Source organism: Streptomyces sp. NPDC045695, assembly GCF_056432025.1.
On sequence record NZ_JBWKJU010000011.1, the window covers coordinates 1 to 113075 of the forward strand.

Here is a 113075-nt window from a genome sequence, read left to right on the forward strand (position 1 = left end):
CCGTCGGCGGCACCACTCGCCGGAACAACACCCACAGCTCATCCGGGACCAGCCGCTCAACCAAGTCCTTCATGCACGGTCCAACGAACGATCACGCCATAAGAAACGACGTCTTAGCCTCGGCGCCGACCCGGGCGCCGTTCAGCAGGCCGCCGGGACCGCCCTGACCGCCGCCGACGCGCTCGACGCCGCGTCCGTCCCGGCCGGCCTGGCCCTGGCCGCCCTGGCCCTGCGGCATCGCGCCCGGCGGCATCCCGCCCGGCAGGGCGGCGCCGCCGGGGCCTCCGGCGCGCAGCTCGCCACCGGGACCGGCGCCGGGGCCGGGGACGGGGCCGCCCCGCATGCCGCCGGGGCCGCCCCGGCCGCCCGCCACCGCCGGGCCGGCGGTCACGATCGACCCGGTGTGCCCGGTGCTCACGGTGGTCATGCAGTAGGCGAACGGCCCGGCCAGCGCCGCGCCCAGACCGACGGCGGCCACCAGCCGCAGCCCCGAGCGCCCCAGCCGCGCGGCGAACGGCAGCGCGGCCGCCGCGAGCAGCCCGCCCAGCAGCACCGTCCAGCGCAGCCACGGCAGGTAGCCGGTGGCCCGGCCCAGCAACACCCATGACCAGACGGCGGTCAGAACGAGCAGCCCGGACAGGGTGAACACGGCGGCCCGGCTGCTGCGTTCCTCCCACAGCACGGCCACGCCCATGCCGACCAGCGCGGCCACGAACGGTGCCAGCGCCACGGTGTAGTACTCGTGGAAGATGCCCTGCATGGAGCTGAAGACCACCGCGGTGATCAACAGGGCGCTGCCCCAGGCCAGGAACGCCGCCCGGGCCATGCCCTCCAGCGAGTCGGTGGCCCGGCGGGCCCGCCAGGTGACCACGAGTCCGACCACGAGCAGCACCATGGCCGCCGGCAGCAGCCAGGAGATCTGACCGCCGACGTTGCCCGCGAACAGCCGGTCGATGCCGGTCTCCCCCCAGCCTCCGCCCCCGGTTCTGACGCCCGGGCCGCCCTCGGGCATGCCGTAGCCGCCCGCACCCGCCGCGGCGCCGGCCCCTCCGGTCCGCGCGCCGCCGCCGACACTGCCGGTCTCGTTGCCGTTGATCCGGCCGAGACCGTTGTAGCCGAGGGTCAGCTCCAGGAAGGAGTTGGTCTGCGAACCGCCGATGTACGGGCGGGAGGAGGCCGGCCACAGCTCGACGATCGCGACCCACCAGCCGCCGGCCACCACCATCGCGGCCCCCGCCAGCAGCAACTGGCCCAGGCGCCTGCGCAGCCGGGTCGGGGCGCAGACCGCGTACAGCACGGCGAGCGGCGGCAGGATCACGAAGGCCTGGAGGGTCTTGGTGAGGAAGGCGAAGCCGACGGCGGCACCCGCCCAGACCAGCCAGGTGGTGCGGGCGCCGTCGAGGGCGCGCAGCACGCAGTACACGGTGACGGTCAGCAGCAGGGTCAGCAGCGCGTCGGGGTTGTTGAAGCGGAACATCAGCGCGGCCACGGGGGTGAGCGCGAAGGCGGCGCCGCTCAGCAGCGCGGCTCCCGGCCCGAACTGTCGGCGTACGGCGGCGTACAGCACGGCCGTCGTGCCGACTCCCATGAGGGCCTGCGGGACGAGGATCTGCCAGGCGCCCAGTCCGAAGAGCCGGACCGACAGCATCATCGGCCACAGGGCGGCCGGGGGCTTGTCGACGGTGATGGAGTTGCCGGCGTCGGAGGAACCGAAGAAGAACGCCTTCCAGCTCTCGCTGCCCGCCTGCACGGCGGCCGAGTAGAAGGAGTTGGCGTAGCCGGAGGAGCCGAGGTCCCACAGCAGCAGTGCCGCGGTGGCGATCAGCAGCCCGGCGAGGGCCGGCCGCTCCCACCGGGGCCGGTCGACGGCACTGCCGCCGGTACGGGACCGGGCCTCGGGGACCGGGAAGAGCGCGGGTGTCGCCGTGGTCATCGGATGTCGTCCTTCACAGGGGTGTCACGCCGCTCGGGGAAGACCCAGGCGCGCAGGAGCAGGAACCGCAGCACGGTGGCGGCCAGGTTGGCGGTGATCAGCACGGCCAGTTCGGTGCCGTGTGCGGGATCGGCGGTGGCCGCGCCGAGCGCGGCGAGGGAGCCGCTGGTCAGGGCGAGGCCGATGGCGAACACCACCAGCCCTTGGGCCTGGTGGCGCACGACCCGGTCCCGGCCGCGCACCCCGAAGGTGAGCCGTCGGTTGGCGGCGGTGTTCGCGACGGCGGAGAGCAGCAGCGCGGCGCCGTTGGCGAGCTGCGCGCCGGCGCCGGCGCGGAAGGCGGAGTACAGCGCGAGGTAGAGCAGGGTGGACAGGGCACCGACGGCGCAGAAGCCGAGGAGCTGGCGGGCCAGCCCGCCGTCCACACCGGGCAGGGCGGCGCGGTCGCGCGGGTCGTCGCCGAAGGGACGGGCGAGCCGGTCCAGCGGGAGGGCGCCGACGGCCAGGGCCCGGCCCACGCGCCAGACGCCTTTGAGGTCCTCGGTGGCGGTCCTGACGATGTGGACGGTGGAATCGGGGTCGTCGACCCAGTCCACGGGCACCTCGTGGATCCGCAGCCCGGCGCGCTCGGCGAGCACCAGCATCTCGGTGTCGAAGAACCAGCCCGTGTCCTCCACCAGCGGCAGCAGCCGCTCGGCGACCTCCCGCCGGATGGCCTTGAAGCCGCACTGGGCGTCACTGAAGCGGGCGGCGAGTGAGGAGCGCAGGAGCAGGTTGTAGGCGCGGGAGACGAACTCCCGCTTCGCTCCCCGCACCACCCGCGCGGAGCGGGCGAGGCGGGTGCCGATGGCCAGGTCGGAGTGGCCGGAGATCAACGGTGCGACCAGCGGCAGCAGCGCGTTGAGGTCGGTGGAGAGGTCGACGTCCATATAGGCGAGGACAGGGGCGTCGGAGCCGGACCAGACGGTGCGCAGGGCCCTGCCACGGCCCTTCGCCTCAAGCCGGATGCTCCGTACGCCGTCCAGGGCGGCGGCGAGAGAGGCGGCGACCTCGGGGGTGGCGTCGGTGCTCGCGTTGTCGGCGACCGTGATCCGGAAGGGGTAGGGGAAGGTACGGGTGAGGTGCTCGTGGAGCCGGCGCACGCACGGGCCGAGGTCCTTCTCCTCGTTGAAGACCGGGATCACCACGTCGAGGACGGGCTCGCCGGGTACGGGCGCGAGGGGCGCCCGTGCCGGAAGGGCCCCGGTGGAGGTGTCGGTTCGCATGGTCCGACACTCGCCGGGGGGCCTGTCACCTCCGTGTGGTGAGCCTGTGCCCCGTCTTTGAATCCCGGGCGGGTCCACCCTCGGCCCCCGCAGCGCCTGCGGAGGCAGGGGCGGGTGCGGGGTCCGGGGCGTACGGCAGCAGGACCTCGAAGCAGGTCCGACCCGGCTCGCTGCGTACGCCGACCCGCCCGCCGTGCGCCTCGACCACTGCCTGGACGATGGCCAGCCCGAGCCCGGTGGAGCCCCCCGCGCGGGAGCGGGAGGCGTCGCCGCGGGCGAAACGCTCGAAGACGTGGGGGAGCAGCTCGGGCGGGATGCCGGGTCCGTCGTCCTCGACGCGCAGCCGGACGGCGGATGTTTCACGTGAAACATGCGCGGTGACCGTGGTGCCGGGCGGGGTGTGCGTACGGGCGTTGGCGAGCAGGTTGACCAGGACCTGCTGGATCCGGGCCGGGTCGGCGCGGACGGGCGCGGGCTCGTCGGGCAGGCTCAGGCGCCAGTGGTGCCCGGGCCCTGCGGCCCGGGCGTCGCTGACGGCGTCGACGAGGAGCGGGACCAGGTCGGTGTCGGTGTCGGCCTCGCCGACGGCGAGCGGGCGGCCCGCGTCGAGCCGGGCCAGCAGCAGCAGGTCCTCGACCAGGCCGGTCATCCGGGTGGCCTCGGACTCGATCCGGCCCAGGGCGTGCCGGGTGTCGGGGCCGGGCTCCTCCCGCCCTCGGCGGGTCAGTTCGGCGTAGCCGCGGATGGAGGCCAGCGGTGTGCGCAGCTCGTGGCTGGCGTCGGCGACGAACTGGCGCACCCGCGTCTCGCTCTGCTGGCGGGCCGTGAGGGCGGAGGAGACATGGCCCAGCATGCGGTTGATGGCCGCACCGACCTGGCCCACCTCCGTGCGCGGGTCGGCCTCGGCGTCCGGGACCCGCTCGTCGAGGGCGGGCTCGCCCCGGTGCAGGGGCAGTTCGGAGACCCGGGTCGCGGTGGCGGCCACTCGGCGCAGCGGGCGCAGGGCGACCCCGACGAGGGCCTGCCCGGCGAGCGAGGCCGCGATCAGTCCGGCCAGGGTGACGCAGACCTCGACCACGACCAGGGTGCGCACGGTGGAGTCCACCTCGCGCAGCGGGAAGCCGAGGACGATGCTCCCGTCGGGGCCGGTCAGCACCCGGTAGGTGCCCAGGCCCGGGAGCTCCGCGTCCACCGCCCCGGCCGATCCCCGCGCGGCCTCGCGTCCGGCATCGGCGAGGGCCTTGCTCTGGGCCTCGGTGAGCGGCGGCACCTGGACGGGCGGCCACCCCTCGATACGGGCGGTGCGCGCGGTCGCGAGCACCGCGCCGTCGGCACCCAGGCGCATGCCCGCGGCGTCCAGCGGGCTGCCGGGGGGCATGGAGAATCCGCCGCTGCTCTCCCGGGCCGCCTTGCCGCCGGGGTGGGTGGCCATCTTGACGGAGGTGACCAGCTGTTCGTCGAGCTGGGTGACCAGGTACGAGCGCAGGGCGAGCGTGGTGACGGCCCCGAGGGCCGCGCCCACGACGGCGATCAGTGCCACCGCCGAGACGACGAGCCGGGTCCTCAGCGACCAGGGCCGCCGGGTGCGCGTCCGCCCTGAAGTGCGCGTCCCGCCTCCGGGCACACGCCATCGGGTCCGGAAGGCCACTACTCCGCCGGCTTGATCAGGTAGCCGGCGCCGCGCCGGGTGTGGATCATCCCCGGCAGGCCAGGCCCGCTCTCCAGCTTCCTGCGCAGGTAGGAGATGTAGAGCTCGACCACGTTGGCCTGACCGCCGAAGTCGTACGACCACACCCGGTCCAGGATCTGCGCCTTGCTCAGTACCCGCCGCGGGTTGCGCATCAGGTAGCGCAGCAGCTCGAACTCGGTGGCGGTCAGGTGGATCTCCCGCCCGCCCCGCACCACCTCGTGGCTGTCCTCGTCGAGCCGCAGGTCCCCGACGGCCAGGACCGAGCCGCTGCGCGCCGCCTGCGCCGCGCCCGAGCGTCGGACCAGGCCGCGCAGCCGGGCCACGACCTCCTCCAGGCTGAACGGCTTGGTGACGTAGTCGTCGCCGCCCGCCGTGAGGCCCGCGATCCGGTCCTCCACGGAGTCCTTCGCGGTCAGGAACAGCACGGGGACCTGCGGGAGCTCCCGGCGCAGCCGGCCGAGGACGGCGAGGCCGTCCATGTCGGGGAGCATGACGTCGAGGACCACCACGTCCGGACGGAACGCGCGCGCCGCCCGCACCGCGCCGGCCCCGTCGCCGGCGCTGCGGACCTCGCAGCCCTCGTAGCGCAGCGCCATGGACAGCAGCTCGGAGAGTGAGGCCTCGTCGTCGACGACGAGCACCCGGCAGGGCCCGCCGTCTGGCCGCACCAGGGCCGTGGGGTTGCTGGTGGACGTGGACGCGTGGGTGGTGGTCGTCGCAGTCATACCGGACACGCTGTCCGGTGCCTCTGAGACCTTTCTTGTCCCTACCTGTGAATTTCCTGAGAAACGGGTCCGTGGTCGAGGCGGAACAGCCGGGCGGCGTTGTCGTGGCAGACCGCCCGCAGCCAGCGGTCCCCGAGGCCGAGCCGTTCGAGGGCGTCGAGCTGGTGCTCGTACGGGTAGGGGATGTTCGGGAAGTCGGTGCCGAGCAGGACCCGGTCGCCGAGGTCCGCGAGCCGCCCGAGCTCCCCGGTCGGAAAGCCGCCGAACCGCTCGGAGAAGTCCGTGAAGGCCATGGTGGTGTCCAGGCGCACCTCGGCGTACCGGTCGGCGAGGTCGAGGAAGTCGGCGTACTCGGGCATGCCCATGTGGGCGATGACGAGCGGCAGCCGCGGGTGGCGGGCCAGCAGCCGGGCGATCGGGTCGGGTCCGGTGTGCTTGCCGGGGGCGGGCCCCGAGCCGCAGTGGATCACGGTCGGGATCCCGGCCTCGGCCAGCAGCCCCCAGACGGGGTCGAGCCGGTCGTCGTTCGGGTCGTAGCCGCCGACCTGGAGGTGGGCCTTGAAGATCCGGGCCCCTGCATCGACGGCTTGGCGGACGTACGGGACCACGCCCTCCTCCGGGAAGAAGGTCCCGGTGTGCAGGCAGTCGGGGGTACGGGCGGCGAAATCGGCGGACCAGGCGTTGAGCCAGGCGGCCATCGCCGGCTTGTGCGGGTAGAGCATGGCGGTGAAGGCCCGGACGCCGAACTCCCGCAGCAGCGCGACGCGCTGCTCCTCCTCGTGCCGGTAGGTGATGGGCCATTCGACGCCGGTCAGCGGGCCGACGGCGTCGAAGTAGTCCCACACCTTGTCCAGGACCCGCTCGGGCATGAAGTGCGTGTGGACGTCGACGAGTCCGGGGAGCCCGAGGCGCTGCCGGAAGGCGCGGACCGCCTCAGCCGTTGCGGGCAAAGCCGTGGCTCCGCTCGACGGTCGCGACGTGCAGGGTGTAGCTCTCGTACCAGTCGGCGCGGCCCTGCTTCATGGCCGCCTGGTGTTCCAGGTCCTGGCGCCACACGGCGAGGGACTCGTGGTCGCGGAAGTACGCGACGGTGATGCCGAGGCCGCCGGGGGTGCGCGCGGACTCGTAGCCGAGGAAGCCGGGATTCGCCTGGACGATCTCGTTCATGCGGGCGAGGGTCTCGGGGTAACCGCTGTCGTCGTCGGTGCGGACATTGCTGAAGACGGCCATGACGTAAGGCGGTTCGAAGGCCGCCACCGGCTGGATGCTCATGCCCACCACCCTCGGCGCCGCCCCCCTGGCATGTCCACCGGAAAAGGTGCCGGAAGGCGAAAGGGATCCAAGTTTTGACCGGGACCACGGACACCTGGCGGACTGGGGGCCGCCGGTGTTCAGAACAGTCCGTCCTGCTCGGCGGGCGGCCGCGCGGCCGCGGCCGGGATCTCCGCCACCGGCACCGAGGTCGCCGCCCCCGCGTCCTGCGGGGCGGTGAGCTCCCACCCGGCCAGCAGCCGGGTGTCGACCACCAGCCCGTCCGCGAGGTGCAGATCGGGGCCGGCCGCGCCCGCCAGCCGGCCGACGACGGCCCCGCCTGGGACCATCTCGGTGAGCACCCGCGCGGGGGCGGGCAGGGCGTCCAGTGCGAACGCCTCCGCGTGATCGGTGACTTCGCACGCCACCCGCTCCAGCGACTCGGGCCAGGCGGCCAGCGCCGCCGCCCGGGCGTGCAGCTCCGCGACCTCCGCGGCGCGTTCCGCCGCCGACGGCAGCCCGGCCCGCACGGCGCGCTTGCGGGCGTACGCGATCCGGTCCGGCACCCCGAGCGCCGCCCGCAGCAGTTCCTCGGTGCGCCGCGCGGCCATCAGCGGGCCGCGCCCCAGCCAGGCCCAGGCCACCGCCCCCTGCTCCAGCAGCCGGGCCGGGCCCCGCTCCTCGGCGGTGATCCCGACCTTGACCATGCCGGGCCCGAACCAGGCCAGGTAGACGCGGTAGGTCCGCGGGTCGGCGGCGTTGGTGTCGGCCGCGACCGAGAAGGACCGGTCGAGCCGGGCGCAGGCGGGGCACTGCGCGTTCCCGGCGCGCCCGGGCACGGTGGCCGCGGTGGGGCAGGGCGTCCGCTTCCCGGCCCGCCGCACGCCGAGGCAGCGCCGCTCCCCGCCCGCGACGAAGGCCAGCCGCTGCCCGTACGCGAGCACGCTCGCCCGCTCGCCGCGGCCCTGCCCGTACCACCCGATGGCGGGGCCGCCGTCCTGCCACCGGATCCCGGTGCACCACCAGGTCACAGCGGGAGGGGCCGCTCGAAGAACGTGTCCAGGACGACGGTGGCGTGCGTACCGTTGACTCCGTCGATGGCGTAGAGCCGGCGCAGGACGTCCTGCAGCTGCTCGGTCGACGCCGTGCGCACCTTGACCAGCACGGACGCGCTGCCCGCGATGACGTGTGCCTCCTGGATCTCCGGGAGCGCGGCGAAGTCGGCGCCGGACTCGCCGATCCAGGCGTTGGAGTCGACCATCACGTAGGCGAGGACCCCGCTGCCGACGGCGGCCGGGTCGACGTCGATGGTGGTCCTCCGGATCACCCCCCGCTCGCGCAGTTTGCGTACGCGCTCATGGGTCGCTCCGGCCGAAAGCCCGACGGCCGTGCCCAGAGCGGCGTACGACTGGCCGGCGTCCTCCTGCAGGCGCAGGAGGAGCGCCCGGTCGATGTCGTCCACGCGATCTTCCTCTCATGGGTCTGTCGACCCTTGCGAAGACGGTACCTGATCCTGCAATCTCAACATCAGACCGAACACAATTCGGCAATACGCTCTCAGGGGGAATCATGTCTGCCATAGCCGACCTCACCTTGTACGAGATCCTGGACGAGCGCTTCCAGACCGGCCGTTGCGCCAACGGCGACGCCCGCCTGGAGCGGCTCCACGACGACTGCCGCTGGGCGGAGGGGCCGCTCTACCTGCCCGCCTGGCGCCAGCTGGTGTGGAGCGACATCCCCAACGACCGCATGCTGCGCTGGGACGAGGCGACCGGCGCGGTCTCCGTCTTCCGCTCCCCGGCCGGCCACCCCAACGGCAACACCCTGGACCGCGAAGGCCGCCTGATCACCTGTGAGCAGGGCAACCGGCGCGTCACCCGCACCGAACCGAACGGCACCCTCACCGTCATCGCCGACCGCTTCGACGGCAAGCGGCTCAACAGCCCGAACGACGCCGTGGTCCGCTCGGACGGCTCCATCTGGTTCTCCGACCCGGACTTCGGCATCACCAGCGACTACGAGGGCCACCGCGCACCCAGCGAGATCGGCGCCTGCAACCTCTACCGCGCCGACCCCGCGACGGGCCGGGTCACGCTGGTCGCCGACGGCTTCCTCGGCCCCAACGGCCTCGTCTTCTCCCCCGACGAGAGCGAGCTGTACGCGGCGGACACCCGGGCGGGCCACATCCGCGCCTTCAAAGTCGCCGACGACGGCACCCTCGCCGACGACCGGATCTTCACCACCTGCCCCCGCGTCGACAACATCCGCTTCGACGACCAGGGCCGCCTGTGGGCGGCCGCGATGGAGAACGGCGTCCAGTGCCACGCGGCGGACGGCACCCTGATCGGCCGCCTGCGCGTCCCCGAACCCGTCTCGAACATCGCCTTCGGCGGCCCCAAGAACAACCGCCTCTTCATCACCGCCACCACGTCCCTCTACTCCCTGGTGATGTCGGTGACCGGCCTCCCCCGGGTCCTCTGAGGAAGCCCGCCCGGCCGAGGCGCCGGCGTGCCTCTTTCTATGCAGAAGTGGCTCGCTGCTCGGAACTGGGAACGCCGGGCCTGCCCTGCGACGGTACGAATCCGGTTCCCTCGGCCCGGCCGGGTGCCCGCCGCCCCACCCCGGTGCGCCGCGCTGCGCGTCGCCACAGGTGGGGCAGGAAGGCGTAGAAGCGGTCGGGAAGGAACACCGCGTCCGCAATGATCATCGCGCCCGAGAAGAGGGGCAGACCCAAGAGCACTGCGATACCGATGTGCATGCCCAGCAGTACGGCCAGGACGGGATACTTGAGCTTGCCGAACAGCACGAACGGGAAGGCGACCTGAAGGAGTACCGTCACGTAGCTGGCGACCGCGATCACCATCGGGTACCCGTCCACGAGGTGGGAGAGCGCCGGCCAGGGCTGGAAGAGTTCGAGGTTCAGCGCGTAGTGGAGAGCGGTGCCACCGCCCCAGGTCGGGCCCTGGATCTTGTACAGGCCGGCTGATCCGTAGAGGAAGCAGACCTGGGCCGCGATGACGAAGATGCCGCAGTTGTGCATCACCGTCGTCAACGTCACCCGGCCATCGCGCAGTTGCCGGACGTAGAAGCCCCTCACCGGCTCCGGTGCGTGGCTCGCACGGGCGGTCTTGAGCCGGTTCCTGCGTGCGTCCAGGGACCAGCGCCGACCGGACGCGGTGAGGACGAGGTAGAGGGCCATCAACAGGACCAGGTTGTCGCCGCCGTCCGTCATGAAGATCGACCGGGCATGGAACGAGGTCACCACGACGGCGAAGAGGACGGACAGGGCGCGGGTCCGCCAGCCCAGCATGAACAGCGCGGACGTGGCGAGGGCCATCACGTAGCAGAGTTCGAAGTAGGTACGGCTCTCGGACAGGATCAGGATGCTGTTCCAGCCCGTCTGGTCGAAGAGCTGGTGCGCCAGCGCCGGTGTCCACGGGGAGCCGGGGCCCCAGATCTCGTCCCGGTGCGGGAACTCGCGCAACAGGAAGATCAGATAGAGCAGCCCGTAGCCGATGCGCAGCACCGACGCGGCGTACAGGGACGTGGGCCGGTCGGTGAGAAGCGCCCACAGGGCGCCGGCCCGGCCGAGAAGCCACCGGTGGGCCGCGGCAGCGACCGACGTCTCCTGGACCGCAGGTCGGTGCGGCGTGGCCGCCGCGGAAGGGGGCTGGGGGATCTGCTCATTTCCCATGGGCGGTCACCTTCCACCAGGGCAGGAGCCGGTCCTCGATGGGTGCCGGCGGGCGGTTCCCGGCCGCTGTGCCGGGTGCGGCGACGGGCAGTGTGACGACCCGAAGCTGAATGAAGTCGAAGGGGGCGCCGCCGTCGTGGGCGGCGACGCGGTCCGCGGCGACGTTGCGCAGGTACTCCTGCAACATCACAGCCCGTTCCGAGCGTGCCGTATCGCTTCCTCCGTGGACCTCGACGTAAGAGGTCCAGGCGCGGCGCAGAAGGTTCTGAGACGTATGGCTCGGGAAGGGATTGTGATCCACTGCGGAATGGTCCACGGCGGCCAGGTCGAACCAGGGGGTCACCCGCGCCGATCCGCCGGCGTCCGTGTACGAGGTTCTCGCCAGGATTTTCCGGTTGAAGGAATCGGGGTCCGGGGCGAAGAGTCGCCAGTTCTGCTCGAAGAGCGGGTACACCCAGCCGTTGACCTGTTGGCTGTACCGCTTCGATACGGGGTTGGAGGGGGCCACGTGGAGGAACACCATGACGACATGGACGAGAGTCGTCACCAGACAGAGGGCCACGACGGTGTGCAGCCCTGCTTTCAGCGCACGAACACCCACGGGCCGCTTACCCGGTCTGACCGCTCCATCATGGAGCTGTTGGGGGAACGGACCGGAATCGGACTGATGGAGTTCCTTCACGGCCGCTGATTCAATTCCGCTCGACACCGCCCACCCGGTCTTTCTCATGTCTGCTGTTCGCTGAGGTCTCTGCGACTCTCACCGACGGCGCGCGGCGGATTCGTGAGGATTCCGCCGCGCGCCGCCGTCATTCGATGAAGGGGCTGCGTGCAGCCTGCTGCCTAGCCTTCGTGACCCTCGTGACCCTCGTGGCCCTCGTGGCCCTCGTGACCCTCGTGGCCCTCGTGACCCTCGTGGCCCTCGTGACCCTCGTGGCCCTCGTGACCCTCGTGGCCCTCGTGGCCCTCGTGACCGTCGGGGACTTCGGGGCCTTCGGGCTTGTCGCCGTAGCCGTAGTGATCGCCGGGCTTCCCGCCATGGTCGTGTCCGTGGCCGTGGAACGGCCCACCCTGGTCATCGCCCGGCCCGCCGGGCTGACCGCCGTGCCCGCCGGTGATGTTCCCCCCGGTGATGGTCCCGCCGGTCGTGTTCCCGTTGCCCTTGTTCCCGGCCGTGTTGCCCGCGGTGTTTCCGCTGGTGTTGCCCGAGATGTTCCCCGAGGTGCCGCCGGTCACGAGGCCGATGTTCGGTCCGCCCAGGAGGCCACCGCCGATCAGACCCACGGTCGTACCGGTCGTCGATCCGCCGGTCGGCGCTCCGGGCGTCGGGCCTGCGCTCGTTCCGGTGGTCGTGCCGGTGGTCGTCGTTCCGGTGGTCGTACCCGTCGTCGTTCCGCCGGTGGCACACGCACCGAGGAAGATCCTGTTGGTGTCGAGCGTCACGGCACCGTTACGGGCCAGCGCACGGCCCTCGATGTTCGTCCCCGTGGTGACGCTGATGGACGTCAGAGCCATGATCGTGCCGACGAAGGTGGAGTTGGTACCGAGGGTGGCCGAACTCCCGATCTGCCAGTACACGTTGCACGCCGAAGCGCCGTTCGTGAGGAGCACCCGGCTGCTGGAGGCCGTCGTCAGGGCTTCGGGGATCTGGAACACCCAGACGGCGTTGGGGTCTCCCCCGGCGTCCAGGATCAGGTCGCCGGTGAGTCCGACACCGGCGACAGCGGTGTGGACACCCGGAAGCAGAGTCTGGCCGGCGCCGATCCCCGCCGCCAGGGCGAAGTCCGTGGCCTGGCCCGCGGCGTTGTTGTACGCCGTCACCAGGTCGGACTTGGCCTGCAGTGCCACCGCGTCCGCGGCGTGCACGGCGCCGAGGATCAAGCCGGGCGGGAATCCGGAGATGGACGGGTTCGGGTGGGTCCCCAGGGCGTGACCGATCACGGAGGGTCCGGTGTTGGTAACGCCCTGCCCTGCCAGAACGGAAAAGCTGGCGGCTGTTCCCAGAGGCACGGGTGTCGCAATGGCCAGTGCCTGCGTCGGCAATCCGGCGACCATGACAGCGGCAACCATTGCGGCGACGGCCGAGGGGATCCAGCCAGTCAGCCGGCCGGACAGAGTGCGGCGCCGAGCCGCTTGGATTCTCAGCTTCATCAAGAGGCCATTTCCTGTGCGGAGCCGTGGCGTACCGGGCCTTACCGTTCGCCCGAGAAGCCCTGGTATGTCGGTTCCGCATATTACGCAGGAAAATTCGCGCGCCCGGCGATGGGCAAGGCGTGGAGGGGGGATTAATACAAACACATTCAGCAGCGCGAAACGCTATGAAAATAATCAAACTCAGATTGTCGATGATCTGACATGGACCCTAATGGCGAGAGCGCGATTAACTCATAAGGGGCAGCGCCGTACACCTGCGCAATAAAGCCAATGGCGCCGCACGCGGAGGTGTGCCGCCAGTCAGGTGATCTCGCGCAACCGCGGAGACGGGCGTGGCGGCCGGTTCGTCGTCCATCCGCTCGGCTCCGGCGCAGCGGAGCTGCCCTCATCCCCGATGCGGAGCGACAGGAGAGGTGCGGGCCGCGATCACCAGCCGTCCGAAGCGACGGGCGACAGCGAGGGGCGACAGCGCCGGCCGAGGCGGTCGCTGTACTTCGCTGCTGTAGGGCGGAAACGCCAGAGGGCCCGGACTTTCGTCCGGGCCCTCTGGGCTGCTGTGCACTCGGCAGGATTCGAACCTGCAACCTTCTGATCCGTAGTCAGATGCTCTATCCGTTAAGCTACGAGTGCTTGGGCTTCTCGGGGTTTTGCGCCCCGTTGGCCTTGCGAGAACAACAATACATGGACCTCGCCGGGACGCGAAATCCATTACCCGCACCCCTGCTGACCTGCGGAAACGGCCCGGACGAAGATCGTCCGGATGGGTTCGCACACAGGTCGGGGCGGACCGGATCGATGGGCCCGGAACGCATCGAAGCCCCGGTCCGTCAGGACCGGGGCTTCGATGAGGTGCGGAGGCGGAGGGATTTGAACCCTCGATGGGGTGTAAGCCCCAAACCGCATTAGCAGTGCGGCGCCATAGACCGGACTAGGCGACGCCTCCAGCACACCCCCGCGTACGAAGGTGCGTGCAGATGATGACACAGGCGCAGGGCCCCTCACCAATCCGCTCCCACGGTACAAGGCCGGACGGCCCGAGGGCAAAGCCTTAACGCCGTCGCGCGGGCCCCGCGAAAACCTGCTCGCGCGCAACGTCGACGCACCCCGGTCGTTGGTCAGGCGTACGACGTACGGACGACCTGGAGTGCCCCATGCTGCGTCTCGCCGCCTTCGCCGTCACCTCCGCCCTGGCCGCCGCGGCCGCCGGGCCGCTGCCCCCACTGCCCCTGGGAGGGCTGCTGGCGGCCCCGGGCCCCGACCGCCTCACCATCGAGATGGCCGATACGGGCAACCGCCGGCTGGACCGGGAGTTCCGCATCGAGTGCGACCCCGTCGGCGGGGACCACCCCTGGCGCGAGCAGGCCTGCGCCAAGCTGGACCAGCTCGCCGAGGAGGGCAAGGATCCCTTCGCCCCGGTCACCAAGCGGCAGGTCTGCTCCCTGCAGTACGGGGGCCCCGCCACCGCCCGGATCTCCGGGACCTGGCACGGGCACACCGTGGACGCCACGTTCCGGCGGACGAACGGATGCGAAATCGCCCGCTGGAACGAGTTGGAACCTCTGCTTCCGACTGGGCGTTCCTGACCTGGGAGGATGCACAGGATGGGCGGTATCCACCGGACATCGGCCACCCCCCGGCGGGCCTGTGGCCTTAGACTCCTCCCGTGACTTGCCGGTAGTTGTGGTCAGGGAGGAAGCTCGTCGTGAGCAGCAGGCCATCCCGAGGCGCTGCTCGCCTCGCAGCAATACTCGACGCTCTTCCGGACGCGCTGTTGCTCGTCAACGCCAACGGCACTGTCGTCAACGCCAATTCGATCGCCCTTGAGGTCATGGAGAGCCCCGGCACCGGGCTCGTCGGCCGCGGGGTGCTCGACCTCCTGCCCGAGTTCGACTCCAAGCTGATCCCCGGCTCCATGCGCCGGCCCGGCGAGGACGAGGGCGGCCGCGCCAAGCCGCGGCGGATGATCGCGCGCCGCACCGACGGCTCCGAGTTCCCCGTCGAGGTCACCAGCGCCCATCTCGACGGACGCGACGCCTACCGCGAGCCGCAGCCCTCGTACACCGGTGACGAGCTGCTGATGCTCGTCGTCCGCGACCTTTCGCAGACGGTGGACACCGAGGCCGAGCTGGCCCGCTCCCAGCGGCAGACCGAGATGATCCTGCGCGCCGCCGCCGAGGGCGTCGTCGGCACCGACACCGACGGACGGGTGGTCCTGGTCAATCCGGCCGCCGCCCAGATCCTCGGCTACCGCGCCACCGACCTCGGCAACCGCGAACTGCACGGCCTGGTCCAGCATTCCCGCGCCGACGGCTCGCCGTTCCCCTTCGAGGAGTCCCCGCTCGCCGACACCCTGCGCAGCGGGCGCAAGCACCGCGTCCGCGGGCAGGTGCTGTGGAACAAGGCCGGGCGGCCGGTCGCCGTCGACCTGACCACCTCACCCGTGCGGGACGGGGAGCAGCTCGTCGGCGCCGTCATGACCTTCACCGACCGGCGGCCCTACGACGCCCTCGCCGCGCGCCACGCGCAGCTGCTGGCCGTCCTCGGCGACTCGCTGCGCGGGCCGCTGGACGAGCTGCGCGGGGAGCTGGCGACGCTGGCCGCCGACGACGCCGGGCAGCTGTGGCCCGAGGCCAACCAGTTGCTGCACCACCTGGCCGCCGGGTACTCGCGGATGACCACGCTGGTGGACAACGTGCTCGGCTTCCAGAGGCTGGACTCCGGCAGCGACCGGCTCGCCAAGAAGAAGGTCCTGATCAACACCGTCGTCGCGGCGGGCGTGGACGGTGCCGTGGAGCTGATCGGTCCGGGCCGCGCGCAGTTCGCGGTCCACGCGCCGACCATCGAGGCCGAGGTGGATTCGGCCCGCATCGCGACCGCGCTCGCGCACCTGGTCGCGGACGTGGCCGGAGTGGACGCCACGGGCAAGACCCGCCAGGGCAACGGCTACAGCGACTCGACGATCGTGGTGGCCGCCGCGCAGCGCGGCGATGTCGTACGGATCGAGGTGCGCGGTCCCTACGAGGGCGGAAGCCCGGTCCACGAGCCGATCGTGCGAGGGATCGTCGCCGCGCACGGCGGCGTTCTGCAGACGGTCGAGGTGCCGGGCGCACCCGGCGGGGCGTACGTACTGGAGCTGCCGCTGGGGGCGGGTGCCGGAACGGTGACGCTGCCGGAGCCTGCGCCGGAGCCCCCGGCCGGTCCGACCGCGGACGGCGCCGGGACGGGCGGGGGAGCCGCCCCCGGCAAGGTCTCCGGCGGACGGCGGGCCCGGCGCGGGGTGGACGCCTTCCTGGACGACGAGGCCGCCGGCCCCGGCGCCGCGCAGGCCGCTCAGGCCGCACAGGGCGGTGGCGCGCTCGCGCTGCCTTCCGGGCGGCGGCGCGCGGGCGAGGCCGGCGTTCCGGAAGCGGGCCCCGAGCTCGCGCAGTCGCCGGTGAACCCGGCGGGGCTCGGTACGGGACGCAGGCGCGGCCGGGCCGGCGATGGCAGCGCCGGGCCCGAAGGCACCGTGGGGCCCGGCGGGCAGGGCGGCCCCGGGCGGCCCGTGCCCCCGCAGGGCACCGCGATGCCCGCCATGCCCGCTCTGCCGCCCGTGCCCCCGGTTCCGCTGACCGAGCACCCCGCCGGGCGGCGGCGTGCACTGGGTACGGCCGGTCCGGCGCAGCCCGGCGGCCCCGTCCCGGCGACCGGGCTCGGGCCGGCTCCGGCGCCCGCTCAGGCACCGGTGCGGCCCATCGCCCCCGAGGGCGGTTTCGCCCTGCCCGCCGGACCGACCCCGGCTCCTTCGAACGCGGCTCCTTCGAACGCGGCTCCCGCGAACCCGTCCCCGACGCCGGCTCCCGCTCCCTCCGCTCCGCAGAGCCCCGCGACGGCCGGACCGGGACCCGCTCCCGCCGGCTCCGACGGCGAGGCCCCGGCCGGGCGGCGCGGGCGCCGGGTGCTGGGCGCTCCCGCCGCCGAGCCCGAAACCCCCGCGGTGCAGCCCGCCGAGGCCGCCGAGAACCCGACCGGGCGGCGGCGTGCGCTGCCCGGCGCCCCGGCCGCCTGGCCGGTTCCGTCGGCCCGGACCACCCCCGAGGACGACGGGGCCTCAGGTCAGGTCGCCGTCCCCGCGGCGCGCCAGCCGCAGGACGCCCCGGCGGAGGGTCAGGCCGCGCAGCCCATCAGCGTGCGCGCCCTCGGCACGCTCGGCCAGGGCATCGCCGTGGACACCACCAGCGCGGGCGCGGGCTCCGGCTCCGGCCGCCGTCGCCGGCTGGCCGAGCCCGCCCCGCAGGGCCGGGCCTTCGCCATAGGGGCCCCCGAGGCGGGCGCCGACGAGGGCCCCGAGCCGCTGGACGGCCCGGGCGGAGCGGTCGAGGTGGTCAACCGGCCCGCGCCGCGGCCCGTGGACGACGAGCTCCCGCCGGAGCCCCTGGACAACCCGCGGCGGCTCCTCGTGTGGCCCGCGCCCGACGCCCAGACGCAGCAGGCGCTCAGCGACCGCGGCTACCGCCCGGTGATCGTGCACTCCCGCGAGGAGGTGGACGCGCAGATCGCCGCGTTCCCGGCCGCGCTGTTCGTCGACCCGCTGACGGGGCCGATCACCCGGACCGCCCTGCAGTCCCTGCGCCAGGCGGCAGCCGCCGCCGAGGTGCCCGTACTGGTCACGGCCGGGCTGGGGCACGCCACGCGCGAGGCGGCGTACGGCGCCGATCCGGCCGTCCTGCTCAAGGCGCTGGCGCCGCGCGACAGCGAGCAGCACCCCTCGCGGGTGCTGCTGATCGAGGAGCACGACGAGATCGCGACCGCGCTGAGCGCCGCCCTGGAGCGGCGCGGCCTCCAGGTCGCCCGGGCGGGCGCCGACACCGACGCCGTGGAACTGGCGACGCGGATGCGGCCCAACCTCGTGGTCATGGACCTGATGCAGGTGCGCCGCCGCCGGGCCGGGATCGTGGACTGGCTGCGCGCCAACGGGCAGCTCAACCGCACCCCGCTCGTCGTCTATACGACGGCCGGCATCGACCCGTCCGAACTGCCGCGGCTGGCCTCGGGCGAGAGCGTGCTCTTCCTCGCCGAGCGGGCCACCACGGCGGACGTCCAGGGCCGCATCGTGGACCTGCTGGCCAAGATCGGCACCAACTAGTAATCCTGGTCCGATGGCCCTCATCGACACGACCGAGCACACCGTCCCCGCCGACAACGGCGAGGTGAACCTGCTCATCGCACGGCAGGTGGAACCGGGGCACGAGGAGACCTTCGAGGCCTGGGCCCAAGGGATCCTGGAGACGGCCGCGGGCTTCCCGGACCACCTCGGGTACGGGCTCTTCCGCCCCGCGACGGAGGGAGGGCCGTGGTTCCTGGTCCACCGCTTCCGCAACCAGGCGGCGTTCCAGCGCTGGCAGGACTCCCCGGAGCGGGCGCAGTGGTTCTCGAACTGCCTCGGTCACCACCACACGGAGATAGCCCGCCGGGAACTGCACGGCATGGAGACGTGGTTCGCCAAGCCGGGTACGGCCCGGCCCGCGCCGCCGCGGTGGAAGATGGCGATCAGCTCGGGGCTGGCGATCTTCCCGATCTCGCTCATCGGCAACGCGGTGCTCGGACCGTACCTGGTGGACCTGCACTTCGTGGTGCGGACGGCCGCCTTCGCCGTCGTCTTCAGCACCCTGATGACCTACGTGGCCATGCCCGCGGTCAGCAAGCTGCTGCGGCCCTGGCTCAGCAAGGGCTGACGGCGCTCAGTCCAGCTTCGTGACGTTCAGCGCGCCGTCCGCGTACTGCTTGCGGATCACCTTCTTGTCGAACTTGCCGACACTCGTCTTCGGCACGGCCTCGATCAGCGTCCAGCGCTCCGGCAGCTGCCACTTGGGGATGGACAGGGCGAGGAACTCGCGCAGCCCGGTGTAGGTCACGCTCGCGCCCTCCTTGAGGACGACGGTGGCCAGCGGGCGCTCGCCCCACTTCTCGTCGGGGACGGCGACGACGGCCGCCTCGGCAACCTCGGGGTGCGCCATCAGCGCGTTCTCGAGCTCCACGCTGGAGATCCACTCACCGCCGGACTTGATGACGTCCTTGGCGCGGTCGGTGAGGGTGAGGTAGCCGTCGGGGCTGATGACGCCGACGTCCCCGGTCTTGAGCCAGCCGTCCGCGCTGAACTTGTCCTCGGGCTTGAAGGCTTCGCCGGACACACCGCCGTAGTAGGCGCTCGCGATCCAGTTGCCGCGCACCTCCAGCTCGCCCGCGGACTCCCCGTCCCAGGGCAGGAGGTCGCCGCCGGGGCCGACGAGGCGGGCCTCGACACCCGCCGGGAAACGGCCCTGCGTGATCCGGTACGGCCACTCCTCCTCGGCGCTCAGACCGGCCGGCGGGTGCGCCATCGTGCCCAGCGGGGACGTCTCGGTCATGCCCCAGGCGTGGCAGACCCGGACGCCGAGCTTGTCGTAGGCCTCCATCAGGGAGGGCGGACAGGCCGAGCCTCCGATGGTGACCTGCTTCATCGAGGACAGGTCACGCGGGTGGGCGGTGACCTCGGCCAGCAGTCCCTGCCAGATGGTGGGGACGGCCGCGGCGTGCGTGGGCTTCTCCCGCTCGATCATCTCGGCGAGTGGGGCGGGCTGCAGGAAGCGGTCCGGCATCAGCATGTTGATGCCGGTCATGAAGGTGGCGTGCGGCAGCCCCCAGGCGTTCACGTGGAACTGCGGGACCACGACGAGGGTGGTGTCCCTGTCGGTCAGCCCCATCGACTCCGCCATGTTGACCTGCATGGAGTGCAGGTAGACAGAACGGTGGGAGAAGACGACGCCCTTGGGGTCCCCGGTGGTGCCGGAGGTGTAGCACATCGCGGCCGCCTGGCGCTCGTCCAGTTCGGGCCAGTCGTAACTGTCGGGGCGGCCCGCGAGGAGCTCCTCGTACTCGTGGACGCGCACGTCCAGCCCGTCCAGCGCGGACCGGTCGCCGACGCCCGTGACCACGACGTGCTCGATGGTCGGCAGGTGCGGGAGCAGCGGCGCGAGCAGCGGCAGCAGGGTCCCGTTGACCAGCACCACCCGGTCGGCGGCGTGGTTGACGATGAAGACCAGCTGTTCGGGAGGCAGCCGCAGGTTGAGCGTGTGCAGCACCGCGCCCATCGAGGGAATCGCGAAGTACGCCTCGACGTGCTCGGCGTTGTTCCACATGAGCGTGGCGACGCGGTCGTCCTGTCGCACACCCAGCTCGTCGCGCAGGGCATGGGCGAGGCGCCCAGCTCGGGCACCGATCTCGGCGAAGCTGCGGCGCTGCGGCTCGGCCTCCCCCGTCCAGGTCGTGACCTGGGACTTCCCGTGGATCGTCATCCCGTGTCGGAGTATGCGGGTGACGAGGAGTGGTACGTCCTGCATGGTGCTGAGCAAAGCGTCCTCCCGGTGAGCGCTGCGGCGCTGCGGCGGCTACGGTGCAGCCGATTCTGCGCACGTACCGGTCGGCATGTCACTACCCGAGGGTAGAAACCGCTGGTGTTTCACGTGAAACACCGCTCGTGTTTCACGTGAAACGTGCCCCGTCTCGCGCGAAAGGCGTTCCTGGTTTCACGTTTCACGTGAAACATCCTCCGCTCACCGGACCGGAGTCAGCTCCGGGTCCTCGCGGAGCTTGCCCAGCGCACGGGAGACGGCGCTCTTGACCGTGCCGACCGAGACGCCCATCAGCTCCGCGGTCTGCACCTCGCTCAGATCCTCGTAATAGCGCAGGACGACCATGGCCCGCTGCCGGTCGGGCAGCCGGGTCACCGCGCGCCACATCGCATCGCGCAAGGCCTGCGCCTCGGCGGGATCGCAGGCCGCCACCTCCTCGGTCTCCGGGAGCTCGTCGCAGGCGAACTCGTCGACCTTGCGCTTGCGCCACTGGGAGGTCCGGGTGTTGACGAGGGTCCGTCGGACGTAGCCGTCCAGGGCGCGGTGGTCCTCTATGCGGTCCCAGGCCACGTACGTCTTGGTGAGGGCCGTCTGGAGCAGGTCCTCGGCATCGCAAGGGTTGGCGGTGAGCGAGCGCGCGGTGCGCATCAGGACCGTGCCGCGGGTCCGGACGTACGCCGAAAACGACGGGTACGGCGTCGGGGTCGAGGCGAGCGTGCAGGCGGGCGGGGTCATGTCTCCACGCTAGGAGCGCCCGCCCGCCGTGAAATCGGCCCCAGGTGCCGATGGGGGATCCCTCTCAGGTTGTAGGAGTGGGGCTATCCCCACCCCCTGAAGGTGGAGGGGGCGGCGGGCGCATCAGGACGTACGGCCCGGTGCCCTCAGCCGTCTGCTCCCAGGATCAGCCCGGAGGTCGGCACCCCCGTCCCGGCCGTCACGAGGGCGTACTGCGCCTGCGCGACCTGGTTCACGGAGGTGCCGCGCAGCTGTCGGACGGCCTCGGCGATGCCGTTCATCCCGTGCAGGTACGCCTCCCCGAGCTGGCCACCGTGGGTGTTGAGCGCCAGCGCGTCCGCGGCGACGAAATCGGCGGCCTCGCCCGGCTTGCAGAAGCCGAACTCCTCCAGCTGCATCAGCACGAAGGGGGTGAAGTGGTCGTAGAGGATGCCGACGTCGATGTCGCAGGGGCGCAGCCCGCTGGTGCGCCACAGCTGGCGCGCGACCACGTCCATCTCCGGCAGCCCGGTGAGGTCGTCGCGGTAGAAGGAGGTCATGCCCTCCTGGCGGCGTCCGGCGCCCTGTGCGGCCGCGGTGATCACGGCGGGCGCGTGCCGCAGGTGCCGGGCCCGCTCGGTCGTGGTGACGACCACGGCCTGACCGCCGTCGGTCTCCTGGCAGCAGTCCAGCAGCCGCAGCGGCTCCACGATCCAGCGCGAGGCGGCATGGTCGGCGAGGGTGATCGGCTTGCCGTGGAAGTACGCGGCGGGATTGTTCGCGGCGTGCCGACGGTCGGTGACGGCGACGTGCCCGAAGGCCTCGGGGGTGAGGTGGTAGGTGTGCAGGTAGCGCTGGGCGGTCATGGCCACCCAGGAAGCGGGCGTCAACAGCCCCCACGGCAGGGACCAGCCGAGCGCCGTCCCCTCCGCCGAGGGCTCGCGCTGCTGGACGCCCGACCCGAAGCGGCGCCCGGAGCGCTCGTTGAAGGCGCGGTAGCAGACCACGACCTCGGCGACCCCGGTGGCGACGGCGAGGGCGGCCTGCTGGACGGTGGCGCAGGCCGCGCCGCCGCCGTAGTGGATACGGGAGAAGAAGGAGAGGTCCCCGATGCCGGCCGCCTGGGCGACGGTGATCTCGGGGCTGGTGTCCATCGTGAAGGTGACCATGCCGTCGACGTCCGCGGGGGTGAGCCCGGCGTCGTCGAGCGCGGCGTGTACGGCTTCCACGGCGAGCTTGAGCTCGCTGCGGCCGGAGTCCTTGGAGAACTCGGTCGCGCCGATGCCGGCGATGGCGGCGCGGCCGCCGAGCTCGTCGCGGGAACGGACGCTCATGCCGCCACCTCCGCGATGACCGTTCCCGTCACGTGGTGGCCGAGGCCGTTGGCACCGACGACCCTGATCTCGACGGTGGTCCCGGACACGGCGGCCACGGTGCCCGTGAGGGTCATGGTGTCGCCCGGGTAGTTGGGGGCGCCCAGGCGGATGGCCACCTTGCGCAGGACGGCCTGCGGCCCGAGGTGATCGGTGACGTAGCGGCCGACCAGGCCGTTCGTGGTGAGGATGTTCATGAAGATGTCCGGGGAGCCCTTCTCCCGAGCGAGGTCCGCGTCGTGGTGCACGTCCTGGTAGTCGCGGGAGGCGATCGCGCCCGCCACGATCAGCGTGCGGGTGACCGCGATCTCCAGCGGCGGCAGCGTGTCGCCGGCCTTCATGCCTGCTCTCCCTCGGCTGTCGAAGCGATCGAAGCTCCCAGTTCGGCCAGCAGCTCGCTGCCGCATCCCAGGTACGCGCCCAGCTGGCGCCCCCACAGGAAGTGCCGGTGGACCGGGTGGTCCAGGTCGGCGCCCATGCCGCCATGCAGGTGCTGGCCCGCGTGCACGACCCGCTTGCCCGCCTCCGAGGCCCACCAGGCCGCCGTCAGCGCGTGCTCGCGCGCAGCGAGCCCCTGGTCGATGCGCCAGGCCGCCTCGTACGCGGTGACCCGGATCGCCTCGGTGTCCATGTACGCGTCGGCCGCGCGCAGCATGACCCCCTGGTTGGTAGAGAGCGGCCGGCCGAACTGCTCGCGGGTGGAGGTGTACTGCACCGCGCGGGCCAGCGAGCCCGCGCAGACGCCCGCCTGGAGCCCGGCGAAGGCGGTACGGGCGGCGGCGATCGTGTCCTCGTACGGGCGGGAGCCGTGGCCGATGGCGTCGCGGGCACGGGGGGCGTCGCTAGCGGGGTAGCGGGCGTCGTCGGGAGCAGGGGCGTAGGCGGCGGAGTCCCCGATGCGTTCGCCCTCGGCGCGGGTCAGGGTCAGGCGGCCCGCCGACCAGGGGGCGGTGGTCTCCACCGCGGCCGTCTCCACTCCGGGCGCGTCCGTCCGTACGAGCCACAGCGCCCGGTCCGCGTCCGGGACCAGTACGTGCGTGGCGTCGCGCAGCCAGGGGACGACGGGGACGGTGCCGGTCAGCCCGCCCGCGGACGTGGCGGTGATCCGTCCGCGCTCCGGGAAGGCACCGGTGGCCACCGCCTCGCCCGTGCCGAGGGCGGGCAGCAGGCGGGCACGCTGCTCGGGGCTGCCGTGCGCGGCCACGGGGAGGATCCCGTACACGCAGGTGGCCGCGTACGGGACCTGCGCGGTGGTGCGGCCCTGCTCCTCCAGCAGCAGCACCAGCCCGAGCAGGCCGATCTCCTGGACGGCGGCGGTCAGTCCGGCCGAGGTGAGGGCCTTCCACAGTTCGGCGTCGCTGCCGGTGCCCGCGGCGGCGAGGCGTTCGTGGGTGGCGAGGTCGCCGAAGATGCGGGCCGCGAGGCCGGCCGCGGCAGCCTGTTCCTCGGTGGGGTGGAAGTCCATCAGCCTTCACTCCCGCGGAAGACGGGGAGTTCGAGGGCGTCGTCGACGCGCAGGAACTCCAGCTGGACGGGCAGGCCGATGCGCACCTCGTCGTACGGGACACCGGTGATGTTGCTGATCATCCGGACGCCTTCGGCGAGCTCGACGAGCGCCACCGCGTAGGGAGGGGAGAAGGCGGGGAAGGCCGGGTGGTGCATGACCACGTACGAGAACACCGTGCCGGCGCCGGACGCCTCGACGGTGTCCCAGTCGGGGGAGGCGCAGGCGTTGCAGCCGGGGAGCCACGGGAAGCGGAGGGTGGCGCAGGAGGTGCAGCGCTGGATCAGGAGCTTGTGGTCGCGGACGCCGTCCCAGAAGCCCTGGTTGTCGCGGTTGATCACCGGGCGGGGGCGCTGCGCCGCGGGTTTGGCCTTCGGCCTGGCGGCGGGCGCGTACTTGAGGATGCGGAAGCGGTGGGTACCGGCGAGCTCCCCGTCCACGCGGACGTCCATCCGGGTCGTCAGGAAGTGACCGGTGCCCAGCTTGGTCGTCTTGCGGGGCGACACGGACTCGATGACGGCGTCGAAGGTGATCGCGTCGCCGGTACGCAGCGGGCGGAGGTACTCCTGCTCGCAGTCGGTGGCGACGACGGAGGTGAAACCGGCGCCGTCGAGGAGCGCGAAGAGCTCGTCGTAGGAGGAGGAGCGGTCGGCGTGGCCACGGAGACCGCCCATCGTCCAGGCCTGCAGCATGGTGGGCGGAGCGATGGCGTCCGGCCCGGTGTAGGCGGGGTTGGCGTCGCCCATCGCCTCGCACCAGTGGCGGATCATCGGCTCGTTGACCACGTCCTTGGCCCGGCCGTCGGTGGCGGCCGGGCGGCCTTCGAAGGTCGCCAGCAGCGCGTGGAACCGGTCTGCCTCGTCGGCTGCGCCGGCTGCGTCCGTCGCCGCTCGCGCCGCCACCGCCCCCGGCTTCATCGCTCGCGCCGTCATCGCTTCCTCCCCTTCATGCCGAGCCGCATCATGGCGACGATCTCCCGCTGGACCTCGCTGACCCCGCCGCCGAAGGTGTTGATCTGCGCGGCCCGGTTCATCCGCTCCAGCTCGCCGCCCGCGAAGGCCGCCGGCCCCCGCACGAGCGCCTCCTCGCCCACCACCTCCTGGCACATCCGGTACACCTCGACGGTGGACTCGGTGCCGAGGAACTTCACACCGCTGGCGTCGCCGGGGGCCAGGGTGCCGGCGCCCACGTCCTGGACGAGCCGCCAGTTGAGCAGGCGTACGGCGGCCAGGCGCGCGTGCGCCTCGGCGAGCCGGGACTGCACCCAGGGCAGGTCGGCGGGCCGGTCGCCGGTGACCGGGTCGGGAGTGCGGGCGTGGTCGAGGGCGCGCTCGTAGAAGTCCTCGGCCTGCATGCCGATGGCGGCGAGGGCGACGCGCTCGTGGTTGAGCTGGTTGGTGATCAGGCCCCAGCCGCCGTGCTCGGGGCCGACGAGGTTGCCGACGGGCACGCGGACGGAGTCGTAGTACGTCGCCGTGGTCGTGAGGCCGCCGACGGTGTCGATCGGGGTCCAGGAGAAGCCTGGGTCGTCGGTGGGCACCAGGATGATCGAGATGCCCTTGTGCTTGGGGGCTTCGGTGTCGGTGCGGCAGGCGAGCCAGATCCAGTCCGCGTTCTGGGCGTTGGAGGTGAAGATCTTCTGGCCGTCGATCACCCAGCTCGCGCCGTCGCCGTTCCCGTCGCCGTCGCCTTCGCGTACGGCGCGGGTGCGCAACGAGGCGAGGTCGGTGCCCGCCTCGGGTTCCGAGTAGCCGATCGCGAAGACGATCTCTCCCTTGAGGATCCGGGGCAGGAAGTAGTCCTTCTGCTGCGGGGTCCCGTACTTCATCAGGGTCGGGCCGACGGTGTTGAGCGTGACCATGGAAACGGGGGCACCGGCACGGTAGGCCTCGTCGAAAAAGACGAACTGGTCGCCGGGGCCGCGTCCTTGGCCGCCGTACTCGACGGGCCAGCCGAGGCCGAGCAGTCCGTCGGCGCCGATGCGGCGCAGCAGTGCGCGCTGGCGGGCCGCGTCCTCGGGGACTCCGTTCGGCAGCAGATCCTGGAAGTACTCCCGCAGTTCGGCACGGAGCCGCAACTGGCCTTCGGTCGGGGCGAGGTGCACGGCGCTGGCCTCCCGGCATCACACATCATCGAGTGGACCTGACTGTCCGTCAGATTTACCCGTGATGTCAAGGTCGGAAGGGGCCGGTCCTGGCGACGCTCGCATTCGATCCGTCGCTCGCGAAGGAGCCGTTGTCGGCCGAGGCCACCCCGCCGAAGAGTGCGACGGCGAGGGGGAGAGCGGCGTCGGCAGCGATGACGCGGGCGGTACGGATCTCTTGAAACTGCTGCAACACGCGTCGCACAAGGGATGAAACGTTTCGCTATACCGCCTCGTCCCGGACATGCCGAAAAGGGCCGCGCGCCTCCGGGAACCCCACCGTCTCCCGGGCCTGCGGCCCTGCCATGCCATGCCATGCCAAGCCAAGCTTCACGCCCCCTGCACGCTCTCGGCGTGCGCCGGGGGCAGGTCATCCGCACCCCGCTCCGGGGGCACCACGCGGCGCGCTCCACGGCCACGACGGACCGGGCTCCAACGCCTGCGTTTGCTGCCTGCGCCTGCTCGTACTACTCCTGCTGCCACTCCTGCCCGGCGGTGGCGCGTGCGCCTGCGATCCGGACCCTACGACTACACGACAACCCAACTGCACGACTGCACGACTGCACCTACGGGGTACTGCGGGGTACTACGGGCCTGCGGGGCGACGGCGCCCACGGTGTCACGGAGCTACGCGGCGAGCGCGAGCGCTTCGCGGGCCGGGGCGTTCACGGGCGCCGCAGCCGCTACGGAGGCGGATCCGACCGAGGTCACGGACGTACCACCGGTCTCGCGAGCGCCGGCCATGGCCGCCGCTGTGGTCGAGCGCCGGACGGACGGGGTCTTGCCGTGGGCCTCGGCGCGGATCCGCTGCTTGATGGTCGGCGGGAGCGAACCACCCCGCATCATCGCCCGCCAGGTCCGTCGGGCCACGACGGCCGGCCGACGGCGGGCGGTGGCAGGAGCGGCGGGAGCCGGGACACCGGCGGCGACAGGGGCCGCCTTCCCGGCGAGACCGAGGAAGTCGAGCAGAGCGGCGAGGACGGCGAGGACGGAGGTCCAGATCGACGTGAGGGTGCTGCGGTGAGCCATGACGGAGTGCCTCATTTCGCGATGTTCCGACGGGTGGATCTGCATACATTCGTCATGATGTGGTCGCAACTCGGCGCCACCCACCGCCCGCGCCGATCTTCCGACAAACACCACCCGTAAAGCCCAAAACCGCCGCAGACAGCCGGCCCGGGATGGTGTGCAGTAAGGGCAGGGGCTCGTCGCCACGGGAGGAAGAGGGATTTGCCGGTGGTCGCAGTCGCAGGGGCAGGCGCAGGCGCAGGCGTGTCCGGACGGGGGGTCGAGATGACCCGGGTGGGTGGCCGGTGGCGGGTGACCCGGCCGTGGCCTGCCCACCTGCGCCCCTTCGTGCACAGCTACGCCGGCTACTGGGAGGCGGCGGTCTCGCCCTATCGGGTGCGGCTGGTTCCCACGGGTCGAGCCGTCGTGGTGATCAGCCTTAGGGAGCCCTTCGCCCAAGTGCGCCGACTGGGCGACCCGAGCCCGGTAAGCCAGGTGACCGGCTCTCTGATCGCGGGCCTGGAGGACGGGCCCCGGGTGTGTCACCATCCCGGCGGCCAGGAGGCGATTCGGCTTGAGTTGACCCCGCTGGGCGCGTTTCGGCTGTTCGCCGTGCCGATGAGCGAGCTCACCAACAGGGTGGTCGAACTCTGCGACGTCCTGGGGCCCGGGGCCGGATTCCTGGTGGAACAACTGGCGGCCACCAGCGACTGGGGCGCCCGGTTCGACCTGCTGGACATCGCGTTGTCCGCCCGGTTCGAGCGCGGCCCGCGGCCCGCACCCGAGGTGAGCCACGCTTGGCGCCTGCTGTCCCGCGCCAGCGGGGCGATGCCGGTCGGGCGGATCGCGGCCGAAGTGGGCTGGAGCCAGGGCTACCTGATCCGCCGGTTCACCGAGCAGATCGGCTTGACGCCCAAGACGTCCGCACGGGTGCTGCGCTTCCACCGCGCCGTGCGGCTGCTCACTCACGAGAGTGCGAACCTCACCGACGCGACCGCCGCCTGCGGCTTCTACGACCAGGCTCACCTCAACCGCGAGTTCCGGGCCCTGGCCGGAACCACTCCCGGCCAGATGGCCGCTGCCCGCGTGACGGAGGGAGCCCTCGCCCTGTGAGCGACGAGGTCAAATTCGTCCAAGCCAGGCCGCCCGCACCTGGATAGCGTGCCGTTCGTAGTCGTCGCTCAGGCTGCCCGGGGGAGGCCTGAGCGACGGTGAACCTGGCTTCGGAGGGGGAGAACTCATGGAAGACCTGCTGCGCATCCTGGTGGCCGGCGCGCTCACGGGCGGCTTGATCGGATTGGCGGGGGCTCTCGGACGACGCAACCGCAGGCGCCGCGAGGGCGGCGACACGAACGGCCGCTGACGGTCCAGACGGTCCATCCCCGCCTGCGGTCGGCCGCGCACAGCTCCCGTACAGGTGTGCGGCGATCACTCGTCGCACACCACCCTGGGGGGGGTTCATGCCAACGGCATTGGCGTCCGCGAGACGCCCGATTTCCACCGTACTGACGTGCTTGCTGGCCGTCCTTGCCGCACTTCTCCTGCCGGTGGGTGTGGCTCAGGCTGCGTCGGCCGCCGAAGACTGCGTGGGCGTCGCCGAGGGGCGGTACGCAGGTCACTTCACCACGGCGGGGCAGACGCACTGCCTGCAACTGCCGAGCCCGCCGGGCGCCCGGATCGCAGCTCTCACCTCGCTCGGCGGCGCGAGCCTAACCGTCCAGGTCGAGGTGGTCGACAAGAACGGCGCCGCACAGTGCACCGCTGGGGATCTCCTCGGGGGCGGCTGCGCCCTGACTGGAACGGCGCCGTTCCGTGCACTCGTGCACGCCGACGACGACACCGCGACCGGGCCGTACGGCGTCCACTTCGTCCGTACGGACGTACTCCAGGCCGGTTGCCAGATCCTGCCCGCGGGTAGTTTCGCCGATGACGCGGCGGCCGTGCGGCTGGAGACCGGCAACGGCGTCTTCTCGCACTGCCTGACCATTCCGGCCGACGCGCACTCCTCCTCCGAGCTCCTCCGGATCCGCTACGGCTTCCCGGACGACACGGACCTGTTCCCGCGCTTCGTGATCAGGCTGATCGACACCGACGGCAACGGGGCGCCTTCCTGCTACAACCACCCGACCCCGGGCCAGTCGCTACGGACAGACGGCCTCAGCAGCTGCTACTTCACCGTCGGCAAGGCGTACACCGTCCTCGTGCAGGGCCAGGACGCCGTGCGCAGCCACACCCTGGACCGCCATGACGTCACCGCCACGGCCAAGGGCTGCGCCGCCTCCGCCGCTACGGCGGTCGGCGCCCCGGCCACGACCGGCACGTCGAGTCAGAACGGCACCCTGCGCTGCCACCGGATCACCACCGGCACCACCACGGACCGGCTGAGCCTCAACGCCCGGGACGCCCACGACAGCACGCACGTGCCGGTCATGGACAACGGCGGAGGCATCGCCTGCCACCAGCGGACCTGGGCGTGCACGGCCACCGGCTCCACCGGCTACCAGGTCGTCACCCAGGTCCCGGAGAACTGGTCCCTGCCCGCCTCCTACCGCCTCGACGCCTGGCGGATCGCCACGGCCGCCGGCCCCGCACCCGAGTGCACCCGGGCCGGATCGGTGGCGTACGGGTACGGTCCGGTGACCGGCACGCTCTCCGAGGAGCGCACCGGCGTGTGCGCCGTGCTGCCGAGCGTCTCGGGGGACCGGTTCAGGGCCGACATCACCGCCACGGACGGCGGACCGTCCACCCCGGAGCCCGCGCTCTACACCGGCGACGGGCGCAACCTCTGCATGGGTAACTCGTCCCCGTATGACTGCCAGAGCACCGGCCAGAGCCTGTTCCTCCTCGCGCTGCCGGACGAGGCGGGTCGTACGGCGTACCGCGCCGAGGTGGTCTGCACCAACGCGCCCTGCGGCCCCGAGGAACTGTCCGTCGGGGACGTCACGCCGACCACCGCGCAGAGCGGTACGGTCGCGACCCTCACCGTGCAGGGCACGGCGCTGAGCAAGAGCACCACCGTCGAGCTGACCGGCGGCCCGGCGCCGCTGACGGCCACGACCGTCTCGGTCTCCGACGACGCCCGGACGCTGAAGGCGACCGTTGACCTGCGCACGGCCCCCGTCGGCAACTGGAACATCAGGGTCAGCGCGCTCAACTTCAGCTACCCGCGTGGCACGCTGACTGTGACGCCGCCCGCGGTCTCCGGCCTGGGTACGTACAAGCCGATCACACCCACCCGCCTGATGGACACCCGCGAAGGACTCGGCGTCCCCAAAGCCAAAATCAGCGAAGGCGGAACCGCCACCCTCCAGGTCACCGGCACGGCAGGCATCCCCGCCACCGGCGTCACCGCCGTCGTCCTCAACGTCACAGCCACCGACCCCACCGCCGGCAGCTACGTCTCCGTCTACCCCAACGGCACCACCCGCACCAGCGCCTCAAACCTCAACTTCACCGCGGGACAGACGATCCCCAACCTCGTCGTCGTCCCCGTCATCAACGGAAAAGTCAGCTTCTACAACAACGCCGGAACAGTCGACCTCATCGCCGACATCGCCGGCTACTACACGACGACGTAACGCGAGCTGGTGAACACAGAGGGCGGGTACCCCGTGCGGGGAGTACCCGCCCTCTGACGTGGTGCTTCTGTGACTTTTGGCCTTGCGTCTCAGGAGTAGAAGCCGGTCCAGTATTCATCGGGCGCCACGCCGAACGCCTCGGGCTGTTCACCCTGGAGGACTTCGTACCGCTCGTGGAAGGCGAGGAACGCCTCCTGGAGAGAACATCCGAGATGCTCTCGGATGGCCTTGATGCCCGGCAGGATGAGGCCGGCAAAGATCTCGCTGTCAGCGACGGTGACGGGGGGCGGGGGCGTCTCGCTCATGCTCGCAAGATCGCACAGTGTCGTAGTACGGCGCTGCTGAGATTTGGGCTTACCGGGACCGCAGGTCCGCACCGTCGAACGGCCCCTGACCGTATCTCCTGGTCAGGGGCCGTTCGCCTGCGGTGGGTGTGGGATTTGAACCCACGGTGACTCGCGCCACGACGGTTTTCAAGACCGTTCCCTTAGGCCGCTCGGGCAACCCACCTGTGCCCCTGCCGACCAGCGGCGGAGCGGGTCCAGAGTACCGGGTGGCGCCGCTGCTCAGGGCTCTGTTGATCCACTGTTGTCATTTCGGGCGGAAACGAGGGGCGCCTGCGCGGTGCCTCCGGCGGGGCGGGGAGCCCTGCTCACCCGGAGGTGAGCGCGAGCGGGGCTCGCTGGGCTCCCCGTCGGGTCAGGACGCCTGGGCCTTGTCGTAGGCCGCCTTCGCCTCGTTGCCGAAGTAGGGGCCGTGCATCCGGTTCGGCAGGAAGGTGTAGCCGAAGCTGTTCACCGAGACCTGGGTGCCCAGGCCCGTGGCCTCGTTGAAGTCCTGGAACCAGGGGCCGCCGCTGGAGCCGCCGGTCATGTTGCAGGCCAGACTGTGGTCCTTGGTCAGCAGGAAGTCCTTGCCGCTGTTGCCGCTGCAGTAGACCAGTTTCGTGCCGTCGTACGGGGCTGCCGCCGGGAAGCCGAAGGAGTACATCTTCTTGTTGTAGCCGCCGTTGAAGAGGATGCCCTGTGCGCCGATGGCCTGGCTGAGGGTCTGCCCGTTCAACGGGGCGACGACGGCGAGGCCGACGTCCATGTTCATGTCCTCGCTCGCGGCCCACTGGTCGGTGGCGAAGGTCTTGGTGGCCGGCCACTGGCCGTAGGGGGCCGACCCGTTGTTGTAGGCGGGGACGAACACCCAGTTGGTGTGCCAGGCACCCTGGTACTTCACGCAGTGGCCGGCCGTGATGACCGTACTGCCGTTGGCACTGGTGACCGAGTCGCCGGAGCAGGAGGCCGTCCGGTCGCCCATGGTGAAGAAGACCCGGCCCGAGGTCCTCACGACCGCGCCGCCGCCGGTCCAGGCACCGCCCGCCTGCGGGAACGCGGTGGGGGACGCCGCAGAAGACGCCAGGGCGGACGAGGCTGCGGTCGGGGCGATGCTGGTGGGGGCCGCCGACGTTGAGACCGGGGTGCGGGCCGCGCCCGGGACCGCCGTCACGTCGAGCGGGGTGGCTCCCCGCATCCGCTCCGCGGTCCAGAAGCCCTGGGTGTGCTGCTGACTGAACGACGCGGGGGCCGGCGCGGCGGTCGAGGGGGTGGCCGCCGTCAGGGCTCCCGCGACCAGGGCTCCTGCCGACAGGAGGACGGACAAGGCCGTGCGATGACGATTCACGCATGACTCCTTCTGCCGTGCCCGGTCCGGTCCTGTGAGTCGGACCGGGGCAGGGTGGGGGTGAAGAACGGTCGGTGCGGATCGGCTGTGCATTGCTTGCCGGGGCAGAGTGGCACGCCTGTGCGTCAATGTCAGCGGGCAGTCAGAACGTTCGGTCGGTTCCGGCCATGAAATGGCCAACTCCTCGCCGTTGCACCGTCATACGGTCAGCACCACGCCCACGTACGAGGCCCCCGCCACCACGACCCACGCCCCCAGGCCCAGCACCGCCGCCCGCCCGCCGGTCCGGGCCAGCGTCGGCAGGTGCACCGCGCTGCCCAGGCCGAACAGGGCCGCGGCCAGCAGCACCTCCTGCGCGGTGTGCGCCCACTCCAGCGCTACGTCGGGCAGCGCTCCCGTGGCGCGCAGCGCGGCCGCGGCCAGGAACCCGGCGACGAACAGCGGCACCGGAGCCGGCCGGCGCCCCGAGGCCGTGCGCACCCCGCGCCGCCGGGCCCGGACGGAGAAGGCCACGGCAGCCACCAGCGGCGCGAGCAGCGCCACCCGCATCAGCTTGACCAGCACGGCCTCGCCCAATGCGCCCGGGCCCGCGGTCTGCGCGGTCGCCACCACCTGGCCGACATCGTGGACGCTCGCTCCGACCCACCGCCCGAAGGCCGGGTCGGAGAGGCCCAGCGGGCCCTGGAGGAGGGGGAGGACCGCGATGGCGAGGGTGCCGCAGAGCGTGACCAGGGCGACCGAGGCGGCCACGTCCTCCTCGTCGCTGCCCGACACCTCGCTCACCGCGCCGATGGCCGAGGCCCCGCAGATCGAATACCCCGTGGCGATCAGCAGCGGCTGGTCTCCGGGGAGTCCGAGCCGACGGCCGAGCCAGATCGTGCCGAAGAAGGTGGCCGCCACCACTCCGGCCACCATCGCCACCGTGGCCCAGCCCAGCCGGAGCACCTGGTCCAGGCCCAGCCCCAGACCCAGCAGCACGATGCCGATCCGCATCAGGCGGCGGCCTGCCAGGGACAGGCCCGGGCGGGCGGTGGAGCGGACGAAGGTCCGTACGCCCGGCAGATGCGCCACCGCGATGCCCAGCACCACCGACGCGGTCAGCATCGGCACGGCGGGCACCAGGCGGTGGAGGGACCACGCCGCCAGCGCTCCGCCCACGGCCATCGCCAAGCCGGGCCAGGAGGTGGATGTTTCACGTGAAACATGGTGGAGCGCCGCCGCTTGCGGACGGTGGAGGAGTGCCATCAGTCGACGGGGAGCGTGTAGACGCGTCGGATGCTGGTACCCAGCCGGGACACGTCGGCGCCGTACACGTGCACGGATATCGCCGTGGCGCCACAGGAGTTGCGGACCTTGTGGATGTCACCGGGCGGGGCGAACCCGCAGACCTCGCCCTGCGCGTTGACCACGTCCTCGGTGGCCACCAGTCGCGCAGGGCCCGCACCGGGGGCGAGCCGGAAGCGGCGTTCGCTCTCCTCACCCTCGTGCACCCCGGCCACGCACCACGACACGTGGTCGTGGATACAGGTCTCCTGTCCGGGCAGCCACACCAGCGCCACCACGGAGAAGCTGCCGTCGGACTCGGCGTGCAGGACGTGCTGGCGGTAGCGCTCCGGATCGCCCTCCCGCTGCGCGGGCGTCAGGAGGTCGGGCGCCCCCAGATGCGGGGCGAGCCGTTCGCCCACCAGGTACGCGGTGAGGTCGGGAGCCAGTCCCCGCTCCACGACCGTACGGATCTCACTGACGAGGGCGGCCATCCTCGTGGTGAGGCGGGCCGGAATGGTGGTGGTCATATACGCAGCGTGCTGCGGACGTTCCATCACGTCCAACGACAGTTATGACCTGAAATCCCAAGCGGGGCTTATGGATGGTCAGCAGCCGACCCGGTTCGCCGCCGCCTGCTTCAGGGCGTTGAGCACCACGCCCGTCGCCGGGACCCGCAGATGGTCCCGGTAGACGTAGGCGGCGATGTGCCGGCGGGCGGCGGGCTGGAGCGCCCGGCCGCAGACCTTGTTCAGCGAAAGGGAGGGCAGTACCAGGGCGGGCATCATGGCCACGCCCAGCCCCTGCGCGACCAGGCTCTGCACCACCAGGTTGTCGTCGGTGGCGAAGCGGATGTCGGGGACGAAACCCAGCTCCGCACACTCGTGCAGGAGGTTCGCCCGGCAGCGCGGGCAGCCCGCTATCCACTGCTCCTCGGCGAGGTCGGCCAGGAGCACGGCGCGGCGCCGGGCCAGCGGATGCCCGGTGGGCAGCAGTACCGTCAGCTGGTCCTCCAGCAGCCTGACCTCGGCCACCTCCTCCGGGATCTCCTCGTGCAGCCCGGGATAGGTGAAGGCCAGGGTGATGTCGCACTCCCCCCGCTCCAGCCGGCGCAGCGAGTCGGGGGGTTCTCCCTCCAGCAGCTCCACCTGGACGCCCGGGTGTTCCTTGGCCAGGCAGCTCAGGGCTTCCGGCACGAGGGTGACGTTGGCACTGGGGAAGCCGCACAGCCGGACCCGCCCCGTGCGCAGGCGCGCGTAAGCCTTGAGCTGGGCCTCGGCGGCGCAGAGGCTGCCGAGGATGGTCTCGGCGTGCCGGGAGAGGGACTCCCCGGCCTCGGTGAGCTGCATCTTGCGGCCCACACGGGTGAACAGCGGGGTCCCGACGGCGCGTTCGAGCGCTTTCATCTGCTGGGTGATGGCGGGCTGGGTGTACCCCAGCATGCGGGCGGCAGCCGAGTACGACCCGGAGGCGACCACCTCGTGGAATGTCCGTATGTGCCGGGAGTCGAACACCAATGAAGCATAAGCGGACATTGGGAGGGGCCGTAGGCGGAATCCCGCCTACGGCCCCTGTCCATCAGGCCACATGGGCCGGTTCTACTTGTCGCCGACCCGCGAGCCGAGCGTGATGTCGACGGTGGTCGGCTTGCCGTCCCGCAGGTAGGTCAGCTTCACGGTGTCACCGGGCTTGTGCGTCCAGATCAGGCTGATCAGGGTCGGGCCGCTGTCGACCGGCTTGCCGCCGAACTCCGTGATGACGTCGCCGGGCTTCAGGCCCGCCTTGCCGGCCGGACCGTTCGGGTCGACCAGCTCGTTGGCGGCCGCGCCCTGCTCGGAGATCTTGGCGCCCTCGGTCTTGGCCTGGAGGTCCACGGAGACCGAGATCACCGGATAGACCGGCTTGCCGGTCTTGATCAGCGACTCGGCGACGTTCTTGGCCTGGTTGATCGGGATGGCGAAGCCGAGGCCGATGGAACCGGCCTGGCCGCCGCCGAAGCCGCCGTTACCGGCGGACTGGATCGCGGAGTTGATGCCGATCACCGCACCGCGTCCGTCGATCAGCGGACCGCCGGAGTTGCCCGGGTTGATCGAGGCGTCCGTCTGGAGGGCGCTCATGTAGGAGTTCTTGCTGCCCGACCCGTCGCCGGAGGCGACCGGGCGGTTCTTGGCGCTGACGATGCCGGTCGTGACCGTGTTGGACAGACCGAAGGGGGCGCCGATCGCGATGGTCGGGTCGCCGACCGCGACCTTGTCGGAGTCACCCAGCGGCAGCGGCCTGAGGCCGGCCGGCGGGTTCTTCAGTTTGAGGACGGCGACGTCGTAGCCCTGGGCGCGGCCCACTACCTCAGCGTCGTACTTCTTGCCGTCGGAGAACGTCGCGAAGAGCTTTCCGCCGTTCGCGGCGGAGGCCACCACGTGGTTGTTCGTGAGGATGTGGCCCTGCTGGTCGTAGACGAAGCCGGTGCCCGTGCCGCCCTCGCCGTCACCGGCCGAGGCCTCGATGGTGACCACGCTGGGCAGCGCGCCCGCCGCCAGGCCGGCGATGGAGCCGGCCTCGCGCTTGAGGTCCTTGGGGGTGTTTCCGGCGCTGATCGTGGTCGAGCCGGTGCCGTTGTCGCCGCGCTCGGCCGCCCAGTACCCCACGCCGCCGCCGATGCCGCCCGCGAGGAGGGCTGCCACCAGCACCGCCGCGATCAGGCCGCCCCTGCCCTTCGCCTTGGGCGCCGGGGAGCCGTCGGTGGTCAGGGGGACGCCCCACCCGCCGCCGGCCTGGCCACCGCCCGCGCCGTACGCCGGCACCGCGGGCGGCGGGGGCGGCCAGCCCTCGGCTCCGTACGCGGCCGGGGCGGGGGCCGCAGCCGGAGCCGGGGCGTGACCGTAGGCCGGGGCGGAGGCCGGGGGCACCGGGGTGGGAGGGGTGGGTGGGATCTGCTGCGTCGGCTCGCCACCGGGCGCGGGCGACGGCGGGAGCTCCTGGGTCACCGGTTCGGCGGCGGCGGGCCCAGCGGCCGGCGTCACCGCGACCGACGGCGCCGCCGACGCGGCCTGTGCCTGCGGGGGCGCGTCCTGCGGTGCGTCCGCCTTCGTCGCGGGGGCCGGAGCAGGGGGTACGGACGGGGCCGCGGGGGGCGTCGGGGCCGCGGTGCCCTCGTTCTCGGTGCTCACAGCGCTCTCTCCTCGTCACACACGGCTTCAGAAATCTCTGGCAAATCGCTGGCAATCGGTCCGAGTGAACGTTCGACGTGCCGCACAAGTTCCTGGGCAAAGCCTTTCCCATGACCCGTCAGAGCACTGTAAGCCGGACCTGTGCATCTCCTGCCATTCTTTATATCCGGCATTTGGGACGCACCTGCAGCACTCGGCCTCGACGCCCGGGGCCCCGTCGGTGGCACCATGACCGGGTGACTCACGCAATGCCTCGCACCATCCAGGTCGTCGCCCACCGCGGCGCCTCACAGGACGCTCCCGAGCACACCCTGGCCGCCTACCGCAAGGCCATCGCGGACGGCGCCGACGCCCTCGAATGCGATGTGCGGCTCACCGCCGACGGCCACCTGGTCCTCGTCCACGACCGCCGGGTGAACCGCACGTCCAACGGCCGCGGCGCCGTCTCCGCTCTGGAGCTCGCCGACCTCGCCGCCCTCGACTTCGGCTCCTGGAAGGACCGCGAGGAGTCCCCCGACTGGGTCGCGGACCCCGAGCGCACCTCCGTCCTCACCCTGGAGCGGTTGCTGGAGCTGATCTCCGACGCCGGCCGTCCGGTACAGCTCGCGATCGAGACGAAGCATCCGACCCGCTGGGCCGGACAGGTGGAGGAGCGCCTCCTCTTCCTCCTCAAGCGCTTCGGCCTGGACGCCCCGCCCGCCGAGGGTCCGCACCCGGTGCGGGTCATGAGCTTCTCGGCGCGTTCCCTGCACCGGGTGCGGGCGGCGGCCCCGACGATCCCCACCGTGTACCTGATGCAGTTCATCTCGCCCCGGATGCGGGACGGCCGACTGCCGGCCGGCGTGACGATCGCCGGCCCGGGCATGCGGATCGTGCGCAGCCACCCCGGCTTCATCCGCAAGCTCCAGGACGCGGGGCACTCCGTACACGTGTGGACAGTGGACGATCCCCGGGACGTTCAGCTCTGCGCTGATCTGGGCGTAGAAGCGATCATCACGAACAGACCACGTCAAGTTCTGTCCCAACTGGGGCGCTGACGTCCCTTTTTGCACACCCGTCACTTCCCACCCGGCCGTAACAGGGTGTGCACCGGCGCATCCGCTTCGCATTCGTTCGGCGTGAATGCGTCACGGGGGCCCGCCACGGCGGTTTCCGGTCCAGGCCATTGGGGCATCCAGACCATGCGTGGGGCTAAGGAGGTTCCGGGGGTGGCGTTGGTGGTGGCACAGGAAGTGCCCACGTCGTCGTGCATGGACGTACGCCATGGTCCTGCGGGCGTGGGCGAGGCACGACACCGGATGCGCGATCAGCTGCGTATCAGCGGAGTGTCCGAATCGGTCGTGGACGATGCCGTACTGATCCTTTCCGAACTGCTCAGCAACGCCTGCCGACATGGCAGGCCCCTGAGCGCGCGGGAAGCCGGGGAGGGGGAGATACGCGCCGCTTGGCGCGTCGACGGAGCGGGACGGCTGACGGTCGAGGTCACGGACGGAGGCGGTCCCACCCGCCCGGTCCCGGCCAAGCCCTCGGTCACCGCGCACGGCGGCCGGGGGCTGAACATCATCAGCACCCTGGCCCAGGACTGGGGTGTCCGGGACGGAGCGGCGGGTGAGGTCACCGTGTGGGTGATCGTCGCCTGTGGGCCCCGGCACGAGGATTTCGCTACGCGCGTTGCGCCCCCGGCGATCGACTTCAGCACGGCGTTCGACGATCTGGATCCCTGAGGAGATCCGGATCCCTGCAAGGACAACGAAACAGCCCCCACACCACAACAGAACAGCACCGCACAGCAGTACCGGTCATCCGTACGAGCGGCCGTCCGGGAGCGCACGCCGACCGTGCTCCCGGCCGCACCCCACCGGTTCCGGCGGTACGAACGGCTAGGCTCGCGCCCAGACACGACGCCGTACCGCCGCAACCGGGAGACACCCACGATGGCCAAGAAGCGCCCCGCAGCCAAGACCGCAAAGCCGCAGCTCAACAACGGTGAGATCCCCGTCGTGGGCGCCCGTGAGCCCTGCCCCTGCGGATCCGGGCGCCGCTACAAGGCCTGCCACGGCGCAGCCGCCGCGCACGCCGTCACCGAGCACGTCCAGCGCCCCTTCGAGGGCCTGCCGGGCGAGTGCGACTGGGTCGCGCTGCGCGAGCTGGTCCCCGCGGCCACCGTCCCGCTGTCCCTCAAGGGCGGCCTGCCCGAGGGCGTCCCCTCCGTCACGCTGGTGACCGTCCTTCCCATGGCCTGGCCGGCGCTGCGCCGCGAGGACGGGTCCGTCCTGCTCGGCCTGCAGAACGACTCGTCCACCGGGGACCTGAGCCGCGACATGGCCGACACCCTGGAGCGTGCGCTCGCGGCCGAACCGGGTACCCCCGTCGCCGCCCGCCGGGTTCCCGCCGAGGGTCCGCGACTTCAGGATCTCCTGGACGCCGACGGCGGTTTCGAGCCTGTTGTCCACAGCGGGTTCGAATTCTGGATTCCGGAATCCGACAGCGCGCAGAACGCCTCCCCGGAGATCGCCGCCTCGCTGGAACGCGCCAACGAGGCCGCCATTCCCACCATCAAGCTGACCGGCGTGGACGCCGCGTACTGGTGCGAGACCCCGGAGAAGAACCACCTGCGCTGGGTCATGCCGCACCCCGAGGAGAAGCTGCTCGACGCCCTCGCCCGGCTGCACGCGGCCGGCACGTCCTCGCTCGGCGAGGGCACGAAGCTCGTCGGCTCCTTCCGTGCGCACGGCCTGATGGTCCCGGTCTGGGACCTGCCCACCGGGGTCACGGCCGACGACGTGGAGAAGCCCGCGGCGGAGTTCGCGGAGCGCCTCGCCGGCGCCCTGGCCTCGGACGCCCCGCTGACCACGGAGGAGCGCCGGGCACGCGGCGGACTCACCAACCGCCAGGTGACCCTCAGCTGACCGCGCGCCCGCTGCGGAGCCGGTGACCGGAGTCACAACTCCCGCTAATCGTCGGCAAATCGGTGTCTGAATATCAGAGATCGAATTTGCGTAGAGGCGATCTCTTGTTACCGTTCTTGTAGCCCGGTCGCTGGTGCATCCCCCGTCGCCAGCGGCCGGGCCCTTCCATTTCCGGCGGTACTCAACCGTCACCCGGGGCCGGAGAGTTGCTCCCGGACCGCAAGAGCAAGTCGCCTTCATCATCCGGAACTGCGAATTCCGCAACAGCGGAGTAACTCTCGGGATCCCCTGCCGAAGCATCCTTGGGCGTCTCGCACAGGCCCGGCTCGTCACCCGGCCCGACCGCGCACCGGATCTGCACCGTGCGCCCCGCCGGCCCCATCAGCGTCAGCACCGCATCCAGCGCATGACCACTCGTGTTGCGGTAGTAACTCCGGCCCCACGTCCGGCCTTCGGACACCAGCACGCAGGTCTGCGCCTCCACACCGTGCGGCGAGGACAGCTCGGGGCCGCAGCGGGAATCCGTACGGGGCTGCTCGGCCTGGCCGGGCCGCTCGGGCCCGGACGCCTCGGCCTCGGCGGCCGGGGCCGGGGCCGAGGCCGGCCGCTGAGACGAGGGAGATGTGCGAGAAGAGTGCGAAAGCCCGAGCGTCGAGAACAGGCCGCCGCCCTTTCCGTCATCCTGACCGGCAAAATCCGGCCCGGCGATCGCTCCAGCGAGCGGGAGCGACAAGATGATCAGCACACCGGCGCCGATACCGATCAGGCGGAGATTCATTCGCCGAAGATAGCGATGCGGGAATGGGGCGCGGAGATCCCCGCGCCCAATTCCCCGGGAAACTCGTCGCGCTGGCACCCGTACGAGTGATCCGCCGACGCTCGGCAGATCAGTACGCGAGCCGGCTGCCGCCGCCGGGCGCACCGCTGCTCGCCTCGACGAGCGCGTCCACGACCGCCTCGACCTCGGGCAGCCAGAGCGTGCCGGCGCCCTGCGGCGTCCGCTGGCCCCGCCGCATCCGCTGAGCCGAAGGCCTCCGCTGCGCCGACGGCTGCGACGCCCCCCGGGCCCGCGGCTCCCGTTCCCAGCGCACCTGGCCGCCGCTCGACGCGGCGGAGGGCGGCAGCAACAGGTACCCGCCCTCGCCGTGGAAACGCAGCGAGGAGGGAACGTGGTCCTTCGCGTACAGCAGTTCGCCGAGCCGCTCCAGCGAGTACGGCGCCACCAGCAGCGACCACCGGGTCGGCGTGGCCACGACCGGCCCGAGCCGCAGTCCCTGCGCCTCCAGTCGTACGAGGGCCCGCGCGGCCGCGGCGGCCGGCAGGCTCAACGCGCACGGGGCGGTCCCGCCGGTCGCCATCAGAACGGGGGCGGTGGGCCGGTTGGTCCACCACCAGGCCACCATCCGTGGGTCGGTCGTGGCGGCGAGCAGGCCCGGGTCGAAGGGGTGCGCGCCGGGGACGACGCAGTCGGGGTCGGGGCAGGCGCATCGCGAGGCGTCCGCCGCGGACCGGCCGACGCCGGGCAGCACGGGCCACCGCCACGTGGTGGCGCAGGTGAGCGCCGCTTCGAGGTGGGCGGAGGTGGAGGTGGGGGCGGAGGAACCGCCGCTCCGCCGAGGGATAGGGAGGGAGCGCAGGGATCGAAAGCGATCACGGAGCCGCTGGAGACGCCTTCCGAGGATCTCGCGCATGAGCGCTCGTTCCTTTCCGTTGAACGTCGAGGGCCACATCACACCATGTAACCGGTCTCTCACCACACGTACAGGTGGGGCATCACTGTCCGCCAGAAGCAGGTCACACGGTTCGTGCAGTTTCTTGCGGGCCCGTCTTACGGGTCTTCTACGGGTCCGTCTTACGGGTCTTCTACGGGTCCGTCTTACGGGTCGGTCTGCGGTCCCTACGGGTCCGTCCCGCGTCCGGCGGGGCCGCGGCGCGCCCCGCTCCGACGACCGGGGCCGCCTGCCGGCGCTAAGGACGACGGCCCGCGCCGGGCCGGTTCCCCGCGCCGCCAACTGACCCCCGGCATCACGGAATAGGTACCCGACCCCCTGCGGCACCCGCCCAGTCGACCTTAAAAACCGACTGCTTCCAGCTTTTTCCGGCCAAGTTCTAGCCTTGGCTCGACAGTGAGTTGCCGTCCCACGGACACCAGGATTCCCACCTGGGCAATGCTGGACATGCATCCACGTGTGCGTGTAGATGTGGATTCCTTGATGGCGGCGCAGCACGATCTGGGGGTTTGCGATGCTATTTGGCGAATCGCACCAGGTGGAAAGGCGGACGCCATGAGCGCCTCGCATCTGCCGAAAGTGGCTGGAATCGATCCAGCAGTCACCGTGTCGCCGCAGACTGCGGCGCCCACGTCCGCCCGAGCTGCCCCCGCACCGGCCCCTGCGCCCGGCCCGGCCAGCCTGATCCAGGACCGGCTGGCGGGCATGGTCTCCGACCTCACCACCCTCCACGAGCTCACCGAGCGCCTCGCTCGCACCACTGACCTCGACGCCTCCCTCCACGAGTTCCTGCGCGCCGGAGCCGCACTCGTCGGCGCCCGCCGCGGCCTGATCGTCATGGAGCCCGCCGACGGGCTCGGCCCCAGCTGCACGATCGGTCTCGGGCTCGGCCACGCCGAACTCGGTCACATCGAGACCGTGCCGCGCAGCGCGACCTCCTACGGACGCATCCTCGACGGGCTCCCCGACGCCCGAGGCGGCTCCGAGGTCCTCCCCGAACCGGGCGCACCCCCCGGCACCGGCGGTTTCGCCGCCCCCGTCGACCCCCGTCACCGCGAGGTCGCCGCCCGCCTCGGCTATGCCGCCAGCTACGCGCTGCCCCTGACCGCCGAAGCCACCGGCCGGCTCGGCGCGGCCGTCTGGCTCTACGACGAGCAGGCCGAGCCGAACGACCGCCAGCGCGACCTGGCCGGGCTGTACGTGCGGCACGCCGCCGAACACCTGGCCCGGATGCTGGAGGTGGAACGCTCCCGTACCCGCCTGGTCACCGTCGCCGAGGAACTGCTGCCCAGCCGCCTCCCCCGGGTCCCCGGAGTCCAGCTCGCGGCCCGCCACCACACGGGGCCGCGCGGCGGCGGCGACTGGTACGACGCCCTGCCGCTGCCCGAGGGCGCGCTGGGGCTGGCCGTCGGGTCCGTCACCGGGTCGGGGCCGAGCGCCGTCGCCGCGATGGGGCGGCTGCGCGCATCGCTGCGCGCCTATGCCGTCATGGAGGGCGAGGACCCCGTAGCGGTCCTGTCCGACCTGGAGCTGCTGCTGCGCCTGACCGAGCCGGCGCGCTCGGCCACCGCACTCTTCGCCTACTGCGAACCGGCTGGGCACTCTCACGCCGGGGGCCAAGGCCCCAAGATCATCCTTGCGGGCGCCGGGCACGCCCCGCCGCTCCTCATCGGGGAGCGCGGTGCCGAGTACCTGGAGACCTCCCTCTCCGCCCCGCTCGGCATGCTGTCCTGCTGGGAGGCGCCGAGCGTGGAGATCGAGCCTGCACCTGGAGAAACGGTGCTGCTCTACACCGACGGGCTGCTGCACCACACCGGCGACCCGATGGACCGGGCCTACGCCCGGCTGCACGCGGCAGCCGTGGGAGCGCCCCGGAGCGTCCGTGACGACCCGGCCGCCCTGTGCGACCACATCCTGCGGACCGTGCTGCCCGGCGGGGAGCCGGCCGACGCCCCCGAGGACATCGTGCTGCTCGCCGCCCGGTTCGAGTGAGCCGCGGCACGGAGAGGAACGGAGAGGGCGGGGAGATGACGGGGAAGCGGGAGATGAGGGGGCAGGTCGTGACAAATCGCACGATACGAAACGCGCCCATCCGCACACGCCTACGATGGATGCGGTCCACACCCAGGTCCGTACGGTCGTAGCTGAGGAGAAGACGTGGCTGACGAGCTCACCCCGGAGACCCCGGAAGAAGAGCAGCCCAAGAAGACGCACAAGCAGCGCAAGAACGGTCTGTACCCGGGGGTCAGCGACGAGCTCGCCGAGAGCATGCGTACCGGCTGGGCCGACACCGAGCTGCACGGGCTGGAGCCCATCGCCCAGGCCGAGCACACCGCCGCCCGCCGCGCCGCGCTGTCCGCGCGCTTCCCCGGCGATCGCCTCGTCGTCCCCGCGGGCCGCCTGAAGACCCGCTCGAACGACACCGAGTACCCCTTCCGCGCCTCCACCGAGTACGCGTACCTCACCGGCGACCAGACGGAGAACGGCGTCCTGGTCCTGGAGCCCACCGGGCCGACCGGCCACCAGGCCACCGTCTACCTGCTGCCGCGCTCCAACCGGGAGAACGGCGAGTTCTGGCTGTCCGGCCAGGGCGAGCTGTGGGTCGGCCGCCGCCACTCCCTCGCCGAGGCCGAGCAGCTCCTGGGCATTCCCGCCCAGGACGTGCGCGAGCTCGCCGAGGCCCTCGCCGAGGCCGAGGGCCCGGTGCGGGTCGTCCGCGGCCACGACTCCGTCATCGAGTCCGCCCTCACCGACAAGGTGACCAAGGAGCGCGACGAGGAGCTGCGCGTCTACCTCTCCGAGGCCCGCGCGGTGAAGGACGCGTTCGAGATCGGCGAGCTGCAGAAGGCCGTGGACTCCACGGTCCGCGGCTTCGAGGACGTCGTGAAGGTCCTCGACAAGGCCGAGGCCACCTCCGAGCGCTACATCGAGGGCACCTTCTTCCTGCGCGCCCGCGTCGAGGGCAACGACGTCGGCTACGGCTCCATCTGCGCCGCCGGCCCGCACGCCTGCACCCTGCACTGGGTCCGCAATGACGGCGACGTCCGTTCCGGCGACCTGCTGCTGCTCGACGCCGGTGTGGAGACCCACAGCCTCTACACCGCCGACGTCACGCGCACGCTGCCGATCAACGGCACGTACACCGACATCCAGCGCAAGATCTACGACGCGGTCTACGAGTCCCAGGAAGCCGGCATCGCCGCCGTCAAGCCGGGCGCGAAGTTCCGCGACTTCCACGACGCCTCGCAGCACGTGCTGGCCGAGAAGCTCGTCGAGTGGGGCCTGCTGGAAGGCCCCGTCGAGCGCGTCCTGGAGCTCGGTCTGCAGCGCCGCTGGACCCTGCACGGCACCGGCCACATGCTCGGCATGGACGTCCACGACTGCGCCGCCGCGCGTACCGAGGCGTACGTGGACGGCACGCTGGAGCCGGGCATGTGCCTCACCGTCGAGCCGGGTCTGTACTTCCAGGCCGACGACCTGACGGTGCCCGAGGAGTACCGGGGCATCGGCGTCCGGATCGAGGACGACATCCTGGTCACGGAGGACGGCAACCGGAACATGTCGGCCGGGCTGCCGCGCGCCGCGACCGAGGTCGAGGCCTGGATGGCACGCCTCAAGGGCTGACGCCCGGGCGGGTAGTACGCGGTGGGCGGGATCCTTCCAGGGTCCCGCCCACCGGTGTGTCGCCACCGTGCGGGAGCGCCTTCACGAGCGGCCAGACGCGGCTGGCTAGGACACCTTCAGGAGCGCGTCGTCGCGCCACTTCAGCATCTTGTCGAAGCTGACCACCGCACCGCGCCCCGGCCGGTTGCGCAGACGGACGTGGTCGGAGAGCTCCGCGATCAGGTCCAGGCCCCGGCCGTGCTCGGCCAGGGAGGGTCTGCGACGGGCCACCGTCGAGGGCGGGAAGCCCGGACCGGAATCGGTCACCTCGATGCGGCAGCAGTCCCCGTCCAGATAGGCCGTCACGCGGTACTCCTCGGCCCCGTCCGGGATCTCGCCGCCCCCGCCGTGCTCCACGGCGTTCGCGCACGCCTCGCTCAGTGCCACCGAGAGATCGAAAGAGATGTCCGGGTCCACCCCCACGGTCTCCATCGTCCCCAGCAGCAGTCGCCTGGCGAGCGGCACGCTCGCGGCGTCGCGCCTCAAGTGGAGAGACCACCAGATGCTCATAGGGTTACGTATTGCCGTCCGCGACCGGCCGTAAGCGCTCTGCGGCCGTCCGGGAGCCGATTGCCCTCGTTCGGCCGATGCGGCTCTGCCGGAGGCCGGTGTATGCGGTGCGGCGCAAACCCGGGGCGGGCGGGCCGGCTGCGCAGAGGGGACTCCAAGGGACGTTCCGGACCTGCCGCATGAACGGCCCACGCGCAGTGCGATGATGGCCCGGCCATGTCTGACCCCCATGCGACGCACGCCGGAGCCGGCCTCCGGCTGATCCGGGCCGCGGTGTTCACCGCGGTCTGTGTCGTGCTGTCCGCAGCCGGGCACGCGCTGGCGTCCTGCGCCACCGTGCCCTGGTGGTCACTGTGCATCGGCTTCCTCGCCGTCTTCGCCGTCGCGGCGCCGCTGGCGGGACGACGGCGCACGCTGCCGGGCATCGCCGTCGGGCTCACCGCCGGACAACTCTCTTTGCACGCGCTGTTCGGCCTCGGCCAGCACGGCGCCGCGGCCGCGCAGGCACCGGCCGACGCCTCCGACAGCTCGCTCGCCGCGCTCGCCGCCCAGCTGGTGTGCGGGGGCAACTCCGTACCGCTCAGTCCGGCCGACTCCCGGCGGATCCTGGAGGCCGCCGGCCTGGATCCGGCCGCGCTGGCCCAGCAGGCCGGACAGGCCGCCGAGGCCGGACAGATCGCCGTACAGGGTCACGGCGTGCACGCCCACCTGGCTCAGAGCGCCGCCGCGGCGCCCGCGACCGGCCTGTTCAGCCCGGCCATGCTGCTCGGTCACCTGCTGGCCGCGCTCGCCGCCGGCTGGCTGCTGGGCCGTGGGGACGCCGCGCTCTTCCGACTCGTCGAACTGTCCCGGCTCTCCGCCGCCGAAGCCGCCCCGATGCGTCCGCTGCGCGCCGCACTGGCCTTCGTACGCGCCCTCGGCGCCGGGCTTCCCGCCTCGCCCACCTGTACCTCGCGGGCCCTGCGGACCGGGTCCGAGCCCGCGGCCAGCACGGGCCGGGACACACTCCAGCACACGGTGATCAGGCGCGGGCCGCCCACGGCCCTCGCCCTCGCAGCCTGACGCGGCACCCTCCTCCCCCGGACACCCAGCGGGAGCGCCGGTGCCGTGAACTCCGCGCGCCGCCGCGCGGAGCCACCGCCGTCCCTGCTTCCGTGGAGTGTTCCTGCCATGAAGTCCTCTCGCGTCTCCTTCGCCGCCGCCCTCGCCGCCGGCTCCGTCCTCGTCCTCTCCGGCACCGCCTTCGCGCACGTCGGCGTCCAGCCCGGCGAAGCCACCAAGGGCGGCTACACGACGATCAACTTCAAGGTCCCCAACGAACGCGACAACGCGTCGACCACCCAGCTGGAGGTCAACTTCCCGATCGACCAGCCGCTCTCGTCCGTCATGCCGCAGGACGTTCCCGGCTGGACCGTGACGGTCGAGAAGAGCAAGCTCGACAAGCCGCTCACGGTGCACGGCAAGCAGGTCAACGAGGCCGTCACCAAGGTCACGTGGACCGGTGGGAAAATCGAGCCCGGCAAGTTCCAGCAGTTCCCTCTCTCCGTCGGCAAGCTGCCCGAGAACGCCGACCAGATGGTCTTCAAGTCGATCCAGACCTACGACAACGGCGAGATCGTCCGGTGGATCGAGGAGACCAAGGAAGGCGCCGCGGAGCCGCAGAACCCGGCGCCCGTCCTGAAGCTGACGGCCGCGAAGGGCGCTGACCAGCACGGCACCGGAGCCAAGTCGGACGAGGCGAAGAACGCCGACAAGGACGCCGCGCCCGGTCACGACGAGGCCGCCTCCGAGCACGGCTCCGACACCACGGCGCGCGCCCTCGGCATCGCCGGCATCGTCATCGGGCTCGGCGGGGTCGCCTTCGGCTTCGCCTCGCGTCGCCGGTCCGCCTGACCCCGCTCGCCTTCGCCGCCCGCGGCGCCCGCACCCGCGGGCGCCGTGGCGTCGTCCCGTACCAGCACCCTCCCTACATCCCCGATCCCAGGGACATCTCTTCATGCGCACCACACGTGTGACGGTCGCCGCGCTTCTCGCCGCGGCCGCACTCACCCTCACCGCCTGCGGTAACGAGCCCGCCAAGACCGGCTCGGTCACTCAGATCTCCGGCGGCCAGAACCACGACAAGGCCGCGACCGTGCTGGACCGCCCCTTCAGCAAGCCGGAGCTCGTCCTCACGGACACCACCGGCAAGCCGTGGAACCTGCGAGAGCAGACCAAGGGCAAGCCGACGCTCATCTACTTCGGATACACCAGCTGCCCCGACGTGTGCCCGCTGACGATGAGCAACATCGCCGTGGCCAAGAAGGCACTGCCCCAGGCGGACCAGGACAACCTCCGGGTCGTCTTCGTCACCACCGACCCCGACCGGGACACTCCCGAGGTCCTCGCCGCGTGGCTCAAGGGCCAGGACCCGTCCTTCATCGGACTCACCGGGGACTTCACCACCATCCAGGCCGCCGCGCGCACGCTCGGCATCGGTATCGAGGCCGCCAAGACGGGGGCCGACGGCAAGGTCGTCTCCATGCACGGCGCCCAGGTCATCGCGTTCTCGCCCAAGACCGACGAGGGCTACGTCCTTTACGGCGAGAGCACCACCGTCGACGACTACACCAAGGACCTGCCGAAGCTCATCAAGGGAGAGAACCCGTGAACACCCGCACCACCCGCACCCTCGCCGCCGCCCTCTCCCTCGCGGCAGTCCTCGCGATATCCGGCTGCTCCGGCGACAGCAAGCCGGAGATGACCGTCAGCGGCGCCTTCATGCCCCAGCCGGTGAACGACAAGATGGCCGGCGGCTTCATGGTCATCAAGAACGACTCGGCGGCCGCCGACAAGCTCACCGGTGCCACCTCCCCGCTCTCCGACGATCTCCAGATCCACGAGACCAAGGACCAGAAGATGCAGCAGGTCCAGTCGATGGACGTGCCCGCCAACGGCGAACTCAAGCTGGAGCGCGGCGGCAACCACATCATGTTCATGGGCCTCAAGAGCACACCGAAGGTGGGCGACAAGGTCACCGTCGAGCTCCGCTTCGAGAAGGCCGGCACCGTCAAGGTCGAGCTGGACGTCAAGGAACGCACGTACACCGGCCAGGATCCGGCATCCACGGCTGGCAACGGCCACTGACGGACCGAGGAACTGACACGCCATGACGGCCACCGCCCCCGCTCCCTCCACGGCCCGCGCCCGTGCCACGGCAGTCCTGCCACGGCTCGCGCTGGTCCTCGCAGCCCTGCTGGCAACCCTGTTCACCGCGGCCGCACCGGCCACGGCGCACGCCGCACTCACCGCGAGCGACCCCAAGGACGGGGCGGTGGTCGCCACGGCGCCCGCCCAGGTCACGCTCTCCTTCTCGGAGCAGGTCGCCCTGGGCGACGACTCCATCCGCGTCCTCGACCCCCGCGGTAAACGCGTGGACACCGGCGAGCTGCGCGACATGTGCAGCGGCCACACCATCCGCTACGGCACCGCCCTGCACGCCGGTCTACCCAACGGCACCTACACCGTCGCCTGGCAGGCGATCTCGGCCGACAGCCATCCGATCGCCGGCGCCTTCACCTTCTCCATCGGCGAGCCCTCCGCCACCGATGTCACCCTTCCCACCGCGCAGGCGGGCGGCGGACCCGTCGGCATCGCGTACGGGATCGCCCGCTACGCCGCCTACGCCGGCTTCACCGTCCTCGTGGGCGGCTCCGCCTTCATCCTGCTGTGCTGGCCCCGGGGCGCCGCCGAACGGCCGCTGCAAAAGCTCGTCGTACGCGCCTGGGTCACCCTGACCGCCGCCACGCTCGCGATGCTGGTGCTCCGTACGCCGTACACGGGGTCGGGGAAGTTCACCGACGCGTTCGACCTCGACGGGCTCAGGGCGGTCCTGGAGACCAAGACCGGCGCCTCACTGATCTCGCGCCTGCTGCTGCTGGGCGCCGCCGCCCTCTTCATCGCGGTCCTCTTCGGCGTGTTCGCACGCCGCCTGCACGACGCCGAAGCCTCCGGGCCCCGAAGCGCCGAGGAGGCCAGGGACGTCAACGACCTGACCTTCGGCCTGGCCATCGGCGGGGCCGTGGTCTCCGGCGGCATCGCCGCCACCTGGGCCCTGTCCGAGCACGCGTCCACCGGCATCCAGCCCGGCCTGGCCATGCCCGCGGACATCCTGCACCTGCTGGCCGTCGCCACCTGGCTCGGCGGTCTGACCGCCCTGCTCGTCTGTCTCCACAAGGTGCCCGGGATCGAGCGCGGGGCCGTGCGGCGTTTCTCCCGGGTCGCCTTCGGCAGCGTCCTGGTGCTCGCCGTCACCGGCGTCTACCAGTCCTGGCGCCAGGTGGGCAGCTGGTCCGCCCTCACCGGCACCGACTACGGTCGGCTGCTGCTCCTGAAGGTCGGCCTGGTCGCCGTCCTGCTCGGCCTCGGCTACGTGTCCCGGAAGTGGACCGAACGGCTCGCCGACGCCCCGGCGGGCGTGACGAAGACCGACGCGTCCGAGGATGTTTCACGTGAAACAGACCCCGACGTTTCGCGTGAAACAGGGCCGGATGTTTCACGTGAAACGGAGCCGGTCTCCGTGCCGGCCGGGTCCGGCCCCGACCCTGATCCCGATCCCGAGCGCGCCGCCCAGCTCGCCCGGCAGCACGCCGCCCGCGAGAGCGCCCGCAAGAAGCAGGTCCGCGACGCCGACCCGGACCGCGCCGGGCTGCGCCGCTCCGTCCTCGCGGAGGCTGGTGTCGCGGTGGTCCTGCTCGCCGTCGCCACGATCCTCACCAGCACCGAGCCCGGGCGCACGGTGGAGCGCGAGGCGGCCCGCGGTGCCACCGCCACTGCCGTCCCCGACCGCGCCGTGAAGATCACCCTGCCGTTCGACACCGGCGGCCAGAACGGCAAGGGCTCCATCCGGCTCGAACTCGACCCGGGCCGGGTCGGCGCCAACACCCTGCACCTGTGGGCCGACTCCGGCGACGGCCGGCCCTTCGACCTCCCCGAGGTCAAGGTCGCCTTCACCCTCCCGGCCAAGGACATCGGCCCCCTGCCGGTGGTACCCGACCAGGCCGCCCCCGGGCACTGGACCGCTTCCAGCGTCCAACTGCCCCTCACGGGCGAATGGCGTATCGACGTGACCGTCCGTACCTCCGACATCGACCAGACCACCGTCCAGAAGACCGTGAAGATCGGCTGAACAGCGTGACCGAGACCAACCCCGACATCGAGATCTCCCGGCGACGGCTGCTGGGCACGGTCGGCGCCGCGGGCGCCGCCGGGCTCGCGCTCGGCGGCGCAGGCGGCGCCCTCGCGCACTCCGCGTTCGCCGGCGCCGGGAACGGCCCCGCCGCGGGCGCCGCCGGAAGCCTGTCCTCCCTCGGCGCCACCCAGGTGGCCTTCGACGGAGACCACCAGGCCGGCATCACCACCCCCCTCCAGGCCAAGGGCCACCTCGTCGCCTTCGATCTCGCCCCCGGGGCGGGCCGCACGGAGGCCGCCGCGCTGCTGCGGCGCTGGTCCGACACCGCCCGCCGGCTCATGGCCGGCGAGCCCGCCGCGACCGCCGACAGCGGGATCGCCCTCGACGCAGGACCGTCCTCCCTCACCGTGACCTTCGGCTTCGGGCACTCCTTCTTCGGACGCACGGGGCTCACGGCCCGCCGTCCCGCCGCCCTCGACCCGCTGCCGGACTTCTCCTCCGACCGGCTCGACGCCCAGCGCAGCAACGGCGACCTGTGGATACAGATCGGCGCGAACGACGGGCTCGTCGCCTTCCACGCCCTGCGCGCCCTGCAGAAGGACGCCGGGGACGCCGCCCGCGTCCGCTGGCAGATGAACGGCTTCAACCGGTCGCCCGGCGCCACCGCCTCTCCGATGACCGCCCGCAACCTCATGGGCCAGATCGACGGCACCGGCAACCCGAAGCCCTCGGAGCCCGACTTCGACAAGCGGATCTTCGTCCCCGCCGCCGGCCCCGGGCCCGCCGAGCACGCCTGGATGGCCGGGGGCTCGTACGCCGTCGTCCGGCGCATCCGCATGCTCCTCGACGACTGGGACAAGCAGTCCCTCGCGCAGCAGGAGCAGGTCATCGGCCGGACCAAGGCCACCGGCGCTCCGCTGACCGGAGGCGGTGAGACCACCGAGATGGCGCTCGACAAGATCGGCGAGGACGGCAGGCCCGTCATCCCGTCCAACGCCCACGCCCGGATCTCCGCCCCCGAACAGAACGGCGGGGCCGCCATGCTGCGGCGCCCCTTCTCCTTCCACGACGGGATCGGCCCCGACGGCGCTCCGGACGCCGGACTCCTCTTCGTCTGCTGGCAGGCCGATCCGCTGCGCGGGTTCGTACCCGTACAGCGCAAGCTCGACCGCGGCGACGCGCTGTCGGAATTCATCCGGCACGAGTCCAGCGGCCTGTACGCCGTACCGCCCGGCCCCCGCGGCGGGGAGTACGTGGGACAGCGGCTGCTCGAAGGATGAACGGCTCCCCGGGGGCGGGCGGCGCGGCATTAGGCTGACCGCATGTCGGCCACCCGCTTCACGTATCTCGGTCCCGAGGGCACCTTCACCGAAGCCGCCCTGCGCACGCTCCCGGAAGCCGCCACCCGGGAGCTCGTCCCGATGGTGTCCGTCCCCGCGGCCCTGGACGCCGTACGCAACGGCGAGGCCGCTGCCGCCCTCGTCCCGATCGAGAACTCGGTGGAGGGCGGGGTCACCGCCACCCTCGACGAGCTGGCCTCGGGCGAGCCGCTGATGATCTACCGCGAGGTGCTGCTGCCCATCGCGTTCGCGCTGCTCGTGCGGCCCGGTACCGCCCTGTCGGACGTCAAGACGGTCACCGGGCACCCGGTCGCCCAGCCGCAGGTGCGCAACTGGCTGCGCGCGAACCTGCCCGACGCGGCGTGGGAGTCGGCTGCCTCGAACGCCGACGGCGCCCGGCTGGTCCAGGAGGGCCGCTTCGACGCCGCCTTCGCGGGCGAGTTCGCCGCCGCCACGTACGGGCTCGTCCCCCTGGTGACGGAGATCCACGACGCGGAGAACGCCGAGACCCGGTTCGTCCTGGTGGGACGCCCCGCCCGGCCCGCCGCGCCGACCGGCGCCGACAAGACCTCCGTGGTGCTCTGGCTCGGTGACGACCGCCCCGGTGCGCTGCTGGAGCTCCTCCAGGAGTTCGCGGTCCGCGGGGTCAACCTCATGCTCATCCAGTCCCGTCCGACCGGACAGGGCATCGGCAACTACTGCTTCGCCGTGGACGCCGAGGGCCACATCAGCGACCGGCGGGTCAGCGAGGCGCTCATGGGCCTGAAGCGGACCTGCCCGCAGGTCCGCTTCCTCGGCTCCTACCCGCGCGCGGGTGTCGCTCAGAGTGATGTCCGGGCGCCTCGGGCGGGAACCTCCGACGGCGACTTCACGGCCGCCTCGGACTGGCTGGCCCGCTGCCTCGACGGCCGCGCGTAGGACGGCTCCACTGTCCACAGAGTTATCCACAGGGTCGGCGCAGACCTGGGGACAAGTCGACAGTACGGCGTTGCGGAGTCGACATATCGGTCGCGGGCGCCAGGTTTCGCGCTAGGGAGCGGAAGGTGAACGGCGTCACCCCGGTATCTCCGATCAACTCTTTGGGGCGAGTCATTCCCACCCGAATGAGTGTGTGAGGGGGGTTTGGGCTCTGATTCATCTCGACCGCCCGCGGCCCAGCAATGATCTATTCCTGTGTCCACAGATGCGGCGCACAGCCTGTGGATAAGATGCGGCCCCCAGGAATTCCTGTGGACAATGAACCGCCTCCGGTCCTGCTCAGAGCCTCCCCGCGCGTCGACCTTTGCACCTTTTCGGCGAATCGGACCGCTTTTATCGACGACCCGAGAAGGGTCACTTCCGACCGAGCGTCAAGATTTATCCATTCGTTGCAATTCGGACATAGCGACACGCAGCGTGATATCGGTGTGATCCCAGGAACCCCAGCCCGGTAGCCTGGAGGGGTGATTGACCTCCGGCTGCTCCGTGAAGACCCTGACCGTGTCCGCGCCTCGCAGCGCGCTCGTGGAGAGGACGTCGAACTCGTCGACGCACTGCTCTCCGCCGACGAGCGCCGCAGGTCCTCAGGCATGCGCTTCGACGAACTGCGCAATGAGCAGAAGTCCCTCGGCAAGCTCATCCCCAAGGCCTCCCCCGAGGAGCGGGCCGAGCTGCTGAAGAAGGCCGAGCAGCTCAAGCAGGACGTCAAGGCCGCCGAGGCCGAGCAGAACGAGGCCGACGAGGCCGCCAAGCGGCTCCTCCTCCAGCTCGGCAACATCGTCCACGAGGACGTTCCGGTCGGCGGCGAAGAGGACTTCACCGTCCTGGAGACGCACGGCACCATCCGCGACTTCGCCGCGGAGGGCTTCGAGCCCAAGGACCACCTGGAGCTCGGCGAGTCGCTGGGCGCCATCGACGTCGAGCGCGGCGCCAAGGTCTCCGGCTCGCGCTTCTACTACCTCACCGGTGTCGGCGCCCTGCTGGAGCTGGCCCTGGTCAACGCGGCCATCGCGCAGGCCACCGAGGCCGGCTTCATCCCGATGCTGACTCCGGCGCTGGTCCGCCCGCGCGCCATGGAGGGCACCGGCTTCCTCGGCCAGGCCGCGGAGAACGTCTACCACCTGGAGAAGGACGACTACTACCTGGTCGGCACCTCCGAGGTCCCGCTCGCCGCCTACCACATGGACGAGATCATCGACGCCGAGAAGCTGCCGCTGCGCTACGCCGGCTTCTCCCCGTGCTTCCGCCGCGAGGCCGGCACGTACGGCAAGGACACCCGCGGCATCTTCCGCGTCCACCAGTTCGACAAGGTCGAGATGTTCTCGTACGTCGCACCGGAGGAGGCCGAGGCCGAGCACCAGCGGCTCCTGGAATGGGAGAAGCAGTGGCTGACCAGCCTGGAGCTGCCGTTCCAGGTGATCGACGTCGCCACCGGTGACCTGGGCGCCTCCGCCTCGCGCAAGTTCGACTGCGAGGCGTGGATCCCCACCCAGGGCAAGTACCGCGAGCTGACCTCCGCCTCGAACTGCGACAGCTTCCAGGCCCGCCGGCTGTCGATCCGCTACCGCGACGGCAAGAAGACCCAGCCGCTGTCCACGCTGAACGGCACGCTGTGCGCGGTACCGCGCACGATCGTCGCGATCCTCGAGAACCACCAGCAGGCCGACGGTTCGGTACGGGTGCCCCAGGTGCTCCGTCCGTACCTCGGCGGCCGCGAGGTCCTGGAGCCGATCACCAAGTGAGCCCGGCCCCGTTCCCGTACAAGCTCGTCGCGACCGACCTCGACGGCACGCTGCTGCGTGGTGACGACACCGTCTCGGAACGCACCCGTGAAGCGCTCGTCGCGGCCACCGCGGCGGGCGCGGCGCACATCGTCGTCACCGGCCGCTCCGTGCCCTGGACCCGGCACATCCTGGACGATCTCGGCTACCAGGGGATCGCCGTCTGCGGGCAGGGGGCGCAGGTCTACGACGCGGGTGCGCACCGGCTGCTGACCTCGGTGACGCTGGACCGGCAGCTGGCCGGTCTGGCGCTGTCGAAGCTGGAGGCCGAGATCGGGCCGCTGGCCCTGGCGGCCAGCCGGGACGGGGTGGACGGCGAGGTCCTGATCGGGCCCGGTTACCAGGTACAGGAGGGCCTCCCGGCCGTCTACCTGTACGACACCACCGCAGTGTGGACGGCTCCGCTGAACAAGCTCTACATCCAGCACCCCGGGCTGGACGAGGACGCGCTCGTCAAGGTGGCCCGGGAGACCGTGGGCAGCCTGGTCGACATCGTCATGGCGGGCCCCGGCATCGTCGAGATACTGCCGCTCGGCCTGACCAAGGCCACCGGCCTGTCGCTGGCCGCGCGCCGGCTGGGTGTGAAGGCGGCGGAGACGATCGCATTCGGCGACATGCCCAACGACATCCCGATGTTCGGCTGGGCCGCGCACGGGGTGGCGATGGCCAACGCCCACGCGGAGCTCACGGCGGTGGCCGACGAGGTGACGGCCTCCAACGAGGAGGACGGCATCGCGGTGGTGCTGGAGCGTCTGCTGGGCGCCGCGTAACGCGCAGGACGTAGGAGAGGTCCGGGACAGCCCGCGCCGTACGGCGCGCTCGAAGTGGCTGCCCCGGACCTTTTGTTGCTCCCCGCAGAACTCACTCTGCCCCCCGGCCAAGCCGCGTACCAGCGATTTTCCGAGCGTCAGCCGTGGACCCGCCGACGGCGCCAGTAGGCGACGGTGAGCACCCCGAGCAGCGGGCCCCACAGGAGCGTGGGGGCGTAGGGCAGGGTCATGGCCCAGTAACCGATCCCACGCGGCGCGGTCGGGTCGGCCGCGTTGACGCCGTTCCAGAACCAGGCGGAGGCGAGCGTGATGGCGGTGACGGCGATCGTCGCGAGGGCGTACGGAATCACGACCAGCAGGCGGTGGATCCGGCGCCCGCCGAGCCGTGGGATCCAGTGGGGGACCTCTTCGCCCCAGCGCTGGACCAGCCCGAGGGCCGCCAGCCCCAGCAACTCCTGGAAGACGCAGAGGGCGACCAGGTAGAGGGATCCCCAGCCCGGGAACTGGGAATGGTGGTGCGGGCTGCCCACGCCGAAGCCGAGCGGGACGCCCGTGGCCATCACCAGCCGCCACAGGCAGCTCGGGAGCACCGTGAGCGCGGCAGCGTGGGCCGCCCGCCGGAGCCAGGGCGAGACCGTCGCGACGGTGGCGGTGGCGCGGACGTCGTCGGTGGCGGTGGTGACGGCTGCAGACATGGTCGCGTCCTGTTCCGGAGGGGGTCGGTGATGTCTCCAGCCTCGTCCGCGGGGCCCTGCGGAACCATCCGCTGATCAGCAGGTCCGCGCCGGTACCGGACCGCCCGCCTCTGCCGAACGGCAGATGGCCCACCCGGGCAGGCACTCGTAGGGTCGGTCTCATGACCGTCAACCTCCGTGCCGTGCATGCGCCGTTGCTCGCCTCGGCTGCCGTCGTCGGTATCGCCGCGTCGTTCCTGCACGCGCCCGCGTCATGGACGCTGCTCTGGGTTTGTCTCCTGCTGCCGCTGATCGGTTTCGTGGCCCGCTGGTCTCCCGTGCGGTCGGGGGTCGTAGCGGGCGCCTTGGGCGTGGCGGGCGTCGCGCTGTGGCCTGTTCCGCTGGTGCGGGAGACGGGATCATGGCTGGAGGCCTGCGGGGCGGCGGCGTTCTGGCTGCTGCCCGCCTTGGGGGCCGCGCTGGCCGGCGGCTATCTGCGTCGCCAGGCCGGCCGGGTGGGGCGGGCCGTTGTGGAGGCGCGCCGTGAGCAGCAGTTGGAGCTGGCCCGGGACCTGCACGACTTCGTGGCGCACGACGTGAGTGCCATCGTGGTGCAGGCGCAGGCGGCCCGGTTCGTGGCCGCGCAGGACCCCGGGCAGGCGGTGCGCGCGCTGGAGCGGATCGAGGCGGCTGGGCTGAGCGCCCTGGCTTCGATGGACCGGACGGTGCACGCGCTGCAGGAGGCGGCGGGCGGGCCGACGGCACCGGTGCCGGGCCTCGCGCAACTGCCGGATCTGGTGGAGCGGTTCGAGGGCGGGAAGCTGGACGCGGACGCTGCGGCGGTACGGGAACTGTCGCGCGAGGCCGACACGACGGCGTACCGCGTGGCCGTCGAAGCGCTGACGAACGTACGGCGGCACGCGCCGGGGGCGGCCGTGGTGCGGGTCGCCGTACGCCGGGTGGAGGCGGGTACGGAGATCAGCGTGGCCAACTCCGCGCCGGCCCGGGGCGCGAGCGGCCTGCGGGGGCGCAGGCGGCGCGGCGGAACGGGGCTGGCGGGTCTGCGCGGACGGGTGGAGGCGGCGGGCGGCACCTTGCGGGCCGGGGCGAGCGGGGACGGCGGCTGGCTGGTTTCGGCGGTGTTCCCGGTGGCGGCCGGCCCAGAGGGGTGATCATGGCTGCGTGACCACACGCATCTTGATAGCCGACGACCAAGAGGACATCCGCAGCGGCTTCCGGTTGATCCTCGATTCGCAGCCGGACATGACCGTGGTGGGTGAGGCGGCGGACGGGGAGAGTGCGGTGGCGCTGGCCCGTGAGCTGCGGCCGGACGTGGTACTGGCGGACATCCGGATGCCGCGGCTGGACGGGCTGGAGGTCACCCGGCTCCTGACGCCGCAGACCCGGGTGGTGGTGGTGACCACCTTCGACCTCGACGAGTACGTGCACACCGCGCTGCGCAACGGCGCCTGCGGTTTCCTGCTGAAGCGGTCGGGGCCGACGCTGCTGATCGAGGGCGTGCGCGCGGCGATGGCCGGGGACACCCTGATCAGTCCGCAGATCACGGTGCGGCTGCTGAGCCGGCTGACGCAGGCGGGTCCGGTCGCCCGGCCCGCCGCGCATCCGCTGACGGGCCGGGAGCTGGAGATCGTACGGCTGGTGGCGCGGGGACTCACCAACGCCGAGATCGGTGCGGAGCTGTTCATCAGCGCCGGGACGGCCAAGACCCACATCGCGAACGTTCAGGGGAAGCTGGGTGCTCGCAACCGGGTGGGGATCGCCGCGTGGGCCTGGGAGCACGGTGTGGCACAACCGGAGACGGAAGCCGACTAGGCATGTTTCACGTGAAACAGGGTTCGCGCATCGGGTTCACGGCGTCACGGCGTCACGTTTCACGTGAAACAACGTGCCGCGTGAGCGGCCAGGCGAGCAGGCCGACGGCGAGCGCGATGGCATGGCCGAGGTCGGTGAAGGTGCCGCCGGTGGCGAGGGGGCCTGCGAAGAACGCGACCGCTCCGGCCAGGTAGATCCACTTCCAAGGGCCGGGGAGCCGGTAGGTGAGGACACCGACGGCGGCCGCGAGCCCGTAGCTGACTCCGATGTCGACGACACGGGTCATGCTGCGCGGGGCGCGATGGTCCTGGATGGCCATCAGCAGGACCTTCTGGCTGACCAGGGTGGCGACGATGTGGGCGGTCACCACGATCGTGAGCCATCGCAGGGTGCCGAGCCAGCGTTCGACGGGGGCGTGGAACAGCTCGAACAGCACGGCGTACAGGGCGAGCGAGGCCGGGTTCTCGATCCAGAAGGCGCTGCTGAGCAGTGCCCGGACGGGGTACTTGTCGAGCTGATGGATGTTGCTGCTGTTGCGGTGGAGCAGGACGTGCTCGACCCGGTCGGGCGCGATGACCACGACGATGCTGGTGACGGCGATGATCAGCAACCAGAGGTGCGTCCCGGGCGAGGAGCGTATCCAGGACCTCAGGGGCCTGGCCGGCTCCGGCGCGGTGTGCTCGATCATGCACCGATGATGACCCGCAAAGCTGTGCCCCGCCTGGCTGATGGGCCGGGCGGGGCAGAGCTTCGGAGGGGGTGCGGGCACCACCGGGTCTACTCGTCGCCCGCCAGGGTGAGGCGGCGCAGCTTCTGGCCCGCGTAGACGGTGGCGCCGACGGTGACCGTGGCGAGCAGGATCGCGGCGGTGGGCAGGCCGACGCTGGCGTCGACGTAGCCGGGTCCGGCGACCCGCTCGGCGAGGGACAGGGCCCACTGCTGGACGCTGAGGGTCTTGGCGCCGGAGACCAGGCTGCCGAAGAGCGACTCCCAGATCAGTGCGTAGACCAGGCCGAAGACGACCGCGTGCCGACTGACGGTGCCCAGCAGCAGGAAGAGCGCGCTGTAGGCGATCGAGGCGACGAGGGCCGCGACCGTGTAGGCGACGGCGATCTGCTGACCGTTGCCGTTGAGGATGAACCCGGCGATCAGGGTGGGGATCGCGGAGAAGGCCATGGTGACGGCGATCGCGACGATCAGCTTGGTCATGATGATCGTCGGGCGCTTCACGGGCTTGGCGAGCAGGTAGACGATGGAGCCGTCGTCGATCTCGGGGCCGATGGCGCCGGTCCCGGCGATGACGCCGATCAGCGGAACCATGGTGGCGAGGGCGAAGCCCCCCAGCAGGTCCGCGGCGACCTTGTCGTCCACGCCCGCGAAGCCGCGGACGGCGAGGGCGATGAGGATCAGCAGGGCGGGCAGAGCGAAGAGGATCAGCGCACGGCGCCGGCCGAGCAGGGCCCGGTAGGTGAGCCGGGCAACGGTGGGGTCATACATGGGTGCCAGCTCCTTTCAGGCCGCGACGAGGTAGGAGAAGACCGATTCGAGGGACTCGTCGGAGGGCGAGACCGTCAGCAGCCGGATGCCGTGGGCACGGGCCACACGGGGGAGCAGCTCGGTGAACCGGCCGAAGTCGACGGCCTGGATGCGCAGTGCGCCCTCCTTGTGGTCGACCTCGATGCCGGCGGTGGAGGGGTCGGCGATCAGGGCCGCGGCGAGGGCCCTGTCGTCGGAGGAGCGGATGAGGTAGCGGTGCGGGCGGTCCGTCATCAGGCGGCGGATCTTGCGGAAGTCGCCGGAGGCGGCGTGCCGGCCGGCGACGACCACCTCGATGTGCGAGGCGAGCTGTTCGACCTCCTCCAGGATGTGGGAGGAGAACAGGACGGTGCGTCCCTCGTCGCCCATCCGCCGCAGCAGGTCCATCAGCTGCATGCGCTGGCGCGGGTCCATGCCGTTGAAGGGCTCGTCCAGGAGCAGCACGGACGGGTCGTGAACCAGGGCGGAGGCCATCTTCACGCGCTGGCGCATGCCCTTGGAGTAGGTGGAGATCTTGCGGTCCTGGGCGTACTCCATCTCGACCGTGGCGAGCGCCCGCTGGGCGGCGGCGTCATCGAGACCGTGGAGCTCGGCGTTGGCGACGACGAACTCACGGCCGGTGAGGAAGTCGTACATGGCCTCGCGCTCGGGCACGACACCGATCTGCTTGTACACCTGCTCGTTGCCCCAGATCGCGGTGCCGTCGAGGGTGACGGTGCCCGTGGAGGGGGAGAGGAAGCCGCCCATCATGTTGATGAGCGTGGACTTGCCCGCGCCGTTGGGGCCCAGCAGTCCGGTGACGCCGGGGCCGATGCGCATGGTCACGTCGTTGACGGCGACGACGTTCCCGAACCAGCGGGAGGTGTGGTCGATGTCGATGGTGGTCACAGCCCGGCCTTCCGGTAGCGGGCCATCAGGGCGGCGTAGGAGCCGACGATGAGGCCGAGGATGACGAGCAGGTAGACGATGCCGACGCCGCCCGAGGGGCCCTCGCCACCGGGGAAGGAGGACTCGGCGCCGAGGAAGGCGGTCTGCAGGCCGTCGATGAGCGTGATCGGGGAGAACAGGCCCATCCACTCGATGGGTCCGGTGTTCCCGGTGGAGTAGGCGACGCCCTGCACCGCGGTGACCGCGCCGTAGGGGATCAGCAGCAGGGCGATGACGGCGGCGACGCCGAACCCGCGGCGCGGGGTGAGCGCGGCCATGACGAGGCCGAGGCCGGAGAAGAGCAGCGACAGCAGCAGAACCGACACCAGTCCCTGTCCGAATCCCTTGGTCTGGTCGGCGAAGTCGAACTTCGCCAGGAGCGCGCCGATCCACATGATCAGCAGCGGAGTGGCGGTGAGGGCGAACAGGGCCGAGGCCATGGCCGCGTACTTGGCCACCACGTAGTCGACGCGTTCGATGGGCCGTGAGAAGTAGAGCGGCACCGTCTTGAAGCGCAGGTCCCGCGAGACGGACTGCGGGGCCTGGGAGGCGAGGAAGAGGTAGACGATCACCTGCGTGGTCACGGCGTACGTCGTGTACTTGATCGGCAGGGTGGTGGAGCCGGGGAGGTTGATGGCGACCGCGACGAGGATCAGCGCGGGGACGCACATCACCGCGAAGAGGATCATCGGCAGGATCTTGGACTTGGCGGAGCGGCCGAGTCCGTAGGCGCCGCGCAGGGACTGCGAGAACAGCGACCGGCGGGCGTAGGCGCGGCCGAGCCGGGGGCCGTCGTAGGACCGGTAGCCGATGTTGTGGATCTGGGTCGAGGTGTCAGGCGCCATCGGAACCGGCTCCCTTCTGCTGGACGGGGTACGAGGACGGGTCGTTGTCGCGGAAGACCTCCGCGATGTGGTGGCGGCGCTGTTCCATGCGGACCAGGCCGAGACCTAGATCGGCGACGGTGTCGCGGACGGTGTCGTACGTCTCCTCGCCGGTGGCCTCGACCAGCAGGATGTGGCCGGCGCCGGGCAGGCCCTGCTCCGTGCCCGCGTGCAGGGTGATGCCCGCCGCGGTGAGCGCCCCCCGCAGGGCGGCCGTGCCGTCCGGGTGGATGTCGGAGTCGGTGACCTCGACCGCGAGGGTCGTGGTCGTCTGGGTGAAGTCGCTGGTGGAACTGGAGCGCAGCAGCTTGCCGCCGTCGACGACCACGACGTGGTCGCAGGTCCGCTCCAGCTCACCCAGGAGGTGGGAGGTGACCAGGACGGAGATGCCGAAGTCCGTGTAGACGCGGCGGATCAGGCCGAGCATCTCGTCGCGGCCCACCGGGTCCAGGCCGTTGGTCGGCTCGTCGAGGAGGACCAGCTGCGGGTCGTGGACCAGCGCCTGGGCGAGTTTGACGCGTTGTTTCATACCGGTGGAGTAGCCGCCGATGGGGCGGTAGCGCTCCTCGTACAGCCCGACGTGGCGCAGGGTGTCGGCGGTGCGCTCGCGGGCCGCGGTGGGCGGCAGCCCGGACATGCGCGCCATGTGGACGACGAACTCGGTGGCGGAGACGTCGGGTGGCAGGCAGTCGTGCTCGGGCATGTAGCCGACGCGTTCACGGATGGCGCTGCCATGCGTGGTGACGTCGAGGCCGAGCACGGCGGCGCTGCCCTCGGTGGCGGGGGACAGTCCCAGCAGAATTTTGATCAGCGTGGACTTGCCGGCCCCGTTGGCGCCCACGAGGCCGGTCACGCCGGGCCCGATGTCCAAGGAGAGCCGGTCGAGGGCGGTCACTCGGGGATACCGCTTGCTCAGGCTTTCAGTCGCGATGACAGTCACGGCTCCGACGTTAGTGGTGGAGCCCTCGTGAAACGTCAGACCTGGAGCTGGATCGCGTCTCAGCCTTACGGCGTACATACCCGTACGGGAGGCTGATGCCGCCGCGACAACTTTATCCACAGGTCTGTGCACGGCCCTTGACGTGATCTCCGGTCATTGTCACATTCATCAGTGTCAAGTTACGGGCGCGTACGGCTGCATGGATGGGCGGGCTGACATGGCTGGGGACACCAAGCAACGCACCACGCGACTCTCCGGACGGCTCTCCGGGAAACCCGCTGTCGACCTGGGCGGGTTCAGGGAGGTGCAGCGCCTCGCGTACGAGTGCGCCGAGGAGGTCGCGGCCCAGTTGCGGCCGGGCGTGACCGAGCGCGAGGCCGCACGGATGCAGCGCGAGTGGCTGCGCGAGCGCGGGGTGCGGGACTGGTTGCACCTGCCCTTCGCCTGGTTCGGTGACCGCACCGCCTTCACGAACTTCAGGATCCCGCTGCAGTTCTTCCCCACGGACCGGAAGCTGGAGCCGGGGATGCCCTTCATCCTCGACATGGCACCGGTCCTCAAGGGATGCGCGGCCGACATCGGCTATTCCGGCAGCCTCGGGCTCAATCCGGTCCAGGACCGGCTCATGGCCGACCTCCAGGCCCATCGCGTGCTGATCCTGGAGCAGGTGCGGGAGCGCCGCTCGCTGCGCGAGATATACGAGAACGTCGAGCAGCTCATGAACCGGCAGGGGTACGCCAACCGGCACCGCGCCTATCCGTTCGGTGTGATCGCCCACAAGATCGACCGGATCAAGGAGCGACGCTGGTCGCCGACCGCGTTCGGCTTCGGCACGCAGTCCCTCAAGGGGCTGGCCGGGGACATGCTGCACGGGCACCGTGAGGGCTGGTCCCCGCTGTGGAGCCCGTACCACTTCTCCGACCATCCGCCGCAGCCCGGACTGTGGGCGGTGGAGCCGCATCTGGGGTTCCGGGGCACCGGCGCGAAGTTCGAGGAGATCCTGGTGGTCACCGACTCCCTGGATCCCGAGGAGAGCGCGTTCTGGCTGGACGACGATCTGCCGCACGTGCGGCGCTGGGCCGAGGAGAAGGCAGCATGAGCGGCATGAGCGGCAAGGACGGCATCACCGGAGCGGGAACGGCCGGACCGGCTGGGGCGCGCGAGCGCCGGGTGAGCACCGGCGGGGTGGAGCTGTGCGTCGTCGAGCTCGGCGAGGCGGACCGCCCGACCGTCGTGCTGGTGCACGGCTACCCCGACAGCAAAGAGGTCTGGTCCGAGGTCGCCGAGCGGCTGGCGACCCGCTTCCACGTCGTGCTCTACGACGTACGCGGCCACGGGCGCTCCACCGCTCCGCAGCCGTTGCGCGGGGGTTTCACCCTGGAGAAGCTGACCGACGACTTCCTGGCGGTGGCGGACGCGGTCAGCCCGGACCGGCCGGTGCACCTGGTCGGCCATGACTGGGGCTCCGTACAGGGCTGGGAGTTCGCGACGGTCGGCCGTACCGAGGGGCGGATCGCCTCCTTCACCTCGGTGTCGGGGCCCTGCCTCGACCACTTCGGGCACTGGCTCAAGAAGCGCAGGTCGCGGCCCACCCCGCGAGCGGTGGCGCAGCTCCTCGGCCAGGGTGCCAAGTCCTGGTACATCTACCTGCTGCACACCCCCGTCCTGCCGGAGCTCGCCTGGCGCGGTCCGCTCGGCAAGCGCTGGCCGGCGATCCTCCAGCGCGCCGAGAAGATCCCGGCCGGCGACTACCCCACCGCTTCGCTGCCTTCGGACGCGGCGCACGGAGCCTGGCTCTACCGCGACAACGTGCGTGCGCGGCTGCGCCGGCCGCGGCCGGACGCGTACGCGCACGTACCGGTCCAGCTGATCACCCCGACCGAGGACGCCTTCCTCTCCGAGCGGCTCTACGACGGGCTGGAGCGGTGGGCCCCGGACCTGCTGCGGCGGAGCCTGCCCGCCAAGCACTGGGTACCCCGGACCCGGCCCGACCAACTGGCCGCCTGGATCACCGACTTCGTGACCACCCGGGAGGAACCGGCCACACGGGCGCCGGAGCGCAAGGCTCCGGGCAAGTACGCCGACCGCTTCCACGGCCAGCTGGTCCTGGTGACCGGCGCGGCGAGCGGCATCGGCCGGGCCACCGCCTTCGCCTTCGCCGAGGCCGGGGCCCGCGTGGTGGCCGTCGACCGGGACGGCGAGGGCGCGGCGCGCACGGCCGACATGGCCCGCCTCGTCGGCGCCCCCGAGGCCTGGGGCGAGTGCGTGGACGTCAGCGACGAGCAGGCGATGGAGAAGCTCGCGGCGAAGGTCGCCGCCGAATACGGGATCGTGGACGTCCTGGTCAACAACGCCGGGATCGGCCTGTCCGGGGCCTTCCTCGACACGAGCACCGAGGACTGGAAGAAGGTCCTGGACGTCAATCTGTGGGGCGTCATCCACGGCTGCCGGATATTCGGCAAGCAGATGGCCGAGCGCGGCCAGGGCGGGCACATCGTCAACACCGCCTCTGCCGCGGCCTACCTGCCGTCCAGGACCCTGCCCGCCTACAGCACCTCGAAGGCCGCGGTGCTGATGCTGTCGGAGTGCCTGCGGGCGGAGCTGGCCTCGAAGTCGATCGGTGTCTCCGCGATCTGCCCCGGCATCGTCAACACCAACATCACCGCCACCTCCCGTTTCGCCGGGGTGGACGCGGCCGAGGAGAAGCGCCGCCAGGAACGCTCCTCGCGGCTGTACGGGCTGCGCAACTTCCCGCCTGAGAAGGTCGCCGACGCGATCCTGCGGGCCGTCGTGCGCAACGAGGCCCTCGTCCCCGTGACCCCGGAATCCAAGGGCGCCCTGTGGATGTCCCGCTTCGCCCCGCGCACCCTGCGGCGCCTGGCGAAGGTGGAGCCCAGGCTGTGACCGCGGCCCCGTACGGCAGAGGGCTCGCCGCGGCCATACCCCGCTCCTCGCGGCGGTCGTACCATCCCACGCAGGAGGACTCACTGCGCAGGGCGGTCGAGTGCCTCGCGGCTGCACCGGCCGCCCGGGCCGCGGCTCGCGGCGCGGCCGGCCGAGCCGCGATGTCGTAGGGAGCCGGGGTTGTCCGATCAGGCAGTAGCCGAATACCGGATCGAGGATCTGGCGCACCACAGCGGGGCGACCGTGCGCACGATCCGGGCGTACCAGGACCGCGGGCTGCTGCCGAAACCGGAGCGGCGCGGCCGCTCCAACGTCTACCGGGACACGCATCTGGCGCGGCTGCGCCAGATCGCGGACCTGCTCGACCGCGGCTACACCCTGGCCTCCATCAAGGAACTGCTGGAGGCCTGGGACGCCGGGCGCGGGCTGGGCGGCGTCCTGGGCCTGGTCGCCGAGGTGCACGGGCCGTGGACCGACGAGGAGGCGGCCCGGATCAGCCGGGACGAGCTCAACGAACGGTTCGGCGGCCGGCCGGACGACGACGCGGTCGGCGAGGCCTGCGAGCTCGGGGTGCTGGAGCGGATCCCGGGCAGCCCCGACCAGTTCCTCGTGCCGTCGCCGCAGGAGCTGGCGGTGGCCGCCGAGCTGTACGCCGCCGGGGTCCCGCTGTCGGCCATCACCGGACATCTGCGCGAACTGCGAGGTCAGGTGGAGCACATCGCCTCGCGGTTCCTGGAGTTCACCACCGAGCACGTCTTCGCGCGCTACCTGGAGCAGGTGCCTCCTACGGACGCGGACGCGGCCGAGGCGGCGACGATGGTGCGGCGGCTGCGGCCGCTGGCCCAGCAGACCGTGGACGCCGAGCTGGCGCGGGCGATGCGGCTCTTCGCGACCCGGCACTTGCAGCGGCACCTGGGGGCGCCCGGGGCCCCACAGCCTTCGGGCCCCTCTCCGGTGGCGCTGCCCGTCGGCACGGTACGGGCGGTGCAGGAGCTGGTGGGCTCCGAACACGTCGCGGAGTTCGTTCGGGCCGCGACGGAACGGGAGCTGCAGGCCCGGATGATGAACGATCTGGCGCGCCGGGGCGAGCGGTAGCGCCGGGCGGTCGGTAGTCCACAGCTTCCACAGGGCGGATCACGCGTTTGCCGTCAAAACCCGCCCAAACGGCTGTGGACAAGTCCGGTTCACCTGTGGGTAACGGAGGCGGTGTCTTAGCCCGCGGGACGGCGCTGGCTCCCCGTGGGGTCTCAGCCCACCGCCTCGTACGCCGCCTTGGCGGGGGTCGCGCCGTCCACCGGACCGGCATCGGCCAGGGCCGCCTCCGGCCGGGGCGTGCCGGACGTCCCGCTCGCGGCTGCCCCGTTCTCTGCCGCCCCGCTCCCGGACGCCCCGTTCCCGTACAGGAAGGCGGCGAGGGCCAGGCCGAGGATCGCGCCGAGCAGCTGGGCGGCGACGAAGCCGGGCAGCGACTGCGGGGCGATGCCGGTGAAGGAATCACTGAAGCTGCGTCCGATGGTGCCGGCCGGGTTGGCGAAGGAGCCGGACGACGTGAACCAGATCGCGGCGGCGATGTACGCGGCCACCGCCGCCGGGATGAGCTTCGGGCGCCCGATCCGCTGCAGGCCCTGGATCAGGAGGACGAGACCGGTGGTGGCGACGACTTCACCGACGAGCAGGTGGCCGCCCTCGCGCACCTGGGTGGAGAAGGTGCCCGGGGCGCGGCCGAACATGGCGTCCGCCAGGAGGGCGCCCACGACGGCTCCGGCGGTCTGGGCGGCGCTGTAGACGAGCGCCGCCCGGCCGCCGAGCCCCTCACCGCCGGTCCGGCGGGCCCACCAGGAGGTGAGGGTGACCACCGGGTTGAGGTGGGCGCCGGACAGCGGGCCGAACAGGGTGATGACCAGCCCGAGGCCGACGGCCGAGGCGAGCGAGTTGGCCATGAGGGCGACACCGGCGTCAGGGCTGAGCTCGGCGGCCTTGATGCCCGAGCCGATCACGACCGCGAGCAGGCCGGCGGTACCGATCAGCTCGGCAGCGGCACGGCGTGGCAGAGAGGTATGGGCTGTCATGGTTTCTCCCCCTGAACAGAAGTGACAGCGGAAAATATATTCCGCATCTTGGAAGCGCGATAGGGGGTGTCCACGCCGTCAGCGGTCGGAAAATCCATGCCGGAGGAGCCCGCGACCGGGCACGCTGGGGGTCATGGATGAAAGACGCACCGTCAAGGTGTCGAAGTACCTCTCGAAACACCTGCGGCACCAGCCGGAACGCATCGGACTGGTGCTCGATCCCCAGGGCTGGGTGGAGATCGACGACCTTCTGCGCGCCGCCGCCGCGCACGGCTTCCCCTTCAGCCGCGCCGACCTCGACCACGTCGTCGCCGCCAACGACAAGCAGCGGTTCGCCGTTGAGGGAACCCGGATCCGGGCCAGCCAGGGGCACACGGTCGCCGTGGATCTGGACCTTCCCGAGGCCGAACCGCCCTCGTACCTCTACCACGGCACCATCGCCGCGGCCCTCGACGCGATCCGCGCCGAGGGCCTGCGTCCGATGGCCCGCCACCATGTACACCTGTCCCCCGACCGGGAGACGGCGACCCGGGTCGGTGCACGACGCGGCCGGCCCGTGGTGCTCAGCGTGGACGCCGGGGCGATGCGCGCGGCCGGGCACGTCTTTCGCATCAGCGCCAACGGGGTGTGGCTGGTGGACGCCGTGCCGCCGGAGTTCCTGCGCTTCCCCTGACGCCCGCCCGCGGGCTCAGCCGTCGAGCTGGGCCAGGGCGTCGGTGGCGATCTTCTCGAAGACGGCCTCGTCGGCGGCGAAGTCGGAGTCCGGGATCGGCGCGTGGATGACGATTTCGGTGAAGCCCAGCTCGCGGTGGCGGCCGGCGAAGTCGACGAACGCGTCCAGCGACTCCAGCACGGAGTTGGCCTCCGGCGTGAAGCCCGTCAGGAGGATCTTCTCCATGGGCCCGGGCTCCCGCCCGATCTCCTCGAACGCCTTGTCGAGCCGTGCGAGCTGTCCGCGCAGGGCCTCACGCGACTGCTCGGGCGTGCCCTCGGCGAAGAGCTTCGGATCACCGGTGGTCACCCAGGCCTGGCCGTGCCGGGCGGCGAGCCGCAGACCGCGCGGGCCGGTCGCGGCGATCGCGAACGGCAGCCGCGGCCGCTGCACGCAGCCGGGGATGTTGCGGGCTTCCTCGGCGGAGTAGAAGGTGCCCTCGTGGCTCACCGAGCCCTCGGTCAGCAACTGGTCCAGCAGCGGCACGAACTCGGCGAAGCGGTCGGCGCGCTCACGGGGGGACCAGGCCTCCTGGCCCAGCGCGGTCGCGTCGAAGCCGTTGCCGCCCGCGCCGATGCCCAGGGTGAACCGCCCGCCGGAGATGTCGTCCAGGCTCATCAGGTCCTTGGCGAGGGTCACCGGGTGGCGGAAGTTCGGCGAGGTGACGAGCGTGCCCAGACGCAGTCGCTCGGTGGCGGCGGCTGCTGCCGTCAGCGTGGGGACCGCCCCGAACCAGGGCCCGTCACGGAAGGACCGCCAGGACAGGTGGTCGTAGGTGTAGGCGGTGTGGAATCCGAGCTGCTCAGCGCGGAGCCACTGGTCGCGACCTCCCTCGTGCCATCGACGTACCGGGAGGATCACCGTGCTCAGACGCAGACTCATGCGTCGAGCGTACGGGGAGGCGATGTTTCACGTGAAACATCGCCTCCCCGTGGGGCGGAAGAAGCCCTGGAAGGCAGGGGAGCGGCTGGAGAGCAGCCAGGAGCGTCGGCCCTGGTCGGGCCCTCCCCGGCCATGGGCGAAGATGGAGCAGTGACCTCGGCTCCCCAGTGCCCGGACGGGCCAACCCCCACGACCCGGCTCATCGCCACCGATCTCGACGGCACCCTGCTGCGCGATGACAAGACCGTCTCGCCGCGCACCATCGCCGCGCTCGCCGCCGCCGAGGAGGCCGGTATCGAGGTCTTCTTCGTCACCGGCCGGCCGGCCCGCTGGATGGATGTGGTCAGCGACCACGTCCACGGGCACGGCCTCGCGATCTGCGCCAATGGCGCGGCGGTCGTCGACTTGCATGCAGGACGGGAGTTCGTGCAGGTCAGGGCCCTCCAGCGGGGTATCGCACTCACTGTCGTCGAGGCCCTGCGGGCTGCGGCGCCCGGGACGTCCTTCGCGGTCGAGATGACCACCGGCATCAACTACGAGCCCGCCTACCCGCCGTTCTTCAAGGATCCGGGCGCCAGGGTCGCCACCGCCGAGAAGCTGCTCGCCGAGGACACGGACGACAGCGCCGCGCCGGTACTCAAGCTGCTGGCGCACCACGCCGAGCTCGCCCCGGACGCGTTCCTGGCACTGGCCCGCTCCGCCGCCGGCGCCTATGCGTCGATCACCCGCTCCAGTCCCACGGCCCTGCTGGAGATCAGCGGGCCGGGCGTCTCCAAGGCCAGCACGCTGGCACTGTGCTGCGCCGAGCGCGGCATCTCCCCCGCCGAGGTCGTCGCCTTCGGCGACATGCCGAACGACCTGGAAATGCTGAGCTGGGCGGGCACCTCGTACGCGATGGGCAACGCGCACCCCGATGTGATCGCGGCCGCGTCCGGCTGCACGGTCGCCAACAACGAGGACGGCGTCGCCCTCGTCATCGAGCGCATCCTGGCCGACCACATCGCCCAGCGGCAGGTCTGAGCCAAACCCCCGGCGTGCCGCGACGCGGGGACCCTTTTCGGTCCCAGCAAGAGACGGCCTAAAGCGGGGCCTCCCACACCAGGGTGGTCCCGCCACCGTCCTCGCCGAGACCCGGGCCGTACGAGCTCGCGCCGCCCAGCGCCTCGGCCCGTCGGCGCAAGTTCCGCAGCCCGCTGCGCCGGCCGCCCTCCGGGATGCCCACCCCGTCGTCGGCGACCTCCAGGCGCACCCCCGGCCGGCCGTCGGCGAGGGTGACGGTGCAGTCCACGACCACCTCGATCCGGGACGCGTGGGCGTGGCGGAAGGCATTGGACAGGGCCTCCCGCAACGCGGCGATCAGGTTCTTGCCCACGAGGTCGCCGACGGCCGCGTCGATCGGGCCGAGGAAGCGGTGCGCGGGCTTGAAGCCGAGCGGCACGGCAGCCATGTTGATCTCCCGCAGCACCCGGGTCCGCAGCCCCGACGGGGCTTCCGCCGGGCCCTGTTGGAGGGCGAAGATCGCGGTGCGGATCTCCTGGATGGTCACGTCCAGCTCTTCCACGGCCTTTCCCACCCCGTCGCGGACCTCCGGGACGATGGAGCGGCGCTGGGCTCCCTCCAGCATCAGCCCGGTGGCGAACAGCCGCTGGATGACCAGGTCGTGCAGGTCACGGGCGATCCGGTCACGGTCCTCGAACACCGCGAGCCGCTCCCGGTCGCGCTGGGCCTCGGCCGTCATCAGGGCGAGCGCGGCCTGCGAGGCGAACTGCGTGGCCAGGGTCCGCTCGGCCTCGCTGAACGGCCGCTCGCCGCGCGCCCGGGGGGTGACCAGCGCCCCCAGTACCCGCCCGCCGCTGTGCAGGGGCAGCATCATGCACGGCCCGTACTGGCTGGTCAGCTTGCTGGCCATGCGGGGGTCGCGGGCCGCGTCGTCCACGAAGACCGGCTCGCCGCGCAGCAGGCTGTCCACCACCGGGCTCTCGGCCGGGACCACCAGGCCGAGCGAGGTGGCCGGATTCTCGGCCGAGACGGCGACGATCTCCATGCCGCCCTCCTCGGCGGGCAGCAGGACGATCCCGGCGGCGGAGTCGGCGAGGTGGCGGGCCTGCTCGGCCACCACCGCGAGGGCGTCGTCGGCGTCGCCGCCCGACAGGAGGGCGGTGGTGACGGCCACCGAGCCGTCGATCCAGCGCTCCCGCTGGGTGGCGGCCTCGTACAGCCGGGCGTTGCCGACGGCGATGCCCGCTTCGGTGGCCAGGACCCGGACCATGTGGACGTCGTAGTCGTTGAACTCACCGCCGCCCTTCTTCTCGGCGAGGTACAGGTTGCCGAAGATCTCTCCCTGCACCCGGATGGGGACGCCGAGGAAGGTCTTCATGGGCGGGTGGTGCGCCGGGAAGCCCTCCGCGCGCGGGTCCTTCGTCAGATCGGCCAGCCGGACCGTGCCGGGGTGCGAGATCAGTGCTCCCAGCAGGCCGCGCTTCCCGTCCGGACGGTTCCCGATCTTGTGGGCCAGCTCCGCGCTCATCCCGTACGTGACGAAGTCCGTGAGCCCGCGGCCCTCCGTGTCGACGACGCCGATCGCCGCGTACCGGGCGTCCGCGAGCTCGGCCGCGGTCTCGCAGATGCGGTCCAGGGTGGAGTGGAGTTCGAGGCCGGTACCGACCGACCGCATGGCTTCCAGCAGCTGCGGGACCCTGGCCGTCAGCTCGGTGGACAGTCCCTGCAAGCTCCTGGTGGCCTGGGCGGCGGCCACCAGGGGGTCCGGCGTCCCCGTCGATGGATCCGAGACGGGATCCGGCACTTGCTGAGACCGCTGCGCTGGCATGGTCTTGAGACTAGTTAGTCCCCTTTGGACGGGAAAGCCGGCCAACGTCTAGACGGGAACGCCGGCCAGCGTCCCGTCGGTCTCCCGCTCCCGCTCCAGCAGCCGGCGCAGCGGCCCCTCGGCCGCGGCCAACTCCGCGTACGCGCCCCGCTGCACGACCTCACCGCGCTCCAGCACGAGCACCTCGTCCACCGCTTCCAGCCCGGCCAGCCGGTGCGTGATCAGCACGGTGGTACGGCCCTCGGTCGCGGCCAGCAGATCCGCCGTCAGGGCGTCCGCCGTGGCCAGGTCCAGGTGCTCGGCCGGCTCGTCGAGGACCAGTACGGGGAAGTCCGCGAGCAGCGCCCGGGCCAGGGCGAGCCGCTGACGCTGGCCGCCGGAGATCCGCTCTCCGTGTTCGCCGACGAGGGTGTCCAGCCCGTCGGGAAGGCCGTCCGCCCAGTCCAGCAGCCGGGCCGCCGCCAGCGCCTCCCGCAGCTCCCGCTCGCTCGCGTCGGTCCTGGCGAGCCGCAGGTTCTCCCGGACCGAACTGTCGAAGAGGTGCGCGTCCTGGGCGCACAGTCCCACCCGAGCGCGTACGTCGTCGCCGTCCAGCGTGCGCGCGTCGGTCCCGCCCAGGGTGTACGCGCCTTCGCGGGGGTCCAGGAAACGGAGCAGGACCTGGGCCAGGGTGGTCTTGCCGGAGCCCGAGGGGCCGACGACGGCGATGCGGCGGCCGGCCTCCAAGGTCAGGTCGAGACCGCGCAGCGCGTCCCGCTCCTGGCCGGGGTGGCGGGCGGCGAGCCCCGTCAGCCGCAGCGGGAAGGGTGAGGCGGGGGCCGCAGCGGCGTGCTCCGGCTCGTCGACCGGGGCCGGCGCGTCGATGACCTCGTAGACCCGCTCGGCGCTACGGCGCACCCGCTGGCGGTACTGGACGGCGAGCGGGAGTCCGTTCACCGCCTCGAAGGCGGCGAGCGGGGTCAGGACCGCGACGGCCATGGCCACCCCGGACAGACGTCCCTCGTGGACGGCCGTCGCGGCGACGGCCGCGGCGGCCACGACGGTGAGGCCGCAGACGAGGGCGGACAGACCGCCGCCCAGACCGGCCGCGGCGGCGCCCCGCGCGGCGATGCGCGTCAGCAGGGCGTCGCTCTGACGTGCCCGGCCCTTGCGGTCCTCCAGGGCGCCGGCCACGGTCAGCTCCGCGGTTCCGGTGAGCAGATCGGCCACCCGGGTGGCGAGTTCGCCCCGGGCGGGGGCCAGCCTCCGCTCCGCACGGCGGGCGCAGGCCCCGCTGACCAGCGGCACCCCGATTCCGGCGGCGAGCAGCCCGACGGCGAGTACGGCTCCGGCACCGGGCAGCAGCCAGGTGGTGAAGGCGACCGAGCCGGCGCCGACGAGCACCGCGGTGGCGACCGGCAGCAGCCAGCGCAGCCAGTAGTCCTGCAGGGCGTCGGCGTCGGCCACCAGACGGGCCAGCAGGTCCCCGCGCCGGTGCTCGCGCAGCCCTGCGGGCGCGATGCGCTCCAGCCGCCGGTACACGGACACCCGCAGGTCGGCGAGCATCCGCAGCACGGCGTCGTGCGAGACGATCCGCTCGGCGTAGCGGAAGACGGCGCGCCCCAGCCCGAAGGCCCGGGTGGCGGTGACGGCCACCATCAGATAGAGCACGGGCGGCTGTTCGGAGGCCCTGGAGATCAGCCAGCCCGATACGGCCATCAGGCCGACGCCGCACCCGACGGCCAGCGCCCCGAGCAGTAGCCCGAGCCGGAACCGTCCCTGCCACGCACGGGCCACCTCGCGCACCCGGCGCAGCGGATCGGCTCCGCCCGCATCGCTCCCGCCGCCGGGCCGCAGCGGCTCGGGTGCGGTACCGAGGATCCACTCCCCGGCGCCCGGGGCCGGGGCCCCGGCGGTGGGCGTCCGGCTCGGGGCGGCAGCGGGGCCGGGGAGGGGGCCGTCGGTGCGAGCCTGCGCCGCGCCTTCCCCCGCCGCCAGCGGGACCACCTGGTCGGCGACGGCGAGCAGCGCCGGCCGGTGCACGACCAGCAGCACGGTGCGCCCGACGGCCAGCCGCCGGACCGCGTCCACGACACCCGCCTCGGTCTCGCCGTCCAGGGCCGCCGTCGGCTCGTCCAGCAGCAGTACGGGCCGGTCCGCCAGGAACGCCCGCGCCAGGGCCAGGCGCTGGCGCTGACCGGCGGACAGTCCCGCGCCGCCCTCGCCCAGCAGGGTGTCCGCCCCGCGCGGCAGGGCCGCCACGAAGTCCCCTGCCCCGGCGTCCTGCAACGCCGTCGCCACCTCGGCGTCGGATGCCGCCGGGCGGGCCAGCCGTACGTTCTCCGCGATGGTCCCGGCGAACAGGTGCGGCCGCTGCGGCACCCACGCGATCTGCTCGCGCCACTGCGCCGGCGACAGCTCCGCCAGGTCCACCCCCGCGATCCGTACCCGGCCGGCGGTGGGCGTCACGAACCCCAGCAGGACCTGGAGCAAGGTGGACTTACCCGCCCCGCTCGGGCCGGTGAGGGCCACACACTCCCCCGGACCGACGGTCAAGGAGACGGGCCGCGGCGAGTCCTCGCCCCGGCCCTCGTGGCGGACCGCGACGTCCTCGATCTCGATCCGCAGGGGAGCGCCCGCCGGCAGCCGGGCCCCGCCACCCGGCCCCGCGACCGGGGTCGCCAGGACCTCGAAGATCTCCTCCGCGGCGGACAGTCCTTCCGCGGCCGCGTGGTACTGCGCCCCCACCTGCCGCAGCGGCAGGTAGGCCTCGGGCGCGAGGATCAGGATGACCAGTCCGGTGTAGAGGTCCAGTTCGCCGTGGACCAGTCGCATGCCGATGGTCACGGCCACCAGCGCCACCGACAGGGTCGCCAGCAGCTCCAGCGCGAAGGAGGAGAGGAAGGCGATGCGCAGGGTCCGCATCGTCGCGCGCCGGTAGTCGTCGGTGATCTTGCGGATCGATTCGGCCTGCGCCTTGGCCCGGCCGAAGACCTTCAGTGTGGGAAGTCCCGCCACCACGTCGAGGAAGTGCCCCGACAGCCGCGACAGCAGCCGCCACTGGCGGTCCATCCGGGACTGGGTGGCCATGCCGATCAGGATCATGAACAGCGGGATGAGGGGCAGCGTGACCACGATGATGGCCGCCGACACCCAGTCCTCGGTGACGATACGGGCGAGCACCGCCACCGGCACGACCACCGCGAGCCCCAGCTGGGGCAGGTAGCGGGAGAAGTAGTCGTCGAGCGCGTCCACGCCCCGGGTGGCCAGTGCCACCAGCGAGCCCGTCCCCCGACGGTCCAGCCGCCCGGGCCCGAGGTCCGCGGCCCGGTCCAGCAGCCGGCTCCGCAGCTGCGACTTGACCGCCGCGCCGGCGCGGTGCGCGGCCAGTTCCGTCAGCCAGGCGATCAGGCCGCGCCCCAGCGCCACCGCCGCGAGCAGCAGCAGCGGCGTCCGGAGCCCTTCGGCGCCCAGCCCCTCCTCGAAGGCACCGACCACGATCTCGGCGATCAGCATCGCCTGACCGACGACCAGCCCCGCCCCGGCCAGCCCCAGGGCCACCACCGCCCCCAGGAAGAGGCGGGTGGAACGGGCGTACCGGAGCAGGCGCGGGTCGATCGGTTTCACGTGAAACATCCCCTCGGCAGGGTCAGTCAGGTCAGGCAAGGCAGGGTCAGGCGAGGCAGGGTCCGGCGAGGCAGGGTCCGGCGGGGCCGGACAGAGGAGCCCGGATCAGTGCGCGTCCGCGATGTGCTGCGTACCGATCCGCTTGCGGAACACCCAGTACGTCCAGCCCTGGTAGAGCAGGACGAGCGGAGTGGCCACTGCCGCGAGCCAGGTCATGATCTTCAGGGTGTACGGGCTGGACGAGGCGTTGGTGACCGTGAGGTTCCAGGCGTCGTCCAGCGAGGACGGCATGACGTTCGGGAAGAGCGTCAGGAAGAGCATCCCGACGGCCGCCGCGATGGTGACCCCGGACAGGGCGAACGACCAGCCCTCACGGCCCGCGAGGTTGAAGCCGAGGGCCCCCACCAGCGCGAGCACGGCGACGCCCATGGCGACCAGGCTCTTGGCGTCGCCGCGCGTGAACTGGGTCCAGGTCAGGAAGACCAGGGCCAGCACGGCGGTGGCCGCACCCAGCCGGGTGGCCAGCTTCCGCGAGCGCTCCCGGATCTCACCCACGGTCTTGAGCGAGACGAAGACCGCGCCGTGGAAGGTGAACAGGGTGAGGGTGACCAGACCGCCGAGCATCGCGTAGGGGTTGAGCAGGTCGAGCACGGTGCCGACGTACTCCTTGTTCTGGTCGATCTTCACGCCGCGCACGATGTTGGCGAAGGCGACGCCCCACAGGAACGCGGGGATCAGCGAGGTCCAGAAGATCGCGTGTTCCCAATTGGTCTGCCAGCGGTCCTCGGGCCGCTTGTGCCGGTACTCGAAGGCGACACCGCGGATGATCAGGCAGACCAGGATGAGCAGCAGCGGCAGGTAGAAGCCGGAGAACAGGGTGGCGTACCAGTCCGGGAAGGCGGCGAAGGTGGCACCGCCCGCGGTGAGCAGCCAGACCTCGTTGCCGTCCCACACGGGCCCGATCGTGTTGATCAGAACCCGCTTCTCCTTGCGGTCGCGGGCGAGCAGCTTGGTCAGGACGCCGACCCCGAAGTCGAAGCCCTCCAGGAAGAAGTAGCCGGTCCACAGGACGGCGATGAGTACGAACCAGACGTCGTGGAGTTGCATGGTGTGGTCTCCTCAGCCTCAGTACGAGAAGGCCATCGGCCGGTCGGAGTTCTTGTCGTCCCCGCCGATCTTGGTGGGCGGGTTGAGGTCGGCCTCGGTGAGCTCGGGCGGTCCGGCCTTGACGTACGTGAGGAGGAGCTTGACCTCGATGACGGCGAGTACGGCGTAGAGCAGGGTGAAGCCGATCATCGAGGTGAGCACCTCGCCCTGGGAGACGTGCGGCGAGACCGCGTCCCGGGTGCGCAGGACTCCGTAGACCACCCACGGCTGGCGGCCCATCTCGGTGAAGATCCAGCCCCAGGAGTTGGCGATGAGCGGGAAGCCCATGGTCCAGAGGGCGACGATCCAGTACAGGGTGGCGAACTTCGGGCTCAGCGCCTTCTTGAAGAGGACCAGGTTCGGCACCTCGTCCTCCCCGGTGCGCAGGCCGGGCGGCAGCATGAACTTCTTGCGGGTCAGCCAGAGGCCCAGGACGCCGACACCGAGCGAGGCCATGCCGAAGCCGATCATCCAGCGGAAGCCCCAGTAGGCGACCGGGATGTTGGGCCGGTAGTCCCCGGGCCCGAACTTCTCCTGCTCGGCCTTGTTGACGTCGTTGATCCCCGGGACGAACGAGGTGAAGTCGTCGTTCGCCAGGAAGGACAGCACACCCGGGATTTCGATGGCGACCTTGTTGTGGCCCTTCTCGACGTCGCCGTAGGCGAAGACGGAGAAGGGTGCCGGCGCCTCGCCGTCCCAGAGCGCCTCGGCGGCGGCCATCTTCATCGGCTGCTGCTTGAACATGACCTTGCCGAGCAGGTCACCGCTGATGGCGGTGCCCATACCGGCGATGATCATGACGACCAGGCCGAGCCGCAGCGAGCTGCGCATCACGGGGACGTGCCTCTTGCGCGCGAGGTGGAAGGCGGCGATGCCGACCATGAACGCGCCGCCGACCAGGAAGGCGGCCGTGATGGTGTGGAAGAACTGGGTGAGCGCGGTGTTCTGGGTGAGCACGAGCCAGAAGTCGGTGAGCTCGGCCCGGCCCCGCTCCTCGTTGATGCGGTATCCGACCGGGTGCTGCATCCAGGAGTTGGCCGCCAGGATGAAGTAGGCGGACAGGATGGTGCCGATCGACACCATCCATATGCAGGCGAGGTGGATCTTCTTCGGCAGCTTGTCCCAGCCGAAGATCCACAGCCCGATGAAGGTGGACTCGAAGAAGAAGGCGATCAGCGCTTCGAAGGCCAGGGGGGCTCCGAAGACGTCACCGACGAATCGCGAGTAGTCGGACCAGTTCATTCCGAACTGGAACTCCTGGACGATGCCGGTGACGACACCCATCGCGATATTGATCAAGAAGAGCTTTCCCCAGAACTTCGTGGCTCCGAGGTACTTCTCCTTCCCGGTGCGCACCCATGCGGTCTGGAGGCCCGCGGTGAGGGCGGCGAGCGAGATCGTCAGGGGTACGAAGAGGAAGTGATAGACGGTGGTGATGCCGAACTGCCAGCGCGCCAGCGTCTCCGGCGCCAAAGCTAGATCCACGTCCTCGTCTCCTTCGCGTCGCCGTGGTCACAGCGGCAAGTGCCTGGTGTGTCCCACTCAATCCGGGAGAAAGCAGGACACGCTTGTGAACGCGTTCACATTCACAAGCATTATGGCGCACCGCTCCCGACGCCCTTCAGGCGGGGTACCCCTCTAGCCAATCAATTCAACAGATTGTTGAATACGGCTCATGAAGATTCGAATCTCCTGGCCTGCGGGCCACCTCACCGCGACCCTCGACGAGACCCCGACCAGCAAGGCTCTGGTCGAGGCCCTGCCGATCTCCGCCTCCGCCCACACCTGGGGCGAGGAGGTCTACTTCGGCACCGGCGTCAGCGCGGCCCTCGAACACGACGCCCGGCAGGTCGTCGAGCCCGGCACGGTCGCCTTCTGGACCGAGGGCGACGCTCTCGCGCTGCCCTACGGCCCCACGCCCATCTCGCGCGGGGGCGAGAGCCGCCTGGCGAGCCCGTGCAACGTGCTCGGCTCGTTCGACGGCGACCCCCGCCTGCTGTCCACCGTCCGCGACGGGGACCCCGTCCGCGTGGAACGGGCGTAACGCCCGTAACTCGCGTAACGCCCGTAACGCCCGTAACGCGGGCGGCCCCCCGCGTCCGGCTACAGCTCCTTGAAGAACGCCTCCGCCGTGTGCAGGAAGAGGTCGTTCGCCTCGGTCTCACCGATCGTGACCCGCAGGCCCTCGCCCGCGAAGGGCCGGACCACCACACCGGCCTTCTCGCAGGCCGCCGCGAAGTCGGCCGTCCGCTCCCCCAGCCGCATCCACACGAAGTTCGCCTGGGTGTCCGGCACGTTCCAGCCCTGCGCGAGCAGCGTCTCGTGGACCCGCGTGCGCTCGCACACCAGCGCCCCCACGCGGCCCATCAGCTCGTCCTCGGCACGCAGCGAGGCCACGGCCGCGTCCTGCGCGAGCTGGCTGACGCCGAAGGGAACCGCCGTCTTGCGCAGCGCCGCGGCCACCGGTTCGTGCGCCACCGCGAAGCCGACCCGCAGGCCCGCGAGCCCGTACGCCTTGGAGAACGTACGCAGCACCGCCACGTTGGGGCGGGTGCGGTAGAGCTCGATGCCGTCCGGCACGTCCGTGTCGCGCACGAACTCGCGGTACGCCTCGTCCAGGACCACCAGGATGTCCGAGGGCACCTGGTCCAGGAACCGCTCCAGCTCCGCGCGGCGCACGGCGGTGCCGGTGGGGTTGTTCGGGTTGCAGACGAAGATCAGCCGGGTCCGCTCGGTGATCGCCGCGAGCATGGCGTCCAGGTCGTGCACATCGCCCTCGGTCAGCGGCACCTGCACGGACGTGGCGCCCGAGATCTGCACGATGATCGGGTACGCCTCGAAGGAGCGCCAGGCATAGATGACCTCGTCGCCCGGACCGGCCGTCGACTGGATCAGCGACTGGGCCACACCCACCGAGCCGGTGCCGGTGGCCACGTGGTCCGCCGGCACGCCGAACCGCTCCGCGAGCTCGTTCACGAGGCCGGTGCAGGCCATGTCGGGGTACCGGTTGAAGCTGCCGGCGGCCGCGACGGCGCTCTCCAGCACCCCGTGCAGCGGCGGGTACGGGTTCTCGTTCGAAGACAGCTTGTACGCGACGGGACCTCCCGCGGCAGCCGGCTTGCCGGGCTTATATGTCGGAATGCCGTCCAGCTCGGCGCGCAGCTTCGGGCTCTTCTCGCTCACCGCAGGTCCTCCTCGACCGTCCCGTACGACGTCGCCGTCGACTCAATACTGCTCACCTTATGAGGATTCCGCTCTCCCGAGAATGGGGGCGCCTGGAATGCGGGGGAGCGCGCGCATATATGCGCGCGCCGGTGGCCTGCGCCGTGGCGCGCATCCCCCGTGCAGGTGAGTTGAGACCAGTCCGAGACCACACCGTTTTGGCATGCCCGGACCCGCCGACAAGCTTCACGGCCGCCCGCAGCGATCAAATGCCTTTATTTCCAAGGTCATTGGGGGTGGCGGACCATGCAGAATCGTGCCTGTCAACGGGTGCATATGCACACGGGCCACCCCACCCCCCGAGCCCTACTATCGGCTCGCCATGACAGCAGCAGGGAAGCATCAGGTGAGCCGGACCGAGACCACCCGGCGGGCCGCCGGCCGACAGAGCCGGGCAGGCATCAGGGACGTGGCCGCTGCGGCGGGCGTCTCCATCACAACCGTCTCCGACGCGCTCAATGGCAAGGGACGGCTGCCCGACGCCACCCGCCGCCACGTTCGCGAGGTGGCCGACCGTCTGGGCTACCGCCCGTCGGCCGCCGCCCGCACCCTCCGTACCGGCAAGTCCGGCCTCATCGGCCTGACCGTGACCACGTACGGGGATGAACCTTTCACCTTCACCGAATTCGCCTACTTCGCCGAGATGGCCAGAGCGGCCACCTCCGCCGCACTCGCCCGCGGCTACGCCCTCGTCATCCTCCCCGCCACCTCCCGACACGACGTGTGGTCCAACGTGGCCCTCGACGGCACCGTCGTCATCGACCCCTCCGACCACGATCCCGTCGTCACCGAACTGGTCCGCCAGGGCCTGCCCGTGGTCTCCGACGGCCGCCCGGCAGGCACCCTCCCCGTCACCGCCTGGGTCGACAACGATCACGAGGCCGCCGTACTGGGCCTGCTCGACCACCTCGCCGCCGCGGGCGCCCGCCGGATCGGGCTGCTCACCGGCACCACCACCGACACCTACACCCGCCTCTCCACGACCGCCTACCTCGACTGGTGCGCGCGCGTCGGCCAGGACCCCGTCTACGAGTCCTACCCCGCCCACGATCCGTGCGCGGGCGCCGTCGCCGCCGACCGGCTCCTCGCACGCCCCGACCGGCCCGACGCCGTCTACGGGCTCTTCGACCCCAACGGCACCGACCTGCTCGCCGCCGCCCGGCGCTACGGCCTGCGCGTCCCCGAGGACCTGCTGCTCGTGTGCTGCAGCGAGTCCACCGTCTACGCCAACACCGAACCGCCGATCACCACCCTGTCCCTCAAACCGCGCCGCATCGGCACCGCCGTCGTGCAGCTGCTGATCGACGCGATCGAGGGAGTGGACACCGGACGCCCCGTCGAACAGGTCGTCCCGACCGAGCTCATCATCCGCACCTCGTCCCAGCGCAGGCAGCCCCGTACGACCGTCAGTCCACCCCGTTCACCGGCCCAGGACTGACCGCCAGACCGTCCGGTCGGCTTGGCCAACGGCCCTGCCGAGGATTTCAGCAGCACCGATATCGGTAGAAAGCGGTAGGAACGATCGGCTCCGCCTACGATTCACCACCCCTGGTGCGTCACAGAGCGCGAGCCGCATTCCTATGATGGGCGCACGACATCACAGACCCTCCTCCCCAGAGGTCAGGAGGGTCCGCAGATGTACGGCAGCGCGACGGTGGTGGAGGGGTCGATGACTCAGGGGGCCGGTCAGGGACCCGCGATGCGGACGGAGACGCTGCGGGACTTCCGGGTTCCAGTCACCGAACCCGCCCCGTACGCCGTATCCACCGGGCATCCCGGCGAAGTCCCCGTGTACGGGGAGTACCCGGCCTACTACGGCGACGGCGCGCCGCCGGCGCCCGCCGCCGCCCAGGCCCCCGAGGACGACGGCCTCGACGGCTACACCCCGACCTACCGCGACCTGCCCGTCATCGGACGCGGTGCGGCCGGTGGCCCCGGCGACACCGTCCAGGTCCAGTACGTCCCCCAGGACGCCCCGGCGGCCGCCGGTCCCGGCCCGCTCTACGTCGTCGGCGACGTCCACGGCTACCTGGACGAGCTCGTCGCCGAACTCCAGGCCCAGGGCCTGATCGACTCGGAACGCCGCTGGTCCGCCGGCAACGCCCGGCTCTGGTTCCTCGGCGACTTCACCGACCGCGGCCCCGACGGCATCGGCGTCATCGACCTCGTCATGCGGCTGTCCGCCGAGGCCGCCGCCGCCGGCGGCTACTGCAAGGCGCTGATGGGCAACCACGAACTGCTGCTGATCGGAGCGAAGCGGTTCGGCGACACCCCCGTCGTCTCCGGCGCCGGCACCGCCACCTTCCAGGCCGCCTGGCTCCTCAACGGCGGCCAGCGCACCGACATGGAGCGCCTGCAGGACGTCCACCTCCAGTGGATGTCCCGCCTGGACGCGGCCGTCCTGGAGGAAGGCCACCTGCTGCTGCACTCCGACACCACGGCCTACCTCGACTACGGCGACTCCATCGAGGACGTCAACGACACCATCCACGAGCTCCTCAACCGGGGCGACGCCGACATCACCTGGGACCTCTTCCGCAAGTTCACCAAGCGGTTCGCCTTCCGCGACGAGGGCAGCGGCCCGCAGGCCGTGCGCGAGCTGCTCGACACGTACGGCGGCACGCGCGTCGTACACGGCCACAGCCCCATCCCGTACCTGCTCGGCGAAGTGGGCACCGAGGACGGCGACGAGACGCGCGGCCCGGCCGTGGACGGCCCGCACGTCTATGCGGAAGGGCTCGCCATCGCCATGGACGGCGGGGTGACGATGGCCGGCAAACTGCTTGTCGTACAACTGCCGTTGAGCGACTGAGAGGTTACGCAGAGGGGTATTTCCAGAAAGCCCCTGTCACGGCGTGGTGTGGGCGCTCTACCATCGCTCTATCCGTAGCAGGCTCTCCTCCGTTTGCGCCGGCGCCCGGGTCTACGCGGGCATACCGGCTTGTACGGAGCATCGGGGGATGCACATGACCAGCGCTCCGCACCTGCTGACCGAAGACCGGCCTGAGTTCGACCGGCTCCTCGACGAGGCGCTGCGCACCGCGCAGGACCGGCCCGAACTCGCCACCCTGGGCGAACGGCTGAACGCCGAACAGTTGCGCACGATGGCCCAGGGCGCCAGCGCCCTGCTGGCGGCCGCCGCCGCGGCCGAGTACGACCACTACGTGAAGGTCCGCGAGGAACGGCGTGACGGGTCCCTGTCCGCACCCGGTGCGGCGGGGGACGAGTACGGGGAGCAGGGCGGCGGCGGTGGCGTGGGCGTCAGCGCCGTGGTCGCGGTCCTCGCGCCGGTCCTGGCGGGCACCGCCATGCTGATCTTCCTGCTCGTGGGCTACAGCCTGAAGATGATCGATCCCGAACCGGCCTTCGCCGAGACGATGCTGACGGCGGGTTGGCTGTTCGGCGGCCTCACCGTGGCCGCCCTGATCTTCGCCGTGATCGGGCTGCTGGTGACGGCGGTGCGCAACAGCGCGACCGAGGTGGCGGCGGACGAGACCGAGGCGATACCCGACGAGGTGGCGCGGGCTCGCGAGGCCTGGCGTCACGCACTGCTGGAGCGCGGCATCATGCCGTTCCTCCGGGACGCGCTGGCCGATCCCAGTGCGGGGGCGGGATACCCGACCCCCCGCACGCCGGGGGCCGGGCGCATCCCCAGTCTGGGATACTCCCGGCCCGATTTCACCAGTCCGGGGTCCCCCTCCGAGGGACCCCGACCCGGCTACACACCCCCGGACTTCACGAGCCCGGACTTCGGCGGCCCGGAACGCGGGCCTGAGTGACTACTTCCGGTTGAGCACCGGCGGCGGACCGTCCGCGCCGCGGACCGGGGTGGTGAGCTCGTTCCACACGGTCTCGCAGTCGAGGACGAAGCCGACGGTGGGGGACGGGTCCTGCTGCACGTCGCAGGTCAGCTCCCAGACTTCGCCGCGGCGGGTCAGCGTCTGGATGGAGACACCCCCCTCGGCACTGCTCTGCGCGGCGATGGAGATCGCGCACGCGTCCCTCGGGAAGTCGGTCTCGGTGTCCGTCAGGTCGTACCAGAGGAACGGCGTCGGGGAACCCGGCCCCGTGAGGTCCCGGATACCGGCGTACGCGACGCCGTTGCTGAGGACGGCCTTGAGGTCCGTGGCGCCGTTCGGCCGGTAGGCGTCGACGTCGCTGCACGGGCCGGGGTCACCCTTCGGACCCCGCGGGCCGGTCGGACCCGTCGGGCCCTGGCAGCCCTCGTCGCCGCCACCACCGCGCGGACCGGCCTGGTCGGCCTTCCGCGGGTGGTTGTAGTCGTCGCGCTCGTCCGAGCACTTGCCTCCGCTCACGGTGCTCACCGTGGTGACCGTCTGCGCCGCCTGCGCACCCTGCGGGCTGGCGAAGGCGGGGCCGGAGATGCCCGTCATGACCAGGGCAAGCGATGCGAGGGTGCCACCAGCCAGCCAGCCGCTGCGCCTGGGCAGCGGACCAAGGGTTGACTTGGTGTTGTTCTCGGGGCTCATAGACGCCGCTCCTTCTCGAAACCGGATCGAACGATGCGTGATGGGGCCATGGGGGCCACCTCGGTCATCGTGGGGATACGTGTCGCGCGTGATGCGACGCCTCGCGGAGAAGTCCACTTATCGGACCAATGGTGCGGCCCCAATGGCCGCGCGCGACCCCACGCAAAGGGCCGGGCGCATCCCCGTCAGGGATGCGCCCGGCCCGCACGTGAGCCGGAGTGCCCGCCCCTAGGGGAGGCGGTTCCGGGCGGCTCCGCGCATCAGGTCACCCTTGAAGTCCTTGCCGCGGAGGGTTCCGGGAGTGGGAGCCGGCAGCAGTTCGACCCACCCCTCGTCCCAGGTGAAGTTGGTGCCGTTGGTGTCACCGTGTGTCTGGTAGACGCGGCCGTCCGTGGTCAAGACCCTGACGAAGGAGTTGTTCCCCTGGTCGATGATCGAGATGCCACAGGCCCTGCCGACGGGGAATCCCGGATTGTCCGCGTTGGTGAGGTCCTGCCACACGGGCGCACCTCCGGTCGTGCTCGAGCGGCCGACGTAGGCGATGCCGTTCGTGAGAACGGCGTTGAACGACACGGAGGTCGAAGGCGCGAAGCTGTCGATGGAGTTGCACCCGGCGCCGGTCGCACCCGTGGCACCCGTCGCGCCGGTGGCGCCGGTAGCTCCGTCCTCGCCATTCAGACCGGACGTACCCGTGGCACCGGTCGCCCCGGTGGCACCCGTCGCACCCGTGGCACCGGTGGCACCGGTGGCGCCCGGAGCGCCGTCCAGACCGTCCGCACCCGTCGCCCCGGTCGCACCGGTGGCACCCGTCGCACCCGTCGCGCCCGGAGCGCCGTCCAGACCGTCCGCACCCGTGGCACCCGTCGCCCCGGTCGCACCAGTGGCACCCGTCGCACCCGTCGCACCGGGCGCGCCGTCAGTACCCGGGGCGCCCGTCGCACCCGTCGCACCCGTGGCACCAGTGGCACCCCTGCCACCCGTGGCACCCGTGGCACCCGTTGCACCCGTGGCGCCGGGCCTGCCCTCCTCACACCTGTCGTCCCCGACCGGCGCGCCGGCCTGGGCGTCGGCGGTCCTCGGGTCTTCGTCCGGGTTGTAGTCCGGGTCGTTCTCCGGATCGTGGTCCGGGTCGAAGTTCGGATCCTGATCCGGACCGTGGTCCGGGTTGTGGTCATGCTGGTGCGGAGGGCAGTGGTCCACCCCTCTGGGGCTCGCCGCGTTGACCCTCTCGGCCGCCTGGATCGACTGAGCCGTGGCGAAGACCGGGCTGGCGACGCCCACCATCACCAAGGCAAGTGAGGCGAGCGTTCCACCGGTCAGCCAGCCGCTGCGCCTGGGCAGTGGACCGAGGGTTGACCTGGACCTGTTGTCGGGGTTCATACCACTCCTTCTCGAAACCGGGATCGCACGATGTCCGGGGCCTCCCGGACCACCTCGGTCATCGTGGGGATCACCGCCGCGAGCGACGGGAGGCCTCACCCATAAGTCCACTTATCGGACGAGTAGTACCACGCCAATGGCCCCTCATCCCCTGCCGGACACCACCCGGCCCCCGCCCCCGCGGTCGAGCTTCCTTGCACGGCATTACACGGATGCCTACGGTCGCCCCAAGGTCATTTTCATCACTACAGTGGATGGGAACCTTGAAATCAACGGTCTGCCTGAACATGATCGTCAAGAATGAGGCCCCGGTCATCCGGCGCTGCCTCGAATCGGTACGCCCATTGATCGACACCTGGGTGATCGTGGACACCGGTTCGACGGACGGAACCCAGGAGATCATCCGGGAATTCTTCAGTGATCTTCCCGGTGTTCTGCACGAGCGGCCGTGGAAGGGATTCGACGGCAGCCGCAACGAGGCGATCGACCTCGCCCGCCCCACCGCCGACTACCTGCTGTTCCTCGACGCCGACGACATGATGGAGGTACAGCCCGGCTTTCACATGCCGGAACTGACGCTCGACGCCTATAGCGTCGCCGTGCACCACCGGCCCGTCATCCATTGGCGGCCCGCCCTGGTCTCCACGCGATTGCCGTGGAAATACGTCGGCGTACTCCACGAGTACCTCGACTGCGAGGACCGGTTCAGCCAAGGAACCCTCGAAGGCGCCCATATCCTCGTCGTCGGCGGCGGATCGCGCCTCGGCGAAGGCGGCGAGCGGGAGAAATACCTCCGGGACGCGGAGATCCTCCGGCAGGGGCTGATCAAGGAACCAGACAACGCCCGCTACGCGTTCTACCTGGCGCAGAGCTGGCGCGACGCGGGAGAACCGGAGAAGTCCCTCACCGCCTACGACCTCCGGGCCGGCATGGGCGGCTTCGCCGAGGAGGCCTTCTGCGCCCGGCTCTACGCGGCACGGCTCGCGGCCCGTCTCAAGAGGCCGTCGGCCGAGGTGATGGACCGCTACCTGCGCGCGCACGAGAGCCGCCCCTCACGCGCCGAGGCGTTGGGCGATCTCGCCCGCCTCTGCCGCAACGAGGGCCGCTGGCCGCTGGCGTACATGTTCGCCCGGCAGGCGGTGCGGATCCCGCGCCCCGACGACATCCTGTTCGTCGAGTTCGACTGGTACGAGTGGCGGGCGCTCGACGAACTCGCGGTCGCCGCCTACTGGGTCGGCGCGTACCAGGAGTGCCTGGACTGCTGCGAGCGCCTCCTCCAGTCGGACGCGCTTCCCGAGACCCAGCGCGAACGGGTCGCCGAGAACCTCGCGTTCGCGCGGGCCAAGCTGGGCCCGGACTACCGGGTCGTCGCCTGACCGGCGTACGAAATACCAGACCGCCGGCGCACGCCGGACCGGCCCGCTCCTCCCCCCTCGGGTGCGGGCCGGTCCTGTTCGGGTGTGGCTCAGTCGGCCAGCGGCAGGTAGACCCGGTTGCCGGAGGCCGCGAACTCGGCGGACTTCTCCGCCATGCCGGCCTGGATCTCGTCGGCCTTCAGGTCCCCGCCGTGCTCACGGCGGATGTCCTGCGAGATCTTCATCGAGCAGAACTTCGGACCGCACATGGAGCAGAAGTGCGCGGTCTTGGCCGGCTCGGCGGGAAGGGTCTCGTCGTGGAACTCGCGGGCCGTGTCCGGGTCCAGGGCCAGGTTGAACTGGTCCTCCCAGCGGAACTCGAACCGCGCGTCCGACAGCGCGTCGTCCCACTCCTGGGCACCGGGGTGCCCCTTGGCCAGGTCCGCGGCGTGCGCGGCGATCTTGTAGGTGATCACGCCGGTCTTCACGTCGTCCCGGTTGGGCAGGCCCAGGTGCTCCTTGGGCGTGACGTAGCAGAGCATCGCGGTGCCCCACCAGGCGATCATCGCGGCGCCGATGCCCGAGGTGATGTGGTCGTACGCGGGCGCGACGTCTGTGGTGAGCGGGCCGAGCGTGTAGAACGGCGCCTCCTCGCAGATCTCCTGCTGGAGGTCGATGTTCTCCTTGATCTTGTGCATCGGGACGTGGCCCGGGCCCTCGATCATGGTCTGGACGTTGTGGCGCTTGGCGATCGTGTTCAGCTCGCCGAGCGTCTTCAGCTCCGCGAACTGCGCCGCGTCGTTGGCGTCCGCGATGGAACCGGGGCGCAGGCCGTCGCCGAGCGAGTACGTGACGTCGTAGGACGCCAGGATCTCGCAGAGCTCCTCGAAGTTCGTGTAGAGGAAGTTCTCCTTGTGGTGCGCCAGGCACCACGCGGCCATGATCGAGCCACCGCGCGAGACGATGCCGGTCTTGCGGCGGGCGGTCAGCGGCACGTAGGGCAGCAGCACGCCGGCGTGGACCGTCATGTAGTCGACGCCCTGCTCGGCCTGCTCGATGACCGTGTCCTTGTAGATCTCCCAGGTCAGGTCCTCGGCGCGGCCGTCGACCTTCTCCAGCGCCTGATAGAGCGGCACGGTGCCGATCGGGACGGGGGAGTTGCGCAGGACCCACTCGCGGGTGGTGTGGATGTTGCGGCCCGTCGAGAGGTCCATGACCGTGTCGGCGCCCCACTTGGTCGCCCAGGTCATCTTGTCGACCTCCTCCTCGATGGAGGAGGTGACGGCCGAGTTGCCGATGTTGGCGTTGACCTTCACCAGGAACCGCTTGCCGATGATCATCGGCTCGATCTCGGGGTGGTTCACGTTCGCCGGAAGAACGGCCCGGCCTGCGGCGATCTCCTCGCGCACGACCTCGGGGGAGACGTTCTCGCGGATCGCGACGTACTCCATCTCCGGGGTGATCTCGCCCCGGCGGGCGTACGCGAGCTGCGTGACGGCGGCGCCGCCACGGCCGCGGCGGGGCTGGCGCGGGCGGCCCGGGAAGACCGCGTCGAGGTTCTTCAGCCCGCCGCGGGGCGAGGTGTGCTTGATGCCGTCGTCCTCGGGGCGCACGGGACGGCCCGCGTACTCCTCGGTGTCACCGCGGCCGATGATCCAGTTCTCGCGCAGCGGTGCGAGGCCGCGGCGCACGTCGGTCTCGATCTGCGGGTCGGTGTACGGCCCGGACGTGTCGTACAGCGTCACGTCCTTGCCGTTGGTGAGGTGGACCTGGCGGACCGGCACCCGGAGGTCGGGGCGGGAGCCCGCCAGGTATCCCTTGTGCCAGCCCGGCTGGCGCTCGGTCTGGCCGTCGGCGTCCTGGCTGACGGCAGGCGTGCGTGCGTCGTCCTGAATGGTCATGAGACCTGATCTCCCTACGCCGGCATTACCCGGTAACAGGTTCGGCGGTCGACGCAGCCTCTTCCCGTACGCATCCGTGATGCGCGTACGGTGATCAGCGTCCTCTCAGCCCGGTGCTCCGAGCTCCCGCGTTGTGCAAAGTAGCCCCCACGCTAGCGTCATCCATGGCGTGCTGAACAGTGGGCCCCCTCATCTCTTGCGATGATCTGCTGGTGACGACCTCGCCGCAGCCCCCCACCGATCCCACCGAGCCCGCTGGCCACACCGGCCAGGAGCACCCAGGTCCCGGGCACGCCTCCGGTCATGCGGACGGCCACGGGCAGGGGCACGGAAGCGGACACGGACACGGACACGGACATGCTCACGGGCACAGCCATGGTCACGGTCCGGCGGCCCCTGTGTCGAAGCACCTGCGCAAGGTCATCGCGGCCGTACTGATCCCCTTCGCCACCGCCGTCTTCGTCGGCATGGCCGTCCTCTGGCCCGGCGGCGCCCCCGCCCACGAGCGCACGGGGGTCGGCTTCGACCGGCAGACCCAGCAGGGCAAGGTCGTCTCGCTCGCACGGGTCGACTGCAAATCCGTGAACGCCGCGCAGGTTCCGCCGACGGGCGACACCTCCACCCCCGAGGGGCGTGAGGCGCAGGCCGCGCAGACCGGTGAGTGCAAGAAGGCCACCATCGAGATCGGCAGCGGCCCGGAGAAGGGACGCACCTTCGTGGAGATCGTCCAGCCGGGCGCCCCTCGGCAGTTGACGGACGGCCAGGAGGTGGTGGTGGCGTACGCTCCGGACGCCCCGCGCGACCTCCAGTACTCGGTGATCGACGTGAACCGCAAGTTCCCGATGGCGCTGCTGGCCGGCATCTTCGCCCTCGCCGTCGTGCTCGTCGGGCGGATGCGCGGGCTGTTCGCACTGATCGCGTTGGTCGTCAGCTTCGGCGTGCTGACGCTCTTCATCCTCCCGGCCATCCTGCAGGGCTCGAACCCGCTGGTCGTGGCGGTGATCGGCGCGAGCGCCATCATGCTGATCGCGCTCTACATGTGCCACGGCCTGACGGCCCGTACCTCGGTCGCCGTGCTCGGCACACTCGTCTCGCTGCTGCTGATCGGGCTGCTGGGCTCGCTGTTCATCGGGTGGGCGTTCCTCAGCGGCAACACCGACGACAACACCGGACTGATCCACGGGCTCTACCCGGACATCGACATGAGCGGTTTGCTGCTCGCCGGTGTGATCATCGGATCCCTGGGCGTGCTCGACGATGTGACGGTCACCCAGACGTCGGCGGTGTGGGAACTCCACCAGGCCGACCCGTCGATGGGGCCGCGCGGACTGTACCGGGCGGCCATCCGGATCGGACGCGACCACATCGCCTCGGTGGTCAACACCCTGGTGCTCGCCTACGCGGGTGCCGCTCTGCCGCTTCTCCTGCTGTTCTCGATCGCGAACAGCAGCATGGGTTCGGTGGCCAACAGCGAGCTGGTGGCGGAGGAGATCGTACGGACCCTCGTGGGCTCGATCGGCCTCGTGGCCTCGGTCCCGGTGACCACGGCGCTCGCCGCGCTGGTGGTCTCCGCCGACCGGCCGGGATCCCCGGCCGCCGGGTCGGCCTCGGGGCCGGTACGCGGGGGCCGGGGCCGGCGGCGCAAGCGCTGACGGCTGCGCGAAGGCGGGGGGCGGCGGTCCGGGAGCGGCGGCCGGGGGCGGCGGCCGGGGGCGGCGGGGTCAGCCGGCGTTCTGCTCGTTCTGCCGCGACGCGGCCAGGATCTTGTCGAGCGCTTCGTCGAGGTTCTCCTCGAAGTCGCCCCGGTTCCGCTCCTGACCGAGCGGAACGATCCGGTCGGTGCGGTCGAGGAACGCGACGAGCGGCGCCGCGCTGGCGCGGAACAGGGCCCGGTCGCTGCCGACCTGGAGCCGGATGTGGACATCCGACAGGTCCTCGGGATCGGTGGGTGCGATGTGCACGTCGCCGTCACCGCACGGCTTGTTGATGCCGTCCAGGAGGAGTTCCCGGCCGAACGCCCAGGTCACGGGCGCATCTCCGGGAAGGTGGAAGGTCAGGCGGACCGCGTAGGGATCACGAGCGTCGTACCGGAGTTCTACCGGAATTCTGAACGAGAGCTCCTCGGAAACGAGAAAACTCATCATGACCTCTGCCTGTACCGACTCGCGCATTGCCTACCCCGTTGTAGTGGAAGTGGCCAGGAATGTCCCCCAGGGACCTCTTGACAAGAGTGGTGGAAGCGCTAGCAGATCACAAGGAGTGAGTTTTCAGATACTGATAGAGAACGAGAGGGTGCTCAACAGCGCGCCTACTTCACTCCGTAGTCGATTGACTACATAGAGCAATCGCTCTTGCTCGTGCAGGGGGAGAGAAATGGCCATCGTTGCGGCGGTATCGGCCGCTGTGATGGGGATCGCCGCACAGACCGTGCCAAGCGCATATTCCTGACGCTCGATTACCGGCTGCATTCGCCCCAGGGCCCCGATCCGGTGCTCCAGGGACCGTTGGTCCCGCACGGTATGAGGGGTGACGGCCTCGACCGGGTGACGGTCGTAATGGTCCTTGCGCGTCTTCTCGTCGAGCTGGCCGAGCAGGCACTGCCCGATGGCGTGCGCGTGGCCGGTCGCGCGGAAATCCGCCCACTCCTCGCAGGCCGGACGGGACGGGGTGTCCGAGACGCCCACGACCTCGATCTCACCCTCGCGGTAGACCGCGAAGTAGACGGGGGCCCCGACCGCGTCGCGGAAGTGCGCGAGGGAGTCGAGGATCATGCTGCGACGTTTCTGCTGAAGCCCACCACCGGCGAGACGCCACGCGGCGGCGCCCAGGACGAAGACGCCGCCCTCCCGGCGCAGATAGCCCTCGTGCGTCAGGGTGCGGAGCAGGTGGTACGCGGTGGGAAGCGGGAGCCCGGCCTCACGCGCCAGCTGTTTGGCCGGAGCTCCCTCGCTATGGGACCCCGCTGCTTCGAGCAGCCTCAGTGCCCTTTGCACCGAACCGATCAGGGTCGGCACACCGGCATTGTGAACCGAAGCCAAAGCTCACCCCCAGGTGTGGCGGCGAACCCGTGGGGCCCGCCCTGCGGGGGCCGCCCCCGCGTATGCCGTGGCTCCTGGGGGTCTTGCTCGGTCGACTGGTCAGGACAACCGCAGGTCAGAGCGGTGTTACCGGGCTTGCGGTGCCCAGGGGAACGGCACAGATTGCGACTCTATCCGCCGATTCCCGAGGCCTGATCCGTTTAGCGGCTCATGTTCGCTCATCTGGCTTAATCCCGAAAGAGCCCGGCTGGTCCCCGTACACCCCTCTTACGCCCCTTACGCCTCTCACGCCTCTTACACGCCTTGGGCTCCTCGGCTTCTACCACTCACCGGCGGAGGACTTCGAACCACCGCCGCCGACCTTCTTCACCACGAAGATCAGGCCGGCGACCAGGCCGACGAAGAGGAGCAGCTTGAAGACGAACCCGATCAGCGCGCCCAGGATGCTGGTGATCACCCCGCCGAAGACGAACAGCGCCAGCAGTGGAACGGCGACCCACTTCACCCACCAGGGCATGCCCGCGAATGTCCCTCGGATCCCGTCCATGTCCTCGACCTCTTCTTCTTCGTCGTCGTGCCTGACTTCCTGCTCTCGATGCTAGGAGCCCGCGGTCCCGTGCGGGGGCCCGCCAGCCCCCGCACACCCCTGATCCGCCCCTTAGGGGAGCCGGGGCGCCGACCTCACGCGAGCGCCCCCGATCAGCCCTCCGGCGGGGAGAACACCACCAGCACCCTCAGGTCCTCGCTGATGTGGTGGAACCTGTGCGGGACGCCCGCGGGGACGTAGACCACGCTGCCGCGCGCCACCGTGGTCGTCTCCTCCCCGACCGTGATCGAGGCCCGCCCGCTCACGACGAAGTACACCTCGTCCTGGCGGTGCGGCTGCTGCGGATCGCTCTGCCCCGCCTCCAGCGCGTACAGCCCGACCGACATGTTCCGTTCGCGCAGGAACTGCAGATAGGCCCCGTCGTTCGCGGCCCGTTCCGCTTCGAGCTCGTCAAGCCGGAAGGCTTTCATCGTGGTTGTGCCCCTTGTACTCGATCGTGCCGCCGCATCCGCTGATCTGCGGATGTCCCACCGGGATCTTCTCTGCCACGATCAGACACATGACGAATTTCGTAGTCAAGACGCTCGCCAACGCTGCGGCCCTGGCCGTCGCCATCGCGCTCCTCGGCGGCATCACCCTCGACGACGGCAGCAGCCTGGGCCGCCGGACGCTCACCCTCTTCCTGGTCGCGCTGGTCTTCGGCCTGGTCAACTTCATCGTCAAGCCGGTGGTGAAGCTGTTCTCGCTGCCGCTGTTCATCCTCACGCTCGGCCTGTTCACCCTGGTCGTAAACGCCCTGATGCTGCTCCTGACCTCCTGGCTGGCCAAGGAGCTCGACCTCAGCTTCCACGTCGACGGCTTCTGGACCGCGGTCGTCGGCGGCCTGATCATCTCCATCGTCTCCTGGGCCGTGAACATGGTCCTGCCCGACAAGAACTGACCGGGCCACCCATGTACCGCGTGTGCTTCGTCTGCACGGGCAACATCTGCCGCTCGCCCATGGCCGAGTCCGTCTTCCGCACCCACGTCGCACGGGCCGGACTCGACACCCTCGTCGAGGTGGAGAGTGCCGGGACCGGCGGCTGGCACGAGGGCGACGGCGCCGACCCGCGCGCCGTCTCGGTCCTGGAGGCCGCCGGCTACGCGCAGGACCACCGGGCCCGGCAGTTACGGTCCTCCTGGTTCGCCCGCCTCGACCTCGTCATCGCGCTGGACGCCGGGCACCTGCGGGACCTGCGCGCACTCGCACTGAAGGAGCACACCGCGTGAACGAACACACCACCGGAGCAGCCGGACCGGCAGGACCCAGCGAGCCGGCCGGCCGCCGGCCCAAGGACGGGCGGGGCGACGGCACCCGCGCCGTCCGCGCCGGACTGCCCGAACCCGTCAAGAACGAGCCGGCGCTGCCCGGACCGGTCTTCGCCGCCCATTTCCACCTCCCGGGCGACGTCGAAGGTCCGTACACCTACGGCCGCGACACCAACCCCACCTGGACCCTGCTGGAACGGGCCATCGGGGAACTGGAGGCCCCCGGCGAGGACGTGCACACGATCGTCTTCGCCTCCGGCATGGCGGCGATCTCCGCCGTCCTGCTGTCCCAGGCGCGCACCGGTGACACCGTCGTCCTGCCCGACGACGGCTACCAGGCGCTGCCGCTGGTGCGGGAGCAGCTGGAGGCGTACGGGATCCGGGTGCGCACCGCTCCGACCGGCGAAGACGCCCAGCTCACGGTCCTCGACGGGGCCCGGCTGCTGTGGATCGAGACCCCGTCCAACCCCGGGCTCGACGTCTGCGACGTACGTCGCCTCGCGGCCGCCGCGGACGCCGCCGGGGCCCTGGTCGCCGTCGACAACACCCTCGCCACCCCGCTGGGGCAACGGCCCCTCCAGCTCGGGGCCGACTTCTCCGTGGCCAGCGGCACCAAGGGCCTCACCGGCCACGGTGACCTGCTGCTCGGCTACGTCGTCTGCCGCGATCCGGAACGCGCCGCCCAGGTCCGGCGCTGGCGCAAGATCGTCGGCGCCATCCCGGGCCCGATGGAGGCCTGGCTCGCCCACCGCTCCCTGGCCACCCTCCAGTTGCGCGCCCAGCGTCAGTGGGCCAATGCGCTGGCCGTCGCGGAGGCGCTGGCCGACCGCGTCGAGGTGACCGGGCTGCGCTACCCGGGCCTGGCGACGGACCCGTCCCACAAGACGGCCGCCCGCCAGATGCGGGGCTTCGGATCGGTGGTCTCCTTCACCCTGCCGGACCGCGCCCACGCGCAGCGGTTCCTGGCCGGCCTGCTCCTGGTCGAGGACGCCACGAGTTTTGGAGGCGTACGGTCCACCGCGGAGCGGCGCGGTCGCTGGGGCGGCGACGCCGTGCCGGAGGGGTTCATCCGCTTCTCCGCCGGGGCCGAGGACATCGAGGACCTGGTCGCGGACGTCCTGCGGGCCCTTGATCTCGCGGGTCAGCAGGGCTGACCGGAGCGTGGAAGGGCGGTCCGAGCCTCCCCCCTAGTGGCTCGGACCGCCCCGGGTTCCGCGCGAAGAACCACACGTCAAGGCTAGTTGACCCTGCGTCAGAGTCCAATCACGGTAACGACAGGAGGCCATCGGCATATTTATAGTGGAAGGCCCCCACCGAGAGGTGCCGCGATGGACCTGGCCCTGCTGCGCACCTTCGTCGCCGTCCACCGCGCCGGCTCGTTCACCCGCGCCGCCGCCCTGCTGGGGCTGTCCCAGCCCGCCGTGACCTCGCAGATCCGCACCCTCGAACGCCAGTTGGGGCGCCCGCTCTTCCTGCGCCGGGCCCGCGGCGTCACCCCCACCGCCGTCGGCGACGAGCTCGCCCACAAGGCCGCCCCGCACCTCGACGCGCTGCTGCGGATCACCGAGGCCGAGCGGGACGCCGCCGGCACGTTACGCACCCTGCACGTCGCCGGCCCCCCCGAATTCCTGTGCCTGCGCGTGCTCCCCGCCCTCGCACCCCTCGTAGGCCGCGGCCACACCCTGCGCTCCACCCTGCAGACCGGCGCCGAGGCGGCCCTGGACGGCCTCGCCGCCGGCCACCACGACCTGGTCGTCACCACCGCCCAGCCACGCGGAGGCCTCTTCACCGCCACCGCTCTGTGCGACGAGGAGCACGTCCTGGTCGCCGCGCCCTACTGGGCCGGCCTCGTCGACACGGACCGGCTGCGCCACGGGGGTCCCGCCCCGGGTCCCGCCGCTCTCGACGGCATCCCGCTCGTCGAGGTCCACGAGAGCCTGCCGCTCGTCACCCGCTACTGGGCCGCCGTCTTCGACACCGCGCCGGACACCAAATCCATGGCCGCCACCGTGGTCGCGCCCGACCTGCGGGCCGTACTGGAATGCGTCCTGGCCGGTGCCGGACTCGCCGTCCTGCCGCGGTACCTGTGCCAGGAGGCGCTCGACCGGGGCCGGATCGTGGCCCTGATGGAGCCGCCGGTGCCGCCCCTGCGCACCTGGTTCCTGGTCGTACGCACGGGGAGCCTCTCCCTCACCCACCTCTCCAGGGCCCGCGACTGGCTGCTGGAGGCCGCCTCGCGCTGGTGAGCTTCTCTTTTCGCCTCGTGGCGCGTTTCAGAAGCGGAGCGGTGGGCCACTCTTCTCCCATGACCGAACGTCCCGTCGTCAAACGCACCGCCCGCGCGATCCTGCTCGACGGTGACGACCTGATCCTCATCAAGCGCACCAAGCCCGGCCTCGATCCGTACTGGCTCACCCCCGGCGGCGGCGTGGAGCCCTCGGACGCCACCGTGGTCGACGCCCTCCACCGGGAGGTCGACGAAGAACTCGGCGCGAAGATCACCGATGTGGTGCCCTGCTTCGTCGACACCGTCGAGCACATCGCCGACGGCGGAGTGACCGGCGTGAAGGTGCAGCACTTCTTCGTCTGCCGCCTCGAATCGATGGATCCGAACCTTCGGCACGGCCCCGAGATCGACGAGCCCGAGGGCGAGTACGAGATCGTCCGCGTCCCGTTCAGCAGGGTGGGCATCGCCGCCGTCCACCTGGTCCCCCTGTCCCTGCGGCACTACCTCGACGGCAACATCGAGGGTGTACGCGCCATGCACGCCTCCGACCTCGGCTGAGGCGACGAGTGGGGGCCGGCGGGCGGCCCGCCGGTCTCACCCGGCGATGCCCGCCAACTCCTCCACCGCGTCGTGGCGGATCCGCTCGCCGGGAATCCCGATCCGCAAGAGCTCGTCCACCCCGCTGCGGATCATCGCGGGCGGCCCCGAGACGAACGCGTCGTACGAGCTCCACGGCCCGTGCGCGCCGATCGCCTGCGGCAGCTGCCCGGCCAGCCCGTCACCGACCATCGGACGCACCGACAGCCACGGATGCGAGCGCTGCAGCCCCAGCATCGTGTCCTTGTCGTAGAGGTCGCTGTCGCTGCGCGCCCCGAAGAACACCTCCACCGGCCGTCGCTGACCGTGTTCCGCCACGTCCTCGATCAGCGCCTTGATCGGGGCCATACCGGTGCCCCCGGCCAGGCACAGCATGCCGTTGTCCGTGGTGTGGTCCACCACCATCGAGCCCGCCGGCGGTCCGAGGCGCAGCACGTCCCCCGGGCGGGCGTGGCGCACGAGCGCGGTGGAGACCCATCCCGCCGGGACGGCCTTGACGTGAAAGGACAGCAGTCCGTCGGCGCGCGGAGCCGAGGCGAAGGAGTAGTGCCGCCACACCCGCGGCCACCACGGGGTCTCCACGCTCGTGTACTGGCCGGCCAGGAAGGGGTACGGCTGATCGGGGCGGACGGTCAGGACCGCGATGTCCGGGGTGCGCAGGTCGTGGGAGACCACCTCCGCGTACCACCACGCCGGAGCCCTGGCCTCGTCTTCCGCAGCCGCGTCGATCATGGTCTGGGAGATCAGGGTGTAGGCGCGCACCCACGCGGCCTCGGTCTGCGGCCCCCAGTCCTGCGCGTACCGGGCCAGCGCTCCGAGGAGGGCCTCACCCACCACGGGGTAATGCCCGGCCATCGTCCCGTACTTGCGGTGCCCGGTGCCCAGTCGGCTCAGGTAGGGGACGAGCACGGACGGGTCGTCGATGTGTTCGGCGGCGGTCAGCAGCGCCTTCAGCAGCCGGTCGCGCTGGGTGTCCATGGCGGCGGGGAACATGCCGCGGATTTCCGGGTGTCCGGTGAACACCAGGGCGTAGAAGTACGAGGTCATCCTGTCGGCGACGGGTGCGATCTCCGCGAGGGTCCGGCGGATGAGCACGGCGTCCGGTGAGGGATCGGTCGCGCCGCCCCCGGCGGGTATCCGGTCCGTCCCCCCTCTGGCCGAGCTGGTGGGCGGAGCGTCCATGTGGTGCCTCGCTTCGAGCATCTTGGTCGGTCTGCACGCGCCACGGCCTATGAATCCGTGGTTCCAGGTTTCACAGCCTGCCAGCCCACTCGGATACCTGTGGGGGAATGACGAAAGTCGGCGTTTCGAACCCACTTTCCTCTTAAGATGCCTCAACTCCCTGGCGTGCCGCCCCTACGAGCTGGTACGCCTCCCGCAGATCCCGGCCCTCGTAGATGTGGGTCGCACGCTCCGCCAGATGAGGGCGCGCGTTGACCGCCACCGAGACCGGCACCACCTCGAAGAGCATCGCGTCGGTCGCCGAATCCCCGTATGCGACGCAGTCGCTCCGTCCCACCCCGAACTGCTCGCACAGCCGGTCCGCCACGGTGACCTTGGCCTCGGGGGTCAGGATCCCGTGCGCCTCCACGGGCCGGGTGAACGGCACTTCGGGGAAGAGTGACCCGTGCGCGGCGTGCGCGCCCCACTCCAGGAGCAGTTCCACGAAGAAGGACGGCGACAGGGAGATCACCGCGCAGTAGTCCCCGCGCTCTCGGATCTCCTGCCACACGTCCCGGATCCCGGCGAGCCAGGGAGCCCCGTCGAACGCCGCCCGGACATGCGCGGGCGTCAGCTCCGCCCACAGCGCGTGGGCCGCCACCGAGAACTGGTGCGGGCCGATCTCCCGCGCGGCGAAGGCCCGTTCCAGCGCGGCGATCTCGGTGCCCAGACCGAGCTGGCGGGAGATCTCGACGGGCGCGGCCGAGCCGTACATCAGCGTCCCGTCGAGGTCGAAGAGGTGCAGGAGGGTCATAGCGGTCGAGGCTAGCTCCTCCGTTTCACGTGAAACACGATGTTCCACGTGAAACACCGACACGTTTCACGTGAAACATCCCCGGACCGCCCGCCCTCCAGGGGGAGGACGTGTTTCACGTGAAACATCCCCGCCCAAATCCTCTGGACGGACCCCAGTCGATGATCCAGTCTGAGTCGGTGACACCACCACACATCACCGATCTGCCGATCCGAGCGCTCACCGTGGACGATCTCCGCCACTGCGCCGACCTGTCCGAAGATCGTGGCTGGCCCCGTGAGGACCACAAGTGGGGCCTGCTGCTCGCCGCCGGAAACGGCTATGGCGTCGACGCCCCGGACGGCCGGGGTCTCGCGGCCGTCTGTGTCGTCACCCAGTACGGTCACGGCCACGCGGGCCCGGAGCTCGCCGCCATCGGGATGGTCCTCGTCGCCGGCCGCTACGCCCGCCAGGGCATGGGCCGCCGCCTGATGACGCACGTCTGCGACGAGGTGCTCAAGGGCGTCCCTCTCACCCTGCACGCCACCGCCTACGGCCGCCCCCTCTACGAGGATCTCGGCTTCGAGACCACGGGCCGCGCCGAGATGCTCCGCGGTGTCTTCCGGCCCGAGGGCGCACCCGGCACGTACGGCGCGTCCCGGGTCCGCCCGGCCACCGCCGAGGACCTCCCGCGCATCCTGCGTCTGGACGCCGAGGTCTTCGGCGCCGACCGCACCCACATGATCGTCCGGCTGCCCGCCTTCGCCGACCAGCTGGTCGTGGCGGAGGACCCCACCGGCGACGGCACCCTCACGGGCTACGCCGCAGCCTGGCCCAACATGGACACTCATGTCATCGGCCCCCTGGTCGCCCACGACCTCGGCACGGCGCAGTCCCTGATCACCGCACTCGCCCTGGCCGGCGACCGGCCGCTGCGCACCGACGTCGACGTCCGCCACGAGGAGCTCCTCGGCTGGCTCAAGGGCCGCGGCCTCGACTCCATCGCCTTCAACGCCGTGATGACCCGCGGCATCCCCGCACTGCCGGGTGACTGGACCCGTCGCTGGGCGCCACTCACCGTGGCCGCAGGCTGAGAAAGGGAACTCACCATGACCGACACCCCCGAGCTGGAGATCCGGCCCGCCACCGAGGCCGATCTGCCCGCCATCGTCGCCATGCTCGCCGACGACCCCCTGGGCGCCACCCGCGAGTCCCCGGACGACCTCACCCCGTACCTCGCGGCACTCAAGCGGCTGACCGACGACCCCCACCAGCACCTGGTCGTCGCCGTACGCGCCGACCGCGTCGTGGGCACCCTCCAGCTGACCATCGTCCCGGGCCTCTCCCGCAAGGGAGCCACCCGCTCGATCATCGAAGGCGTCCGCGTCCACGCGGACGAACGCGGCAGCGGTCTGGGCAGCCGGTTCGTCGAATGGGCCATCAACACGTCTCGCGAAGAGAACTGCACCCTCGTCCAGCTGACCTCGGACGTGACCCGGACCGATGCCCACCGCTTCTACGAGCGCCTGGGATTCACCGCGTCCCACGTCGGATTCAAACTGCACCTCTGACGGTCCGCCGCACGCCGGGTCGCCGCGGGAGCGACCCGGCCTACGATCGGGAGAATGAGCTCCCGCCTCCCCCTGATCACCACCGCCGAGCGCCGCCACCGGCTCGGCCGACGCCACCGCCTGGCCCCCTCGGCCCGAGCCGCCACGGTGGTGGAGGCAGCGGACTCCGTCGTCGCCCTGCACGCCACCGACGCCGCGACCGTCTTCCTCTCCGCCCGCGCCCGGCTCACAGCAGGCGGCCCCGCGGCAGTCGAGCAGGCCCTCTACGAGGACGTCAGCCTCGTCCGGCTGCTCAGCATGCGCAACACGCTCTTCGCGGTCTCGGCCGAACTCGCCCCGTACATCGACTCCTCCACAGCCCGGGCCATCGCCGTCAAGGAGCGCCGCAGCCTCCTCAAGCACCTCGACGAGGACGGGCAGGGACTCGACGCCCGGTGGCTGGCCGCGGCGGAGACCGCCGCGCTCGACGCGCTCGACGCCCTCGGCCCCACCACCGGCAGCCAGTTGTCCGCCGCCGTGCCCGCCCTGCGCCAGAAGATCACCATCGGCCGCGGCAAGAAGTACGAGACGCAGACCGGGGTCGCCACCCGTGTCATCCGCCTGCTGGCCGCCGACGGCCGGATCCGCCGCGACCGGCCCCGCGGCTCCTGGACCTCCAGCCAGTACCGCTGGGTCCACACCGAGCCCTGGCCCCCCGTACCCGCCGCCGAGGCCCGCGCCGAGATCGCCGGCCGCTGGCTCCACGCGTACGGCCCCGCCACCGAAGCCGACCTCAAGTGGTGGACCGGCTGGACCCTCACCGACGTCCGCAAGGCCCTCGCCGCCGTGGGCCCCGACCAGGTCCTGCTCGAAGACGGCAGCACCGCCCTCGTCAGTCCGGGGGACACCGGGCCCGAACCGGCCCCGGAGCCCTGGGCCGCGCTGCTCCCGGCCCTGGACCCCACCGGCATGGGCTGGACGGACCGGGGCTTCCACCTCGACCCCGCACACAAGGCCGTCCTCTTCGATTACGCGGGCAACATCGGCCCCACCGTGTGGTGGAACGGCGAGATCGTCGGCGGATGGGCCCAGCGCTCCGACGGCGAGGTCGTGTGGCGGCTGCTGGGCAGCCCCGGCCGCGGCGCCGAACAGGCGATCGCGGCCGAGGCCGCCCGCCTCGCCTCCTGGGTGGGCGACGCCCGCATCACCCCGCGCTTCCGCACCCCGCTGGAACGGGAACTCGTCGCCTAGTGCTGTGGCCGGGAAGGTTCGCCGGGTCGTGGTGTCCGGTGCGGTGCATCGCAAGGCGGAGGCCCGCGGCTCGTACTGGACGTACGTGCGCGGTCCGACAACGCAGCGAGGTGCCGTGCCGGGCGGCGCGACCCGGTGGACCTTTCCGGTCACAGCACTAGTGCTCAGCCGATGCCACGCCAGCCCTGCGGGTCCACCCCGCCGGGCACCGGCGCCTGGGCGTCGTACGGCTCCCGCGTGAAGACGAAGGACGCGAGGTCGAGGTGGCTCACCGAGCCGTCCTCGCGCCGCACGGCCCGCAAGGTCTCGCCGGCGTAGTAGCCGGACAGGCCGGTCCAGCTGCCGTCCGGCTCGGACCGGAAGCGGGCCGTCCGCCCGCTCCCGCCCACCGGCGCCAGCAGCAGCGACCCGTCCGCGGTCAGCCGCACCACCTGGGCCGAAGTCCCCCAGTACCAAGGGCCGCACAGCTCCAGCGCCACCGGATCCGACTCCCGCAGCGGCCGCCACGGCCGCGGGAAGGCCGGTTCGGCGTCCGCGACGATCCGCACCAGGTCCGCGGCCACCGTCGCGGCCGCGAGCCCCGAGGTGCAGTTCGCCAGGACCACCGCCGCCACGTCGTCGCCCTCGCTCAGCCACAGGCCCGCGACGAACCCGGGCAGTGATCCGCTGTGCCCCGCCAGCCTGCGTACGCCGTCGCTCATCAGCTGCATCCCCAGCCCGTAGCCGATCTCGGCCAAACCCGGCTCCGGAGGCGCGGCCGACGTACGCATCTCCCGTACCGAGTCCTCGCTCAGGACCCGCTCGTCACCGCGCAGCAGGAAGGCGGCGAACCGCGCCAGATCCCTGGTCGTGGACCACAGTTGACCGGCCGCGGCCATCAGCCCCAGATCCTCCAGCGGCTCTGGCATCATCACGTCCGCCCACGGATGCACCGCCCAGCCGCCCGCGTGGGGGGCCTGCGGCTGACCACTCGTACGGCCGAGCCCCAGGGGCTCCAGCACCTCGGCCCGCAGGACCTCTTCCCACGGCTTGCCGCGCAGCGCCTCGACGAGCGAACCCAGCAGGGTGTAGCCCGGGTTGGAGTAGTGGTGCCGACCGCCGGGTGCGAGCTTGAACGGCTCGTCACCGAGCACGTCGGCCAGTTCGGGGCGCAGCTCGCCGGGTGTGCGCTCCCACCACGGGCCGGGCGTCTCCGCCGCCAGTCCACCGGTGTGGGAGAGCAACTGGGCGATGGTCACCGCTCCGACGCCGGTGCCCGGCAGGTGCCGCTCCAGCGGATCGGAAAGGCTCAGCAGCCCCTCGTCCCGCAGGCGCATCACCAGAACAGCGGTGAAGGTCTTGCTGATCGACCCGATCCGGTACTGCACGTCCCCGTCCGGGCCGTGCCCCTCCACCGACGTCCGGGAGCCCTCCCAGACCACCTCCCCGCCCCGCATGACGGCCGCCACCACGGACGGCGCCCGCCCCTCGCTCTGTGCGACGGCGATCCGGTGCCGCAGCGCACGCCGGGTGGCAGGGAGAAGTTCCCGGTCCTCAGAAAGGTCATCCATGATCGGATGCTACGTGTTGGCCATGTCCACGAACCGCGAATAGTGGCCCTGGAAGGCCACGGTGATGGTGGCCGTGGGGCCGTTACGGTGCTTCGCCACGATCAGGTCCGCTTCGCCCGCGCGAGGGGACTCCTTCTCGTACGCGTCCTCGCGGTGCAGCAGGATCACCATGTCCGCGTCCTGCTCGATCGAGCCCGATTCACGCAGGTCGGAGACCATCGGCTTCTTGTCCGTGCGCTGTTCGGGACCACGGTTCAGCTGGGAGAGCGCGATCACGGGGACCTCCAGCTCCTTGGCCAGCAGCTTGAGGTTTCGGGACATGTCCGAGACCTCCTGCTGACGGCTCTCGGGGCGGCGCGAGCCGCCCGACTGCATCAGCTGGAGGTAGTCGATGACCACGAGCGACAGGTCGTTGCGCTGCTTGAGCCGACGGCACTTGGCGCGGATCTCCATCATCGACAGGTTCGGGGAGTCGTCGATGTAGAGCGGGGCGGCGGAGACGTCCGGCATCCGGCGGGCCAGCCGCGTCCAGTCGTCGTCCGTCATCGTGCCCGAGCGCATGTGGTGCAGCGCCACCCGGGCCTCAGCCGAGAGCAGGCGCATCGCGATCTCGTTGCGCCCCATCTCGAGGGAGAAGATCACGCTCGGCAGGTTGCTCTTGATGGAGCAGGCCCGGGCGAAGTCCAGCGCGAGGGTGGACTTACCCATGGCGGGACGGGCGGCGATGACGATCATCTGGCCCGGGTGCAGGCCGTTGGTCAGCGAGTCCAGATCCGTGAAACCGGTGGGGACGCCCGACATCTGGCCACTGCGGGAGCCGATCGCCTCGATCTCGTCGAGGGCGCCCTCCATGATGTCGCCCAGCGGCAGGTAGTCCTCGGAGGTCCGCTGCTCGGTGACGGCGTAGATCTCGGCCTGGGCGCTGTTGACGATCTCGTCGACGTCGCCGTCGGCGGCGTAGCCCATCTGCGTGATCTTCGTGCCCGCGGCGACCAGGCGGCGCAGGACGGCGCGCTCGTGGACGATCTCCGCGTAGTACTCGGCGTTCGCCGCCGTGGGCACGGACTGGACCAGGGTGTGCAGGTACGAGGCCCCGCCGACCTTGCTGATCTCCCCGCGCCGGGTGAGCTCGGCGCCGACGGTGATCGGGTCGGCCGGCTCGCCCTTGGCGTACAGGTCGAGGATGGCCTGGAAGATCGTCTCGTGCGAGGGCCGGTAGAAGTCGTGGCCCTTGAGGACCTCGACGACATCGGCGATGGCGTCCTTCGAGAGCAGCATGCCGCCGAGCACCGACTGCTCGGCGTCTAGGTCCTGCGGGGGTACGCGCTCGAAGCCGCCACCACCGCCGCCCCCGCCGTCCCAGGATCCGCCCTCGCGGCCCCGGTCGTGCTGTTCGTCCCCGCGGCCGCGGCCTTCGCCGGTGCGGCGTGAACGGGCGGGCAGACGGTCACCCGGACCGCTGTCGGCCCAGGGGTCGTCCATGGGCTCGGGCATGCTCACCGGGCCGCCTCCTCCCGTCCGCAACGCGGACCTCGCCGTGGCACTCTTCTACGACACGGCTCTGACATTTGGGGCACCCGAGCCGTCTGTCGACGAGTCGGGCAACGCACCACGGTAGGGCCGGGAGCGGCGTCAGCCAATCTTGTTATCCACAGGCTGTGTGGATGAGATGTGGACGACGGCGCCAATGCTGTGGGTAACTCCCCAGAAGCTGTGTACGGACCGGGGGACGACGCTGTGGACAAAATCACCTGACCCCCTGCTGCACCCCACCTGAGCTGGGCTTTCCCGTTTGGGGAGCTGGGGGAGAGAAAAATCTTGGCCACTGTCTCAAGATCGCCTCCAATGAGGTGGACGGACTGCGCGAGTCGCAGCTTTGGTAAGAGTCTAAATAGCCTTGCATCCATTACCTGTGGAAGATTAGATTGGACGCATGACCCAGGCCCTCCGCGCACCCAAGGCCGGGCCGCGACGGCACGACCGCGAGATCTTCGCACTCGCCGTCCCCGCCTTCGGCGCCCTCGTCGCCGAGCCCCTTTTCGTGATGGCCGATAGCGCCATCGTGGGACACCTCGGCACCCCCCAGCTGGCGGGCCTCGGCATCGCGGCCGCCCTGCTCACCACCGCCGTGAGCGTCTTCGTGTTCCTCGCCTACGCCACCACCGCGGCCGTCGCCCGCCGGGTCGGGGCGGGCGACCTCCCGGCGGCCATCCGGCAGGGCATGGACGGCATCTGGCTCGCCCTCCTGCTGGGCGCGGCCGTGATCGCCGTGGTGCTGCCCGCGGCGCCCTCGCTGATCTCCCTCTTCGGGGCCTCCGACACCGTCGCCCCGTACGCGATCACCTATCTGCGGATCTCCGCCCTCGGCATCCCGGCCATGCTCGTGGTCCTGGCCGCCACCGGCGTCATCCGCGGCCTCCAGGACACCCGCACCCCGCTGTACGTGGCCGTCGGCGGCTTCGCCCTCAACGCTGGGCTGAACGCCGCCCTCGTCTACGGCGCGGGCTTCGGCATCGCCGGCTCCGCCTGGGGCACGGTGATCGCCCAGTGCGCCATGGCCGCCGCCTACCTGGTCGTGGTCGTGCGCGGGGCACGGCGACACGGGGCCTCGCTGCGGCCGGACACCGCGGGCATCCGGGCCTGCGCCCAGGCCGGCGCACCGCTGCTGGTGCGGACCCTTTCGCTGCGTGCCATCTTGATGATCACGACCGCCGTGGCCGCCCGGCTCGGCGACGCCGACATCGCGGCCCACCAGATCCTGCTCTCCCTGTGGAGCCTGCTCGCCTTCGCCCTGGACGCCATCGCCATCGCCGGTCAGGCGATCATCGGCCGCTACCTGGGCGCGGGTGACACCGACGGCGCGAAGGCCGTGTGCCGCCGCATGGTGCAGTGGGGGATCGCCTCGGGCGTCTTCCTCGGCCTTCTGGTGGTCCTGGCCCGGCCGGTGTTCATTCCCCTGTTCACCAGCGATCCGACGGTCGAGGCGGCCCTGCTGCCCGCCCTGCTCGTCGTCGCCCTCTCCCAGCCCGTCTCCGGCATCGTCTTCGTCCTCGACGGTGTCCTGATGGGTGCCGGCGACGGCCGGTACCTCGCCCGGGCCATGGTGCTGACCCTCGCCGTGTTCGCCCCCGCCGCGCTGCTCGTCCCGGTCATGGGCGGCGGTCTGACGACGCTGTGGTGGGCCATGACGCTCATGATGCTGGTACGGATGCTCACCCTCCAGCTGCGCGCCCGCTCCGGCCGGTGGCTGATCGTGGGGGCCACCCGCTAGGAGCTCTCATGTTTCACGTGAAACGTCCGAGGACCCGGTGATGTTTCACGTGAAACATCACCGGGTCCTCGGAACGACGAAGGGCACGACGAAGGGCCGCACCCCGAGGGGTGCGGCCCTTCATGCGCAGCCCTTAGGCGGCGACGACCTCGACGCCCACGTTCGCGGCCACGTCGGCGTGCAGACGCACGGAGACCTGGTACGAACCGAGGGTCTTGATCGGCGAGCCCAGCTCGACGCGGCGCTTGTCGACCTTCGGGCCACCCGAGGACTCGATCGCCGTGGCGATGTCGGCCGGGGTCACGGAACCGAAGAGACGACCGGCGTCACCCGCGCGGGTGGCCAGACGGACCTTCACGCCCTCGAGCTTGGCCTTGACCTCGTTGGCCTGCTCGATGGTCGCGATCTCGTGGATCTTGCGGGCGCGGCGGATCTGCGCCACGTCCTTCTCGCCACCCTTGGTCCAGCGGATCGCGAAACCACGCGGGACCAGGTAGTTGCGAGCGTAACCGTCCTTGACGTCGACGACATCGCCGGCGGCACCGAGGCCAGAAACCTCGTGGGTCAGGATGATCTTCATTAGTCGGTCACCCTTTCCTTATCGTGCGGTGGACGTGTAGGGCAGCAGCGCCATCTCACGGCTGTTCTTGACGGCCGTGGCGACGTCACGCTGGTGCTGCGTGCAGTTGCCGGTAACGCGGCGGGCACGGATCTTGCCGCGGTCGGAAATGAACTTCCGCAGCATGTTCGTGTCCTTGTAGTCCACGTATGCGGTCTTGTCCTTGCAGAACGCGCAGACCTTCTTCTTAGGCTTGCGCACAGGCGGCTTCGCCATTGTGTCTCTCCTGTGTGATCAAGAAGTGGGGGTGCGAGCTGCCCTAGAAGGGCGGCTCGTCCGAGTAGCCACCGCCGGAGCCGCCGGAGCTTGCGCCCCAACCGCCCCCGCCGCCGCCCTGCTGCTGCTGGCCGCCGGCCGGCGCGCTGGACGCCCACGGGTCGTCGGAGGGAGCTCCGCCGCCCTGCGGGGCACCGGTGCTGGGGGCTCCGCCCCAGTTACCGCCGCCGCCACCCTGCTGCTGACCGCCGCCGCCGTACCCACCCTGGCCACCGCGACCGGTGGTCTTGGCGACCTTGGCCGTGGCGTTCTTCAGGCTGGGGCCGACTTCCTCGACGTCCAGCTCGTAGACCGTGCGCTTGACACCCTCACGGTCCTCGTACGACCGCTGCTTCAGCCGGCCCTGCACGATGACGCGCATGCCTCGCTGAAGGGACTCGGCGACGTTCTCCGCCGCCTGCCGCCACACCGAGCAGGTCAGGAACAGGCTCTCGCCGTCCTTCCACTCATTGGTCTGACGGTCGAAGGTGCGGGGGGTGGACGCGACACGGAACTTCGCGACCGCCGCACCCGAGGGGGTGAAGCGCAGCTCGGGGTCGTCGACGAGATTGCCGACGACCGTGATGACGGTCTCGCCTGCCATGGATGAACCTCTCGGCGGGGATTGCTGCTGGGCTGCTGTGCTACTCGGTCCCGATTACCGCTGAACCGAAGTTCAGTGGGTCTCGGGGCGAAGGACCTTGGTCCGGAGAACCGACTCGTTCAGGTTCATCTGTCGGTCAAGCTCCTTGACGACCGCAGGCTCGGCCTGAAGGTCGATGACCGAGTAGATGCCCTCGGGCTTCTTCTTGATCTCGTAAGCGAGACGACGACGGCCCCAGGTGTCGACCTTCTCGACCTTTCCGTTGCCCTCACGGACGACAGAAAGGAAGTTCTCGATCAGCGGGGAGACAGCGCGCTCCTCGAGATCGGGGTCGAGGATGACCATCACTTCGTAGTGACGCATGTGGAACCCACCTCCTTTGGACTCAGCGGCCACGGTCGTTCCGTGGCAGGAGGGTCGTGATGCGTGCGCACGGTGTCCGAAAGCAGACACCGCGCAGCTGTACAGACTACCTCCTCGACTCCTTCCGGTTGAAATCCGGCGGGAGAGGGCCACAATCTGTATCCATCGGGTGTGCTCGGTGCTAGGTCCCCGGCCCCCGCCGGGGCGGCCCGCAGCACCGCTCAGCTTCAGCCAGGAGGTGCCTTCCGATGGCACAGGCAATGCGGCCCCAGTCCACGACCCGCCAGATCTCCCTCCTCTCCACCGACGGCAAGCCCCACCCGCTCCAGGACACCCTGCTGGCGGTAACGCTGGTGCTCGGCGCCGTGGCGTTCGTCACGGCCTTCTTCCACAACCTGCACCTGGTCAGCTCGTGGGCCGGGCTGGTCGGCATCCTGACCGGCGCCTACGGACAGTTCGTCTCGGTCACGACACGCGAGCGCTTTGCCCTGATCATCGGCCTTGGCGCCGCTGCCCTCGGCTTCTTCCTCGGGATGGCGCACGGCGGCCTCTTCGGCGGCTGGCTGGGCTGACGGGGGCCCCTCCGCGACGGGGCGCCGGCCGCAGACCGGCCCGGGCTGCGGCCCGTCCCCCAGATGGGTGGCGCCCCCGTCGCAGTAGGCTTCGCGCCATAGCCAGCGAAGCCGCCGGAGGAGACGCCCCGCATGAGCCTGTCCCTGAGGACCATCAGCCGAGAGCAGCATCTGGGTTACCTCCAGAGCCTGCCCTCGGCGAGCCACTGCCAGGTCCCGGCGTGGGCCGACGTGAAGAACGAGTGGCGCTCGGAGAACCTCGGCTGGTTCAACGAGTCCGAGGAACTCGTCGGTGCCGCCCTCGTGTTGTACCGGCAGCTGCCCAAGGTGAAGCGGTACCTCGCGTACCTGCCCGAGGGCCCGGTCATCAACTGGTACGCCCCCAACCTGGACGAGTGGCTCCAGCCGATGCTGGCCCACCTCAAGCAGCAGGGCGCCTTCACCGTGAAGATGGGCCCGCCCGTCGTCATCCGGCGCTGGAACTCGGCCGCCATCAAGGCCGGCATCCAGGATCCGAACGTGAAGCGCCTGCGTGACGTGGAGGCCTCGGTCATCGAGCCCCGCGCCTTCGAGGTGTCCGACAAGCTGCGCCGCATGGGCTGGCAGCAGGCCGAGGACGGCGGCGCCGGTTTCGGCGACGTGCAGCCGCGCTACGTCTTCCAGGTCCCGCTGGCCAACCGCTCGCTGGACGACGTCCTCAAGGGCTTCAACCAGCTGTGGCGCCGCAACATCAAGAAGGCCGAGAAGGCCGGTGTCGAGGTCGTCCAGGGCGGCTACGACGACCTGCCGACCTGGCAGCACCTGTACGAGATCACGGCCGAGCGCGACAAGTTCCGCCCGCGCCCCCTCAGCTACTTCCAGCGCCAGTGGACGGCCCTCAACTCCGAGGACCCCAACCGGATGCGCCTCTACATCGCCACGCACGAGGGGGAGCCGCTGGCCGCCGCCACGATGCTCACCGTCGGCCAGCACGTCTGGTACTCGTACGGCGCCTCCGCCAACCACAAGCGCGAGGTCCGGCCCTCCAATGCGATGCAGTGGCGCATGCTGCGCGACTCGTACGCGCTCGGTGCGAGCGTCTACGACCTGCGCGGCATCTCTGACACGCTGGACGAGAATGACCACCTGTTCGGTCTGATCCAGTTCAAGGTCGGCACGGGCGGCGAGGCCGTCGAGTACGTCGGCGAGTGGGACTTCCCGCTCAACAAGATGCTGCACAAGGCGCTCGACATCTACATGTCGCGCCGCTGATCCCCCTGATCCCCGCTGTTATCGAGAAAGGTGCCGGACGGGCCATGGCGCTCACGCTCTACGTCGACACCGCGCGCTGGCGTGCGCACCAGAAGCAGGTCCAGGACCAGTTCCCCGGAATGGTCCCGGTCTGCAAGGGCAACGGCTACGGCTTCGGTCACGAGCGCCTGTGCGAGGAGGCGACCCGCATGGGCGCCGACGTCCTCGCCGTCGGCACGACGTACGAGGCCGCGAGCATCAAGGACTGGTTCGGCGGCGACCTGCTCGTCCTCACCCCGTTCCGGCGGGGCGAGGAGCCGGTGCCGCTGCCGGACCGGGTGATCCGCTCGGTGTCCTCGCTGGACGGGGTCCGCGGCCTGGTCGGTGCCCGGGTGGTCATCGAGTGCATGAGCTCGATGCGCCGTCACGGGATCTCCGAGCAGGACCTGGGCCAGCTGCAGGGGGCCATCGAGGACGTCCGGCTGGAGGGCTTCGCCCTGCACCTGCCGCTGGACCGCCCGGACGGCTCGGACGCCGTCGAGGAGGTCATCGGCTGGATGGACAGGCTGCGCGCGGCCCGGCTGCCGCTGCACACGATGTTCGTCAGCCACCTGCGGGCCGAGGAACTGGCACGGCTTCAGCAGCAGTTCCCGCAGACCCGCTTCCGGGCCCGCATCGGCACCCGGCTGTGGCTGGGCGACCACGACGCGACCGAGTACCGCGGCGCGGTCCTCGACGTCACGCGCGTCGCCAAGGGCGACCGGTTCGGCTACCGCCAGCAGAAGGCCGCCTCCGACGGCTGGCTGGTCGTGGTCGCGGGCGGTACCTCGCACGGTGTGGGCCTGGAGGCCCCCAAGGCCCTGCACGGCGTGATGCCGCGCGCCAAGGGCGTCGCCCGGGCGGGTCTGGCCACGGTCAACCGGAATCTGTCGCCGTTCGTGTGGGCGGGCAAGCAGCGCTGGTTCGCCGAGCCCCCGCACATGCAGGTGTCGATCCTGTTCGTGCCCTCGGACGCGGCCGAGCCGAAGGTCGGCGACGAGCTCGTCGCGCACCTGCGCCACACCACCACGCAGTTCGACCGGGTGCTCGACGCCTGAGCCCGCCCGGTCAGTCCTTGGGGTCGATGCCCCAGTGGACCCGCTGTCCCTCCGAGGGCGCCGCGTACTGCGGCGCCCTCGCCGCGTCCGACAGGACGAACACGTCCGCGGCGCCGTCCAGGACGCCTCCGGAGGGGTCGTCCGAGCCGTCCCGGCGCACGACGTCCCGTTCGGGCATCAGGATGTCCCGGACGATGACCGCGCACAGGTAGACGGTGGTCAGCAGGTGGGCCGCGATCGCCAGCTGGTAACCCTCGACGGGCAGGCCCTGGTGCTTGTCCCCGCTGGTCGTGTAGGCGAGGTAGAACCAGATCCCGAGGAAGTAGACGACCTCGCCGGCCTGCCAGACCAGGAAGTCCCGCCACCGCGGCCGGGCCAGCGCGGCGAGTGGGATGAGCCACAGCACGTACTGCGGCGAGTAGACCTTGTTGAACAGGATGAAGACGGCGACGACCAGGAAGGCCAGCTGCGCGAACCGGGGCCGGCGCGGAGCGGTCAGGGTGAGCAGTCCGATGGCCCCGCACAGCAGGAGCGTCAGCCCGGTGGCGTAGGTGTTGGCATCGGTCAGGGGGTTGCCGGAGCGCTGGGAGATCAGCAGCCACACCGACCCGAAGTCGATGGGGCGCTCCTGGCTGAAGGTGTAGAACTTCGTCCAGCCGTCCCAGGCGAAGAGCATGACCGGCAGGTTCACCAGGCCCCAGGCTCCGGCCGCGCCGCCGGCCGCAAGGCCGAAGTCGCGCCACTTGCCGGCCCGCCAGCAGAGTACGAACAGCACCCCGAGCAGCAGGACGGGATAGAGCTTGGCCGCCGTGGCCAGGCCGATGAAGACGCCGAAGAGGGGCGCCCGCCCGCGGGACCACATCAGCATCCCCGCGGCGGTCAGGGCGATGGCCAGCAGGTCCCAGTTGATCGTCGCGGTCAGGGCGAAGGCGGGCGCGAGCGCGAAGAGCAGGGCGTCCCACGGCCGGCGGCGGTGGGTGCGGGCGACGCACACGGCGATGACGGCCGCGCAGGCCATCAGCATGCCGGCGTTGACCATCCAGTACATCTGCTCGCGGTGCTGCATGGAGCCGCTGCCGGGAGTCAGCCAGGAGGCGATCTCCATGAAGAGCCCGGTGAGCACCGGATACTCCAGGTACTCCATGTCGCCGGGGAGCCGGTCGAAGTAGGGCGTCAGGTTGTCGGCGAAGCCGCGCACCGCGTACAGGTGGGGGATGTCGGAGTAGCAGGCATGGGTGTACTGCGAGCCCGCTCCCCGGAACCACGCCCAGTCGTAGCAGGGCAGCTTCTGCACCATGCCCAGCGCGAACATGCCGATGGCGATGAGGACCACGACACGGACCGGTCCCAGCCAGTGGCCGCCGAGCCGGGCATGGCGGCCGAGCGGGCCGCCGAGGAACTCAGCTCCGGCTGCGGCGACCTCGTCCTGCTGCGTGGGCAGTACGGGGCGGTCCTCGTGCACCTTGGTCATGGGGGTCATCCTGCCGTACCGGGCCGGACATGGGGGAAGGCCGTCGCAGCGGGTGCGACGGCCTTCCCCGTTCACTTCATCGCGCGCGGCGGGCGGGGCCCGTCACTCGGGTGCGGTGAACGTTCCCGCGGTGGAGCTGCCCGGGCGGCCCGGTTTGGCCGTGTTCGTCGGTGACGGTGAGCCGCTGGATCCGCCGTCGCCTCCGCCGATGAGCCCTCCGGTGGTGCCTCCGCTGGTGCTGCTCGTGGGCTCCGGGTCGCAGTACAGCTCCCACGGCTTGCAGGGCTTGCCGCTCTTGGAGGGGGAGGGGCGGCCCGACGGTGTGGGCGACGGCTGCGTGGACGGGGACGGGGACGGCGACGGGGCGACCGCCGAGGGCGTGGGGGAGGGGGCGCCGGAGGCGTCCGCGGTGACGCCGATGTCCTCGGCCTCGGGGAAGTCCTTGACCGGGGTGCCCTTGAGCGCTTCGCGCATGTACTCGGTCCAGATCGCGGCCGGAATGTCACCACCGTGGATGGAGGGGATGTCACCCACGCCGTTCATGGAGATCAGCTCCTTGCCCGCCGAGTTGGGGTCGGTGCGGAAGAGCGTGACCGAGGTCGACAGTTCCGGGGTGTAGCCGACGAACCACGCCGACTTGTTGAAGTCGGTGGTACCGGTCTTGCCCGCGGCGGGCCGGCCCAGCTTCTTGGCCTTGGTGCCGGTGCCGTTCTCGACGACGTTCTCCAGGACCTTGGTGATGTTGTCCGCGATGGAGCTGTCCATGGCGCGCTGGGCCTTGGGGGGCTCGAAGCCGGGCAGCTTCTCGCCGTCCTTGTCGACCTCGATCACCGAGTAGGGCTCGTGGTGCGTGCCGGAGGCGGCGAAGGTGGCGTAGGAGTCGGCCATCCGGATGGCGCTGGGGGTGGAGGTGCCGAGCGCGAAGGACG

The 113075-nt window shown here is 71.2% G+C and carries 102 protein-coding genes, 3 tRNA genes and 3 pseudogenes (1 of these 108 running past the window's edge); 47 read left to right on the forward strand and 61 right to left on the reverse strand.

What is annotated here, in order from left to right; all coding sequences use genetic code 11:
* Positions 1-91: 91 nt before the first annotated feature.
* The 8 genes from AC07DU_RS20020 to AC07DU_RS20055 form a co-directional block, all read right to left on the reverse strand.
* The gene (locus AC07DU_RS20020) at positions 92-1933 is read right to left on the reverse strand and encodes an ArnT family glycosyltransferase (RefSeq protein WP_479112685.1); all 1842 of its coding nucleotides are present in this window, start codon (positions 1931-1933) and stop codon (positions 92-94) included.
* Positions 1930-3198: a bifunctional glycosyltransferase family 2/GtrA family protein gene (locus AC07DU_RS20025; protein WP_479112687.1), complete on the reverse strand. Its 1269-nt coding sequence runs from the start codon at positions 3196-3198 to the stop codon at positions 1930-1932. Before AC07DU_RS20025 ends, AC07DU_RS20020 begins: the two co-directional genes overlap by 4 nt.
* A 25-nt stretch (positions 3199-3223) precedes the next feature.
* On the reverse strand, positions 3224-4738 hold the full coding sequence (locus tag AC07DU_RS20030; protein WP_479112689.1) for a sensor histidine kinase: 1515 nt from the start codon (positions 4736-4738) through the stop codon (positions 3224-3226).
* Positions 4739-4845: 107 nt separating this feature from the next.
* Complete coding sequence (locus AC07DU_RS20035; RefSeq protein WP_360898879.1) at positions 4846-5613, reverse strand: response regulator transcription factor; 768 nt, start codon at positions 5611-5613, stop codon at positions 4846-4848.
* A 41-nt stretch (positions 5614-5654) separates the two neighbouring features.
* Positions 5655-6563: an amidohydrolase family protein gene (locus AC07DU_RS20040; protein ID WP_479112691.1), complete on the reverse strand. Its 909-nt coding sequence runs from the start codon at positions 6561-6563 to the stop codon at positions 5655-5657.
* Positions 6547-6885 carry an antibiotic biosynthesis monooxygenase family protein gene (locus tag AC07DU_RS20045; RefSeq protein WP_360898873.1) on the reverse strand — a complete coding sequence of 113 codons (339 nt, stop codon included), beginning with the start codon at positions 6883-6885 and terminating at the stop codon, positions 6547-6549. Before AC07DU_RS20045 ends, AC07DU_RS20040 begins: the two co-directional genes overlap by 17 nt.
* Before the next feature lie 119 nt (positions 6886-7004).
* Entirely contained in the window at positions 7005-7895 is an 891-nt protein-coding gene (locus AC07DU_RS20050; protein ID WP_479029194.1) for a DUF2797 domain-containing protein, read from the reverse strand.
* The gene (locus tag AC07DU_RS20055; protein WP_453370788.1) at positions 7892-8326 is read right to left on the reverse strand and encodes an Lrp/AsnC family transcriptional regulator; all 435 of its coding nucleotides are present in this window, start codon (positions 8324-8326) and stop codon (positions 7892-7894) included. The genes AC07DU_RS20050 and AC07DU_RS20055 overlap by 4 nt, the downstream gene beginning before the upstream one ends.
* Positions 8327-8433: 107 nt before the next feature.
* Between AC07DU_RS20055 and AC07DU_RS20060 the strand changes: the two genes are divergently transcribed.
* The gene (locus tag AC07DU_RS20060; RefSeq protein WP_479029196.1) at positions 8434-9345 is read left to right on the forward strand and encodes an SMP-30/gluconolactonase/LRE family protein; all 912 of its coding nucleotides are present in this window, start codon (positions 8434-8436) and stop codon (positions 9343-9345) included.
* A 37-nt stretch (positions 9346-9382) separates the two neighbouring features.
* Here the strand turns inward: AC07DU_RS20060 and AC07DU_RS20065 are convergent, their stop codons facing one another.
* The 5 genes from AC07DU_RS20065 to AC07DU_RS20085 form a co-directional block, all read right to left on the reverse strand.
* On the reverse strand, positions 9383-10558 hold the full coding sequence (locus AC07DU_RS20065) for an HTTM domain-containing protein (RefSeq protein ID WP_479112694.1): 1176 nt from the start codon (positions 10556-10558) through the stop codon (positions 9383-9385).
* The gene (locus AC07DU_RS20070; protein ID WP_479112696.1) at positions 10548-11288 is read right to left on the reverse strand and encodes a DUF5819 family protein; all 741 of its coding nucleotides are present in this window, start codon (positions 11286-11288) and stop codon (positions 10548-10550) included. Before AC07DU_RS20070 ends, AC07DU_RS20065 begins: the two co-directional genes overlap by 11 nt.
* Positions 11289-11401: 113 nt before the next feature.
* Positions 11402-12709 carry an ice-binding family protein gene (locus AC07DU_RS20075; protein WP_479112698.1) on the reverse strand — a complete coding sequence of 436 codons (1308 nt, stop codon included), beginning with the start codon at positions 12707-12709 and terminating at the stop codon, positions 11402-11404.
* Between the two features lie 560 nt (positions 12710-13269).
* A tRNA-Arg gene (locus tag AC07DU_RS20080) sits at positions 13270-13342 on the reverse strand.
* Between the two features lie 222 nt (positions 13343-13564).
* Positions 13565-13655, reverse strand: a tRNA-Ser gene (locus AC07DU_RS20085).
* Between the two features lie 208 nt (positions 13656-13863).
* Here AC07DU_RS20085 and AC07DU_RS20090 point away from each other — a divergent pair.
* The 3 genes from AC07DU_RS20090 to AC07DU_RS20100 all read left to right on the forward strand — a co-directional run bounded on the left by AC07DU_RS20090 (position 13864) and on the right by AC07DU_RS20100 (position 18426).
* Positions 13864-14295, forward strand: a complete 432-nt coding sequence (locus AC07DU_RS20090; protein ID WP_479112700.1) for an SSI family serine proteinase inhibitor — start codon at positions 13864-13866, stop codon at positions 14293-14295.
* Positions 14296-14414: 119 nt separating this feature from the next.
* Positions 14415-17837 (forward strand): response regulator, encoded by a 3423-nt coding sequence (locus AC07DU_RS20095; protein ID WP_479112702.1) that lies wholly within the window; start codon positions 14415-14417, stop codon positions 17835-17837.
* Positions 17838-17850: 13 nt separating this feature from the next.
* Positions 17851-18426, forward strand: a complete 576-nt coding sequence (locus tag AC07DU_RS20100) for an antibiotic biosynthesis monooxygenase (RefSeq protein ID WP_479112704.1) — start codon at positions 17851-17853, stop codon at positions 18424-18426.
* Between the two features lie 6 nt (positions 18427-18432).
* Here the strand turns inward: AC07DU_RS20100 and AC07DU_RS20105 are convergent, their stop codons facing one another.
* The 8 genes from AC07DU_RS20105 to AC07DU_RS20140 all read right to left on the reverse strand — a co-directional run bounded on the left by AC07DU_RS20105 (position 18433) and on the right by AC07DU_RS20140 (position 26845).
* Positions 18433-20082, reverse strand: a complete 1650-nt coding sequence (locus tag AC07DU_RS20105; RefSeq protein ID WP_479112706.1) for a long-chain fatty acid--CoA ligase — start codon at positions 20080-20082, stop codon at positions 18433-18435.
* A 201-nt stretch (positions 20083-20283) separates the two neighbouring features.
* Entirely contained in the window at positions 20284-20817 is a 534-nt protein-coding gene (locus AC07DU_RS20110) for a SigE family RNA polymerase sigma factor (RefSeq protein ID WP_361939865.1), read from the reverse strand.
* Positions 20818-20963: 146 nt separating this feature from the next.
* Positions 20964-22130 carry a lipid-transfer protein gene (locus tag AC07DU_RS20115; protein WP_479112708.1) on the reverse strand — a complete coding sequence of 389 codons (1167 nt, stop codon included), beginning with the start codon at positions 22128-22130 and terminating at the stop codon, positions 20964-20966.
* Positions 22127-22510 carry a MaoC family dehydratase gene (locus AC07DU_RS20120; RefSeq protein WP_361939871.1) on the reverse strand — a complete coding sequence of 128 codons (384 nt, stop codon included), beginning with the start codon at positions 22508-22510 and terminating at the stop codon, positions 22127-22129. The genes AC07DU_RS20115 and AC07DU_RS20120 overlap by 4 nt, the downstream gene beginning before the upstream one ends.
* The gene (locus AC07DU_RS20125; RefSeq protein ID WP_479112710.1) at positions 22507-23634 is read right to left on the reverse strand and encodes an acyl-CoA dehydrogenase family protein; all 1128 of its coding nucleotides are present in this window, start codon (positions 23632-23634) and stop codon (positions 22507-22509) included. The genes AC07DU_RS20120 and AC07DU_RS20125 overlap by 4 nt, the downstream gene beginning before the upstream one ends.
* A complete protein-coding gene (locus tag AC07DU_RS20130; RefSeq protein WP_479112846.1) occupies positions 23634-24590 on the reverse strand; it encodes a bifunctional MaoC family dehydratase N-terminal/OB-fold nucleic acid binding domain-containing protein in 957 nt (318 codons plus the stop codon). Before AC07DU_RS20130 ends, AC07DU_RS20125 begins: the two co-directional genes overlap by 1 nt.
* A gap of 11 nt (positions 24591-24601) precedes the next feature.
* Positions 24602-25777 carry an acyl-CoA dehydrogenase family protein gene (locus AC07DU_RS20135; RefSeq protein WP_479112712.1) on the reverse strand — a complete coding sequence of 392 codons (1176 nt, stop codon included), beginning with the start codon at positions 25775-25777 and terminating at the stop codon, positions 24602-24604.
* Between the two features lie 666 nt (positions 25778-26443).
* Positions 26444-26845: a DUF6344 domain-containing protein gene (locus AC07DU_RS20140; RefSeq protein ID WP_479112714.1), complete on the reverse strand. Its 402-nt coding sequence runs from the start codon at positions 26843-26845 to the stop codon at positions 26444-26446.
* A 243-nt stretch (positions 26846-27088) separates the two neighbouring features.
* Here AC07DU_RS20140 and AC07DU_RS20145 point away from each other — a divergent pair, with 243 nt between their 5' ends.
* The 3 genes from AC07DU_RS20145 to AC07DU_RS20155 all read left to right on the forward strand — a co-directional run bounded on the left by AC07DU_RS20145 (position 27089) and on the right by AC07DU_RS20155 (position 30402).
* Positions 27089-27937, forward strand: coding sequence for a helix-turn-helix domain-containing protein (locus AC07DU_RS20145; protein ID WP_479112716.1), 849 nt, complete (start codon positions 27089-27091; stop codon positions 27935-27937).
* Between the two features lie 127 nt (positions 27938-28064).
* Complete coding sequence (locus AC07DU_RS20150) at positions 28065-28187, forward strand: hypothetical protein (RefSeq protein ID WP_453370761.1); 123 nt, start codon at positions 28065-28067, stop codon at positions 28185-28187.
* Between the two features lie 190 nt (positions 28188-28377).
* A complete protein-coding gene (locus tag AC07DU_RS20155) occupies positions 28378-30402 on the forward strand; it encodes a hypothetical protein (RefSeq protein WP_479112718.1) in 2025 nt (674 codons plus the stop codon).
* A gap of 89 nt (positions 30403-30491) precedes the next feature.
* Here the strand turns inward: AC07DU_RS20155 and AC07DU_RS20160 are convergent, their stop codons facing one another.
* The 7 genes from AC07DU_RS20160 to AC07DU_RS20190 form a co-directional block, all read right to left on the reverse strand.
* Entirely contained in the window at positions 30492-30707 is a 216-nt protein-coding gene (locus AC07DU_RS20160; protein ID WP_479029215.1) for a hypothetical protein, read from the reverse strand.
* Positions 30708-30827: 120 nt separating this feature from the next.
* Positions 30828-30912 (reverse strand) — tRNA-Ser (locus AC07DU_RS20165).
* 189 nt (positions 30913-31101) lie between these two features.
* Positions 31102-32073 carry a trypsin-like serine peptidase gene (locus tag AC07DU_RS20170; RefSeq protein ID WP_479112720.1) on the reverse strand — a complete coding sequence of 324 codons (972 nt, stop codon included), beginning with the start codon at positions 32071-32073 and terminating at the stop codon, positions 31102-31104.
* Positions 32074-32271: 198 nt separating this feature from the next.
* The gene (locus AC07DU_RS20175) at positions 32272-33318 is read right to left on the reverse strand and encodes a YeiH family protein (protein ID WP_479112722.1); all 1047 of its coding nucleotides are present in this window, start codon (positions 33316-33318) and stop codon (positions 32272-32274) included.
* Complete coding sequence (locus tag AC07DU_RS20180; RefSeq protein ID WP_479029231.1) at positions 33318-33866, reverse strand: cysteine dioxygenase family protein; 549 nt, start codon at positions 33864-33866, stop codon at positions 33318-33320. The genes AC07DU_RS20175 and AC07DU_RS20180 overlap by 1 nt, the downstream gene beginning before the upstream one ends.
* A 78-nt stretch (positions 33867-33944) precedes the next feature.
* Complete coding sequence (locus AC07DU_RS20185) at positions 33945-34850, reverse strand: LysR family transcriptional regulator (RefSeq protein WP_360900148.1); 906 nt, start codon at positions 34848-34850, stop codon at positions 33945-33947.
* 84 nt (positions 34851-34934) lie between these two features.
* Positions 34935-36503 (reverse strand): S1C family serine protease, encoded by a 1569-nt coding sequence (locus AC07DU_RS20190; RefSeq protein ID WP_360900151.1) that lies wholly within the window; start codon positions 36501-36503, stop codon positions 34935-34937.
* 248 nt (positions 36504-36751) lie between these two features.
* Between AC07DU_RS20190 and AC07DU_RS20195 the strand changes: the two genes are divergently transcribed.
* The 3 genes and pseudogenes from AC07DU_RS20195 (at position 36752) to AC07DU_RS20205 (ending at position 39412) form a co-directional block, all read left to right on the forward strand.
* Positions 36752-37540 (forward strand): glycerophosphodiester phosphodiesterase, encoded by a 789-nt coding sequence (locus AC07DU_RS20195; protein WP_360900155.1) that lies wholly within the window; start codon positions 36752-36754, stop codon positions 37538-37540.
* 85 nt (positions 37541-37625) lie between these two features.
* Positions 37626-38227: pseudogene (locus AC07DU_RS20200) on the forward strand (ATP-binding protein).
* Between the two features lie 210 nt (positions 38228-38437).
* The gene (locus tag AC07DU_RS20205; RefSeq protein WP_479029235.1) at positions 38438-39412 is read left to right on the forward strand and encodes a DUF5926 family protein; all 975 of its coding nucleotides are present in this window, start codon (positions 38438-38440) and stop codon (positions 39410-39412) included.
* A gap of 181 nt (positions 39413-39593) precedes the next feature.
* Here the strand turns inward: AC07DU_RS20205 and AC07DU_RS20210 are convergent, their stop codons facing one another.
* Together AC07DU_RS20210 and AC07DU_RS20215 are read right to left on the reverse strand one after the other, a co-directional pair.
* Complete coding sequence (locus tag AC07DU_RS20210) at positions 39594-40190, reverse strand: hypothetical protein (RefSeq protein WP_479029237.1); 597 nt, start codon at positions 40188-40190, stop codon at positions 39594-39596.
* 109 nt (positions 40191-40299) lie between these two features.
* Entirely contained in the window at positions 40300-41103 is an 804-nt protein-coding gene (locus tag AC07DU_RS20215) for a bifunctional DNA primase/polymerase (RefSeq protein WP_479029239.1), read from the reverse strand.
* Between the two features lie 477 nt (positions 41104-41580).
* Between AC07DU_RS20215 and AC07DU_RS20220 the strand changes: the two genes are divergently transcribed.
* Together AC07DU_RS20220 and AC07DU_RS20225 are read left to right on the forward strand one after the other, a co-directional pair.
* Positions 41581-43134, forward strand: coding sequence for a PP2C family protein-serine/threonine phosphatase (locus AC07DU_RS20220; RefSeq protein ID WP_479112725.1), 1554 nt, complete (start codon positions 41581-41583; stop codon positions 43132-43134).
* A gap of 165 nt (positions 43135-43299) precedes the next feature.
* Positions 43300-44766, forward strand: a complete 1467-nt coding sequence (locus tag AC07DU_RS20225) for an aminopeptidase P family protein (protein WP_360900170.1) — start codon at positions 43300-43302, stop codon at positions 44764-44766.
* Positions 44767-44871: 105 nt separating this feature from the next.
* Here the strand turns inward: AC07DU_RS20225 and AC07DU_RS20230 are convergent, their stop codons facing one another.
* Positions 44872-45315, reverse strand: coding sequence for an ATP-binding protein (locus tag AC07DU_RS20230; protein ID WP_360900174.1), 444 nt, complete (start codon positions 45313-45315; stop codon positions 44872-44874).
* A 216-nt stretch (positions 45316-45531) separates the two neighbouring features.
* Between AC07DU_RS20230 and AC07DU_RS20235 the strand changes: the two genes are divergently transcribed.
* From AC07DU_RS20235 to AC07DU_RS20275, 9 genes are all read left to right on the forward strand, one after another.
* Positions 45532-46377, forward strand: coding sequence for a hypothetical protein (locus tag AC07DU_RS20235; protein ID WP_479029243.1), 846 nt, complete (start codon positions 45532-45534; stop codon positions 46375-46377).
* A 108-nt stretch (positions 46378-46485) separates the two neighbouring features.
* Entirely contained in the window at positions 46486-47208 is a 723-nt protein-coding gene (locus tag AC07DU_RS20240) for a YcnI family copper-binding membrane protein (protein WP_360900180.1), read from the forward strand.
* A 103-nt stretch (positions 47209-47311) separates the two neighbouring features.
* Entirely contained in the window at positions 47312-47965 is a 654-nt protein-coding gene (locus tag AC07DU_RS20245) for an SCO family protein (RefSeq protein ID WP_479029247.1), read from the forward strand.
* Entirely contained in the window at positions 47962-48441 is a 480-nt protein-coding gene (locus tag AC07DU_RS20250) for a copper chaperone PCu(A)C (RefSeq protein WP_453370736.1), read from the forward strand. Before AC07DU_RS20245 ends, AC07DU_RS20250 begins: the two co-directional genes overlap by 4 nt.
* 22 nt (positions 48442-48463) lie before the next feature.
* Positions 48464-50482, forward strand: coding sequence for a copper resistance CopC/CopD family protein (locus AC07DU_RS20255; protein ID WP_479112727.1), 2019 nt, complete (start codon positions 48464-48466; stop codon positions 50480-50482).
* A gap of 5 nt (positions 50483-50487) precedes the next feature.
* Positions 50488-51765: an iron uptake transporter deferrochelatase/peroxidase subunit gene (gene efeB, locus AC07DU_RS20260; protein WP_479112729.1), complete on the forward strand. Its 1278-nt coding sequence runs from the start codon at positions 50488-50490 to the stop codon at positions 51763-51765.
* A gap of 42 nt (positions 51766-51807) precedes the next feature.
* Entirely contained in the window at positions 51808-52743 is a 936-nt protein-coding gene (gene pheA / locus AC07DU_RS20265; RefSeq protein WP_360900195.1) for a prephenate dehydratase, read from the forward strand.
* Positions 52744-53267: 524 nt separating this feature from the next.
* Complete coding sequence (serS, locus tag AC07DU_RS20270; protein WP_360900198.1) at positions 53268-54545, forward strand: serine--tRNA ligase; 1278 nt, start codon at positions 53268-53270, stop codon at positions 54543-54545.
* Positions 54542-55354 carry an HAD family hydrolase gene (locus AC07DU_RS20275; RefSeq protein WP_479112732.1) on the forward strand — a complete coding sequence of 271 codons (813 nt, stop codon included), beginning with the start codon at positions 54542-54544 and terminating at the stop codon, positions 55352-55354. The genes serS and AC07DU_RS20275 overlap by 4 nt, the downstream gene beginning before the upstream one ends.
* Positions 55355-55491: 137 nt before the next feature.
* Here the strand turns inward: AC07DU_RS20275 and AC07DU_RS20280 are convergent, their stop codons facing one another.
* Complete coding sequence (locus AC07DU_RS20280) at positions 55492-56049, reverse strand: hypothetical protein (RefSeq protein ID WP_479112734.1); 558 nt, start codon at positions 56047-56049, stop codon at positions 55492-55494.
* Between the two features lie 161 nt (positions 56050-56210).
* Between AC07DU_RS20280 and AC07DU_RS20285 the strand changes: the two genes are divergently transcribed.
* Entirely contained in the window at positions 56211-57200 is a 990-nt protein-coding gene (locus tag AC07DU_RS20285) for a sensor histidine kinase (protein ID WP_479112736.1), read from the forward strand.
* Between the two features lie 10 nt (positions 57201-57210).
* The gene (locus tag AC07DU_RS20290; protein ID WP_360900210.1) at positions 57211-57861 is read left to right on the forward strand and encodes a response regulator transcription factor; all 651 of its coding nucleotides are present in this window, start codon (positions 57211-57213) and stop codon (positions 57859-57861) included.
* A 52-nt stretch (positions 57862-57913) separates the two neighbouring features.
* Here the strand turns inward: AC07DU_RS20290 and AC07DU_RS20295 are convergent, their stop codons facing one another.
* From AC07DU_RS20295 to AC07DU_RS20315, 5 genes are all read right to left on the reverse strand, one after another.
* Positions 57914-58549, reverse strand: a complete 636-nt coding sequence (locus tag AC07DU_RS20295; RefSeq protein ID WP_479112738.1) for a rhomboid-like protein — start codon at positions 58547-58549, stop codon at positions 57914-57916.
* Between the two features lie 89 nt (positions 58550-58638).
* Positions 58639-59358: an ABC transporter permease gene (locus AC07DU_RS20300; RefSeq protein WP_361940010.1), complete on the reverse strand. Its 720-nt coding sequence runs from the start codon at positions 59356-59358 to the stop codon at positions 58639-58641.
* Between the two features lie 15 nt (positions 59359-59373).
* Positions 59374-60285 carry an ABC transporter ATP-binding protein gene (locus AC07DU_RS20305; protein ID WP_360900219.1) on the reverse strand — a complete coding sequence of 304 codons (912 nt, stop codon included), beginning with the start codon at positions 60283-60285 and terminating at the stop codon, positions 59374-59376.
* Positions 60282-61169 (reverse strand): ABC transporter permease, encoded by an 888-nt coding sequence (locus AC07DU_RS20310; protein ID WP_479029266.1) that lies wholly within the window; start codon positions 61167-61169, stop codon positions 60282-60284. The genes AC07DU_RS20305 and AC07DU_RS20310 overlap by 4 nt, the downstream gene beginning before the upstream one ends.
* Positions 61159-62148, reverse strand: a complete 990-nt coding sequence (locus AC07DU_RS20315) for an ABC transporter ATP-binding protein (protein WP_479029268.1) — start codon at positions 62146-62148, stop codon at positions 61159-61161. The genes AC07DU_RS20310 and AC07DU_RS20315 overlap by 11 nt, the downstream gene beginning before the upstream one ends.
* 217 nt (positions 62149-62365) lie before the next feature.
* On the opposite strand from AC07DU_RS20315, the gene AC07DU_RS20320 reads away from it, so the two are divergent.
* The 4 genes and pseudogenes from AC07DU_RS20320 (at position 62366) to AC07DU_RS20335 (ending at position 66147) form a co-directional block, all read left to right on the forward strand.
* Positions 62366-63247 (forward strand): M24 family metallopeptidase, encoded by an 882-nt coding sequence (locus AC07DU_RS20320; RefSeq protein WP_360900228.1) that lies wholly within the window; start codon positions 62366-62368, stop codon positions 63245-63247.
* Between the two features lie 5 nt (positions 63248-63252).
* A complete protein-coding gene (locus AC07DU_RS20325; protein WP_479112848.1) occupies positions 63253-65052 on the forward strand; it encodes an SDR family oxidoreductase in 1800 nt (599 codons plus the stop codon).
* An 8-nt stretch (positions 65053-65060) separates the two neighbouring features.
* Positions 65061-65222: pseudogene (locus AC07DU_RS20330) on the forward strand (metal-dependent hydrolase); the annotation flags it as partial.
* 10 nt (positions 65223-65232) lie between these two features.
* Entirely contained in the window at positions 65233-66147 is a 915-nt protein-coding gene (locus AC07DU_RS20335) for a MerR family transcriptional regulator (RefSeq protein WP_479112740.1), read from the forward strand.
* Positions 66148-66299: 152 nt separating this feature from the next.
* On the opposite strand, the gene AC07DU_RS20340 is transcribed toward AC07DU_RS20335, so the two are convergent.
* A complete protein-coding gene (locus AC07DU_RS20340) occupies positions 66300-67121 on the reverse strand; it encodes an aquaporin (RefSeq protein WP_479112742.1) in 822 nt (273 codons plus the stop codon).
* A gap of 133 nt (positions 67122-67254) precedes the next feature.
* Here AC07DU_RS20340 and AC07DU_RS20345 point away from each other — a divergent pair, with 133 nt between their 5' ends.
* A complete protein-coding gene (locus AC07DU_RS20345) occupies positions 67255-67794 on the forward strand; it encodes an RNA 2'-phosphotransferase (protein ID WP_360900235.1) in 540 nt (179 codons plus the stop codon).
* Between the two features lie 15 nt (positions 67795-67809).
* On the opposite strand, the gene AC07DU_RS20350 is transcribed toward AC07DU_RS20345, so the two are convergent.
* On the reverse strand, positions 67810-68715 hold the full coding sequence (locus AC07DU_RS20350) for an LLM class flavin-dependent oxidoreductase (RefSeq protein ID WP_360900237.1): 906 nt from the start codon (positions 68713-68715) through the stop codon (positions 67810-67812).
* A gap of 132 nt (positions 68716-68847) precedes the next feature.
* Here AC07DU_RS20350 and AC07DU_RS20355 point away from each other — a divergent pair, with 132 nt between their 5' ends.
* Positions 68848-69735, forward strand: a complete 888-nt coding sequence (locus AC07DU_RS20355) for a Cof-type HAD-IIB family hydrolase (RefSeq protein ID WP_479029274.1) — start codon at positions 68848-68850, stop codon at positions 69733-69735.
* A 58-nt stretch (positions 69736-69793) separates the two neighbouring features.
* On the opposite strand, the gene AC07DU_RS20360 is transcribed toward AC07DU_RS20355, so the two are convergent.
* From AC07DU_RS20360 to AC07DU_RS20375, 4 genes are all read right to left on the reverse strand, one after another.
* Positions 69794-71542: a sensor histidine kinase gene (locus tag AC07DU_RS20360; RefSeq protein ID WP_479112744.1), complete on the reverse strand. Its 1749-nt coding sequence runs from the start codon at positions 71540-71542 to the stop codon at positions 69794-69796.
* Positions 71543-71590: 48 nt separating this feature from the next.
* Positions 71591-75148 (reverse strand): thiol reductant ABC exporter subunit CydD, encoded by a 3558-nt coding sequence (gene cydD / locus AC07DU_RS20365; RefSeq protein ID WP_479112746.1) that lies wholly within the window; start codon positions 75146-75148, stop codon positions 71591-71593.
* 105 nt (positions 75149-75253) lie between these two features.
* Positions 75254-76255, reverse strand: coding sequence for a cytochrome d ubiquinol oxidase subunit II (gene cydB, locus AC07DU_RS20370; RefSeq protein ID WP_479029280.1), 1002 nt, complete (start codon positions 76253-76255; stop codon positions 75254-75256).
* Positions 76256-76273: 18 nt separating this feature from the next.
* Positions 76274-77779, reverse strand: coding sequence for a cytochrome ubiquinol oxidase subunit I (locus AC07DU_RS20375; RefSeq protein WP_360900252.1), 1506 nt, complete (start codon positions 77777-77779; stop codon positions 76274-76276).
* A gap of 190 nt (positions 77780-77969) precedes the next feature.
* Here AC07DU_RS20375 and AC07DU_RS20380 point away from each other — a divergent pair, with 190 nt between their 5' ends.
* Entirely contained in the window at positions 77970-78338 is a 369-nt protein-coding gene (locus tag AC07DU_RS20380; RefSeq protein ID WP_479112748.1) for a cyclophilin-like fold protein, read from the forward strand.
* A 59-nt stretch (positions 78339-78397) separates the two neighbouring features.
* Here the strand turns inward: AC07DU_RS20380 and hisC are convergent, their stop codons facing one another.
* Complete coding sequence (gene hisC, locus AC07DU_RS20385; protein ID WP_360900259.1) at positions 78398-79477, reverse strand: histidinol-phosphate transaminase; 1080 nt, start codon at positions 79475-79477, stop codon at positions 78398-78400.
* Between the two features lie 361 nt (positions 79478-79838).
* On the opposite strand from hisC, the gene AC07DU_RS20390 reads away from it, so the two are divergent.
* The 3 genes from AC07DU_RS20390 to AC07DU_RS20400 all read left to right on the forward strand — a co-directional run bounded on the left by AC07DU_RS20390 (position 79839) and on the right by AC07DU_RS20400 (position 83295).
* Positions 79839-80954: a LacI family DNA-binding transcriptional regulator gene (locus AC07DU_RS20390; RefSeq protein ID WP_360900262.1), complete on the forward strand. Its 1116-nt coding sequence runs from the start codon at positions 79839-79841 to the stop codon at positions 80952-80954.
* Between the two features lie 198 nt (positions 80955-81152).
* On the forward strand, positions 81153-82328 hold the full coding sequence (locus AC07DU_RS20395; protein ID WP_453370719.1) for a metallophosphoesterase: 1176 nt from the start codon (positions 81153-81155) through the stop codon (positions 82326-82328).
* Between the two features lie 148 nt (positions 82329-82476).
* Positions 82477-83295 carry a hypothetical protein gene (locus AC07DU_RS20400; protein WP_479112750.1) on the forward strand — a complete coding sequence of 273 codons (819 nt, stop codon included), beginning with the start codon at positions 82477-82479 and terminating at the stop codon, positions 83293-83295.
* Here the strand turns inward: AC07DU_RS20400 and AC07DU_RS20405 are convergent, their stop codons facing one another.
* Positions 83296-84006 carry a hypothetical protein gene (locus AC07DU_RS20405; RefSeq protein ID WP_479029286.1) on the reverse strand — a complete coding sequence of 237 codons (711 nt, stop codon included), beginning with the start codon at positions 84004-84006 and terminating at the stop codon, positions 83296-83298. It abuts the gene before it with no gap.
* 228 nt (positions 84007-84234) lie between these two features.
* Positions 84235-85386 (reverse strand): hypothetical protein, encoded by a 1152-nt coding sequence (locus tag AC07DU_RS20410; RefSeq protein ID WP_479112752.1) that lies wholly within the window; start codon positions 85384-85386, stop codon positions 84235-84237.
* A 287-nt stretch (positions 85387-85673) separates the two neighbouring features.
* Here AC07DU_RS20410 and AC07DU_RS20415 point away from each other — a divergent pair, with 287 nt between their 5' ends.
* The gene (locus AC07DU_RS20415; protein ID WP_479029289.1) at positions 85674-86762 is read left to right on the forward strand and encodes a tetratricopeptide repeat protein; all 1089 of its coding nucleotides are present in this window, start codon (positions 85674-85676) and stop codon (positions 86760-86762) included.
* 89 nt (positions 86763-86851) lie between these two features.
* On the opposite strand, the gene thiC is transcribed toward AC07DU_RS20415, so the two are convergent.
* Positions 86852-88642, reverse strand: a complete 1791-nt coding sequence (thiC, locus tag AC07DU_RS20420; protein WP_453370714.1) for a phosphomethylpyrimidine synthase ThiC — start codon at positions 88640-88642, stop codon at positions 86852-86854.
* Positions 88643-88821: 179 nt separating this feature from the next.
* Between thiC and AC07DU_RS20425 the strand changes: the two genes are divergently transcribed.
* Entirely contained in the window at positions 88822-90294 is a 1473-nt protein-coding gene (locus AC07DU_RS20425; RefSeq protein ID WP_479112754.1) for a YibE/F family protein, read from the forward strand.
* Between the two features lie 69 nt (positions 90295-90363).
* Here the strand turns inward: AC07DU_RS20425 and AC07DU_RS20430 are convergent, their stop codons facing one another.
* From AC07DU_RS20430 to AC07DU_RS20445, 4 genes are all read right to left on the reverse strand, one after another.
* On the reverse strand, positions 90364-90813 hold the full coding sequence (locus AC07DU_RS20430; RefSeq protein ID WP_479112756.1) for an SsgA family sporulation/cell division regulator: 450 nt from the start codon (positions 90811-90813) through the stop codon (positions 90364-90366).
* Positions 90814-90909: 96 nt separating this feature from the next.
* Positions 90910-91680: an IclR family transcriptional regulator gene (locus AC07DU_RS20435; RefSeq protein WP_479112758.1), complete on the reverse strand. Its 771-nt coding sequence runs from the start codon at positions 91678-91680 to the stop codon at positions 90910-90912.
* Between the two features lie 319 nt (positions 91681-91999).
* On the reverse strand, positions 92000-92227 hold the full coding sequence (locus tag AC07DU_RS20440) for a DUF5326 family protein (RefSeq protein WP_360902706.1): 228 nt from the start codon (positions 92225-92227) through the stop codon (positions 92000-92002).
* A gap of 152 nt (positions 92228-92379) precedes the next feature.
* Positions 92380-92697 carry a cupin domain-containing protein gene (locus AC07DU_RS20445; RefSeq protein ID WP_360902709.1) on the reverse strand — a complete coding sequence of 106 codons (318 nt, stop codon included), beginning with the start codon at positions 92695-92697 and terminating at the stop codon, positions 92380-92382.
* Positions 92698-92786: 89 nt separating this feature from the next.
* On the opposite strand from AC07DU_RS20445, the gene AC07DU_RS20450 reads away from it, so the two are divergent.
* The 5 genes and pseudogenes from AC07DU_RS20450 (at position 92787) to AC07DU_RS20470 (ending at position 96320) form a co-directional block, all read left to right on the forward strand.
* Positions 92787-93167, forward strand: a complete 381-nt coding sequence (locus tag AC07DU_RS20450) for a phage holin family protein (RefSeq protein WP_360902712.1) — start codon at positions 92787-92789, stop codon at positions 93165-93167.
* An 11-nt stretch (positions 93168-93178) separates the two neighbouring features.
* Positions 93179-93475: pseudogene (locus tag AC07DU_RS20455) on the forward strand (low molecular weight protein-tyrosine-phosphatase); the annotation flags it as partial.
* Positions 93476-93492: 17 nt separating this feature from the next.
* A complete protein-coding gene (locus AC07DU_RS20460; protein ID WP_479112760.1) occupies positions 93493-94689 on the forward strand; it encodes a cystathionine gamma-lyase in 1197 nt (398 codons plus the stop codon).
* Positions 94690-94863: 174 nt separating this feature from the next.
* Positions 94864-95781, forward strand: coding sequence for a LysR family transcriptional regulator (locus tag AC07DU_RS20465; RefSeq protein WP_479112762.1), 918 nt, complete (start codon positions 94864-94866; stop codon positions 95779-95781).
* A gap of 59 nt (positions 95782-95840) precedes the next feature.
* Positions 95841-96320, forward strand: a complete 480-nt coding sequence (locus tag AC07DU_RS20470) for an NUDIX hydrolase (protein ID WP_360902724.1) — start codon at positions 95841-95843, stop codon at positions 96318-96320.
* A 36-nt stretch (positions 96321-96356) separates the two neighbouring features.
* On the opposite strand, the gene AC07DU_RS20475 is transcribed toward AC07DU_RS20470, so the two are convergent.
* Positions 96357-97562, reverse strand: coding sequence for a globin domain-containing protein (locus AC07DU_RS20475; RefSeq protein ID WP_479112764.1), 1206 nt, complete (start codon positions 97560-97562; stop codon positions 96357-96359).
* Between the two features lie 121 nt (positions 97563-97683).
* Positions 97684-98334, reverse strand: a complete 651-nt coding sequence (locus tag AC07DU_RS20480; protein ID WP_360902730.1) for an HAD family hydrolase — start codon at positions 98332-98334, stop codon at positions 97684-97686.
* A gap of 179 nt (positions 98335-98513) precedes the next feature.
* Here AC07DU_RS20480 and AC07DU_RS20485 point away from each other — a divergent pair, with 179 nt between their 5' ends.
* Genes AC07DU_RS20485 through AC07DU_RS20495 form a run of 3 tightly spaced genes read left to right on the forward strand, consistent with a single transcriptional unit; the run spans position 98514 to position 101114 of the window.
* Positions 98514-99407 carry a GNAT family N-acetyltransferase gene (locus AC07DU_RS20485; protein WP_479112766.1) on the forward strand — a complete coding sequence of 298 codons (894 nt, stop codon included), beginning with the start codon at positions 98514-98516 and terminating at the stop codon, positions 99405-99407.
* Between the two features lie 15 nt (positions 99408-99422).
* Positions 99423-99884, forward strand: coding sequence for a GNAT family N-acetyltransferase (locus AC07DU_RS20490; protein WP_360902736.1), 462 nt, complete (start codon positions 99423-99425; stop codon positions 99882-99884).
* Positions 99885-99938: 54 nt separating this feature from the next.
* Positions 99939-101114, forward strand: a complete 1176-nt coding sequence (locus AC07DU_RS20495; RefSeq protein WP_479112768.1) for a winged helix DNA-binding domain-containing protein — start codon at positions 99939-99941, stop codon at positions 101112-101114.
* A 164-nt stretch (positions 101115-101278) separates the two neighbouring features.
* On the opposite strand, the gene AC07DU_RS20500 is transcribed toward AC07DU_RS20495, so the two are convergent.
* Together AC07DU_RS20500 and dnaB are read right to left on the reverse strand one after the other, a co-directional pair.
* Positions 101279-102664 carry a serine hydrolase domain-containing protein gene (locus AC07DU_RS20500; RefSeq protein ID WP_479112770.1) on the reverse strand — a complete coding sequence of 462 codons (1386 nt, stop codon included), beginning with the start codon at positions 102662-102664 and terminating at the stop codon, positions 101279-101281.
* A gap of 9 nt (positions 102665-102673) precedes the next feature.
* The gene (gene dnaB / locus AC07DU_RS20505) at positions 102674-104146 is read right to left on the reverse strand and encodes a replicative DNA helicase (RefSeq protein WP_360902760.1); all 1473 of its coding nucleotides are present in this window, start codon (positions 104144-104146) and stop codon (positions 102674-102676) included.
* A gap of 451 nt (positions 104147-104597) precedes the next feature.
* On the opposite strand from dnaB, the gene AC07DU_RS20510 reads away from it, so the two are divergent.
* Positions 104598-105935: an MATE family efflux transporter gene (locus tag AC07DU_RS20510; protein ID WP_479112772.1), complete on the forward strand. Its 1338-nt coding sequence runs from the start codon at positions 104598-104600 to the stop codon at positions 105933-105935.
* Positions 105936-106068: 133 nt separating this feature from the next.
* Here the strand turns inward: AC07DU_RS20510 and rplI are convergent, their stop codons facing one another.
* The 4 genes from rplI to rpsF form a co-directional block, all read right to left on the reverse strand.
* Positions 106069-106515 carry a 50S ribosomal protein L9 gene (rplI, locus tag AC07DU_RS20515; protein WP_360902748.1) on the reverse strand — a complete coding sequence of 149 codons (447 nt, stop codon included), beginning with the start codon at positions 106513-106515 and terminating at the stop codon, positions 106069-106071.
* Between the two features lie 18 nt (positions 106516-106533).
* A complete protein-coding gene (gene rpsR, locus AC07DU_RS20520) occupies positions 106534-106770 on the reverse strand; it encodes a 30S ribosomal protein S18 (protein ID WP_005315025.1) in 237 nt (78 codons plus the stop codon).
* Positions 106771-106813: 43 nt separating this feature from the next.
* A complete protein-coding gene (locus AC07DU_RS20525) occupies positions 106814-107413 on the reverse strand; it encodes a single-stranded DNA-binding protein (protein ID WP_366866113.1) in 600 nt (199 codons plus the stop codon).
* Positions 107414-107485: 72 nt separating this feature from the next.
* Positions 107486-107776: a 30S ribosomal protein S6 gene (gene rpsF / locus AC07DU_RS20530; RefSeq protein WP_004950685.1), complete on the reverse strand. Its 291-nt coding sequence runs from the start codon at positions 107774-107776 to the stop codon at positions 107486-107488.
* Between the two features lie 248 nt (positions 107777-108024).
* Between rpsF and AC07DU_RS20535 the strand changes: the two genes are divergently transcribed.
* The 3 genes from AC07DU_RS20535 to AC07DU_RS20545 all read left to right on the forward strand — a co-directional run bounded on the left by AC07DU_RS20535 (position 108025) and on the right by AC07DU_RS20545 (position 110675).
* Positions 108025-108348, forward strand: coding sequence for a hypothetical protein (locus AC07DU_RS20535; protein WP_479029308.1), 324 nt, complete (start codon positions 108025-108027; stop codon positions 108346-108348).
* A 132-nt stretch (positions 108349-108480) separates the two neighbouring features.
* A complete protein-coding gene (locus tag AC07DU_RS20540; RefSeq protein ID WP_361938767.1) occupies positions 108481-109599 on the forward strand; it encodes a lipid II:glycine glycyltransferase FemX in 1119 nt (372 codons plus the stop codon).
* A gap of 44 nt (positions 109600-109643) precedes the next feature.
* Positions 109644-110675 carry an alanine racemase gene (locus AC07DU_RS20545; protein WP_360904668.1) on the forward strand — a complete coding sequence of 344 codons (1032 nt, stop codon included), beginning with the start codon at positions 109644-109646 and terminating at the stop codon, positions 110673-110675.
* A 10-nt stretch (positions 110676-110685) separates the two neighbouring features.
* On the opposite strand, the gene AC07DU_RS20550 is transcribed toward AC07DU_RS20545, so the two are convergent.
* Both AC07DU_RS20550 and AC07DU_RS20555 read right to left on the reverse strand, forming a co-directional pair.
* Positions 110686-112146, reverse strand: coding sequence for a glycosyltransferase family 87 protein (locus AC07DU_RS20550; protein ID WP_479112774.1), 1461 nt, complete (start codon positions 112144-112146; stop codon positions 110686-110688).
* A gap of 102 nt (positions 112147-112248) precedes the next feature.
* Positions 112249-113075 carry the final stretch of a transglycosylase domain-containing protein gene (locus AC07DU_RS20555; protein WP_479029313.1) on the reverse strand. 1756 nt of this gene lie beyond the right edge of the window, so only the last 827 of its 2583 coding nucleotides appear in the window; its start codon lies off the right edge, out of view — the gene reads right to left on this strand; its stop codon occupies positions 112249-112251.

What these genes read in the sequence shown, in the direction of transcription:
- AC07DU_RS20300 (WP_361940010.1), bottom strand. Translation starts at nt 59,358, where the DNA reads ATGTATGACCCCACCGTTGCCCGGCTCACCTACCGGGCCCTGCTCGGC.
- AC07DU_RS20235 (WP_479029243.1), top strand. Translation starts at nt 45,532, where the DNA reads ATGTCTGACCCCCATGCGACGCACGCCGGAGCCGGCCTCCGGCTGATC.
- AC07DU_RS20110 (WP_361939865.1), bottom strand. Translation starts at nt 20,817, where the DNA reads ATGACCCCGCCCGCCTGCACGCTCGCCTCGACCCCGACGCCGTACCCG.
- AC07DU_RS20440 (WP_360902706.1), bottom strand. Translation starts at nt 92,227, where the DNA reads ATGGACGGGATCCGAGGGACATTCGCGGGCATGCCCTGGTGGGTGAAG.
- AC07DU_RS20255 (WP_479112727.1), top strand. Translation starts at nt 48,464, where the DNA reads ATGACGGCCACCGCCCCCGCTCCCTCCACGGCCCGCGCCCGTGCCACG.
- AC07DU_RS20120 (WP_361939871.1), bottom strand. Translation starts at nt 22,510, where the DNA reads ATGAAGGCCGGCGACACGCTGCCGCCGCTGGAGATCGCGGTCACCCGC.
- rplI (WP_360902748.1), bottom strand. Translation starts at nt 106,515, where the DNA reads ATGAAGATCATCCTGACCCACGAGGTTTCTGGCCTCGGTGCCGCCGGC.
- AC07DU_RS20130 (WP_479112846.1), bottom strand. Translation starts at nt 24,590, where the DNA reads ATGAAGCCGGGGGCGGTGGCGGCGCGAGCGGCGACGGACGCAGCCGGC.
- AC07DU_RS20355 (WP_479029274.1), top strand. Translation starts at nt 68,848, where the DNA reads ATGGGCGAAGATGGAGCAGTGACCTCGGCTCCCCAGTGCCCGGACGGG.
- AC07DU_RS20475 (WP_479112764.1), bottom strand. Translation starts at nt 97,562, where the DNA reads ATGCTCGAAGCGAGGCACCACATGGACGCTCCGCCCACCAGCTCGGCC.
- AC07DU_RS20470 (WP_360902724.1), top strand. Translation starts at nt 95,841, where the DNA reads ATGACCGAACGTCCCGTCGTCAAACGCACCGCCCGCGCGATCCTGCTC.
- AC07DU_RS20295 (WP_479112738.1), bottom strand. Translation starts at nt 58,549, where the DNA reads ATGATCGAGCACACCGCGCCGGAGCCGGCCAGGCCCCTGAGGTCCTGG.
- AC07DU_RS20285 (WP_479112736.1), top strand. Translation starts at nt 56,211, where the DNA reads ATGACCGTCAACCTCCGTGCCGTGCATGCGCCGTTGCTCGCCTCGGCT.
- AC07DU_RS20220 (WP_479112725.1), top strand. Translation starts at nt 41,581, where the DNA reads ATGCTGGACATGCATCCACGTGTGCGTGTAGATGTGGATTCCTTGATG.
- AC07DU_RS20140 (WP_479112714.1), bottom strand. Translation starts at nt 26,845, where the DNA reads ATGGCTCACCGCAGCACCCTCACGTCGATCTGGACCTCCGTCCTCGCC.
- AC07DU_RS20210 (WP_479029237.1), bottom strand. Translation starts at nt 40,190, where the DNA reads ATGAATCTCCGCCTGATCGGTATCGGCGCCGGTGTGCTGATCATCTTG.
- AC07DU_RS20450 (WP_360902712.1), top strand. Translation starts at nt 92,787, where the DNA reads ATGACGAATTTCGTAGTCAAGACGCTCGCCAACGCTGCGGCCCTGGCC.
- AC07DU_RS20340 (WP_479112742.1), bottom strand. Translation starts at nt 67,121, where the DNA reads ATGACAGCCCATACCTCTCTGCCACGCCGTGCCGCTGCCGAGCTGATC.
- AC07DU_RS20045 (WP_360898873.1), bottom strand. Translation starts at nt 6,885, where the DNA reads ATGAGCATCCAGCCGGTGGCGGCCTTCGAACCGCCTTACGTCATGGCC.
- rpsF (WP_004950685.1), bottom strand. Translation starts at nt 107,776, where the DNA reads ATGCGTCACTACGAAGTGATGGTCATCCTCGACCCCGATCTCGAGGAG.
- AC07DU_RS20205 (WP_479029235.1), top strand. Translation starts at nt 38,438, where the DNA reads ATGGCCAAGAAGCGCCCCGCAGCCAAGACCGCAAAGCCGCAGCTCAAC.
- AC07DU_RS20465 (WP_479112762.1), top strand. Translation starts at nt 94,864, where the DNA reads ATGGACCTGGCCCTGCTGCGCACCTTCGTCGCCGTCCACCGCGCCGGC.
- AC07DU_RS20350 (WP_360900237.1), bottom strand. Translation starts at nt 68,715, where the DNA reads ATGAGTCTGCGTCTGAGCACGGTGATCCTCCCGGTACGTCGATGGCAC.
- AC07DU_RS20060 (WP_479029196.1), top strand. Translation starts at nt 8,434, where the DNA reads ATGTCTGCCATAGCCGACCTCACCTTGTACGAGATCCTGGACGAGCGC.
- AC07DU_RS20115 (WP_479112708.1), bottom strand. Translation starts at nt 22,130, where the DNA reads ATGAGCGTCCGTTCCCGCGACGAGCTCGGCGGCCGCGCCGCCATCGCC.
- AC07DU_RS20500 (WP_479112770.1), bottom strand. Translation starts at nt 102,664, where the DNA reads ATGGATGACCTTTCTGAGGACCGGGAACTTCTCCCTGCCACCCGGCGT.
- AC07DU_RS20025 (WP_479112687.1), bottom strand. Translation starts at nt 3,198, where the DNA reads ATGCGAACCGACACCTCCACCGGGGCCCTTCCGGCACGGGCGCCCCTC.
- AC07DU_RS20180 (WP_479029231.1), bottom strand. Translation starts at nt 33,866, where the DNA reads ATGACCACCACCATTCCGGCCCGCCTCACCACGAGGATGGCCGCCCTC.
- AC07DU_RS20160 (WP_479029215.1), bottom strand. Translation starts at nt 30,707, where the DNA reads ATGAGCGAGACGCCCCCGCCCCCCGTCACCGTCGCTGACAGCGAGATC.
- AC07DU_RS20490 (WP_360902736.1), top strand. Translation starts at nt 99,423, where the DNA reads ATGACCGACACCCCCGAGCTGGAGATCCGGCCCGCCACCGAGGCCGAT.
- AC07DU_RS20445 (WP_360902709.1), bottom strand. Translation starts at nt 92,697, where the DNA reads ATGAAAGCCTTCCGGCTTGACGAGCTCGAAGCGGAACGGGCCGCGAAC.
- AC07DU_RS20395 (WP_453370719.1), top strand. Translation starts at nt 81,153, where the DNA reads ATGTACGGCAGCGCGACGGTGGTGGAGGGGTCGATGACTCAGGGGGCC.
- AC07DU_RS20400 (WP_479112750.1), top strand. Translation starts at nt 82,477, where the DNA reads ATGCACATGACCAGCGCTCCGCACCTGCTGACCGAAGACCGGCCTGAG.
- AC07DU_RS20405 (WP_479029286.1), bottom strand. Translation starts at nt 84,006, where the DNA reads ATGAGCCCCGAGAACAACACCAAGTCAACCCTTGGTCCGCTGCCCAGG.
- AC07DU_RS20545 (WP_360904668.1), top strand. Translation starts at nt 109,644, where the DNA reads ATGGCGCTCACGCTCTACGTCGACACCGCGCGCTGGCGTGCGCACCAG.
- AC07DU_RS20215 (WP_479029239.1), bottom strand. Translation starts at nt 41,103, where the DNA reads ATGCGCGAGATCCTCGGAAGGCGTCTCCAGCGGCTCCGTGATCGCTTT.
- AC07DU_RS20550 (WP_479112774.1), bottom strand. Translation starts at nt 112,146, where the DNA reads ATGACCAAGGTGCACGAGGACCGCCCCGTACTGCCCACGCAGCAGGAC.
- AC07DU_RS20430 (WP_479112756.1), bottom strand. Translation starts at nt 90,813, where the DNA reads ATGCGCGAGTCGGTACAGGCAGAGGTCATGATGAGTTTTCTCGTTTCC.
- pheA (WP_360900195.1), top strand. Translation starts at nt 51,808, where the DNA reads ATGTCGGCCACCCGCTTCACGTATCTCGGTCCCGAGGGCACCTTCACC.
- AC07DU_RS20100 (WP_479112704.1), top strand. Translation starts at nt 17,851, where the DNA reads ATGGCCCTCATCGACACGACCGAGCACACCGTCCCCGCCGACAACGGC.
- AC07DU_RS20035 (WP_360898879.1), bottom strand. Translation starts at nt 5,613, where the DNA reads ATGACTGCGACGACCACCACCCACGCGTCCACGTCCACCAGCAACCCC.
- cydB (WP_479029280.1), bottom strand. Translation starts at nt 76,255, where the DNA reads ATGCAACTCCACGACGTCTGGTTCGTACTCATCGCCGTCCTGTGGACC.
- AC07DU_RS20320 (WP_360900228.1), top strand. Translation starts at nt 62,366, where the DNA reads ATGGCTGGGGACACCAAGCAACGCACCACGCGACTCTCCGGACGGCTC.
- AC07DU_RS20410 (WP_479112752.1), bottom strand. Translation starts at nt 85,386, where the DNA reads ATGAACCCCGACAACAGGTCCAGGTCAACCCTCGGTCCACTGCCCAGG.
- AC07DU_RS20495 (WP_479112768.1), top strand. Translation starts at nt 99,939, where the DNA reads ATGAGCTCCCGCCTCCCCCTGATCACCACCGCCGAGCGCCGCCACCGG.
- AC07DU_RS20070 (WP_479112696.1), bottom strand. Translation starts at nt 11,288, where the DNA reads ATGAGAAAGACCGGGTGGGCGGTGTCGAGCGGAATTGAATCAGCGGCC.
- AC07DU_RS20125 (WP_479112710.1), bottom strand. Translation starts at nt 23,634, where the DNA reads ATGGACTTCCACCCCACCGAGGAACAGGCTGCCGCGGCCGGCCTCGCG.
- AC07DU_RS20280 (WP_479112734.1), bottom strand. Translation starts at nt 56,049, where the DNA reads ATGTCTGCAGCCGTCACCACCGCCACCGACGACGTCCGCGCCACCGCC.
- AC07DU_RS20090 (WP_479112700.1), top strand. Translation starts at nt 13,864, where the DNA reads ATGCTGCGTCTCGCCGCCTTCGCCGTCACCTCCGCCCTGGCCGCCGCG.
- AC07DU_RS20480 (WP_360902730.1), bottom strand. Translation starts at nt 98,334, where the DNA reads ATGACCCTCCTGCACCTCTTCGACCTCGACGGGACGCTGATGTACGGC.
- AC07DU_RS20525 (WP_366866113.1), bottom strand. Translation starts at nt 107,413, where the DNA reads ATGGCAGGCGAGACCGTCATCACGGTCGTCGGCAATCTCGTCGACGAC.
- dnaB (WP_360902760.1), bottom strand. Translation starts at nt 104,146, where the DNA reads ATGGACGACCCCTGGGCCGACAGCGGTCCGGGTGACCGTCTGCCCGCC.
- AC07DU_RS20020 (WP_479112685.1), bottom strand. Translation starts at nt 1,933, where the DNA reads ATGACCACGGCGACACCCGCGCTCTTCCCGGTCCCCGAGGCCCGGTCC.
- AC07DU_RS20535 (WP_479029308.1), top strand. Translation starts at nt 108,025, where the DNA reads ATGGCACAGGCAATGCGGCCCCAGTCCACGACCCGCCAGATCTCCCTC.
- AC07DU_RS20380 (WP_479112748.1), top strand. Translation starts at nt 77,970, where the DNA reads ATGAAGATTCGAATCTCCTGGCCTGCGGGCCACCTCACCGCGACCCTC.
- rpsR (WP_005315025.1), bottom strand. Translation starts at nt 106,770, where the DNA reads ATGGCGAAGCCGCCTGTGCGCAAGCCTAAGAAGAAGGTCTGCGCGTTC.
- AC07DU_RS20245 (WP_479029247.1), top strand. Translation starts at nt 47,312, where the DNA reads ATGCGCACCACACGTGTGACGGTCGCCGCGCTTCTCGCCGCGGCCGCA.
- AC07DU_RS20175 (WP_479112722.1), bottom strand. Translation starts at nt 33,318, where the DNA reads ATGGCACTCCTCCACCGTCCGCAAGCGGCGGCGCTCCACCATGTTTCA.
- AC07DU_RS20510 (WP_479112772.1), top strand. Translation starts at nt 104,598, where the DNA reads ATGACCCAGGCCCTCCGCGCACCCAAGGCCGGGCCGCGACGGCACGAC.
- AC07DU_RS20345 (WP_360900235.1), top strand. Translation starts at nt 67,255, where the DNA reads ATGGATGAAAGACGCACCGTCAAGGTGTCGAAGTACCTCTCGAAACAC.
- AC07DU_RS20075 (WP_479112698.1), bottom strand. Translation starts at nt 12,709, where the DNA reads ATGAAGCTGAGAATCCAAGCGGCTCGGCGCCGCACTCTGTCCGGCCGG.
- AC07DU_RS20150 (WP_453370761.1), top strand. Translation starts at nt 28,065, where the DNA reads ATGGAAGACCTGCTGCGCATCCTGGTGGCCGGCGCGCTCACGGGCGGC.
- AC07DU_RS20065 (WP_479112694.1), bottom strand. Translation starts at nt 10,558, where the DNA reads ATGGGAAATGAGCAGATCCCCCAGCCCCCTTCCGCGGCGGCCACGCCG.
- AC07DU_RS20540 (WP_361938767.1), top strand. Translation starts at nt 108,481, where the DNA reads ATGAGCCTGTCCCTGAGGACCATCAGCCGAGAGCAGCATCTGGGTTAC.
- AC07DU_RS20195 (WP_360900155.1), top strand. Translation starts at nt 36,752, where the DNA reads ATGCCTCGCACCATCCAGGTCGTCGCCCACCGCGGCGCCTCACAGGAC.
- AC07DU_RS20325 (WP_479112848.1), top strand. Translation starts at nt 63,253, where the DNA reads ATGAGCGGCAAGGACGGCATCACCGGAGCGGGAACGGCCGGACCGGCT.
- AC07DU_RS20230 (WP_360900174.1), bottom strand. Translation starts at nt 45,315, where the DNA reads ATGAGCATCTGGTGGTCTCTCCACTTGAGGCGCGACGCCGCGAGCGTG.
- AC07DU_RS20240 (WP_360900180.1), top strand. Translation starts at nt 46,486, where the DNA reads ATGAAGTCCTCTCGCGTCTCCTTCGCCGCCGCCCTCGCCGCCGGCTCC.
- AC07DU_RS20390 (WP_360900262.1), top strand. Translation starts at nt 79,839, where the DNA reads ATGACAGCAGCAGGGAAGCATCAGGTGAGCCGGACCGAGACCACCCGG.
- AC07DU_RS20310 (WP_479029266.1), bottom strand. Translation starts at nt 61,169, where the DNA reads ATGGCGCCTGACACCTCGACCCAGATCCACAACATCGGCTACCGGTCC.
- AC07DU_RS20360 (WP_479112744.1), bottom strand. Translation starts at nt 71,542, where the DNA reads ATGCCAGCGCAGCGGTCTCAGCAAGTGCCGGATCCCGTCTCGGATCCA.
- thiC (WP_453370714.1), bottom strand. Translation starts at nt 88,642, where the DNA reads ATGACCATTCAGGACGACGCACGCACGCCTGCCGTCAGCCAGGACGCC.
- AC07DU_RS20415 (WP_479029289.1), top strand. Translation starts at nt 85,674, where the DNA reads ATGATCGTCAAGAATGAGGCCCCGGTCATCCGGCGCTGCCTCGAATCG.